Raw genomic sequence first — 115,343 nt, 5'->3', positions numbered from 1 at the left:
GAGGCGGCGCGCATCTCGGGCGCGATGATGAAGCCTGGCGACAGTGCGCATTTCGATGCGGGCGCGGCGCCGACGTTCGGCGATCTCACCGAATGCCTGTTCTTCTCGCCGGGCGACGGTCGCATCTGGCTCGACGATCAACGCATGCTGCTGCTGCACAGCGCCGCGTTCGGCACATTGCGGCGCGAGCTGATCGCTGCGTTCGGCACGGAGCGGGCGCGCGGCGTGCTGACGCGCGCGGGCTACGCGTCCGGCGCGCGCGATGCGGCGCTCGTGCGCGAACGCTGGCCGGATGCAGACGGTGCATCGCTGCTGGCCGCCGGCACGCGGCTGCATGCGCTGGAAGGCGTGGTCAAGGTCGAGCCCGTGCACTTCTCGTTCGATGCGCAGACGGGCCGCTATGACGGCGAATTCCTGTGGCATCACGCGTCGGAGGCTGATGAGCATATCGCCGCGTACGGGATCGGCAACGAGCCCGCGTGCTGGATGGAACTCGGCTATGCGATCGGCTACGTGACGGGCCTGACGGGCACGCTCGTGATCTTCCGCGAAGTGGAGTGCCGCGCGATGGGCAGCGCGACCTGCCGCGTGGTGGGACGCGATGCGGCGCGCTGGGACGATGTCGCCGACGATCTGCGATATCTGGAAGCGCCGCTTGCGTCGATGGCCGCGCATGAAGGCGAGTCGACAACGGGCGAAGCAGCGAGAGCGCAAACGCACGAACATCGGGGTGGCACTTCTTTGATGCCGGCACGTCCGCGCAGCGGCACTGCCGCCGCCACCGCAACAACCCACAACGACGACCTGATCGGCACCGCAGCCGCCTTCGTCGCTGCGCGCGATGCGCTGATGCGCGTCGCGCCGACCGATGCGGCCGTGCTGCTGACGGGCGAATCCGGCGTGGGCAAGGAACGCTTCGCGGCGACGCTGCATCGGCGCAGCCGGCGCGCGGCCAGCCCGTTCGTCGCGGTGAACTGCGCGGCGTTGCCCGACAGCCTGATCGAGGCGGAGCTGTTCGGCGTCGAACGCGGCGCGTTCACCGGCGCGCTGGTATCGCGCGCGGGGCGCTTCGAACGTGCGTCGGGCGGCACGCTGTTTCTCGACGAAATTGCGAGCCTGCCGTTCGCGGCGCAAGGCAAGCTGCTGCGCGCATTGCAGGAGCGCGAGATCGAGCGCGTCGGCGGGCTGCGCACGCTGGCAGTGGATGTGCGCGTAGTCGCCGCGAGCAACGTCGATCTGCGCGACGAAGTAAAGCACGGGCGCTTTCGCGAGGACCTGTTCTTCCGCCTCAACGTGTTCCCGATCGTGATTCCGCCGCTGCGCGAACGGCGCGACGACATCGCGCTGCTGATCGACCGCTTCCTCGCGCAGTTCTGTCGCGAACATGCGCGCTCGACTCCGGGCCTCACGTCGCGCGCGCGGCGCGCACTGCTGAACTACGCGTTCCCCGGCAACATCCGCGAGCTGCGCAACATGGTGGAACGCGGCGTAATCGCGATCGACGACGGCGTGCCGATCGACCTGCCGCATCTGTTCCGTCATGAGCCGTTGCCCGCGGACCAGTTCTATGCGGTCGACGGCGGCATGCTGAAGGCGGGGCGACCAGGCGGCGAACCCTTGGCGAATGAGCTTGCGGCCGCGATCTCGCCTGACGCCGCGCACGCGCCGCTGTCGATCGACGCGATCGAAGCGCGCCTGCTCACCGATGCTCTGACGCGCGCGGACGGCAATGTATCGGCGGCCGCGCGCCTCGTCGGGCTAAGCCGCGCGCAGTTTGCATACAGGCTCGACAAGCATCGGCGCGCGCGGTAAGCGGCACGCGGGAAATCGCCAGTGTTTACCCGTAAACCCGCGCCAGAAGATTCGACATTCTCCAATCAATGTATACAATGAGTTCGTCATCGGGTGGCTAGCCGCTCCGCCGTGAAGCGGGGAATTCGAGAAATAGCCTTGAAATAAGCAATTTCTTGACGCAACAATCCAAACGCCTCGAATAACGATGTATACATAAGGAGACTTGAATGTTCCTGAAGAACGCGTGGTACGTCGCGTGCACGCCGGACGAAATCGAAGGCCGGCCGCTCGGCCGCAAGATCTGCAACGAGAGCATGGTGTTCTTCCGCGGTGCCGACGGCGCCGTCACCGCGCTCGAAGATTTCTGCCCGCATCGCGGCGCGCCGCTGTCGCTGGGCTTCATGCGCGACGGCCAACTGGTGTGCGGCTATCACGGACTCACGATGGGCGTCGAAGGCAAGTGCGTGTCGATGCCGGGTCAGCGCGTCGGCGGCTTTCCGGCGCTGCGGCGTTTTCCGGCCGTGGAGCGCTACGGCTTCGTGTGGGTGTGGCCCGGCGATCCGGCACAGGCCGACCCCGCGAAGATCCATCACCTCGAATGGGCGGAAAACCCGGAGTGGGCGTATGGCGGCGGCCTCTATCACATCGCGTGCGACTACCGTCTGATGATCGACAACCTGATGGACCTGACGCACGAAACGTACGTGCACGCGTCGAGCATCGGTCAGGCGGAAATCGAGGAAGCCGCGCCTGAAACGAAGCTCGAAGGCGAGACGGTGGTCACGCGTCGCTTCATGGAAGGCATTACGCCGCCGCCGTTCTGGGCCGCCGCGTTGCGCGGCAACGGCCTTGCCGACAACGTGCCCTGCGACCGCTGGCAGATCTGCCGCTTCTCCGCGCCGAGCCACGTGATGATCGAAGTGGGTGTCGCGCATGCCGGCAACGGCGGTTATCACGCGGACGCGCGGCACAAGGCGTCGAGCGTCGTCGTCGACTTCATTACGCCGGAGACGGACACGTCGATCTGGTACTTCTGGGGCATGGCGCGCAACTTCAAGCCGCACGATACCGAGCTGACCGCGACGATCCGCGAAGGGCAGGGCAAGATTTTCGCAGAAGACCTCGAGATGCTCGAAGCGCAGCAGCGCAATCTGCTCGCGCATTCCACGCGCAATCTGCTGAAGCTCAACATCGACTCGGGCGGTGTGCAGTCGCGCAAGATGCTCGACCGGCTGATCGCGGCCGAGCAGCAGGCTCAGGCTGCGTCGCAAGCGTCCGGTGCGGGTCAGCCGTCCGCTGTTGCTTCCTGAGGTGCCGCACATGGAAGTTCGCATCGTCCGTAAATTCGCGGCCGCCGACGATATCTGCGGGTTCGAACTCGCTCGCGAAGATGGCGCTGCGTTGCCGGCATTCACCGCTGGCGCGCACATCGACGTGCATCTCGACGGCGGCATCGTACGTCAGTATTCGCTGTGCAATAGCCCCGCGGAAACGCATCGCTATGTGATCGGCGTGCTGCGCGAACCGGCGTCGCGCGGCGGCTCTGTCGCGATGCATGCGCTTGCGGAAGGCAGCGTGCTGCGCATCAGCGAGCCGAAGAATCACTTTCCGCTTAGCGAAGGCGCGACGCGTTCGCTGCTGTTCGCGGGCGGCATCGGCATCACGCCGATCCTCGGCATGGCGGAGCGGCTCGCCGCACTCGACGCGCCGTTCGAACTGCACTACTGCACGCGCGAACCGGCGCGCGCCGCGTTTCGCGATCGGCTCGCCGAGCCGCGTTTTGCAGGATGCGCTCATCTATACTTCGACAGCGCGCCGGTGTCCGAGCGCATCGATCTCGCCGCGACGCTTGCAGCAGCAGCGCCCGGCACGCATCTGTACGTGTGCGGTCCGGCCGGCTTCATCGCGGTGGTGCTCGATACGGCGCGCGCGGCCGGCTGGAGCGAAGCGCAGCTGCATCGCGAGTATTTCGCGGCGGCGGCGCAAGACCATGCGGCAGCCAGCGGCGCATTTCAGGTGAAGCTCGCGGCGAGCGGGCGTATCGTCGAGGTCGATCACGACGAGACGGTGATCGCGGCGTTGACGGCCGCTGGCGTCGACGTGCCGACGTCGTGCGAGCAGGGCGTTTGCGGCACGTGCCTCACGCGCGTGCTGGAAGGCGAGCCCGATCATCGCGACGTCTATCTGACGGACGACGAACGCGCGGCGAACGACTGCTTCCTGCCGTGCTGTTCGCGCTCGAAATCGCCGCTGCTGGTGCTGGATCTCTGAAACGCGGATGTCTCGCAGGTGAACTGAACGGATCGCGATGGAGCACAACGAACAGCCGGTTTCCGACGCGGGCGCATCGGGTTCGGCGTCACAAACGCTGAAGGCGCAACTGGGTCTGCGCGAGCTGATTCTCGCGGGCGAACTCGCGCCCGGCACGCGCATCACCGAACTGTGGACCGTCGAGCGGCTCGGCGTGTCGCGCACGCCGGTGCGCGCGGCGTTGATGCGTCTGCAGGACGAAGGGCTGCTCGATCCGCTGCCGTCGGGCGGCTACGCGGTGCGCTCGTTCACCACCGCCGAGATCTATGACGCGATCGAATTGCGCGGCACGCTCGAAGGGCTCGCGGCGCGGCTCGCTGCGGAACGCGGTGTCGAGCCGGAGCTGATGGCGTCGCTGCATGCGTGCGTAAACGAGATCGACGACGTGCTGGCGGATGCCAGGTTATCCGAACAGACATTCTCCCGCTATGTGGAACTCAACGAGCGCTTTCACCGGCTGCTTGCATCGACGTGCAACAGCAGCGTGGTCGAAAAGCAGCTCGCGAGAGTGATGGCGTTGCCGTTCGCATCGCCGAGCGGATTCGTGAAGGTGCAGGCGGTGGCGCCGGACGCGCATCATGTGCTGATCGTCGCGCAAAGCCAGCATCGCGCGGTGCTCGATGCGATCGAGCGTCGCGAAGGCGCGCGCGCCGAAGCGCTGATGCGCGAGCATGCGCGCATCGCGCACCGCAACCTGCAGAACGCGCTGACCAACCAGCAGACGCTCGCGAAGCTGTCAGGCGCGGGCCTGATTCGCGAATGGAGCGTGTAGGCACGCTCCAGCCGTTCACAACATCGGTCTGCCGCGCTTGCGCAGCGGACGCATCGCGGCCGCGCCGTCGCCGAGCAGGGCCAGCACGATCAGCGCGACGGCCCAGAACGCCGGATACTCCCACCCGCCGCCTTTGTTGGTGAACAGCCAGCCATTGTCGCCGTGCACCATCACGATGGTGCCGGCCATTTCCACCGCCAGCGGAATCGCGACGAGCGGCGCGTAGATGCCGAGTATCAGCGCGATGCCGCCGAACAGTTCGAGCGCGATCGTCAGATACGCGGCGATCGCCGGCATGCCGAGCGACGCGAAATAGCCGACGAACCCGGGAATGGTGAAGACGAAAATCTTCAGCGCGACGTGCGCGAGAAACAGGATGCCGAGGCTGACGCGCAGCAGCAATGCGGCGAGCGGGGCGGTGCGTGGGTTGATCATGTGTTCGGTCCCAGTCCGGAAGGTGCCGGCCAGTGTCCAACGCCCGACTGTGGGCGAAGCATCTGGCGGATGCGTGGTCAGATGCTAGCCACGCCATTAGCTGGCGGCAAGCGCCTTCGATGCGGTCGTGCAACGCAGCGATCGAATGGTATCGCAGGCGGTCAGGATTTCCCGAAAGCGAGCCTGGCGAGCGGATGCGATGCGGGTAACGCAAACGAAGGCACCGCCATGAAGCGACGTGAATTGAAACGTTTGCTGCTTTAAAAGAGCGGAAGGAAATCCCTATAAAATTATCAGATTCGACCTACCCGCCTTTAGCCATACGGCTTTAAAGGTGTCATTGAACCGTAAAGAACGAAGCGCCAAGCGGCACCGCGCTGCAAAAAAAACGGCCGCTTAAGCGGCCGTTAAGGATTCTAGTGCCGCCGAGGGACGTACCAGAACCTGAGAGTAAAAGTATTGTGCCCTAACTATCTGCGCAAGTCAGTTAGTTTTCGTGTAATTCATGGTAATGGCGTCGCAGCGCATCGAGGGACAACGCGCACATCGTGGACAACGCAAGCAATGCGTGCCAGATGCCAAGCCAGCTATCTCGATAACCCTTATACTTCGGGCCAGCGTTTATTCAGGGCAAGTCACAGGCGACGTCTCTTCTCCTTTCCATGCAAAATCGACTGCAATTCTTTGTCGGCTCCGTCGTCCTGACCATTTCCGCGTTCGAATGCGTTGAAGCCGTGATGGTCGAGCGCGTCAAGCAGTCCAGTCAAACGGCCAGAGGCGCCGTCGATGTCCGCCAGCTCGTCGTCGCGACCGACGACAATCTCGATGCGCTGCTGCGCAACGAAAAGGTCGAGCCGAGCTTTCGCGCGTCGGTGTTCGAACTGGTCAAGGAATTGGCGGGCTTCAGGCCGCCGGCGTTGCCCGCGGTGCTCGGCAGCGCGGCGACCGTGGTGGACGCGATCTCCGCGATCGAGCGCGCGCCCGACGAAGCCACGGTGGCGCTGCATCTGCTCAGCGCCGCGCGTGCGCTTGGCGGCAGCAACGCGCTGTACATGCTCAACGGCCGCGGCAAGGACGGCAACCTGGTGAGCCACCGGATTCTGACCACGGGGCCGCAGGACACGCTGGCCATCACGAACTATATCGACGAGACGTGGTTCGCCACCGATCCGTTCCTCACCCACGCGGGCCGTTCGCACTCGCCCTGTTACTCGTCGGACCTCGGCCTGCTCGAGAACCTGACGGGTAGCCGGCTCGAGATGGGCAAGTTCGTGCGGTCCATCGGCCTGAGCAGTTTCGCGGTTCATCCGGCGCATGCGCCGCGCTCCGGCAAGTTCGGCGCGCTCTACGTGACGTCGCCGGTGATTCCGGGCGAGCAGGGCGAGGAGCCGCTACGCCGCAACGAGGTGCTGCTGCGCGCGCTGTCGTTCGCGGTGCTGAACTGGTATCTGGGCCAGGAACGCTACGCCGCGCTCCGGCAATCCGGGCTCAATACCGCCGAACTGCAGATCCTCGACGTCATCGCGAAGGGCGGCACCGCCGAAATGGCGCGGGAGCGCGCGGGCGTATCGAAGGCCGCGATGCGCGCGAAAATCACGCCGTCCATTCGCAGCAAGCTGTCGGCGAAGAACCTGATCCAGGCGGCGAAGGTGGCCGAAGAACGCGGCCTGCTTGCCGCGGCGTCGGACCGCAAGGTCGCGTATGTCGTGTACAGCCCGCGCTGGGGCGTGTTCCTGCGCGAGGACTTCGGCATTCCGTTCTGGTCCGGCTTGAATCCCCAGGGGCTCGACACCGCGCAGCTGTTCCCCGATGCCGCATCCGCGCGGCGCGTGCTCGACGCACAGCCGGCCGGGCACGACTGCGAGCTGCGCCGCGTGGAAGTGCACTTCAGCGCGCGCAACGCGTCGATCGCGGACTGCGTGGCCGCCGGCTTGCCCGCGTGGAATCCATCGACGGTCCACGACAGCAGCCCTGCCGACGATTCCGCTACCTGGGGATCGCGCCCGTTTGCGTCCGCGCAGGTAAACTAGCCGCTAGCGCAGCTCGGGGATCAATGTCAAGAGGGGTGACGCGGTGGAGTCGTTCCGCATAAAGTGTCGGGATCAACCGACGGACGGCGCCACGCATCATCTCGCTTCAGCACATGGCCCGTTTCTGTCGCCGGACAGGTGGCTGCACCACTTGCTGGAACCTGAGAGTTTCAACCCGTCTTTGGCGAACCCGCGGCTTGCTCCGCGGTTTTCGTTTTCTCCAGTCCTCTCCCGCGCTCTCCCGTTTCCTGGTAACGCCGTAGTGCGTTGCGTCTTCAAGCCGTTCTCGCGCTAAACCTCCATCCCGATTCGAACGCTTCGCCGCAAACGATTGACGCGTCGCTGCGTGCGCATTTGCACGCGCCGCCCGTTTACGCTATTTTATGCTCGTTTATGATCGATTTTGCACGAACGGAGACGAGCCCATGCAGCGAACGCGACAGGACGCGATGGAAGGGCTGATGCCCGACGAACGCGAGCGGCTGATTCTCGAGCGGCTGCGCAGCGACGGCCGCGTGCTCGCCGCGGCGCTCGCGGAGGAGCTCAATACCTCGGAGCACACCGTCCGCCGTCATCTGCGAGATCTCGCCGAAGCCGGTCATTGCAAGCGCGTGTATGGCGGCGCGCTGCTGAATTCTCCGTCCGATCTGCCGATCGCGGCGCGCATGCAGGAAGACCGCGCGACAAAAGCGCGTCTCGCGAAAACGGCCGCATCGATCGTGCAGCCGGGGCAGGTCGTGCTGCTCGACGCGGGTTCGACCAACATCGAGATCGCGGCGGCGTTGCCGGATCACGCGAATCTGACTGTGATCACCACGTCGCCCGAAGCGTGTCTTCGGCTGATTGGCCGCTCCGGCTTCAAGGTGATCCTGGTCGGCGGCGCGGTGGGTGCGCGCGTGGGCGGCGCGGTCGGCGCGACGGCGCTCGCGCAGGTGCAGCAGATCCGCGCGGACCTGTGCTTCCTCGGCGCCTGCGCGCTCGATCCGGCCGAGGGCATCGCCGCGTTCGACGCCGAAGACGCGGAAGTGAAGCGCGCGATGGTGCAGTCGAGCGGCCTCGTGGCCGCCGCCGTCACGTCGTCAAAGCTGATGACGTCCGCGCCGTTCGTCGTCGCGCCGGCCGCCACGCTCGACTACCTGATCGTCGAAGCGGACGTGAAGCCCGCGCGCCTCACGCAGCTGCGCAAGGTCTGCGGTTCCGTGCTGGTGGAGGGCGCATGACGGCGTCCGTCGTACTCCATCACAAGCCGCTGAAGGAGCGGTTCGCCACCGTCGCCGTGTTCTTCGCGAACGGTTTCGCGATCGGCGCGTGGGCGGTCGAGGTGCCGCGCGTGAAGGATCATCTCGCGCTCTCCGACACCGCGCTCGGCATCGCGCTGTTCGCATTCGCGCTCGGTGCGATCGTCGCGATGCCGATGGCGGGACGGCTCGCGCCACGCCTGGGCAGCGGCCGCGCCACCGCGCTGCTTGGCGTGCTGTTCATCGTCACGTTTCCATTGCCCGCGCTCGCGCCCAGCTATCCGCTGCTGTGTGTCGCGCTGCTGCTGTTCGGCGCGACCAACGGCGCGCTCGATGTGTCGATGAACGGCCACGCGAGCGCGATCGAAACCGAATGGCGCGCGCCGATCATGTCGTCGTTTCATGCAGCGTGGAGCGCGGGCGGCCTGTCCGGCGCGGCGATCGGCACGCTGATCCAGCGCCTCGGCGTCGGCGTGGCGGGTGGGCTGCTGGTGCCCGACGTGCTGGTCGGCGTGTTGATCGTGGGCGCCGCGCTGGCCGCGCTGCGCGCGATCGGGCCGCGCGTGGAAGCCGCGAGCGCGGGCTTTGCGATGCCGAGCAGCGCAGTGATGAAGCTCGCCGCGCTCGCGTTTCTCTGCATGATGATGGAAGGCGCAGTCGCCGACTGGAGCGCGGTGTTTCTGCGCTCGGTGTTGACGCGCGATCCGGCGTCGGCAGGGCTCGGCTATTCGGCGTTCGCGCTTTCGATGGCGGCGTGCCGCGTGGTGGGCGATGCGTCGGTGCGCAGGTTGGGGCCGAGCACGGTCGTCTCGCTTGGCGGCCTGCTGGCCGCGACGGGGCTCGCGCTCGTGCTCGGCTTGCCGGGCGTCGTGACTGCAGTCGCGGGCTTCGCGCTGATCGGCATTGGATTGGCCAACGTCGTGCCGGTCATCTTCAGCGCGGCAGGACGCTCGACGCCGACGCCGGCCGTCGGCGTATCGATGGCGGCGACCACGGGCTACGCGGGCTTTCTCGTGGGGCCGCCGGTGATCGGCTTCGGCGCGGGACTGTTCGGCCTGAGGCTCGCGCTGTGCGTGTTGTTGCTCGCGGCGCTGGTGGTGGCGCTGGTGGGCGGCAAAGCGGTGCGTGGCCATGCGCTGCACGCGAAGGCCGCGTCGCCGGAAGAGCACTCGCTGGACGAATGCTGAAGGGCCACGACACGCCACATCGCGCGTGTTGCAGCGGGCGCTATTCCACCGCCGCTTCGCGCGCGGGCAGGCGCAGCGGCGATTGCACGTCGAGCGCCAGTGCGTCGCGTTCGGCGAGCGGCCGGCTGAACACATAGCCCTGCACGTAAGCGCAGCCGAGCGTGCGCAGCACGTCGATCTGCTGCAGCGCTTCGACACCTTCGACGACGCATTCGAGCTGCAGGTTCTTGCACAGGTCGAACACCGTTTTGACGATGCTTTGCGAGCGCTCGCGCAGCACGATGTCGTCGATGAAGCTCTTGTCGATCTTGATGCAGTCGATCGGCAACTGGTCCATCGAGCTGAGACTGGAAAAGCCGGTGCCGAAGTCGTCGAGCGCGACGCGCGCGCCGTGCGCCTTGAGCGTCAGGATCGCGCGCCGCGCGAGTTCGAAATCGCGCACGAACGCCGTCTCCGTGACTTCGAAGCGGATGCGCGAAGCGATGTCGCGATGCGTGGCGAGCAGCGCGACGATCCGGTCGACCGCTTCGGCCGATGCGACGTCGAGCGCCGACAGATTGAACGACAGACTGAGCGCGGGCGGGCAGCGGCGCAAAAACGCAAGCGCCTGTTCGAGCAGTATCAGCGTGATCTCGTGAATCATCCCGCAGTGCTCGGCCGCGCGAATGAATTCGTTCGGCACAACCGGGCCGAGCCGCGCATTGCGCCAGCGCGCCAATGCTTCGAACGCCGTCACGCGGCCAGTGCGCAGATCGACGATCGGCTGGTACATCAGCGACAGCTCTTCGCGCAGGTCCGAGTGACACAGCTCGTGTTCGACCGCGCTCGAACGGCGGATCTGGATTTCGTGCTCGGCGGAGAAGGTGACGGCCTGGCCGCGGCTATGTGTCTTCGCATGAAACAGCGCGAAGTCGGCGCGCTCGAACAGCTGTTCCGCCGATGCGCCCGCGTGCGGATAGATCGCGAGACCGAGCGAGCCCGACAGGCGCGTCGTCATGCCGTTCGTCGTGTGCGGCAGCGCCGAGATGCGCGTGAGCTCCGCGCAGAACGACGCGAAGCGTTCGGCGTTGCTCAGGTCGCGGGCAATGATGCCGAACTCGTCGCCGCCCAGACGCGCGACGGTCACCGACGGCGTGACGAGCGAGCGCAGCCGCTGCGCGGTCTCGACGAGCACGCGGTCGCCGGCGACGTGGCCGTACAGATCGTTGACCTGCTTGAAGCCGTCGAGGTCCATGATGCCGACCGCGAACATCGTGTTTTGCGCGCTGCCAATCAGCGCTTCGACATCGCTGAAGAAGCGCCGGCGGTTCGGCAATGCGGTGAGCGGGTCGAGATTCGCGAGACTGTGGTTGAGATCGCTCAGCTCCTGCAGCGTGCGTTGCTGCGTGAGCAGCGCTTCTTTCGATTCGACGAGATCGGCGAAATCGCGGTAGTAGATCAGCAGGATCACGATCATCGAGCCCGAGACGAGCACGATGTTCAGCGCGATCGCGATGAAGACAGGGTTGCCCGTCAGCAGGAAGAACACGGCCAGCGGCACGTTGACGATCGCGGCCAGCACGAGCGCGGCGCTGCGCAGGTGCATCAGGCAGAACACGCAGGCGATCACGGTGATGCCCATGTAGAACGCCACGTGCCCGCGCGCGTACGCATCGCCGTACGGATAAAGCGCGAGACCCCAGAATGTGAACGCGGCGCCGAGCACCACGACGAGAATCATCGTGACGCGCAGGCGCCGGATCAGTTGCGAGCGGTCGAACTCGCGCTCGCGGGCACGCAGCCACATCGCGAGGCGCACCACGCACACGCAGCCGAGGCCGATGGGCAGATAGCAGTCGAGCCACGGGGGCGCGAGCGAACGGAACGTGAAAGCGACCGCCGCGCTGTTCGCGAGCAGCGTGAGATATAGCAGCGGAATCTGACGCGTGAACGCACGGTACTGCGCTCGCATCAGCGCGGTGCTTGCGGCACCGCGCATCCGGATGAAATTCATGGCGCGTTCATCGTATTGCGTGGGTGGGCGAAGCTTAGCCGGCGAGCTCGAACACCGCAACGGCCGTTTTCAGCTGATCGGCCTGCTGTTCGAGCGAGTGCGCCGCGGCCGCCGCTTCCTCGACGAGCGCCGCGTTCTGCTGCGTCACTTCGTCCATCTGCGTGACGGCCAGCGCGATCTGGTTGATGCCTCGGCTCTGTTCCTCGGACGCGGCCGCGATCTCGCCGACGATGTCGGACACCTGCTTGATCGCGTGCTTGACCTCGCCCATCGTCGTGCCGACTTCGGCGGCCTGGCGCGTACCGTCCTCGATCGTCGTGACCGACGAGACGATCAGCTCCTTGATCTCCTTCGCGGCGGAGGCCGAGCGTTGCGCGAGGCTGCGCACTTCGCTCGCGACCACCGCGAAGCCGCGGCCCTGTTCGCCGGCGCGCGCCGCTTCCACGGCCGCGTTGAGCGCGAGGATGTTGGTCTGGAACGCGATGCCTTCGATCACGCCGGTGATGTCGGAGATGCGCGCCGAGCTGCTGCTGATGCGCTCGATCGTGCCGACCATCGCCTGGACCGCGTCGTTGCCGCGCGTCGCGAGATCGGTCGCGCTGCTGGCGAGCGAATTCGCGTGGTTTGCGTTTTCGGAGTTGTGTTTGACGGTCTCGGTGAGCTGCGTCATGCTCGCGGCCGTTTCCTCGAGCGATGCAGCCTGCTGTTCGGTGCGCGACGACAGGTCGGTGTTGCCGCTCGCGATTTCACGCGACGCGCTCGTCACGTTTTCCGCCGAACCGACGATGCCGCGCACGATGCCCGACAGCTGCTTGTCCATTCGCGCGAGCGAGTCGAGCAGCGTGCCGAATTCGCCGCCGCAGTCCACCGTGATGCGATTTTCGAGCTTGCCGTCGGCGATGTCGTTTGCGACGCCGATCGCCTTGTCGAGCGGCCGCGAAATCGCGCGCAGCAGGTAGACCGCCGCCACCAGCGTGAGCACGATGCCGCCGATCACGAGCGTGAGCGCGATTGCCAGCGTGCGATGGAACACGGATTCGCTCTGCTCGGTGAATTCCTTCGCCCCGGTCTGGTTGATCACGACATCCTGCGCGATCAGATCGGTGAACGCCGCGGCTGCGGCCTGATGTCGCTCGATAATGGCTTCGAGCGCTTCCGCGTTGCCGGCGCCCGCCGCGCTCACTTCGGTCACGTACTGCTTGAGATCCGGCAGCGCGGCGTTGAGCTTGTCCGCGACCACGCGCTCATCGGCGCTCGTCACACCCGACGGGTAGTAGTCGCTCCATGCCTTGTCGATACGCGCGAGATTGTCCTGTATCCCCTTCTGCTCGGTCTCGACTGCCGATGCGTCATGCAAAGTCGCAATGCGCCGCGCCCGCAGACGGATATCGAGCTGCGCCGCGCGCACCTCGTTCAGATCGATGATCGGCATGACGTTGCCGGTGTAGCTGTCGCGCAGAAAGCCATTGAGCTTCGCGAGCCCGAAGATGCCGAAGGACCCGACTGCGGCGGTCAGCACGACGCAGATGCCAAGCACGAGGATGATCCGGAAGCGGATCGTCTGGGTGAAACTTTTCATTTAGCGGCTCTCAAATGAATCACAGAAAAAGTGGTGCGTGGTGGGGAGAGCGATGGCCGTCGCGGTGCTGCAAAGATTGCGTTTAGTGATCGGGTAAACGGCGTCCTGATGAGGCTCTTAAGCTTATGAAAAGCTGACAGTCCCGCCGTCGACCGAAGCCATGCGGGAACCGGAAGCTACGGATGCCTTACGGGAAAAATGGCGCGCTACAGAGGGTGTGTGACCCGCACAACCTTGCCCTGTCTCCATTTGCGGCCGTTGTGAGGAGAGTGCAGTAGTGCTGCGAAGCGGGCCAGGATCGACGCATATTCCACGAAGAACGCGCGGAAGTTCGCAGAACAGTAAAATCGCGCGCACGGCACGGGCTTTTATCCCGACCGGAATATCAGGAATTCCTGACGGCAATTTTCAGCCTTTCCTCTCCCGCTAAAGCGTTGATATTCGTGCGCGGGTTCGCCAGGGCCGGAAAGACTGTAGTTTTATGCAAGCGTTCTGAAATGAATGCCAGATGCGTCGTCGCTTGAATGCCGCTAATTCCGTCATTTCACCCAATATTCCTTCATGGCCGCGAGCGCTTACTGGCGCTAAAGCATTCGCAACCCCAGCTAAAACGGGTATTTGCTCGATCCCTGAAAAATTTCTCTAAAAACTTTCTAAAGATTTCCTTGAATGTGACGACATTCGTCTAAGGAATGCCGCGCACCGGCCGTGCGCGCTGAAATCAAGAACGTATCGAGAGTCCGCCGGCGGAAATGCCGGACGGAATAAGAACAATGGGTAGCCGCTCCAACATCGGGCGCGCCGCGGGCAACGGGGTTCCGCGCGTCGTGCCGTACCTGCTATTGCTATGTGCCATGTGGCCCGCGGCTTCGTTCGCAGGCGGCATCGTCGCGGACGGACATACGTCGACAACGGTGTCGACGGCCAGCAATGGGCATCAGACCGTCAGCATCGCACCCGCGGTGTATGGCGTGTCCCAGAACACCTACAGCTCGTTCAGCGTTGGCTCGGCGGGCGCGACGCTGAATAACACGGGCATCAACGCGAGAACGATCGTCAATCAGGTCACGGGCACCAATCCCAGCCTGATCGAAGGCGCCATCGACGTGACCGGGCCGACCGCCAACGTCGTGCTCGCGAATCCGAACGGCATCACGGTCAACGGCGGTTCGTTCGTCAGAACGGGACACGTCGCGCTCACGACCGGCCAGGTCAGCTTCGACGATGTGCAGATCGCGCCCGGCGCGTACCAGCGCAATGTGCAGATCGCGACGTCCGGCGGCACGATCGTCGTCGGTCCGCAGGGGCTCTCCAGCGCGCTCGTCGACCTCGACCTGATCGCGAAGAACATCCAGATCGACGGACCGCTGGCGAATACGTTCACGTCGTCCACGGCGCTCACGCGCCTCGTCGCGGGCACGAGCAGCGTGACGCTGAACACGGGCCTGTCGCCGACGGACAACGCGAACGACTGGCTGACCGCGCAAGCCGCATCGACGCCGCCCACGGCCACGTCGTTCGCGATCGACATCACTGCCGCCGGCAGTCTGACGAGCGGCCGCGTCGAGCTGATCGTCACGGACCACGGTCCGGGCGTGCGCAGCGCCGGGCCGCTCAGCGCATCGCTCGGCGACTTCACGCTGACGTCGAACGGTAGCGTGCAGATATCGAACACGACGGTTAGCGCGGCGAACAACCTCAGCTTCCAGACGCAGGACAACATCACGCTGAACGACGCGCAGCTCAGCGCGAGCAACGGCAGCGTGACGCTTGCCACTGCGCAGGCGCTCAACCTGACGGGCAGCAGCGTGCTCGCGAACACCGGGATCGACCTGAGCGGCGCGGGCATCGCGCTAAGCGCGGACAGCGCGGCGAACGGGTCGACGGTCGCGTCCGCGACGGCGGGCGTCGTGCTGACCAGCAGCGGCGACATCGACAACATCGGTTCGCTGATCCAGGGCGAAACCACGACCACCACAGACTCGGCATCGCACGGCGCCGTCACGCTGAACGCAGGCGGCAACGTGCTGAACCAGACGCTGACGACGGGCGGCCTCGCGATCCTGTTCGGCGTGAAGGACGACGTGTCGATCACGGCGGGCGGCAGCGTGACCAACGAGAACGCGCGGATCCTGTCGAACGACAACGTGTCGATTGCCGCGACCGGCGACGTCGACAACATCGTCGATCACTCCAACGGTGTGGACGGCGGCGTGCCGGTGATCACGTCGAGCGAGGGCAACACGTTCCTGTTCCTGCGCCATCGCAACCGCAGTTTCGACGTCGACTACGGCGAGCTCGACAACCCGAACGCGCTGTCGTACATCACCGCCGATGCGGGCAATGTGTCGATCTCCGGCGCGAACGTGTCCAACGTGGGCGGCTCGATCCTGTCGAACGGCGGCTCGATCTCGATCGCGGCCGCGCAGAACCTGCTCACGCAGGGCGTGTTCACCGGGCAGGCGTCGTTCAGCCAGTCGTGCTTCATCTTCTGCCGCTCGAGCGCATCGAGCGACGTGCAGGTGTACGGCGGCGCGATCGAAGCGAACAACGACATCACGTTGAAAGCCGGCACGCAGATCAGCAACATTGGCGGCACCGTCGATGCGATTGGCAAGCTCACGCTAGATGCGCCGAAAACGCTCGCCGAAGGCGTGCTCGGCTATACGACGATCAACGAGGTGCACAACCTGAAGGCCTGGTTCGGCAATACGTGGTCCGCGATCTACGCGTCGGATACGGGCGGCCTTTTCGTCGGCGGATCGGGGCAGGTCGAACTGACGGGCGAAGGCGACATACAGGGCGGTGTGTTCAGCGCGCCGGGCGGGGTGAACGCGAAGCGCGGCATCGTGACGATCGCCGCGCCGTACACGGCACCCGTCAACATCACGTCGCACAACAACATCGGGCTCGTGTCATGGTTTGGACTGTGACCGCGCGAGCCCGGCGTATGTCGCGCCGCGAACGGATCACGCGAATCCTCACGCGCGGTGTCGGCGTGCTGGCGGCCGTCACGGCGCTGCGCGCGCACGCGCAGTTTGCGGGCGGCCCGCCGCCCGGTGCGGGCCCGGGGCCTGGCGGTCCGGGCGCGGGCGCCATTGCGGGTGCGCGTCCAACCCAGGATCCGGCGCAACGGCTGTTGCAGGACCAGCGCAATCAGCAACGGCAGGACGAGATCCAGCAGACGCCCGCGCAGATCGCCGCGCCGGCCTCGCCGGGCGCGCCGAATCTGCCGGCAGGCGCCGATGTCGAAACCTTGCCGGACGTTGCGCCGATGTTCCGCATCACGCACGTCGAATTCACCGGCGACAAGGTGCTGGGTCAGCGTCAACTCGACACGATCGCGCAGCCGTTCATCGGCAAAGAGCTGGGCCGCAACCGCATCAATCTGCTGCTGCGCCGCCTGACCGAAGCGTTCATCGCGCGCGGCTACATCACGACGCGCGCGTACCTCGGGCCGCAGAATCTCGCGTCCGGCACGCTGAAGATCGACATCGTCGCGGGCCATGTGGCCGCGTTCACGCTGAACGGCAAGCCGCTGCGTCCCGCAGATCCGCACGCGAAGCCGTTCGACACGCACGGCGGCGGTCTCGTGACCGACGCGGGCACCGCATGGGCATTCGGCGACAGCCAGGGCGACGTGCTGCGGCTGCCCGATCTCGAGCAGGGCGTCGACCAGATCAACCGGCTGCGCCGCAACCAGGCGGAGATCCAGATCATGCCGGGCGAAGCGCCGGGCGATTCGATCGTCGCGATCACGAACCACTACGGCGATCGCATCGACTACAGCGCGGGCCTCGACAACTACGGCAGCTCGGAGACGGGCCGCGTGCGCTATCGCGCGGGCGTCGAAGCGGACAACCTGATCGGCCTGCAGGAATCGCTGTCGCTGAACTACGTGGGCACCCAGGACAGCAACGCACTGGTGTTCTCGGGGGCCGCGCCGTTCGGCTATCAGACCTTCAGCTATACGGGCTCGCTGTCCGAGTATCAGCAGGCGATCGGCGACACCGCGCTGCTCGACGGCCGTACGTTCAGCCAGATCTTCGGCTGGAACGACGTGCTCACGCGTTCGCACGACGGCCGCACGAGCGTCGACGTGACGCTCACGAAGATGCGCACCGAGCGCAGCGTCAACGGCATCGAACTGTCGCCCGTCGATCTGACTGTGCTGCGCGCGGGCGTGAGCGGCTTGCATCGTTTCGTCGCGCACGATCAGCCGGCGGCCGCCACCTGGGACCTCGGCGTTTCGCAGGGGCTGCCGTGGCTCTCCGCGAATCACGACGCGCCGGACATCGACGAGACCGACGCGCACAGCCAGTTCACGATGGCCGACGCGACCGCGACGCTGCAGATGACGCTCGGCCATCTCGGCGGCACGTCGTGGAGCTATTCGGGCACGCTGCACGGCCAGTACAGCCACGACGCGCTGTACGGCAACGAGCAGATCTTTCTCGGCGGCATGGACACCGTGCGCGGCTTCATCGAAGGCGGTCTCTCCGGCGACAGCGGCTTCTATCTGCGCAACGAGGCGGTGTGGCAGAACGCGCCGTCGTTCAAGGGCACGCATATCGAGCCGTATGTGTTTTTCGACGGCGGCAAGACGCACCTCGTCGCGCAAGGCGGCTGGCCGACGCTCGCGGGTGCCGGCATCGGCGTGCGCGGCGCATGGCGTTTCGATTCGCAAACCATCACGAGCGAAGTCCTTCTCGGACAGGCGCTTCTTCAACCGGCGGCTCTGGGTCACAAGGCGACCGTGCTGCTTGCCACCCTCAACTGGTCCGACTGACCCGGGAGATCACCATGAACGTTTCATCCATCCTGTTCGCACGTTCCGCCGATGCCGCACGCGCCACGCTGCGGTTGCGTCTGGCAGGCGGTCTCGCGGCCGCCGCGCTGTGCGCCGCGTTCGCGCCGGGCGCGCATGCGAGCACCAAGCCATCCGCGAAGCCGGCCACGCCGGTGGCCGCGTCCGCGCCGGCCGCGGGTCCGTTGCCGGCCGGCGTGATCGCGCGCGTCAACAACGTCTCGATTACGCAGGAGCAGCTCGATCAGGTCGTGCATGCCGCCAACGCGCCGGATACGCCCGTGCTGCGCGCGGCGCTGAAGAACCAGCTGATCGCGCGCGAGCTGTTCCGTCAGGCGGCGGAGCAGCAGCACTACGCCGCGCATGCCGACGTGCAGGCGGCGCTCGACCAGGCGAAGACCGCGCTCGAAGTGCAGGCGTACCTGCGCGACCAGATCAAGCTCGCGCCCGTCACGGATGCCGACGTGAAAGCGCAGTACGACAAGATCCTCGCGACCCTCGGTGACACCGAATACAAGCCGAGCGTGATCGCGGTGAAGGACGCCGATACCGCGCAGAAGGTGCTCGACCAGCTGAAGAAGGGCGGCGATTTCGCGCAGCTTGCGAAGCAGTACAGCCAGGGACCGTCGGCGGCGCAGGGTGGCGAGCTCAACTGGATTTCGTTCAAGACGCCGATCCAGGCCGGCAATACGCAGAACTGGCCGCAACCGCTCGCCGAAGCGCTGGTGAAGCTGCCGCAGGGCGCGGTGTCGAGCGCGCCGGTCGAGGTGAACGGCTCGTTCTGGATTCTGCGCGTCGATCAGAAGCGCCCGACGCAGATCCCGCAGTACGACCAGACCAAGGACGTGCTGCGCAAACAGCTGGAGCAGGCCGCCGCGCAGAAGGCGACCGCGCAGGTGGTGGTCGATCTGATGCGCAACGCGCACATCCAGGAATAGCCAACACCAGCAGCAGAAGAAAAAACGCGCGGAGCGGCGTCGACGCGATCGCTACCGCGCAGCAAGAAACATGCAGTACGGACTGGCGGGCCGGCCAGTTCACGATCGTAGCGAACACGAACAAAGATCGGACACGATATGAACACGTCGACACGGGGTAGGTTGCGACAACTCGGGGAAGCAACCGCGCTGCGCACGCACGCGCTCGCGCAACGGCTGGATCTCGCGCGCGAGACCGGCGGTGCGCGCGCACGCGTGCCGTCGTGGCTCGTGCTGCGCGCTACGCCGCGCGCGTACCGCGGCTGGCAGCGCGCGGTGTCCGCGCTCGTTGCCGCGACGCTGTTCGTGGGACCGATCACGGTGACGGTCGAGCAGAGTCGCGACGCCGCCGGCGTGCTCGCGGCCGGCAGCCATCGTATCGACGACGGCACGCTGCGTAACCGCCTCGCGTTCGCCGTGCCGACCGTCCGGCTCTCGCTCGAACTGGGCACCCTCGCGCACGCCGCGCCGATCGTCGATCCGAATGCGCCGATCACGTTCCAGCCGAAGATCACGCAGTCGACCGGCGCGAACGGCGGCGTGCCCGTCGTCAACATCACGGCGCCGAACAGCGCCGGCATCTCGCTCAACCAGTATCAAAGTTTCAACATCGACCCGGTCGGGCTGATCCTGAACAACAGCCTGATGTCCGGCACGTCGCTGACGGGCGGCAACGTGCAGGCGAACCCGAACCTGTCGGGCCGCACGGCGAGCGTGATCGTCAACCAGGTCACGTCGACGGGATCCGCGTTCGCGAGTCTGCTGAACGGCCCGCTCGAAGTGTTCGGCGCACCGGCGACCGTAATCATTGCGAATCCTAACGGAATCACGACGAACGGCACCGGCTTCACGAATACGATCGGCGTGTCGCTGTCGACCGGCGTGCCGCAGTTCCTGAGCAGCGTCGGCGGCTCGGTAACGAGCTTCGACAATGCGCAGGCAATCGGCTACAACGTGACCGGCGGCCACATTCAGGTGGAAGGCAATAGCGGCGTCAACGGGCCGGGCTCCGGCATCGAAGGCACCGTCGGCACGATCGACCTGATCGGCGAGACGATCGGCATCAACGCGCCGCTCTACGCGGGTACGCGCATCAACGTGATCGCGGGACGCCAGTTCGTCACGCCGAGCGCGGTGGATTCGACCGGCACCACGTATTCGACCGCGGCCAACGGCGCGACCAATACCGCGAGCGCGATCAACGCCGCGAACGGCAACGCGAACAACGGCCTCGCGATCGACGCCACCGCGTACGGTGCGATGACCGCGGGCCAGATCCAGGTGATCGGCACTGCGGCGGGCATGGGCGTGCGCACCGACGCGCAACTCGCTGCGAACACCGGCAACCTGCTGCTGTCGTCGAACGGCGACCTGACCGTGGCGGGCAGCGCCGCGCAACAGCAGGCCACGTTGCAGGCGGCTGGCAACGTATCGATGACCGGCACGCATATCGGCGTGGGCGGCTATGCGATCAGCGCGAATGGCGACGTCACGTCGACCGGCTCCATTCAGTCCGGCGGCAATCTCACGATCAACGCCGGCGGCAATATCGATGTCGCGAACACGCAGTCGAGCGCCGACACGACGATGACGGCCGGTCAGAACGTGACGACCGGCGACGTGCAGAGCGGCGGCGCGCTCGCGCTGACCGCGCAGGGCAAGGACGGCACCGGCGACGTCACGCTGAACGGCACGTCGGTGGTGGTGGGCAATACGTCGCTGCAGGCCGCGCGCGACGTCGACGTGAACGGACAGACCTCGGGCAGCACGCTGCAGGCCACCGCGGGCCGTAACGTCACCGTGAACGCGGCGTTGCAGACCTCGAGCGACCTCGCGCTGACCGCGACGGCCGGCAACCTCACGACGAACGCGAACGTGAACAGCGACGGCAACCTCGCGCTGACGTCGGGCCAGAGCACGACGATCGCCGCGCAGGCCACCGCGCAGAAAGCGGTGACGCTGAGTGCCGGGCAGGACCTCGCGATTGCCGGGTCGCTGGCGAGTGGTACGACGCTCGATGCCAGCGCGACGAATGCGTTCAGCGTGGCGGGGTCGCTGCTCGTAGGCACGAACGGCACCATCGCTGCGGGCAGCATCGACGTGCCGGGCGTGCTGATCGTGCAGCAGAACGGCACGCTGAACGCGCAGGGCGATCTCACGGGCAGCGGTTCAATCGCGTTCGGACAGAGCGGGACGCTCGCGAGCGGACAGGACGTTGCGCTCACGGGCAAGCTGCTCGCCAACGGTCTGCAGGTGAGTGCGGCCAACAGCGTGACGCTGGCCGCCGTGCAGGCGGGCGGCGCGTTTTCCGCCGTAGCGAACGGCCTGGATGGCGGCGGCGACGTCACGTTCAACGGCGACGCCGCGGTGGTCGGCGCGACCAGCGTGCAGGCCGCGCGCGACGTGCTCGTCAACGGCACGCTGGCCGGCGGCGCGCAGGTGACGGTGGCGGCGCAGCGCAACGTGACGGTCGCGACGGGCGGTACCGTGCAATCGGTCGGCGATCTGTCGGTGACGGCGACGAATGGCAGCGTCACGTCGGCCGGCACGCTCGGCAGCGGCGGCAAGCTCACCGCGCAGGCCGCGCAGGACGTCGCGCTGACCGGCGCGACGAGCGCGACTTCGGACACCACGCTCACGGCAGGCCACGACCTCACCATCGGCGGTACCTTCGCTGGGCAAGGCGCTGGCACGCTCAGCGCGGGCCACGACGCGACGCTCGGCGGCAGCAGCGGCTTCGCGCAGGACGCGACCGTGACGGCGGGCAACAACGTCAACGTGACCGGCGCCCTGCAGGGCAACAACGTCACGCTGACCGCCGGCAATGCGGCGACGCTGAACAACGTGCAGGCGAATGCTGCGCTCGCGGTCACCGCGAACGGCACAGGCACCGGGACTGGCAGCGGCAACATCGGCATCGACGGCTCGGTGACCTCGCAGACCGGCAGCACGCTGAACGCGGCAGGCGGCGTCAGCGTCGCATCGAGCGGCACGCTGGGGACGTCGGCGGCGATGAACGTCACCGCGGCGGGCGATATCGCGGTGGCGGGCTCGATCGTGTCGAACGGCAGCACGACGCTCACGAGCACCGGGGGCTCGCTCACCAGCACTGGCAGCATTGCGTCGGGCACGGACCTGAACGTCAGCGCGAATCAATCGATCGATCTCGAAGCGAATGGCAGCGGTGGCGGCAGCACGCAGGCGCTTGGCAACCTCGTGCTCAACGCCGGACAGAACATCACGGCGAACGGCACGGTGGTCAGCCAGGGCAACGGCACGCTGCAGGCAGGCGGCGCGATAGCCGGCAGCGGCGCGCTCGCGTTCGGACTCGCGGCAAGCCTCATGTCCGGCAGCGACACGACGCTCACCGGATCGCTGCGCGGCGCGACGATCACGACGCAGGCCGGCGGCAGCGGCACGTTCCAGGATGTGTCGGCAGGCTCGACGATCGCGCTCAACGCGACGGGCGGCGACGTTACGCTGAACGGCACACTCGCGGGCGGCGCAACCGTGCTGCTGAACGCGGGGCAGAACGTCAACGTGAATGGCACGCTGCAGTCGGCGAGCGACACGACGCTGGCGGCGCTGGGAGGCAACGTCAACGTGACCGGCGCGCTCAACAGCAACGGCGCGCTGAACGTCACGTCAGGCACAGACATCGATCTGGGCGGCACGACCACGGTCGCGCTCGATACGACACTGCAGGGCGGTCGCGATATCAACGTGACGGGCTCGGTGAGCGGGCAAGGCAACGGCTTCGTGAGCGCGGCGCGCAATATCGGCGGCGCGGGGTCGCTCGGCTTCACGCAGGCGGCGACGCTGAGCGCGGGCGGCAGCATCGCGCAGGGCGGCCTCGTGCAGGGGCAGACGGTGCAGATCACCGCCGCCGGCGACGTGGCCGTCAATAATGTGGAGTCCGCATCGACGATCGCGCTGACTTCGGGCACCGGCGGCAGCGGCAATCTCACGGTGAACGGCGCGGCCGCAGGAGCGGGCGCGATTACCGCGAACGCGAACGGCAGCGTGACGGTAGTACCCACCGGCAAGCTGGCCGCGGGCACCACGGCGAACGTCACCGCGCTGACCGACCTCAACGTGGCCGGCGCGATCGAGGCGAACGGCGATACGACGCTGACCGCGCAGCAAGGCAGCCTGAACGCGACCGGCGGCATCAACAGCGGCGGCGTGCTGAACATCACGACCGGTCTCGACCTGTCGCTCGGCGCGAGCACCAGCGCGGTCGGCGATGTCACGCTGAACGCGGGGCGCGATGCGATCCTGAACGGCACGCTCGTCGGCGGCGGCAATGGCAGCGTCACCGCGGGCCGCGACATCACCGGGCCAGGCACGCAGGCCTTCACGAACGCGGCGACGCTGACCGCGCAGCGCGACATTGCGCTGACCGGCTCGCTCAGCGCGAACAGCGTGACGGCAACCGGCGGCGATAGCGCCGCGCTGAACGACGTCGCTTCGCTGACCACGCTGGCGCTGACCGCGAACGGCAACGCCGGCAATGGCGATGCATCGATCACCGGCACCGCGACCGCGCCCGGCGCCGTCACGCTGACGGCCGCGCGCGACGTGCTGGTGAGCGGCACGCTGGGCAGCGGCGACGCGCTGACGCTCAGCGCGCAACGCAATGTCAGCGTGACCTCGACGGGCACCGTGCAATCGGTCGGCAACCTGAACGTGACCGCGACCACGGGCAACGCCGCGCTGAACGGCACCGCGACGACGCAAGGCACGCTCAGCGTGACCTCGGGCGGCGACACGACGCTCGGCGGGCAGATCTCGTCGACCGGCAATCTCACCGCGCAGGCGGGCGGCGATATTCAGTTGACCGGCACTGTCGCCGGACAAGGCAGTGGATCGCTGACGGCCGCGCACGACATCACCGGCGCGGGCTCGGCCGCATTCGCGCAGGCCGCGACGCTGAGTGCTTCGAACGATCTCGCGCTGACGGGGTCGCTGCAAGGCAGCAGCGTCTCGGTGACGGGCGGCAACAACGCGGGGCTCGGTTCGGCACAGGCTACTACCGGCGATCTCACGGTACTCGCGAACGGCAACGCAGGCGAAGGCGACGTGACCTTCGTAGGCGCGGCGAGCGCGTTCGGCAATATGAGCTTGCAGGCCGCGCGCAATGTTGGCGTGGGCGGCGCGATCAACAGCGGCGGCACGACCGCGATCGGCGCGACCGGCAGCCTCACCACAGCCGATCTGCATTCGGCCGGCGACGTGAGCCTGACCGCGCAGAGCGGCGCGGTGAGCGTGGGCAACCTCACCACCAACGGCAACCTGAACGCGACGGCGGGCACCGATGTGTCCGCGGCATCGGCGCAGGTGGCGGGCACGGTCGCGCTGACGGCGAACGGCACCGGTGCGGCGGGCACCGGCAACGTCAACGTGACGGGCGCGCTCGCTTCGGGCGGCGCGACGACGGTATCGGCCGCGCTCGATGCCACGCTCGGCGGCGACGTGACGAGCGGCGGCGCACTGACGGCGACGGCCGCGCGCAGCCTGAGCGTCGGCGGGAACATCAGCACGAACGGCGATACGTCGCTGACCGCCACGTCCGGCAACCTCGCGGTGAGCGGCACGACCACCACGCCCGGCAATCTCGTCGCAAACGCGGGCGGTGCGTTGTCGCTCGCGGGCGGACTCGTCAACGGCACGAGCAAGCTGACGTCGACCGGCAACATGACGCTGACCGGCACGCTGCTCGGCCTCGGCGCGGCGACGCTGACGGCGGGCGGTTCGATCGGCGGCGGAGGCGCGCTGACGATCGGCCAGGACATCACGATCGACGCGGGCACCACGGTTACGCTCGGCGGCATTCAGGGCGCGGGGCAACTGCTCGCGACGTCGGGCGGCGACATGTCGTTCGGCGCCACGACGGCGGTGGGCAACGTCAGCGCGACATCGACGGGCGGCAGCGTGACCTTCAACGGCGCGCTGCAGTCGGGCGGCAACGTGCAGATCCAGGCGGCGAATTCGGCGAGCGTGACGGGCGCGACGTCGTCGATGGGCAACGTGAACGTGACGGGGACGCACGGCAATGTGTCCGTGGCGGGCGTGTCGTCGAACGGCGATACGACGCTCACCGCCGGCCAGAGTCTCACGCTGAGCGGCACGAGCACGGTGGCGGGGCAGTTCGCGGTGAGCGGCGGCAACGTCACGATCTCGGGTTCGCAAGGCGGCTCGAAGAATGTCACGGTGAGCGCGACGGGGACGCTCGATGCCGGCAGCGCTTCGCTCGTGTCGACGCAGAACATGTCGCTGTCGGGTGCGAACGTGACGGTGGGCGATGCGATTGTTGGCGGTGCGTTGACGGCTAGCGCGACGAATCAATTGTCGCTGGTGGGCAGCGCGGTGGATGTGGTGGGGGCGGCGACGCTCACGTCGCAGAACGGGTTTTATAACGCGAGCAGCGTGCTGTCGGGCGGCAATCTGACCGTGACCGCGCCGAACATGACGAACGCGGCGAATGCTTCGCTTGCTTCGACGGCGACGACTACGATCAATGCTTCAAGCTTTACTAACTCGGGGCTCGTGAATGGTGCGACGACCAACGTGACGGTCAGCGGCGGGTTGACGAACGTCGGCGGTTCGCTGATGGGCGTCAATGCGCTCAACGTCAACGTGGGGTCGTTGAATAATCAGAATGGGTTGTTGTTTGCGGGGGATGTGAATGGCAGTGGAGTCGGCAACCTGTCGTTGAGGATCAATGGCGGCAACGGGGCGTTTAGCAACGGCGGCGGCGAACTGCTCGCCATTCAGAACGCGTCGCTTTCGGCAGTCAACATGTCGTTCGACGGCTCGACTCAAGGCACGATCAGCGCCGGCAACACGTTGTCGCTGACTGTCGGGTCGATGTCGCTGTCAAGCAACTGGAACCTGACTGCAGGCAACGTCGCGATCGAGGCGTTGAACGGATTCTCGAATTCGGGCGTGCTCAATTCGACCGGGTCGCTGACTATTTCCAGCAACGGCGCGATCAATAACAATGGTCAGGTGGTGAGCGGCGGAACGCTCGCGCTCAATGGCGCTGTGTCCAACGGTTCCGGAGCGGTGATCAACGCTGCGAGCGCGCTCAACCTGTCGGGCAGCGTGATGAATCGCGGAACTGTGGAAAGCTCGGGCAACCTGACCTTTAGCGGCGGCGGGAACTACGACAATCAGTACGGTACGACTCAGGCGGGCGGCACCATTACGCTCAACACAGGCGGGACGATCTACAACTCCGCTGGGTCGATCACCGCTGCGGGCAACGTCAACATCAACGCAGGCGCTGTCATCAACGACGCCTTCCAGGCAGCCAGTCAGACGCAGACCCAGCTGGTTGGCGCATCGGCCGATTCAAGCCTTGTGACGGGCATTGTCATCGGCACGCTGACTTCGGCAGGCTGCTCCGGATCGACGCACGGTGACTGCATCTACTACACAGACACCACGAACGCGACGGTCAACACGCTCGAGCCCAATCTATCGAGCAATGACATCCAGGTCGAGATCGGCGCCTACAACCCTTGCTATGGGTCGTCCGATTGCCAGAACATCGAGGTCGGAAATACGAGCGGCGGAGGTCAGATCGAAACGATCGCGCTGCCGGGCATCGACCGGACGACGACGACGCCAGGCGCGCTTTCGCCGGGCGTGATCTCCGCGGGCGGTAGCGTCAACATCACGACGGGGTTGCTGTCGAACGCGGGTAGCACCATATCCGCCGGGTTGGACGTCAACCTGAACCTGCAGTCCCTCAACAATGCGCCACTTGGCAATTCCACGGAGACGGTGGTCGACGTCGTCGATCAGGGTCAGCTGAACGCCTTCATGGCACAGCTGAATGCGTTGGGCACCATCGGTATCTATGGAACGGACGGCGCCGGCATTTCCGGCACCGTGATTCCCGAATCGTATGTCACGGTCAATCCGTCGGCGAGCGCGCCGCCGGCCGCGACCAGCACGGTCACGAGTTTCGGCACGCAAGGCCAGATCATCGCTGGCCGCAACATGACGATATCCGGCGGCAATATCGTCAACGGCGGCTTGCTCTACGCCGGGAACGACTTCAACGCCAGCGGGACGCAGTCATTCAGCAATCAAGGTCAATACAACTCGACCACGTCGACCCAGCCGGGTTGCGCCACGGGAGTGAGCGGGACGGAGTGTTCGAATTCGATTGGATACCGTGGCAACAGTCCGAACACGACGACGTTCTCCTATGCGGAGCAAAGCGCAACGGTCTATGCGGGCCATGACCTGGTCATCGCTGCGGGACAGATTTCGAACACCGATGGCAGCCTGATCGCCGGACACGACATCGTGATCGGCGGTGTGGGAACCACCGCGACTTCGACGACGCCGGCACAAAGCCTGACCAACACGTCCGGCAACATCATCGCGGGCAACAACATCACGCTGGATGTCTCGGGCGCGATCACGAACACGCTGCCGTCTCCCGTGACCGTCCACCAGAACTACGGAACAGACGAAGCGTATTCGGGCTGTATGACGGCCGGCGGCTACAAGGAAAGTTTCTGCGAAGCCTACGTCGACCAGCAGTCAGGCTCGTCGTCCATCATCTCTGCCGGCAACGGGCTGCAGATCAACGCAGGCAGTCTGACCAACATCGGCAGCCTGATCTCCGCCGGAACAAGTGCGACGATCAACGTAACCGGCCCGGTCGTGAACGAGGCGCAGGCGTTGAACGCCTACTGGCACTCGGAGTGGGTGCAGGAAACGGGAGACTTCAGCAGCGACGTGCGTCACAACATCTGGGCGTGCGGCTCGGCCGCCCAGTGCACGGAACTGTACGGAAGCGCGTACACGAATGTAGGCGGCACGATCGACCCCCCGACGCCGGTGGGCAACATCGCCGCGACGATCCAGGCACCCAACCTGTCGATCTCGTCGGGCGGACAGATCCTGAACGTGGGCAATGTGCTAGGCACGTCGGTGACGCTCACCGGGCGCAGTCTGATCAACGGCATCACGACGGCGAACACCTACACGCCGCGCGTGAACGCGCCGTCGCAGGTGATCTCGCTCAGTCCGCTCAGCCTGCCTGGCCTGACGCTGTCCGTGCCGGGATCGATCGGTTCCGCCGCAGCAGCGCAGACCGTTGCGGGACAGGCGTCGTATGTCGAAGGATCGCTCATCGGTTCGCAGAGCACGGTGCTCGGACCGCAACAGTTGCTGAGCGCACTGCCGTCCAGCCTGCAACCCAGCTCGACGTTGTTCTACTACAGCCCGCAGGCGGAAGACATCGCGCTGCAGCAGGCGGCGTTGCAGCAGACCGGCCAGTCGAGCTTCGTCAACGGCCTGTCGTACGACAGTACGAACGGTCTCTCGGTCACCGATCAGGAAAAGGCGATCCTGTACAGCAACGCGCTGACCTATGCGGAGCAGAACAACCTGCAGCTCGGCACGGCATTGACGCAGACGCAGATCAACGCGCTCACGCAGCCGATGCTGTGGTACGTGGAACAGACCGTACCCGATCCGACGTGCCAGTCGACCGGTGTGGTGACGTGCCCGACGATCACAGCGCTGATGCCGCAGGTGTATCTGCCGCAAAACACGAGCGCGCTGTCGGCGGGCGGCAACATCGTCGGGCAGAACGTCACGCTGAACTTCAACCAGGACAGCTCGGGCAGCGTGCTCAACACCGGCAACATCACGGCGTCCAGCACGCTGACGGTGAACACCAATACGCTGACCAACCAGGCGAACCAGGTCAACGTCGGCCAGTTGTGGCAGTACCTCAACGAGACGGGATACGAAGACACGACCGGCACGGAAGTGCAGCCGGGCGGATTCATGAGTGCGGAAAACATGAATCTGAACGTGCAGACGCTGCAGCAGATTGGCGGCGCACTGCAGCAGCTTGGCAGCGATGGGTCGGTGGATCAGGCGGGCACGCAGCAACTGCTGGCGTCGCTGCAACAGCAGCTGGGCAGCGACTTTACGCAGACCTCGGTGAGCGACGATCTGCATAGCAGCTTTACGGCGCAAGGTGGGTTTGGCGCGGCGCAGATTGTTGGGCTTGCGTTTGCGGTGGTCGTCGCGGTCATGACGGCGGGTGCAGCGAGCGAAGCGATTGGCCTCGCGGCGGGTGCGGAAGGCGGAACCTTCGCCGGCGCGACGGCGGCAACGACGACGGCAGAAGGCGTCGCCATGCCGGCAATTTCGGCGGGTCTGGGCAATGTGGTGCTGTCCGCCGCCGCTGCCGGGTTCACCTCGAGCATTGCGTCGCAGCTCACGATGACGGGGAGCCTGAACTGGGCGAGCGCGTTCGAGGGCGCGGCGACCGAGGCGATTACGGCGGGGTTGACCAACGGCATCACATATAACAACACCACAGGACTGGATTTCACGACGCTGCCGGTGATGGCTGATCAGGGAACCAGCACGCTGGCGAGTCTTGCGGGGGTGAATCCGGGCATTGGTACTACGGTCGATCAGGCCACGGCTTCGACGGCCTCGACTCTTGAAACACGCGCTCTGGCGATGCTGGGCGAAGCGGGAATCGATGCGGGTGTGCAGACGGCGGTCGAGGGCGGGAGCTTTGCTGATGCGCTCAAGAATTCGCTGGTGCAGGAGGGTTCTGCTGCGGGGGCGTATGAGATTGGGGATGCGCAACAGACGCTTTCGAACGATCTAGGTTCAGTCGGTGGAGAGTTGGCCTATGTCGGTCTACACGGCGCGCTCGGCTGCGCGGCAAGCGCGGCGTTGGGAACCGGCTGTGCAGGTGGTGCGATCGGCGGCGCGGCTAGCGCATTGATCTCCCCGTACCTCGTCGATCAGGCTGGTGGTGCAGCGAACCTCACAGACGCTGATCGTGCAGCGATCACTGCGATCGCCATGCTTTCGGGGGGCACGGCCGCTGGACTGCTAGGCCAGAATGCGATGGCGGGGGAGACGGCAGCCGAGAACGAAGCAACGAACAACTCGGAGCAAGTTCACGACACCGCTTTGAAGCCTTTCGGTGGCTTGGTTTCAAAGGTTTGCGGTCCACCGAATCCGCCGTGTAGCGACCAGATGATTCAGACGCTGGTGACTGCGCAGGCCGCAAACGCGGATCAGGCGCTAGGGAATATGAGCACAGCCGCTCCCGTGGTTGGCGGAGCGCTCGTTGGAACACTGATCGGTCCGGAGATTGTTGCTGCATGTGCCGCGAACGCTGTCCTTTGTGTAAACGAAGTCTCCATACTGGCAGGTGAGGTCTATGCAGGGTTGAACGGTATGCCTGTGGGAACAGGTGCGTCAGCATATGCTGGCGTGTCTTCGGCCGCAGATAGCGCGGCGGCGCTTCGCGTCTCCAACGGAGTTGCGCTCAATCCCGCGCTACCTGACCCTTTGGCAGGGCTGGGCTATAAGCCGACAATTTTGAACTCGAGCAACGCCAATATCGCCAACTCCCAGCTCAACGGATACGTTGCGGAATTGAACTTGGCCAACCAGGTCGCAGTTCTACCTGGGCAGACAGTGGTGGCGTATGGGGACGCGGTGGGTACGCACGGGGCTGACGTCGTATCCGTGGACTCAAGCGGCAATGTTACGCTCTGGGATAGCAAGTTTCGGAGCAGCAATCAGGTGGTGCAATCATCTCCAACGTTTACACCCAGTTCAAATGCCCTAGACAACGCTATTAATCAAGCAGTGGGTGCAATTGAGGATTCGAATTTGCCGCAGTCCACGATTAATCGTGCACTTCAGAACCTGCAGGACGGCAATTTTACGACTAACACGGTAGGATCGGGCGGTGCGAAAAACTCGATGCAAATAAGGTTCTGCGGAGGAAAACCATGCTGAGGAAGAAATGAAATTTGACCCCGAAAAGACGAGAGAAAGCAAGCTGCGTCGCGATGGTGCGTTATTAAAATTTCTGTTGAACACCCAATATGATTCGAAGCGCCCTATGGGAAATGTGGCTCAAAGCCAGATAGGTGAGGTCATTGGAGCCTGGTTGGTTGGTCTTCACGAGGATGTTTTTCCCGTTATCCATCGATCGAACGAGTGGCTGGATAGAGCCATCAAAGAAGATGAGGACTTCGGTGTCGATAAAAACTTCCATCGTAGGACGTTGCATTGGGCTAGAGGTGTTGGTGAATGGCTTGAAACTGGGTGGAACGCAGAGAGTTCCTGGGACAAGGCTCGCGAATTCGAAGAGGCGACTTGGCGCAATGAGCAGCGCCCGTGGCCGATGAATGAGATCATTGAGGAAGGCCTCGATGACTACATGGCCTTTGCGTTTCAGGCAGCCGATGACTGCTCTCCGGATGGTTTAGAAAGGTACGAACGTGGTATTCAGATGTACGAGCACTGGCTCGGCAAAGAACCGCCAATCATATCGAAGACGCTCAAGCCTCGGGAGTTCGCGTACGCGCTGTGCCTGCACTACACGCGGAGTCATTTTTCCCGTGATGAGTTGTTTCAGGCAGGACGAAGGATGCTGGGGGCCAATCTGGAAACGAAGTGGTTTGGCGCCGGACAGTTTACACGCGGGGCAACTTGGCTAAAGATTGTCTACCGGGATTTCAACGACACGTTGACGCCACTGCAAACAATTTTGAAGGCATATGACGACATGCCTCATGTGAAGCGGCCGGAGTTCGTCGGACGCTGAGTGTAAGGAAAGATTGGAATGCTAAAGCTGGCGGAATCGCCAACTACTGTCCGTTGGCTGAGGTGTCTGTGCCAAGCCACGATGGCGAACGGAATTCAACGCTGAGCGAAAACGCACCAGTAGGAGCCGAAGCAATTGACCTTGCGCCGGGCGCGCATCGCTCAGGTCTATGGTGTGGTAGCGGGTTAGCTGTTGGGTCGTGTGAAGCGATCCTCGTAGAGGATCGCAAACTGCTGCATCGTGGCCTTCGAATGATGAGCGGCGCGGTGCCAGTCAGCGTGATCTCACGCAGCGCGAGCCCGCGCTGATGAGCAATCCCAACGTCACGCAAATCACTACAATCGACCCTGCAACAGGGGAAAGCAAGATTATCTTTACGCGAGGCAAGCAATGATCCTTGATGTATCGCGCGGCCATATCAAAGTAAAAATCGGAAGCCGAATTGCTACGGTCGGTGGGGAGATGTTCTTCCCGGGGAATGACAAGCTAGGCTTTGTCGTCTACTCGGACACCATCAATTTCTGGGACCCACCAGACCATGCCATCCGGATCTTTCCGGCAGGGAAGCAACTCATTTTGGACGATATAAGAGCCGACTTCGCCAAAGGCGGTCATACGCTTGACATTGAGTAGCCGAAAACAACAAAGTCGTCGGATTCATGGCCAATGGATCCCGTGGCACTCATGCTATTTCCCATCCGGCTAGCCTGAAGCCTCTTCTCATATCGCTGCTCCTGTTCGTGCTCGTATTCGGTGGAATCACCTACCAGCTGGTCAAGGAAGCACGAGCAATGAATCGATCTCCCCGATAAGCCTTCAGATCGGCACCGATCATCGCAGAAACACGATAGTCGATAGCGCTTGAGGTGCCGGCGACATCGAAGAGCAGCTGGCTTTATCACGTCTTGACGAATCCTTCGTTGCGGAAGAGATGGGATGCGCCAGAGTGACGATTGTCTCCGATGGACAATCAACACAACCTCAGCCTCAAGATTCGCGAAACGCGACCGTATACATAAATCAGGTACGTCATCAATTTCCCGCGCGACAACGAGCAGGATCGAAGACCGCGCACTACTTCGAACAACAAATGAAACCATCTCAAGTCGTTGCGCTGTTGACATACGCGATCGCGGTTACTGGTTGCGCGACCGGTTATCAGGAACCCACCCAGACGAATGCAGCGACGCTGACGTTACGCACTGCGGGCGACTTCACAGCGCAGGCCGCTATCTATAGCGGCGCCGCGGAATGCACCGACCGACATCTTCTGCCAGTGATGGATGGAAAACGGGAACTCTCGCGCCGGATAGCCCCAGGGGCGCCGTTGTCGTTCTCGATGACGTATTCGAAGAACATGCTTCTGGTTGTACGCTATTGCGTCGATACGGTGACGTTCACGCCTGCTGCCGATCACCATTACGCCGCATCGCTCGCGATTACCGATGGCCAGTGTCACATCGACGTGACGGACCTGGGTACCGACAACGCCTCGCTCAATCCACCCGTTCCGGTGAAGACCGAGCACCACACATGGACGCGCGCAATGACGGAGAGCGGCCCGTTCTGTGGCTCGTAGTCCTATAGATCGTCACGAAATTAAGCACGGCCGCATAGGCATGTGCCGTTTATCGGTGAAGTTGCGGTAGAGAGGTTATCAAGAGCCGAGGGCTAAGCATCCTCGGCTTGAAGTCGTTCAAAAAACAGCATTTCCATTCCGGGGTTCTAAAATGAAAAACCTATCCAAGCTGGTCCTCGCGACCTCCCTGATCGCCGCGCTCACCGCCTGCGCGGGCAGCAACTTCGTGCGACCAGACGACAGCGCGCTGCAAGACGGCAAGACGACCCTCACCGAAGTGCGCGAAAAATTCGGCAAGCCGTACCGCGAAAGCGATGTCATCAAGAATGACGAAAAGGTGACCGTACTCTTGTACGCCTACGCATCCACGACTGGCACTCCGGTCGAAACCGGCGTCGTGCCGGGTCGTTCGATGGACCTCTCGTTCTGGAAGGGCACGCTGGTTTCGACGCAATTCGTCTCGACGTTCAAGGACGACGCCAGTAACTTCGACGCATCGAAGCGCGACCAGATCGTCAAGGGCAAGACCACGCGCGACCAGGTGATCGGGCTGCTCGGCCGGCCGGCGGGTTACGCGATCTATCCGATGATCAAGGACAAGCAGGCTCAGGCGCTGATCTATGCGTATCAGACCACCAGCGGCTCGGCGTTCAACCTGAAGTTCGCGAAGCGTCAGCTGATCGTGACGGTCGGTCAGGACGGTGTGGTCAGCGACGTCAACTACGAATCGTCAGGCATGCAATAACGCCACGTTCACCAGCCACTCAAAAAGTCAGAAGAAGGCCGCGTCCAGTTTCAACCTGGTATGCGGTTTTCGCATCCGGCAAAGGCGCGGACTTCCATGTTCACCCGATTCCTCATCACTCTGCTCATCGCGACGAGCGCGATCGCAACCGCATTGCCATCGAAGGCAATCGCGTCGAACGCGCCTGCCCTGTCGATCGACGACATGCACAAGCCGGATCAAGCGGCGGAGCGCGTCGTCAACCAGGAAAAAAGCGACTACCAGCAGGTGCTCGATCAATACCGCCGCGCGCAGCACGATCACCCCAAGGACGCATCGCTAGCGCTTGCACAATGCAGGTTCATCTCGACTTTCGCATGGTCAGAGGATTTAAGCTGGAGCGACGTGGCCGGAAAAGACCTCGACGCATGCAGCACGGCGCTAGGCAAGCAGTTCCCCGATGATGCCGACGTCGCGCTTTATATGCTCGACCGTCACTTCGGCGCGGAGGCGGTGGCGTACGGCGAGCCGCTCGTCGCGCGCTCGCAGAACTGGAGCGTCGCGCAACGCGCGCATCTGCATGCGACTTTGTCGCGCGCTTATCTGGGCGTGAAAAACACCACGCGTTCCGGTCAGGAAGCGGTGCTGGCGGTTCAGCTCGATCCCGGCAACGAACGTCTGAACGACGCGATGCGCTACCTCGCGCAAACCGGCCGCGCGCAGGATGCGGTCAAGCTTCTAAGAGCAGCGCCGCTTCCGAAGCTGCTATGGCAGGAGACCACGCGCATCACCACGGCGGTCGCGGTGCTGCCGGGCACGGCCGCCAGCGACGAACTGCATCGTGCGCAACACGCCGGGATCAAGATCGATGCCTATACCGTCGCGCGGGTATTGCAGCGTGCGGGCGATTCAGCCGGCGCGCAGGCGGCGCTGGCCGCGGATAAGGCACAGCGCAAGTTCGAGAGTCCGCAGAACCAGCAGCTCCGCCTCGACGTCGCGTTCGACGCGGGCAACGCCAAGGCTGCGGCCGACGTCATTCTCGAGCAGTTTCAGAAGACGCGAAACGGCGCGCCGCTCGCGTCGGCCTACGCGCATCTGATCAACCTCGATCCGGCCGTCGCTGTGCGGCTCGATCTGTTGCCGCTCGCGGGCTCGCTGCTTACGCTGCTGGCACTTTACGCGGCGGCTCCCGGGGTGCTGCTGTTTCCCGCGCACTATCGCGGTACGGTCCGGCAGCGCATCGGCAAGGAGTCCACGCCGCTGTTCGAACGGATTGGCTTGAGGCACGCGTGGTACGCATTGGCCGTTCTCTTCATGGGGCTCTACTTCATCACGATGCTTCGTCAAGGCACCGCGGTGGTCTCGATGACCGGCAGCGGCGTGACGCGCATCGACGCGTCGACCCGCATCGCGATCTCATATCTCTGGACGCTGCTTTTTTGCGCGATCGGTCTATTGGCGGTCGCTCGTCTGCTCAGCTGGGACGAATGGATTGGCAGCGAGAGAGTGAAGTTTTCGTGGGTCCTCGTGTCGCTCGCGCCGTTTTGCGTCAACCTGCTCACCTGTCTCGCGAACCATCATGTCGAGCCGCAAGGCACCGCGCCGGTGGCCTGGGCGGTCAGTCTGACGCATGGGGCGATCGCGATCGGCGGCGTTCCGCTTGCGGTCGCGGTAACGTGCGTATTCGTGCCGATCATCGAAGAGCTGGTGTTCCGCGGCTGTCTGCTAGGCGGACTCACGCGTCACATCAGCTTCGGGTGGGCGAACATCGTGCAGGCGGCGCTATTCTCGGCGATGCATCAAGACCCCAGACGCTACTTCTATCTGTTCATGATGGGGCTCGCCGCGGGCTGGCTCGCGAAGAAGACCAAAGGGCTCGCGATGCCAATGGTGTTGCACGCGCTCAACAATGCGGTCTTCGTGTGGAGCGTCGTGACGACCGGGGCTTAGCGTCCCACCGCCAGCAACGCCTTGACCCCCACCCACCCCCAGTAAACGCGATGATGGACGATGAGCCCGCGCTCCACGTCCATCACTTCGACGAGATCGACCTGATCGCCTTCCGGCGTCTCGCGCGGATATTCCCAGGTGAGCAGCCGTCCGTTGGAAAAGAACGTTCCGGTCCGATACCAGCGGCCGAGTCCGTTCTCCGGGCTGCGGAAGCCTTGCTCGAAGAACGCCGCGATGCGGTCCTTGCCGCGCAGCCTGCCGTCCTGCCTGTCGGCGGAGACGATCATCACCAGCGGCGACTCGAGCACCGCGTGCTCGTCATATAGCGCCACCACGCCATCCAGATCGCGCTTCACGACGCTCTCGTGCCAGCGGTCATAGATATGGAGAATCTCGGCATCGGTGTTCGGCGTTTGCGTTGTCACGATCGGCTCCGGCAGCGGCGAGAGCCGCATTGTCGCTTAGATTCTAGGCGCGTTAAACACACAGATGTTTCGATCACCATCGAAACATCACGACAGATTCGCGTGCTATCGTGGTTTCGTATGTCCAGATTCCGGATGGAGCCGCATCATGAACACGCAACCGAACGTCTCTGCCGCCGCGTCGCTGATCGCGGACCCGGCGCGCGCCTCGATGCTGATGCTGCTGGCGGATGGCCGCGCGCGCCCCGCGGGCGAACTCGCGTACGCCGCCGGCGTCACCGCTCAGACGGCCAGCTCGCATCTCGGCAAGCTGCTTTCGGGCGGGCTGCTGGCAGTCGAAACGGAAGGACGGCACCGCTACTACCGGCTCGCCGATCCGCAGGTGGCCGCTGCTTTGGAAAACCTCGCCGCGATCGGCCCGGCCACAGCGGTGCGGCGCAAGCCGCTCAGTCCCGACGCGAAGCGGCTGCAATTCGCGCGTTGCTGCTACGACCATCTGGCGGGTCGCGTGGGTGTCGCTGTCACGCAGGCGTTGCAGCAGCGCGGCTTCCTGATTGCCGCCGCCGACAAGCAGTTTCAGGTCACGCCGGCAGGCGTTGAATGGTTCGGGTCGGTCGGCCTGGACGTCGCGTCGATCAAGTCGAGCCGGCGCGGTCTTGCGCGGCAATGCCTCGACTGGACCGAGCGCCAGCATCATCTGGCGGGCCCGCTTGGTCGGCAGTTCCTGAGCGCGCTGTGCTCGGACGGCTGGCTGCGGCGCTCGAAAACCTCGCGCTCGGTCGACGTCACGCCGAAGGGATGGGCGAGCTTCAGAGAACAGCTTGGCGTGGATGCGGACGCCGTGCTCGATCAGTCCGCGCGCAGCAGCACCTGATTGCTCACGGGCGTACGTTCGACGCGTTCCACCGCGAACCCCGCACGCGCAGCCAGTGTTGCAAATGCTTCGAGACTGCGCGGCATCAGCTTGAATCCCGTCGTGGCAATCGACCGGCGTCGCGTAGCGTCGTCGCGCGTAACGGACCCGGCGATCGCAATCTTCGCGCCTGCAGCGCGACGAAGCGCGGCGAGGTTGGCGACCACCGCATCGTCCGTGCCGTACTCGAAGAGCGCGCCTTCCGTCGAAGCGGCCACGATACCGCCCGACGCTTTCGCATCGCGCACGACGGCTTCGAGGCGATCGGTCACGTTCCAGTCGTACGCTTCGTGCACCAGTTGCACGTTCAATCCCGCAAGCGGACCGTCGTTCGAGCTAAGCGCTTTCAACGCGTTCGCACCGAAGCGCGGGCCGTCCTGATCCCTGTCGAGCACGGTGATCGTGACGCTGCGCGTTGCCAAAGACGCCGATGCCGAACGCCGCAGCAGCAGCAGCGCGTTCAGGCTATCGATCGCGGAGCCTCCGCCGATGTTGATCAGACGCAAGGGCACGTTGGGCGCGGCGTCGAGTTCGGCTTGCAGCGCGTGCGCCATAAGCCTGGCGATCTGCTGCAGCCGCAACCGTACGGCGACCGCGTGCGGCGACGCGGCCACCTTGCGGTCGATATCGTTGTTGAACAGCGGCGGCAGGTTGTCCGGCCCGAGCTTCAACACGTACGTGCTGAGGCCATCCAGAAAGCCGGCGTCCGCGTTGAGCAGCGAACGCAGCAGCGGCGCGCGCCGCGCCGCGAGCTTGTACATGCAGCGCGTGACGAACGCCGGCAGCTTCTCCTGACGGCGTTCGCTCGCTTCGTACTCGGCGAAGAGCGCTGCGATGGCTTCGTCATCGTCGGGCAATGCGAAGCTCGGATGCGTGATGTCGATCACCGGCAGCATGCCGCTCTTCGCGGTGGCGGCTTGCATGATGGGACGCGGGGTGTCGGCGGGCAGGGTCGGAGTCATGCCTGCCATTCTGCCAGCGTATCGGCACATGCGATTCCGCCCGATGCGTAGCTTCGGCGGTTTCTCGTCTGCGAAAAGGCGGAGCGACCCCGCTAGAACCCGAACCCTCCGCCATCCACGTTCAGCACCTGGCCCGTTACGAATCTCGCATCATCGGAAGCGAGGAACGCGAGCACGCCGGCGAGATCGTCCGGCACTTCCGTGCGCGGAATGAACTGCCGCACGCGCACGGCTTCGAATGCCGCGGCAGGCAGATTCGCGGCGCTGCCCGGATGGCGCGTGAGCCCAGGCGAAATCGCGTTGACGGTGATGCCGTGCGCGCCCAGTTCCGCGGCGAGCGCGCGCGTCAGGCCGATCACCGCCATCTTGCTGCACGCATACGCGGCCATGCCCGGCGGCGGTCCCCACACGGTGCTGGACGCGAGATTGATCACACGTCCCCAGCCGCGCTCGATCATGCCCGCCGAAAACGCCTGCGCGAGCAGGAACGCTGCATCGACGTTGACCGTCATGATCTGCCGCCACAGTTCGGCGGTGACGGACGCGAGCGGCGCCATTGGCATGAACGCGGCGTTGTTGACGAGCACGTCGACCTTGCCGGTCCGTTCGAGCACGGCCGCGGCGAAGCGCTGCACGTCCGCAGGATCGGCGAGATCGCAGCCGATCGCGTCGGCCTGGCCGCCTTCGGATTGAATGCGCGCGGCCAGCGCGTCGCACGGTGCGCGGTCGGTCAGCACCACGCGATGCCCGCTTGCGGCAAGGCGCAATGCGAACGCTTCTCCGAGACCACCGGCGGCACCGGTGACGACGGCGACGCGGCCGTCAGCGTGAGTGGAATCGCTCATGATATTCGTCTATCCGTTATCGAATGCGGCGTTGGGTACGTGCACCATTCGGCGCTCAAATCGGCGCGCGCAACGCCTGCTGCGCATGAATCATCACACGCGTGTGTTCTTCGAGCGAGCCGCCGGTCTGCTCGATCTCACCCATGCGTCCCGATGCGCTGACCACGAGCCGCGCGCGATCGTAGTGCCGTCCGGCGTAAGCCGTCAGCGCGCCTTCGATCGAATGCCGCCGCGCCAGTTCTTCCGCGAGCACGATCGCGCCTTCCACCGCGATGCCTGCGCCGGATGCGAGATGCGGCGTGGTCGCGTGCACCGCGTCGCCGAGCAGCACGATACGCCCCTTGTGCCACGGCGCGCCGATCATGTGCCCCATCAGCGGCCGGTACAGCAGCCGGTGATTCTTCAACGACGCATCCAGCAGTCCCTCGCGAAACTCGCCGATCGCGCCGCCGAATTCCGCGAGCAGTTCCGCGAGCACCTGCGGCCAGCGTTCCTGCTCGATGAATTCCAGGCCGTCGCGCTTGTCGAGCACGAACAGATAACTCTCCGTCGCGCTGATCGGGTTCATGCCCGCCTTCGTGGTGCTGCCCATGTAGATCGTCGAGTTCTCGCGCAGCCGCGGCACGACCGCGCGCCACGAGCCCTGGCCCGTGAACTTCGGGCCCGCGAAGTCGGGCATCACCAGTTTGCGCACGGCCGAGTTCACGCCGTCCGCGCCGATCACGAGGTCGTAGCGTTGCCTGCTGCCGTTGGTGAACAGCACGTCGACGCCGTCGTCGTCTTGATTGATGGTCTCGAAGCTCAGGCCCAGGCGTACGTTCGCGCCGGTGTTGCGCGTCGCGTTCGCCAGGATGTCGGCGAACACCGAACGCATGATGCCGGCGCAGCCGGGCAGATCGTCCGCGCCGACGGCCGGCGCGATCGGCACCGTCGCGTTCACCTTGCCGTTCGCATCGCAGATGTCGACCGCGCGCCACGAGCCGCCGCGCTTCAGCACCTCGTCGATCACGCCGACTTCGCGCAGGCCGCGCAGCGTCGGGCCGCTGATCGTGATGCCGGCGCCGTCGGGCGCCCACTGCGGGTTCAGTTCGACGAGATCGACGTCGATGCCTTGACGGCGCAGCATGATGGCCGCGCACATGCCGCCGATGCCGCCGCCGATGATCAGAATCCGGTTGACCAATGCCATGGTGTGTCTCTGTGTTCGGGTTGAAGTCGTCGGGTCACGCGACCGTGCCGCCAAGCTGCACCGCGAGCCAGTCGGCGATGCGGTTGCCGGCGTTCAGCGGATTGTCGAGCGAGCTGTGCTCGACGCCGCCTTCGCGTGCCGTGAAAATGAACAGGTCCTTCTTCGGGCTGTTCACCAGCTGTTCATAGGTTTGATGCGCGTACTTCAGCGGGATCTGCCGGTCGTTTTCGCCATGCGTGACGAGGAACGGCACACGGATCCGGTCGAGCACGCCGTTCAGATGCATGTGCTCGGCCTTCGCGAGAAAGTCGTCCATGTCGTTCGCGCCGAACACCCACTGCACGTGCTTCCAGTAGTGCGGCACCGGGTTCTCGCCCTCGCGTTTCAGACGCGCCTGCTGCACTTCGCGCCAGTCGTGATTCGCGCCCCACACCGCGCCGCATGCGAAGCGCGGCTCAAACGCGAGCGCGCGCGGGCAGTAGTAGCCGCCAAGCGATACGCCGAGCGCGCCAATCCTGTTCGGGTCGACCTCGGGATGCGTTTCCAGCCAGTCGACGATCGGCGCGGCCCACGTTTCGGTGTCGTGCACGGCGGGCAGATTCGACAGACGCAGCGCTTCGCCGGTGCCGGGCTGATCGACGAACAGCGCGGACACGCCGCGGCGCGCGAACATCGTGCCCATCACGCTTTTCTGCAGCATTTCTTTCGTCGAGTCGAGGCCGTTCATCACGACGACGGTCGGCGCGCGCTGTCCTGGCGCGAGTCCTTCGGCACGCACGTAGAGCGCGGCGATGTGCTTGTCGAGGTACGGAATCTCGACGCGCGCGCAGTTCTCGCGTGAGAGCTTGCGGCCTTGCTCGAACAGTTCGAGCGAACGGCGATAGACCGCGAGGCGCGCTTCGAATCCATGCGCCTGCATGCGTTCGGCGATGCCGTAGTAGAGGCCGGCGCGGCCGAGTTTTTCGCCGGCGGAAAGCGTGTGGCCTTGCACGAGGTCTTCGTCGGCGAGCGCGATCAGCTGATCCGCGCCGCCTTTCCACGCTTCGTAGAACGCGACGGTGCCGGGGTCGTCGCCCGCGCGCGCGGCTTCGAGCAGCGGCCCGCACATCGCATCGACCTCTCCGATGTTGCCGCCGTGCGTGAGGGCGATCATCGTCGAGAGGCTCCAGACGTAGTTGGTCGGGAAGTACTGGAACATGATGGGTTTCGCTATCAGTCGAAGATCGAGGGCAGTTCGGCGGGAATCCACACCTTGCCGTTCTCGATGCGGGCCGGCACCTTCGTCAGATGCTGGCCGGTACAGGGGCCGGCAAAGCAGTAGCCGGTACGGATATCGAAATGCGCGGAATGCGCGTAGCAGACGATGTGCTGGCCGTCGCCGGAGAGAAAGCGATCCTGGCGGTACTCCATCGGCCGGTGTTCGTGTGGGCAGTCGTTGAGCCACACGAACACTTCGCCGCCTTGCCGCACGACACACAGCTTGTCGTCGAGGCCTTCGCGCAGCAGGCCGCGCGAGCCGCCATCGGGCAGGTCGTCGAGCTCGCAGAGCACGCGTTCATCGCACATCGTTCGTGCCTCGCGTCATTCGCCCGGCGCCCACTTGTTGCGGGCGTCGAACAGGAAGATCTGCGAGTTGTCGGAGCCCGGATCGACGGCGCGCGCCGTCCAGCTGTCGTCGTGCACGTCCATGTCCGCGTCGAACTCGATCGTCGCGCCGAACGGGCTGTTGAAGTACCAGAAGAAGTTGCTGCCCAGGATATGGCGGCCCGGGCCCCAGAAACTCTTGTAGCCCTTCTTCACGAAGTTCCAGCCGTGCTGCAGCACTTCGCTCGCGGAGCCGAGGTGAAACGTGAAGTGATTGCAGCCGATCATGTGATCGTTTTTGCTTTCGATCATGAAGAGCGTGTGATGATCCTGCGTGCCGCCTGGGCGCATGAACGGACCGAGATGATTGAAGCGGTCCGTCACGACGAAGCCCAGCCGCGTGTAGAACGCTTCGGCTTTCGCGGCATCTTCAACGAAGTACACGACGTGCGAAAGCGTGCGTGGCTTGATCGCTTCGTCCGGGTTCGCCGCGCAGTCGTTTGGCGCGCGGCCGGGCGGCTGGCCCGGCACGTTGAAGCCGAGATAGCGCGCCTCGTACGGGCGCCGCCGCGTCACCATGAACGCGACGCCGAAGCCCGCGTCGTCGATGCAGTGCACGGTGCCGTCGGCGTCCACCTTGATGTCGCGTTCCGCTGCGAGGTGCGCGCGGATCGACGCGAGTGTGTCCGCGTTGTCGACTCCGTAGATGGTTTCGCGCAGCGAAGGGGTGGCCGCTTTCGGCGGCAATGGCGGCAGGCTCGGGTCGCTCGCCGCGCGCATGATGAGGCCGGTGCCGTCGAGCGCGGCGTAGAGGCCGCCTGCGTGGGGGTCGTATGCAACCTCGTCGAGGCCGTAGTCGAGCAGGAACTGGCGGGCCCCTGCCATGTCGTCGATACCGAAGACGAGGTATTCGAGTCCGATGATGTTCATTTTTAAAAAATTCCTTAGGAATCCGTTTCGATGTGTATGCGCCGGTGCGATGTTGGGGTTTGGAGTTGAACCGTCAGCCGGACATCGCTCGTGTGATCAATTGATCCACGTTGCCGTCATGACGCAAACCCAGGCGTTCGGCCTCGGGCGTCAGCAACGGCGGATAGGTCGCGAAGAGCCGTTCGATGAACGGATCCGGCGCGTAGGTGACGAGCGCCTTGCGGTCGTCGCCGAACCTCGCGGCAAGCGCATCGACCACTTCGGCAATGGAAAGACGCAGTACCGGCATCTGATAGCTGCGGCGCGCGTTGAAGCGTTCGGGGTCGACGGTCGCGGCGTGCAGCAGGTTGTCGACGCACTGCTCGACCGAGATCCACCACGCCACGCCTTCGGGCGAGACGGGCACCGTGATCGGTTCGCCGGCGGAGAGCCGCCAGAACAGCTGGCTCATGAACGCGGACATCATCCCCGCGCCGTCGCCGGGGCGCGCCACGACGCCGGGCAGCCGCAGCGAGCAGCCCTGCACCCAGCCGAGCCGCGACGCGTCCGCCACCAGCGCTTCGCCCATCAGCTTGTGCGCACCGTAGCTGAGCGCGGGCGCGGGCAGCGTCGCTTCGTCGACGGTGGCGGGCAACTGCTCGCCATACACCGCGACGGTGCTCGCGAACACGAAACGCGGCGGGCGCGTGTGGCCGCGCAGGTCTTCGAGCAGACCGAGCGTCGCATCGAGGTTGATCGAACGGCCGAGCGCGTAATTTTTCTCGGCGGCGCCGCCGGGAATGCTCGCGAGATGGAACACCGCGTCGACCGGCGTCGAGTACGCGAGCACGCGCACGTCCGCATGCGCGATGCTCCCGGCAAGCTGCACGACACGCCGGTCGGCATGCGGCGCATCGAATGCGATGTCGAGCAGCGTGAGCTTCGACACCGCGCGTCCACCCAGGCCATCGCTTAAAAGGCGTTTGACGAGCACGCGGCCGACGAAACCCTGCGCGCCTGTGATAACGACATGAGTCATCGCGAGCCTCCTTTGCGGAACGGCAGCGTTGCGAGGAACGCGAGACGCGACGGGCCGAGCATCTTGAGGCCCGCACGCGCGGACGCTGCATCGAGCCGCGCTTCCATCGGCATCGTGCCGAAGCTCTTGCCTTTGATGACAAGCTCGTCGCCGACGCGTTCGAGCGACTCGACGTGCATCAGCTCTTCATCAGCAGGGCCGCGCAGCACCATGCCCGCTTTCTTTGCACCGTTCGCCTGCGAAACCGCGGGTACGCCCAGATCCTGCCGCGCTCCCTTCGCGACGCTGCCGAAGTCCATGCCGAGCTGTTCGAACATCCGCATCGCGGTGGCACGGCCCGCGCCATACACGCCGCCGCCCGGATGCTGGAACGGCCCGGCGAGATACAGCCGCTCGACGCCCGGCACTGTGAACTGGCCGAGGTCGGGCGTCGGACGATGTCCAGCGCTCTGGTAGAAGTACGGCGCGACGCCGTGCAGGTCGCCGCGCATCATGCTGTTCGGGCTCGAGCGTTCGAGATCCACCGGGCTCACGATGCTGCGCGCGACGATGTTGTCGCTCGTCAGGTTCGACACAAATTTCCGGTAGTGGGCGAGCGACAGATCGCCGATCTCTTCCTTGAACTCGTCCCAATGCTGGCCGGACCAGCGCTTATCCTTCACGTTGTACGGCGCGAACGTGATGCCATGGAACATGCCTGCGCCGGCCGGCACGCGCGTCTTGTCGCCGATGCTTTCGTCACCGCCCGCGCACAGACGTCGCTCGGTGATGAGGCCGCGCTTCAGATCGTCGAAATCCGCGAGCATCTCGTCGAGGTTATCGGTGGCCATGAATTCGAGCATCGTCGCGTAGCCGACTTCCTCGCCTGCGTAGTAGCGCGCGTTTTCCTTCAGGTCGTAGTGGCTGACCATGATCGAGAACGGCGCGAGCGTCGCGCGCTCGGCGCGCTTCAACACCGGTTCCGGCACGCCTTCGACGAAGCGGCGGATCACGTGCGGGTGGATTGCGCCGATCACGCCGTCCTTCGCGACAATGCGCTCGCCGTCCGACAGTTCGACGCCGGTCGCGCGGCCGTCGCTCGTGAGGATCTTCGCGACCTCCGCGTTGCAGCGCACTTCGCCGCCATACGATTCGATGCAGCGCACCAGCGATTCGGTCAGCTTGCCGCTGCCGCCGATCGGCTGCGATACGCCATATGTGTGGATGATGCCCGGCATCAGCAGCACGCCCATACCGGTGCCGAGTTCGTTCGGCGCCTGCAGGTTTTCGCTGACGAGCCGCAGCAGATGGATCTTGATACGGTCGCTCTCGTAGAGCTGGTTCACGAGATCGAGGCAATCTCGATTCATGTAGTCCAGCATCAGACGGCCTTCGTCGCTGCGGTCCAGCATCGCGACGAGTTCGCCAAGCGGCGGGGGCGGCGCATAGAGACCCGGCATGAAGACTTCGAGCATCTGCTGGCTCATCTTCACGAAGTTGCGATACGTGTCTGCGTCTTTCGGCGAGACCTTCGCGAAGCATTCGCAGGTCTTGTCGATGTCCTTGTAGGTGAAGAGCGCGGTCTGATCCGGGAAGATGGTCGCGTGCGGCACCGGCGAGTAGTGATACTGCAGCCCGTGTTGCGACAGCAACCCGAGCTCGTCCTGCCGCAGCATCGGATTGCCCTGGATCATGATGTGCACGCTCGAATGCTCGTCGTGCCAGTAGCCGGGCGTGTTCAGTTGCCGCGTGCTGACGCCGCCGCCGGGCCACGCCTTGCGCTCGAGCACCAGCACCTTCTTGCCCGCTTTCGCGAGATACGCGGCGGCTACGAGGCCGTTATGACCCGCGCCCATCGCGACGATGTCGTACTGATCGCTCATGGCTGCGCTCCTGCTTGCGCGTTTGCGTGTGCTTCTGTCTGCGCTTCAACCTGGACAAAGCGATGATCGATCGCGCCAAACACCGATTGCCCGTCGTGACCGAACATCTCGAAGCGCAGACGCTCGCCGAAGCGCAGCCACGGCGTGGTGGATGCGCCGGTTTCGATCGCTTCGATCGCGCGCTGCTCGGCGAGACACGCGGAGCCGGTGTTGCGATAGTCGGCGTTCGAGAACGTGCCCGAGCCGAGAATCATCCCGTTTCGCAGGTTGCGGTTGTACGCGATGTATTCGATCAGCTCGTGAAAACCGGAGCTCATCTCGCGGCCGTTCGGATGGCCGAACGCTTCGCCGTTACGCTGCACGTGCAGGTCGAGTTGCACGCGGCCGTCGCGCCATGCGTCGCCGAGTTCGTCGGGCGTGACCGCAACCGGCGCGAACGCGGTGGCCGGCTTCGCGAGAATGAAGCCGAAGCCCATGCCCAGTTCGCGGAACAGGTGCGTCCGCATGCTGACGTCATTGAACAGCACGAACAGGCGGATGTTGCCGAGCGCATCGGCGGCCTTGGTGCCCAGCGGCGTATCGGCGAGCACCGCGCCGATCTCGCCTTCGAAATCGCAATGATCGGCTTCGTCGGGGAACGGATAGTCGTCGTGCGGCCCGGTGAAATCGTCGCCCTGGCGCTGGATCAGGATCGGCACCTTCGGATCGGACTTCTTCTCCGGGTGATACGCCTGCGTCATGATGCGGCCGTGATTGAGAAACGCCGACGCGTCGATGAACTGATGCGTGCGCGGCAGCGGCGCGCCGCACGCATGCGGGTCGAACGCGAAGGTGTCTTTGGCGTCGCCGTGGTTGAGCGCCGCATAGAGCGCTTCAAGTGCCGGCTGCGCGTGCGTCCAGTCGTCGAGCGCGGCGCGCAGATTCGGCGCGATCGCACCGGCGCTGACGGCGCGCTGCAGGTCGCGCGACACGACGATCAGTGCGCCATCCGGATGGCTGCTCTTGAGCGACGCGAGCTTCATGGTGTCTCTCTCCTGTGTGCTGTCTCTTGTCGATTACTTCAGCGGCCGGCCGCCGTCGACGGGCAGCACGCAACCGGTGGTGAAGCGCAGATCGCGCACCGCGGCGAGCACCGCATGCGCAATCTCGTCGGGTTGCGCGAGCCGCCCGAGCGGCGTGCGGCTCGCCTGTTCGTCGCGCCACGCGGCGTCCATCGATTTGACGAACTCCGTATCGACGAGACCTGGCGACACGGACACCACGCGTATTTCGGGCGACAGTGCGCGCGCGAGCGACTTCGTCAGATTGTCGAGCGCGGCTTTGGACGCGCAATAGATCACGTTGCTGCCCATCGCCGTCTGCGCGGCGATCGACGAAATGTTGATCACGGCCGCACCGCCCGCGAGCGTGCTTTTCGCCAGCAGCGGACGCAGCGCGCGCACCATCGCGAACGGACCGCGCACGTTGGTCGCGAGCACGTCGTCGATCAATGCATCGTCGAGGCCGTCGAGATCTTCATGCGCGACGAAGCGCGTCGTGCCCGCGCAGTTCACGAGCACGTCACAGCGTCCGTAACGCGCGCCGACATCCGCGGCGAGCCGTGCGAGTGCGGCGCTGTCCGTCACGGGCGCCGCGAGCGCGCAATGGCCACCATGAGGCAGGCCTTCGACGAGCGCAAGCGCCGTCTCCGCCGAACTGCGATACCCCGCCACGACACGATAGCCCGCATCGGCGAGCGTGCGGCAGATCTGCGCGCCGAGCCCGCCCGTCGCGCCGGTCACAACAGCAACCGGTCGCTCGCTGTGAGGGAAACCCGCAACGAAGGTCATATCGTCACGCCTGCTTACCAAGACGGCGCACGCGAATATCCGCCTGCTCCTTGTGACCGGAGAAGTGTTCGAGCGCGCAGAGGCGCGAACACACTTCGCCGATATGCACCGACGCCTCGTCGGTCAGGATGCGCTGATAGCTGTGCGTCTTGATGAATTTGCCGACCCACAGTCCGCCCGTGTAGCGGCCCGCGCCCATCGTCGGCAGCGTGTGGTTCGTGCCGATCACCTTGTCGCCGTACGACACGTTCGTGCGATGGCCGAGGAACAGCGCACCGTAGTTCGTCATGCGGTGCAGGAACCAGTCGGGGTCGCGCGTCATCACCTGCACGTGTTCCGAGCACAGGCGTTCCGCTTCCTGCAGCATTTCCTCGTCGGTCTCGCACAGGATGATCTCGCCGTAGTCGCGCCACGACACGCTGGCCACCGGCGCCGTGTCGAGGCGCGCGAGCACCGTTTCGATCGCGGCGGGCAGTTCTTCCGCGATCTTGCGGCTGGTCGTCACGCAGTACGCGGGCGAGGTCGGGCCGTGTTCGGCCTGACCGAGCAGGTCGACGGCAACGAGTTCCGCGTCCACCGAGTCGTCGCAGATCACGAGCGTTTCAGTCGGGCCTGCGAACAGATCGATGCCGACGCGGCCGTACAACTGCCGCTTCGCTTCGGCCACGTACGCATTGCCCGGACCGACGATCATGTCGACCGGCGCGATGCTTTCGGTGCCGAGCGCCATCGCGGCGACGCCTTGCACGCCGCCCATCACATAGATTTCATCGGCGCCCGCGAGCGCCATCGCCGCGATGATTTCCGGCGAAGGCTTGCCGTCGAACGGTGGCGCGCACGCGATCACACGCTTCACGCCCGCCACTTTCGCGGTCAGCACGCTCATATGCGCGGAGGCGAGCAGCGGATACTTGCCGCCGGGGATATAGCAGCCCACCGAGTTCACCGGAATGTTGCGATGCCCGAGCACGACGCCCGGCAGCGTCTCCACCTCGACGTCGCGCAGCGACATCAGCTGGATCTGCGCGAAGCGGCGAATCTGCGCCTGCGCGAATTTGATGTCTTCGATCGCCTGTGGGCTCAGCGCATCGATGCAGGCCTGGATTTCCTCTTGCGAGAGCCGCAGCGAAGGCGGGTTCCATTTGTCGAAGCGCTCCGAGTATTCGCGCACGGCCGCTTCGCCGCGCTGTTCGATGTCGGCGATGATCTTCTCGACCGTCGCGCGCACCTGCGCATTGTTGTCCGCTTTGACCTGGGCGCTCTGGCCGGCCTTGATGATCTTGACCATGTCGGTAATCCAATCAGTAGGAAGAGTGGGGGCGGCACAAGCCGCGCGATTCGTTGCTGTCGTCCGCGAGCGCGAGGCTTACGCGTGCTTCCAGTGCGCGAGCGGCAGGCCGGGCACGGGCGACTGGAAGCTCGCGAGCGTCGTGCCGCCAAGGCTGCCCAGGTACACCGTGCGCAAGTCCGCGCCGCCGAACGTGAGGCTCGCCATCATCGGCGCGAGCGTGCCGCGGCACGCGCCCATCAGCTCGGGCGTCGTCGTGCCGTTCGCGTAGTGCGTTTCGTAGCGAGCGATCGCTTCGGGGTTGCCGTCGTCGAGCAGCGTCAGCACGTCGCCTTCGGGCGTGAGCGCGATCAGCTTCTCGGTGAGGATCAGCGTGATCCACAGGTTGCCGTACGCGTCGAACGCGAAGCCGTCGGGGAAGCCGCCCAGATCGCTGGGGCCGTAGATTTCGCGATCGGTAAGCGAGCCGTCCGCGCCGACGCGCAGCCGCGAAATATGGCGCGCGTTGGTTTCCACCACGTACAGCCATTCTTCGTTCGCATCGAGCCGGATCTCGTTCGTGCCGACGAACCCATCCGCGACGATGCGAATGCCGTTGCCGTCGATCAGGCCAACGTAACCGTCCGCGGTCTTCTCGTTGATCGAGCGCGTCCACGGCACCTGGCGCGTGGTCACGGTGAACCAGATGCGTCCCTTCGAATCGGTCAGCACGAAGTTGGTCTTGCCGAGCGGCTCGCCGTCGATGCGGTCGTACAGCGTGCGCGATGCGCCATCGCGCGTCATCAGCTCGATCGCGTCGGTGCCGAAGTTCGCAATCACGATGTTGCCGTCGCGATCGAACGCGAGTCCGTTGGGCAGCGTCTTGCCGAGCACGAGCTGTTGCGCGTCGCTCGATGCGGGCGCAGTTTGCGCGCTGTCTTCGCTTTGCTGCGCGATCAACGTCTGCGTGCCGTCGGCGTTGATGCGCATCACGCCGCCGCGCGCATCGGCGGTCCACAGCGTGCCGTCAGGTTCCGCAAGAATGCATTCGGGGCGCAGCAGATCGCGGCCCACCATCTGGATCGAGCTGCGCTCGACCTGCCAGCCGCGCAGCGGATTCGGGTTCGGTGTCATCGGGTGTTCCGGTCGGAAGCGAAGGGTTCGAGCAGTTCGATCAGGTTGCCGCACACGTCGCGAATAAAGGCAGTGGGGTTGCCGTCCACCGTCAGTTCGAACGCGATGTCGGCGCCACGTGAGCGCAATGCGGCAACGGCCGCGGGCACGTCGGGCACTTCGAAGCACATATGTTTGTTGCCGTGCGTGCGCAGATCGAGGTTCGGCACGCGGCGCGCTTCGGGCAGCGGCTCGGCGGCGGGTACTTCGAAAATTTCGATGCGAAAGCCGTCGCGCTTCACGAACGCGATGCGCGCTGGGATCTTGTCGATGGTCATCGTCGATTCGAGCGCGAAGCCGAGCATGCGGCCGTACCAGTCGATCGCGGCGTCGAGGTCGGGTACGCTGATGCCGAAGTGATGCGGGCGCAGCACGGAAAGCAGTGGGGCGTCCGGCGTGGCGCGGGGTGTCGCGGCAGGCGGACTGTCTTCCTGCAACGCGCTTGAGGGCAGCGTCGGCGCGGTCGTCATGTTGCGTGTCTCCAGCTAGTGTTTTTGCCGCGCATCCGCCCAAAGGCGGGCGCGGTTTCGATCGCATGGCTCCAATGTAGAGGGGTTCATCTGTCGAGACCATCAATTCCTAGTGGAAACACGCATTGATCCCATCGAACGATCGGCGCGATAGTGCCGGCCATGAGACTGGGTCACTTCGACATGAATCTGCTGGTCGCGCTCGATGCGCTGCTCGATACGCGCAGCGTGACGAAGGCGAGCGAGCGGCTGCACATCGGCGCGTCGGCCACGAGCAGCGCGCTCGGCCGCCTGCGCGACTATTTCGGCGACGAACTCCTGATGCAGGTGGGCCGGCGCATGGAGCTGACGCCGCTCGGGCGCAGCCTCGCGCAGCCGGTGCGGGAGATCCTGCTGCGTGTGCAGTCGGCGGTGGTGACGCGGCTCGAGTTCGACCCCGCGCAGGCGAAGCGCAACTTCGTGATCCGCGCATCGGACTATCTGACCACGGTGCTGCTGGTCGACGTCGTGCAGCGCCTGCAGCGCGAGGCGCCCGGCATCACGCTGCACATCGCGAACATGGCGGACGACGTTCCCGAGCGCCTCGAGCGCGGTGAAGTGGATTTCGTGATCTACCCGAGCGTGTCGACCAATCCGAACCACCCGACGCAGACGCTGTTCGCGGACACCTATTCCTGCGTGGTGTGGACCGACAACAAGCTCGTCGGCGATACGCTGAGCCTGGCCGAATACAAACAGCTTGGCCATGTGGCCGCGACCTTCGGCGACAGCCGCAGCGACAGTTTCGAAAGCAACATGATGGCGAGCCTCGGCGTCACGCGTTCGATCGAGGTGTCGACCACCAACTTCAACACGCTGCCACAGCTCGTGATCGGCACGACGCGCATTGCAACCGTGCATACGCGCCTCGCGCAGATCTACGCGCGTTACCTTCCCTTACGGCTGCTGCCGTTGCCGATGACGCTGCCGCCGCTCGTCGAAGTGATGCAGTGGCACGCGATCAACAACAGCGACCCCGCGCACGCGTGGCTGCGCGGCGTATTGCAGGAGCAGGCGCAGATGCGCTCGGATGTGCCGGCGGTCAGCCTCGCGTAAACCCGTTGCATGCGGCCGCTTCATTTGACGCGCTCAAAGGTTCCCCTCAACGCAATCTGATTGTGTCGTACGGTGTCTGCCGGAATCATTCGTCTCACACAAACAGTAGCGGTCCATCATGCAGTGCGGCAAACGCAGCGAGCATGAAGGCACGCTCTCTAACATACGGAGACGATCCATGATGCACGCGCACATCGAGCGCACCGCTGCCGCGCCGGTTTCCCGGCAGGCCAATTTCTTCCACGCGTTGATCCTGCTCAGCACCGTGATCTGCGGCACGCTCGCGCCGACCGTGATCGGCCCTGTGCTGCCCGCGATGCAACGGTACTTCGCGAACGTGCCGGGCATCGAGACGCTGGTGCCGGTCGTCGTGACGATGCCGATGCTGGTGCTCGGCGTGCTGGCGATGGCGATCGGCGCGGTGAGCGACCGCATCGGCCGCAAGCGCGTGCTGGTGGCCGCGCTCGTGCTGTATTCGGTGGCAGGCACCGCGCCGCTCTATCTCGATTCGATCCACGCGATTCTCGCGAGCCGCGCGCTCGTCGGGCTTGCCGAAGCGGCCGCGATGACGGTCAGCACGTCGTTCATCGGCGACTACTTCAGCGGCGCGCAACGCGACCGCTATGCGTCGCTGCAGGTGACGGTGGCGTCGACCTCGGCGTTCGTGTTCAACCTGATGGGCGGCGTGCTCGGCGCCTACGGCTGGCGCGCGCCGTTCGCTGCTTACGCGCTGCCGCTGCTGCTCGCGCCGCTCGTACAGTTCTTCATCTGGGATACCCGCAGCAGCGGCGGTGCATCGGCATCGATCGACGCGCCGGTGCGCAGCGCCGACGAACCCGCGTTCAACCCGTGGCTGCTCGCGGTGATCTGCGCGGTCGCGTTCGGTGTGGGTCTCGTGTTCATGGTGGTGCCGGTGCATCTGTCGTTCATGGTGGTCGCGCTCGGCACGCATTCGACGGGCGAGATCGGCCTGGCCTACGCGCTGAACAGCGTGGGCATCATCGCCGGCACGGTGGTGTTCGGCTGGATCCTGTCCACGCGTTTCGCGGTGTCGAAGCAGTTCGCGATCGGCACGCTGATCTGCGGGCTCGGCTTCGTGACGATGGGCGTCGCGCAGGACGTCACGATGCTGACGCTCGGCGGCGCGATCAACGGCTTCGGTTGCGGCATCGTGCTGCCGGCGCTCGTCAGCTGGGGTCTGCGTTCGCTGCCCTTCGCGCGGCGCGGCATGGGCACCGGCGCGTTCACGGCGACGCAGTTCATCGGCTACTTCTGCAGCCCGCTGATCGTGATGCCGATGGTCGGCATGTGGGGCTCGCGCTTCGCGGTCGTCGAAGGCTGGGGCGTTGCGCTGCTCGTGCTCGCCGTGGTTGCCTTCGCGGCTTCGTTCAGCGCCGGTCGCCGCGTGAAGCTCAGCTGAGCGCGCAAGGAGCTTCGTCATGACGCCAGTCTTCAGGCACGCGCAACCGGTCCAAACGGGCACCCGTCTCGCCGGCAAGGTCGCGCTCGTCACGGGTATCGGCAGCGGCATCGGACGCGCGTGCGCGCTGCTGTTCGCGGCGCAGGGTGCGCGGGTCGTCGGCTGCGATATCGATGCGGCCGCGGCGGCGCGCACGGTCTCCGGTGCGCATGGCAGCGGGCTCGAAATCGACAGTCTGCATCCGTGCGATCTGACCGATCCGCAAGGCGCGCAACGCGTCGTCGAATTCGCGGTGGAACGGCATGGCGGTATCGACGTGCTCGTCAACGCCGCGGCGTTCGGTGCGTTCGCGTGGCTGCAGGAGATGGACTACGAGACGCAATGGCGCCGCACGCTGACCGGCGAGCTCGATATCGTATTCCTGCTGTGCAAGGCGGCATGGCCCGCGCTGATCGCGCGCGGCGGCGGCTCGGTGATCAACTTCGCGTCGGCGAATGCCGCGGTCGCGCTCGAAGGTTCACCCGCGATCGCACACTGCGCAGGCAAAGGCGGTGTGCTCGCGATGACCCGACAGCTCGCGATGGAGGGCGGGCCGCACGGCATCCGCGCGAACAGCATTTCGCCCGCGCTCGTCGAAACCTCGGCGACACGCGCGCATATGCAGGCGCAACCGGAATTCCTTGAACGCGCACTCGGCAAGATGATGATCAAGCGCGTCGGCCAGCCTGAGGACGTCGCGTGGTGCGCGCTCTTCCTCGCATCCGATGAGTCGAGCTGGGTCACCGCCGCGGACTTCGCGATAGACGGCGGCGCGACGGCCTGGTAGCGCCGCCCAGCTCTTTCCAGTTTCCCTTTCCATCCAATCGACCGCTCCCGAGCGAGGCGCGGCAGGCGAGCTTTTGCCTTCGAAAACCACAGGAGATAACGATGTCAGTCAGGTTTGGACTCTTCAACGGATGTTTTGCGCGGCCCCATTCACATGTGCTGCGGTTGTCTGTAATCGCGTTTGCCGCGATGCTCGCGAGCGGCACGGCCGCCGCGCAAACGGCCGCGGTTCCGGCAACGCCCGCCAGCGCGACCCAGGTCGCAAGCACGACCGCTGCCACCACTACGAGCGCTGCCACCACTACGACCGCGCAGCAGGGCGGCGACAAGACGACGAAGCAGGCGTCCACCGATCGCCCGACCGTGCAGCAGGGCATTCCGTCGACCGATCAGCTGGGCGTCTCGCACGTCGGCAACGCGGCCCCGCCGCAGCCCGAGAGCCCACGGCAAGGACCGCTATCGGGTCTCGGTGCGACGCTGAATGCGTGGGGCTTCACGCCCGTGCTCAACCTCGTGCAGATGTATCTCGGCAATCCGAACGTCGGCCAGCAGACCGGCAATCACGAAGCGCTGACCTTCATCTCGGCGGGCGGCGATTTCGATCTGCAGAAGATCGCGGGCTTCAACGGCGCGACGATCCACTTCCAGCAGCTGTGGGTGCCGTTCACGAACGATCTCGCGTGGGGCACGAAGGCCGGCGACATTCTCGCGGGGCAGCCGGGCCCGTACGTGCCGCAGGTCTCGCACCTCGCGCTTTTCACGTGGGAGCAGAAGGCCTTCGGCGATCGTCTCGACTTCGAGGTCGGCAAGAGCAATCCGGGCCTGTACTTCGCGGCGCCGGTGTGCAACCAGGGCTTCGGTTGCCAGAGCGCGATCCTGCAGGACAACGCGGGCATGAATCCGCCGATCTACTCGAACTGGGGTGGACGCGTGCGCTACAACTTCACGCCTGCGATCTCGGTGCAGGCGGGCGTGTGGCGCTCGAATCCGGCGTTCCCGTTCACGAACGGCTGGGAGTGGACCGACAGCGTGCCGGACAGCAATACGTATCTCGCCAATGCCGTGTACCGGACGACCTACCAGACCGATCCGTATCCGAAGAGTTACGAGCTGATGCTCTACTACAACACGGCGACGCAGACCGATCCGTTCACGGCCGCGACGCACAAGGGCACGTCGGGTCTGTACTTCGGTGGCCGGCAGGTGGTGTACCGGCCGGATGGCGGCCAGAGCAGCATCGACGATCCGACCGCGTTGTCGGTGTTCGGCACCGTGACGTCGAGCTTCGATTCGCACGCGTCGCGCGGACTCGCGATGCAGGGCAGCGCGGGCCTGATTCTCGAAGCGCCGTTCCGCAGCCGTCCGCATGACAGCTACTCGGTCAGCTTCAACTGGGTGACTGTCACGCCGCACGAGCAGGACTACCTGCAGCAGCAGAACCTGGCCGCGGGTGGCACCGGCTATACGGTGGGTCGTACGGAAACGGGCCTGAGGCTCGATGCGAACATCGCGGTGACGCGCAGCATCGTGCTGAGCCCGTATGTGATGCGAACCTGGAACACGAATACGTGGGGCAATCCGGCGTATGCCGGCACGCCGAAGAACGGCTACGTGTTCGGCGTGCTGGCGAGCGTGTTCTTCGACAAGATGCTCGGTTTGACGGATCACTGAGCGGGCGGCTTGCGGCACGCTCGATGTGCGTGCCGCAAGCAGCAGCGTTCGTGGCGCCTGCTACGAACGCTTCGTTTTGGCGTTGGCTTCCGCTTCCGCGCGCAGCCGCTCTTCCTGTTCGCGCAGTTCCGGCGTGAAGTCCGCGCCGAAGTCTTCGGCTTCGAAGAGCGGACGGATTTCGATGTCCGAGTCGCTCAGCATCGGGTTCGGGCAGCGCCGGACCCATTCCACCGCTTCTTCCATCGAGCTCACCTGCCACAGCCAGAAGCCGGCCACGAGCTCTTTCGTTTCCGCGAACGGACCGTCCGTCACCGTGCGCTGGCTGCCGGAAAACCGTACGCGTTTGCCATTGACGCTCGGCTTCAGGCCTTCGCCCGCGACCATCACGCCTGCCTTCACGAGTTCCTCGTTGAACTTGCCCATTGCGGTGAGCAGCTCCTGACTGGGCATCTTGCCCGCTTCGGATTCGCTCGTTGCTTTGACCATCACCATGACGCGCATCGTCGTGCTCCTTTGAGTGGGTTCCAGGGTGCTTCTGACACCACGACGAATCAGCGTACGGGAAATCGACATCGCCGAATGAGGTTCGTGAGCGCCATCGTCGTTCGTCTTCGAAGTTTCAGGGAAAACCACTACGATATGCGGCTGGATCTATGCGCATAGGTGGCGCTTTCGACCGGCGACGTTGATCAGGCGCGTTACCATCGCGAAAGCGCGTGTGTTCCGCCGACCCTCTCCCGCTTCTTTTGAATCCGCTCATGAACTTGCCGCCACGCTCCGAGCGTTCGTCCGACGCCTTTGAAACGAATGATCCCGCGCAAGCGGAGGCGCGCTATCGCCGCCTGCTGGCGCACGACGATCGCGACGGCGTTGCACACAACAACCTCGCGAACGTGCTGCGCGCGTCGGGACGTTTCAGCGAAGCGGAAGCGCACTATCGTCGCGCGCTGGAAGTCGTGCCGGCGACGGCTGCGATCAGGAACAATCTCGCAGGCGCGCTCGAAGCGCTGCATCGTTTCGACGAAGCCGAAGCGGAGTATCGTCGCGCGATCGATCTGGATGCTGCCTTTGCGGTCGCGCGTTTCAATCTCAGCTTGCTGCTGCTCTCGGCGGGCCGCTATGCGGAGGGCTGGCCGTATTTCGACGCGCGTTCGCAGGTGTTTCAGGAGCACGGCGAGCTGCCGTTCCCCGCATGGCGCGGCGAAGACCTGAGTGGCAAAAGTATTCTGCTGCTGCCGGAGCAGGGCTACGGCGACACGATCCAGTTCGTGCGCTATGCCACCGTGCTGAAGGCGCGCGGCGCAGCGCGCGTTTCGATGGTCAGCGATCCACTGCTCGCGCCGCTGCTGCGCACGGTCGAAGGCATCGATACGGTGATCGACGATCCGCGCGCGCTGCATGCGCACGACTACTGGGTATCGGTGATGAGCGTGCCCGCGCTTGTCGGCACGACGCTTGCCACGATTCCGGCGAAGATCCCTTATGTCGGCGTGTATCGCGAACGGCTTGCTGCGTGGCAGCCGCGCGTGCCGACGCAAGGCTTGCGCGTGGGGCTCGTGTGGAAGGGCAATCCGGATCACGCAAACGATGCGGCGCGATCCGTACGGCATTTCGCGGATCTTCAGCCGCTGTGGTCGGTTGGCGGCGTGAGCTTCGTCAGTCTGCAGACGGGCGATGTCGAAGCCGAGGCAGAAGCATGTAGCGCGACCCAGCCGCTCACCTTGCTAGGCCGTGACTTGAAGGACTTCGCCGATACCGCGGCCGTCGTCGCGCAACTGAATCTCGTGATCTGCGTGGACACCGCGATCGCGCATCTGGCCGGCGCGCTCGGCGTTGCGTGCTGGGTGATGCTGCCGGGCACGGGCGTCGACTGGCGCTGGCATCGCGCCGGCACCGGCTCGCACTGGTATCCGAAGGACATGTACCTGTTCCGGCAAGGTGAGGGCGGATGGCCGGGCGTGATTGAATCGGTGAGGGATACGCTCGCCGATGTGATGCGCGGGCGCTGATTCTCTCGCGGACGCATCGCGAATTTTGACGGACATACGCGCGGCGCGTCGACGCTGCACAATGGCGGCTCACGAATTCATCGAGAGGTGCTGCAATGTCGCTTCCTACCATGCTGATGGTTCCTGGTGCGCCCACGCCGGTCGCGCCGTTTTCGCACGCGGCCGAAGTTGACGGCTGGGTGTTCGTCACTGGGCAGATGCCCACCTGGCCCGACGACGATAGCGCGCCGCTACCCGAGGGCGTCGAAGCGCAGACCACGCGCGTGCTCGACAATCTCGTCATCGTGCTGAGCGGCGTGGGTCTCACGCTCGACAACGTGGTCAGCGTGCGGATCTTCCTCACCGAATTCAAACGCGACTACGCGGCGATGAATGCCACCTATCGTGCGTACTTCGGTGACCGTCCGCTGCCCGCGCGTACCTGCGTCGGCGTGACGGGACTCGCGCGCGATGCGCTCGTCGAGATCGATTTGATTGCGCGGCGGGGGTGAGGCATGTCCGGCTGAGCGACTTGCATATATCGCTTTGCGTATTACGTAAAACGTAATACAATGAGCGTTATGATCAAGTCCTTCCGATGTAAAGATTCCGAAGCCCTTTACTCGGGCGAATCGCCGAAGCGCTTCCGGGCGATTGAAGCGGTCGCGACGCGCAAACTCCAGATGTTGGAGGCAGCGCACGAACTGAAAGATCTGCGCTCGCCACCGGGCAATCGACTTGAGCCGCTGCATCGCGACCGCGCTGGTCAACACAGCATCCGGATCAACGGGCAATGGCGCATCTGTTTCGTATGGACGGACGAGGGTGCATCCGAGGTTGAAATCGTCGACTACCACTGACAGGAGTTCTTATGGGCAAGAATGGAATGCGCCCGGTGCACCCGGGCGAAGTCCTGCGGGAGGATTTCCTGGTCCCGCTGGAAATGAGCGTGAACGCGCTGGCACTGGCGTTGAGTGTCCCGGCAACGCGGCTGCACGAGGTCGTGAAAGAGCGGCGTGGTATCACGGCCGACACCGCCTACCGGCTCGCGCGCTACTTCGACACTACGCCCGAGTTCTGGCTGAACCTTCAGGCCGTGTACGACCTGAAGACGCTGCCGACGCGCGCAGAGATCGACCGCAAGGTGGAGCCGCGCGAGCACGCTCACGCGTGATGCACAGCGGACTGGGCTGGTTCACGCCGTCCTGATGACGGCAGGTAGCACACAGCAATAACCAGATCCCACTCCGCATTGCATAAGGGAATGCAAAGTAAGGAGTGCCGGTTCAAAGCGTGTTTTCGTGGCGCGCGTTGTTTGGAATAATCGGCGGACGCGTGGCGCTCGAGGTGCAGCCCACGCTGCGAGACACGAACGACATTGTTGCCGCTGGCTCGCATCCAGGCGCTCGTGTCTCGCGATGTCCTTGACGATCTGTCCGACGACAGCAAGAACAACGCGCAATGAATCCGTCATTCCAAGGGAGTAGAACGGAGCGAGGCACACGGCGCAGTCGCGCCCTCCGTTTGCTGGCCACAGCCTGTTTTACGCTTGCCGCTGCATCGCGAACGCCCGTTGCGTTTGCCGATGCGACGCTCAACTTCGCCGATGCCGATATTTCGGATGTCGCGAAAGCGATCGGCGCCGCGACCGGCAGAACCATCATCGTCGACCCGCGCGTGCAGGGAAAGATCAACCTGCAGGCCGAACACCCCGTGCCCGACGACGTCGCGCTGAAGACGCTCGAAGCGTCGCTGCGCATGCGCGGCTTCGCGATGGTGAACGATCATGGGCTGATCAAAGTCGTGCCGGAAGCCGACGCGAAGCTGCAAGGCGTGCCCACGTTCGTCGGCACCGGCCAGGCGGTGGGCGGCGGCGACCAGGTGGTCACGCAGATCTTCCGCCTGCGCAACGAATCGGCGACCAACATCCTGCCCACGCTGCGTCCGCTGATTTCGCCGAACAACGCGATCTCCGTCTATGCGGCGAACAACTCGATCGTCGTGACGGACTACGCCGACAACATCCGGCGCATCGCGAGCGTCATCAACGCGATCGATGGGCAGAACGATCAAGACGCGACCGTGATCGGGCTGCAGTATTCGAGCCCTGAAGACATCACGGCGGAACTGTCGAAGATTCTCGACCCCAACGGCATCGGCGATGCGGACGCGACGCTGAAGGTCGCATTCGTGCCGGACGATCGCACCAATTCGCTGATCGTGCGCGCATCGAGCCCCGCGCGGCTCGCGAAAGTGCGCAGCCTCGTCGCGCAGCTCGACAAGCCCACGCGCGAGAACGGCAACATCCATGTGGTCTATCTGCAGCACGCCGATGCGAAGCAGCTCGCCGCGGTGTTGCGCGGCATTCTCGCGAAGAGCGGCAACGGCGCGAACGGCAAGGACACCACGAGCAGCGATAGCAACTCGCAAAGCAAATCGACGCTCAATCCGCCGTTGCCGACGCTATCGAGCAGCACGCTGTCGTCATCCGGCAGTACGAGCGGGATCGTGAGCAGCAGTTCGTCTTCGAGCGACGCCAAAGACGATCCGTTCCAAACGAAAACGAGCGACGACAGCAGCAACGACGTGGGCGGCGGCGTGGTGACCGCGGACCCGGCCGACAACTCGCTGATCATCACCGCGCCGGAACCGGTGTACCGCAATCTGCGCACGGTGATCACGAAGCTCGACACGCGCCGCTTGCAGGTCTACATCGAATCGCTGATCGTCGAGATCAGTTCGGACAAGAGCGGCCAATTCGGCGTGCAGTGGCAGGGCGCGTTGACGTCGGGCAGCAATACGCTGTACGGCAACAGCAACTTCAACACGAGCAGCAGCAACGGTATCGTCAACCTGACTGCTGCGGGTCTGGAGGCGACGACATCGAGCAGCACGACGTCGAGCGTGCTGTCGAATCTCGCAAGCACGTCGCTGAACAATGGCTTGAACATCGGCCTGCTGCATCAGTTCGGCAGCATTCTTGGGCTGGGCGGTCTCGTGCAGGCGCTGTCTTCGAACAGCGACGTGAATATCCTGTCGACGCCGAATCTCGTCACGCTCGACAACGAGGAAGCGAAGATCGTGGTCGGGCAGAACATCCCGCTGATCACCGGCACGTACACGAACACCACCACCACGACCGGCGCATTCGATACCTACGACCGCAAGGACGTCGGCATTACGCTGCACGTGCTGCCGCAGATCACCGCGGGCGGAGTCGTGAAGATGAAGATCTATCAGGAAGATTCGAGCGTGGTGTCCGGCACGTCGACCGACGCGGGCGGTTCGACGCTGAACAAGCGCTCGCTCGGCACGACCATTTTGTGCGACAACGGCCAGATCATCGTGCTCGGCGGGCTGATCCAGGACAGCTACTCGAACGGCAACAGCAAGGTGCCCTGGCTTGGTGACCTGCCGCTGATCGGCAACCTGTTCCGCACCGAGAACAAGGACCGTACGAAAACCGAGCTGATGGTGTTCCTGCGCCCGGTGATCATTCATGACGCGGAAGAAAGCCGCCGCATCACGATGGACCGCTACGACTACATGCGCGTGCAGAACGCGGGCTACAAGACGGACAATCGCGTGATCCGCGATCCGAACGCGCCGCAGATGCCATCGCAGCCGCCGTCGGGCAATGGCCCGCTGTTCGACTGGAGTGCGAGCGAAACCGCGCCGCAGAAGAGCGAGCACTAAGGATACGAACGGCGTGGCGCATCGTCGCTCAATGCGAGCGTGAACGCGCCCACTGCGCGAGCCCCGCGCAGGCGATGAGCAGCGAGCCGGTGACGAAGAACACCGAGTGCAGGCCGAGATGCACGGCGATCACGCCGCCGATCACCGGGCCGATCACCTGACCCGCGAATTGCGAGGATTGCAGATAGCCGAGCATGGTGCCGGTGCGGCTTTCGTCGACGGCATGCCGCGCGAGCTTCGCGATCGAAGGCAGCAGACCCGCGAGCGTCATGCCCATCAGCGCGCGCATCGCGGCGAGTTGCCACCACGCGTGCACGAACGCCTGCGGGATCATCACGAGACCCGTCAGCAGCAGCGAGCCGACAATCACGTTCCAGCTGCCCACGCGATCGGCCAGCGCACCGAGGCGCGCGGCGGTCAGCATGCTGCCGAATGCGGAGCACGCCATCACGACACCGGCGACGCGTGTCAGGTGAGTCGTATGCACACCGAGACTACTCACGTAGACGGTGATCACCGGCTCGATCGACATGTTCGCGAGCAGCACCATCATCGCGGTCACGAGCAGCGCGGCGATCACCGCAACGTTGCTTTGCGGCGCGTTTCCTGTCGTGCTGTTGACCGCGGGTCGCGCCTTCGCATCCGACGCCGGATGAAAGTCTTCCCTGACGACGAAGACGGTCAGCAGTGCGGCGACGGCGATCATCGCGCCGCCTGCGAAGAACGTACCGCGGATGCCGATCCACGCCGGCAGAAAGCCGCCGACTAGCGGTCCGATCAGATTGCCCGCCAGCGCGCCGGTGGACAGCACGCCGAGCGCCCAGCCCGAGCGTTCGCGCGGCGCCTGCGTGCCGACCATCACGATCGATGCCGACGCATAGCCGCCGACCAGACCCGCGACGAGACGCAGCGCCACCAGCTCGTACACGTTGTGCGCGATGCCGATCAGCGACATCACGACCGCCATGCCGACGGCAGCGCGGATCAGCATCGGCTTGCGACCGTAGCGATCCGCGAGACGACCCCAGAGCGGCGCGGTCGCTGCCGTGCCGAGAAAAGTCGCACCGAACGCGACCCCGGACCATTGGATCACAGCGTGCTGCGATTGCACGCCGAGCTGCTGCACGTACAGCGGCAGGAACGGCAGCAGCATGCTGAGACTCACGAGCGTGGTGAACGAGCCGAACACGCACACGGCGAGATTGCGCTGCCAGTAGTCGCGGTTGCGGCTAGCGTAGTCGAGCGGCGTCGCGTCGGGAATCGCGTTGGTGCGGGAAAGCGTGGGGTGACTCATCACATCCTCTGCTGACGGTGAGGTTGACCGGGTGGTGCGCTGAGCGAGGCGGGCTCAGGAGCCGACGTTGCTGCCGCCGTCCACGTGCAGGATTTCGCCGGTGACGAAGGTGGCCGATTCGAGGTAGGTCACGGCCTGCGCGATGTCCTGCACGTCGCCGAGGCGGCCGAGCGGATGCAGCTTCGCAAGCGCTGCGTGATTGCTCGCGGCATGCAGCGGCGTATCCACCACGCCCGGTGCGACCGCGTTCACGCGGATGCCGCGGCTCGCGTATTCGATCGCGAGCGAACGCGTGACCGCATTCAGGCCGCCTTTCGTGAGCGCGGCCATCGCAGCGGGCGTCGCGGCGCGCGGCCGGTCGACGATGCTCGCCGTAATGTTGACGATGTGGCCGCTGCTTTTGCGGGTCATCGCTTCGAGCGCGCGCTGCGTGATATGAAAAAAGCCTTCGACGTTGGTCGCCATCACGCGTGCGTAGTCGGCCGGCGAATACTCGGTGAACGGCTTCGCGACGAAAACGCCTGCGTTGTTGACGAGCGTGTCGAGCCGGCCGAACTGTTCGAGCGCGGTGGCGACCACGCGTTGCGCGGTGTCGGGATCGCCGATGTCGCCGGCGACGGTGATCACGTCAGCGTCGCTGCTCGCGCGGATCGTGCGCGAGGTGGCGACAACGCGATAGTCGAGATCGCGGTACGCGTTCACGATGGCCGCACCGATGCCCTGCGATGCGCCCGTGACGATGACGACCTTCTGTGCTGCGCTCATGTCTGCTCTCTCCGGTTGAACCGAGGGGCCGAAACCGGCCCGCGTTCGATGAAACCAGTCTAGATTGAACCGGGGAGGGAGAGAATCCACGCGGTTCGGCAGACATTCTTCCGGGAAACGGTTGAATGAGGCGAGCGCGCTTGAGTCGACGTGATTGGGTTAGACAGTCAGCACCTGACGCGCGAGCTGAAGCATGCGTTCGCTCGCGCGTTCCGGCGCAAAGGCCGCGATTTTCATGCTCGCGCGTTCGATCTGCGCGGCGCGCAACGCGCTGTCCGTAAGCAGGCGTTGCATCGCGGCCGCCATCGCGCCGACATCGCCGGGCGGCACCAGCAAGCCCGCGTTGCCACCGTCGAGCAGATCGCGCGGGCCCGTCGGGCAATCCGCGGAGATCACCGGCGTGCCGATCGCCATCGCTTCGCCGAGCACCATGCCAAAGCCTTCGTACCGGCTGCTCAGCACCAGCATCTGCGCATGCCGGATGTACGGAAACGGATTCGCACAGAAGCCGAGGAACCGCACACGTTCCTCTATGCCGAGTTCGCGCGCGAGATCTTCGAGCTTCGCGCGATCGCGTCCTTCGCCGATCAGCATGAGATCGATGCGATCGGAAGCATTCCGGCAGACTTCAGCGAACGCGCGCAACAGCGTGGCGTGATCCTTCTGTCCTTCGTCGAGCCTCGCGACGGACACGATGTACGGATGCGCGGGAACGTCGACCGGTTCGCTCGCTGCACGGCGCAGCTTCGCGATATCGATCACGTTCGGCATCTCGACCACTTTCAGCGCCTGCCCGAACAGCGCGTCCGCTTCGCGCGCCATATCGGGCGTGAGCACGCCGACTGCCGCATAGCGCCGGTACTGCGCGAGACGTTGCGCGAGAAAACGCGCACCGCGCTTGCCGAGCCGCTCGCCGAGGCTGAAGTGACTGACGCCCACCACCGGTACGCCGCAGCGGCCCGCCAGATGGCGCAGCGAGAAGTCGTAGTCGCACACGATGTCGAACTGCTGCGCGATGCGCTTGAAGCGCATCGCGGCAAGCGGTCTGACAGCGGCATACGTGAGCAGCTTGTGATACAGCTTCAGACCGCCTTTCAGCTTGCGCCTGCGCGTGATCTGATGCGTGCGATGCATCCACGGCGACGGCGCGAGCACGTGCACGGGAACGTCGGCGGGAAACGAGTGCGCTTGCCAGAATTCGAGGTCGTCGGTCGGATACGCGACCGAGACGGCCGGTGCGAAGTGCCGCCGGTCCAGCGCGTTGAGCCAAGCGAGCAGCGATGTTTCGGTGCCGCCTTTGCCGAAGTCGTTGATGTGGAAGAGGATGCGCAGCGGCCTCGGTTCGGCATGCGCCGCCGGGGCTTCGCTATGGCTCGTAGCCTGGTTCAAGGTTGGCGTGGCGTTCGAACTCAAGACATCCTCGGGACGTGGACACAGGCGCCGTCTTCTGCAGGCCGCCGCTTCGGCGCATTGCGCGTGTGCGGCATTGTAAACCGCTAGCCCGTCCGGAGATCGGCGCGAGCGTCACAGGCCGAGCCATGCTTCGATCAGCTGATACTGCCGCGTGGTCGGTTCGACCGAACTATGCGGGTCCAGGTACTCGCGTACCAGGTCCGGCGTCAGGTCCGAAAACCCCTGATCGATCATCTCCTGCTGCAATCCCGCTGGCACGGGTCCGTCCTCGTTGAGCCACGCGTAGATGTCCTGGCGCGTCGTGGAGGCGAGCGCGTCGGCGTCGTCGATATACAGTCGAACCTCATTGCGTCCCCACCCTGGACGGGTCGTGACCGCACCGGATGTCGACGGTCCGGCTTGCGGTTCCGGCTGCGTCGATTCCGTACGCGGGCGCTTCGATGGCGGCGCCGCGGGATCGTCGATCGGTTCGACGTAGGCTTGCCTCGATGGCGAGTAGTAGCCATAGCCGTGTTCGACGTCTCTCACCCACTGCTCCGGCAAGCCTGTTTCCAGCGCAACCACTTCGGGCGACGACTGGCCCGCGTCGTAGCGCTGCTGGATCTGCTCGTATTGCTGCCGGCTCATCGGTTCGACCTGCGGTTGCGGGCGTGGTGACACGTTCGGGGGCGCCACGGATGCGGCGGGTTCGCCGGTCTCGACTTCACGCAATCTGGCGAGCACGACGGGCCTCGTGCTGGCGATGTTCCCTTTGGTATATCGCATCGCGCTGCGGAACGCTGCCAGGGTGTTTCCGTCGGTGTATTTGCGGGCTACGTCTTGTAACGATGTTCCGTGAGACAGCTCGCTGTAGATCTTTTCGCCCGTTTCGGCTTTCATCCAGCGCATTTCCACGCGTAAGGAAACAGAGTAGGGGTGTGAGGCGCCTCTCTCCTTCGCATACCTGAAGATCCATTCTTTCGCCGAATGGTTGCTGATTCTCAGCTCTCTTGCGACTTCCGCATAATTCGAGCCGGTGTAATAGGCCGTGTATGCCTCACGACCGAGTGCATCGGAATAGGTTTGCGGAGCGCGCCGTTTCGGCCCCCCTCCCAACAGCCCTGTATCGGGGTTGATTTCCCAGTTCCCTTGGTCGTTCAACCGTACGGCGTACTGCGGTTTGGTTCCTCCATACGGCGAGTTGATCTGCCACGTTCCGTTGTCCTTGTCGTACGTGACGGCATACGTACGGTCGCTTTGCTGGATGTAGGCATTGCCCTTGCCGTCCCGGTAGATGCCGCGGAACTGGGGATCCGGCGCGAGCGCCTCATGAGGCTTGCTCGCGTAGGTGTCCGGCACGTCGGGAATGCCCGTGCGTGGGCCGGCTGCGGCAGGCGCGCCTGCGCCGCGAGGTGCCGCGTCGGCCGCACCGCCGCCAGTCGCGTGCGCGTCGGCGGCGGGCGTGTGACCGGCGTCGCCAGCCGGATCACCGTGCGTGGCCGCGGGCTCGTGGTCACCGGTACCCTGGACATCTCCTTCCGCGCGGACCTTGCTGCCCGAGCCGCTCGGAAGTTTCGCTTCTCCCAGCATGGTCCCCAGGACACCCGACATGATATCGATGCCCAGTTTCGCGTCCGGCGAGAGCGAGTTCGCCGGGACGATCAGATTGGTGAACAGGTTCACGCCAGGAATCAGCCCGACAAAGAACCGCCCGAGCACGTCTTCGGTCTGTTGTTGCCACAGCGGTTTAGGTGGCGTATGCGCGTCGAGGTACTCGTTCCTGATGGGGCCGCGCTGGCTGGCTGCGTGATACATCTGCCGGTTCGCGTCGATCCCTTTCGCCGCCTGCAGGTCGCGATCCAGCAGCTCCTGTCCGTAGTCGCCCATGTGCAGATCGCCGGATTCGATTTTCGTGAGATCCATGGGCGGAGGCGGCAAGTTGGCGCTGCGCCGGAAAGGATCGCTCTGGATCGTCGAACGAGCCCAGGCGGACTTGCTGGCCGCATCGTCGTTCCACTGTTTGACGTCCTTGAAGCTGCCGGGATTCTGCTGCATCCGATACTGCAGTTCCTGCGCGTTGCGCTGCGACGTGAGGCCATTCCTGGCAAACGCGTCCAGCCGCCGGAAGGAACTCGTGTCGTCGAGGTTGCCTGTCGTTGCGATCTGCAGGCCTTTTGCATCGTCTTGAGCTGCGTACAACGCCTTGTCGGCGTCACGCCACTGCTGGTCTGTTCGTGCCTGCGTCTGCGCGATCCGGTCCGCAATCTGCTGCTGCAGGTCGTGGCGGATGCTGGCCGCCTGACGGAACAGCGATTCTCGACCGCTGACGGTCTTCGCTTCGTTGAAATGCGCGCGCATTTGAGCAAGCAGCGCGACCTGTTCCTGTCCTGCCGCGCCCAGATACTGTGCGCCGAACGGTGGTGAGAATTCCTGCTGGATGTGCTGTACCGGGTCGGCCATGACTTTGGCATAGGCAGCGTTCACCGGCTTGCTCACGTTGTCCGCTCCCGCCTGTGCGATCTTCTGGCGGTCCGTTGCCGAGGTCGCGGATTCGTAGCTGTTGACGTCCTGCGCCTGCATGCCGTTAAAGCGGTCGCGGTCCCGCTGCGACAACGCTTCGATCCTCTGACGGGTGAGCGTCTGCGTAGTCTCGAAATCGATGGCGTCCGTTGGCATGCCGCGCAGGCCGTCTGCCTGCAACCTGGCCAACGCCTTCGCATTGGCCTCGTCATCCGGTGAGCTGCGAGCGGTTTCGAATCGCCCCAGTAGTTGTAGCGCTTCGTTCCGTGAAATGCGGACCGCGGGTCTTGCTGCCGGTTTCTGCGACGGTCGCAGAACTTGCAGCGCCGGTTGGTTCGCCTGATTGTCTTGAGCCTGCTGATCGTGCTCAGATCCACGGACCGACGGATCCGAAGCTGCACTGCCGACTGAACTGGACATATCCTCGCCTTATCTGTCTATTGCGGAGCATCGAATTGCGCGCATGAAGATCAGAACCGATCCCCACGAGGGATTGGCAATGCAATGAGATATGGCACCGTGAACCGGCAGTGTCGTGCAGGCGTGCTCGCGACAGACGCGAACCGCGCATCGGCGTGAGCTCGTCAGCGCGCCGGCTCGAAATACTCAGGCTGACCGAGGTCCGCGAGCAGGACGGGATGCTCCGGTTGCCAGCCGAGACGCGAGCGCGTGATCTCGCTCGAACTCGGACAGTCGATCGCGGCGAAGCGCGCGAACCAGCCGAAATGGTCGGCGGCCTGCTCGGGCGTTTGCGACACCACCGGAATGCCGAGGCCGCGACCGATCGCTTCCGCGATGGCTTTGAACGGCACCCCTTGCTCCGCGATTGCGTGCCAGGTGGCGCCTTCAGCGTCGCGTTCGAGCGCGAGCCGGTACACGCGCGCCGCATCGAGCCGATGCACGGCGGGCCAGCGGTTGCCGCCTTCGCCAACGTAGGCGGACACGCCTTTCGCACGCGCGATTTCGATCAGACGCGGCACGAAGCCGTGATCGCCGAGGCCGTGCACGGTGGGCGCAAGACGCACCGCCGATACGCGCACGCCGCGCGCCGAGAACGCTGCCGCAGCCGCTTCCGGCGAACGGGGAAAGGACGCGATGGCCGCGCGCGCCGGCTCGTCTTCGGTCGTGACGCGACCCGGCGCGAGCAGCGCCACGCCGGACGTGACGATGAACGGCCGGTTGGAGCCCGCCAGTTCGTTGCCGATCGCTTCGATGGCGAGCCGCTCGTGCTCGGCATTTTCCGCGAGCTTCGAGAAGTCGTGATTGAACGCGGCGTGAATCACGCCATCCGCCTGCGCGGCGCCGCGTTTCAGGCTGTCCAGCGCTTCCAGCGAACCGCGCAGCACCTCGGCGCCCGCCGCGGCGACGCTTCGTGCGCCTTCATCCGAACGTGCGAGCCCCAGCACCTGATGGCCCGCCGCGAGCAAATCCTTGACGACCGCCGAGCCCACCCAGCCGGTCGCACCTGTCACGAATACACGCATGATCGATCTCTCCAGGGTTACGTGAGAGGTCAATATCGATCGTGGTCTTATCGTGGTAAAGTCGTTAGATTATCGTGTTATAAAAAGTACCATGATGAGCGACGACGTCTCGAGTCACGATCTGCTGGGCGCTTATCTGAAGGACCGCCGGACGAAGCTCGATCCCGCCACCTTCGGCTTTTCATCGCAGCGCCGCCGCACGCCGGGTTTGCGCCGCGAAGAAGTGGCGACGCGCGCGAATATTAGTCCTGCCTGGTATACGTGGCTCGAACAGGGTCGGGGCGGCGCGCCGTCGGCCGACGTGCTGGAGCGGATCGCCAGCGCGTTGATGCTGACGGACGTGGAGCGCGAGCATGTGTTTCTGCTCGCGCTCGGCCGGCCGCCCGAGGTGCGCTATCAGCGCAACGAAGGTGTGACGCCCAGGCTGCAGCGCATCCTCGACGGCTTGCATCCCATTCCAGCGATGATCCGAACCGCGACGTGGGACGTGATCGCGTGGAATCGCGCGGCCACGGTGATCCTCGTCGACTACGGCGCGCTGCCGCCGGAACAGCGCAACGTGCTGCGCTTCATGTTCCTCGATCCGCGCGTGCGGGCCGCGCAGTACGACTGGGAGAGCGTCGCGCGCTTCGTGGTCGGCGCGTTTCGGGTGGACGTGGCGCGCGCGGGCGCGGCGTCGGCGGCGAGCGAGCTGGTCGATGAACTGTGCCGGCTGAGCCCCGAGTTCGAGTCGATGTGGCGCGATAACAATGTCGTCTCGCACGTGGAAGGCGTGAAGCACATCCGGCATCCGGTGCTCGGTCCGCTCGCGTTCGAACACTCGTCGTTCGCGGTGGACGGGCGGCCCGATCTCAGCATGGTGGTGTACCACCCCGCGACACCCACGGACGCCGAGAAGATCAGCGCAGCGCTCGCCTAGCGCCGCGCGTCATCGTAATTAACGCATTCATCGTATTCATCGCTCCGCGTCGGTGATCCGCTGCAGCCGCACGAACTGCTTGCGTAACCGCGGCGCGGCGAAGTCGACGAACGCGCGCACCTTCGGCACCGCGAGGCGTCCATGCGGCGTCAGCAGATGCACGGGCACGGGCGCCTGCTCGCTGTCGCGCAGCACGATCCGCAGCAGACCGTCCTTCACCTGCTCGGCGACGTGATACGAAAACATCCGCGTCACGCCGCGTCCTTCCACCGCGGATGACACCGCGGCCTCGATGCTGTTCACGATCAGCCGCGGCGAGAACTGCACGACCTGCGGAATGCCCGAAGGATTCGGCGCGGGAAAGCTCCACGAATCGAGACCGAAATGCGTCATCGAGATGATCCGGTGCTGCGCGAGATCGGCGGGTTCGTCGATGCGCGGGTTCTTCGCGAGATAGCGCGGCGATGCCGCCACCACGCGGCGCACTTCGCCCACGGGTATCGCGACGAGCGTCGAGTCGGGTAGATGCGCGATGCGCAGCGCGACGTCCATCCCTTCGTCGATCAGGCTCACGGGACGATCCAGCATGTGCAGCCGGATCGAGACGGCGGGATAACGATCGATGAATTCGTCGAGCACCGGCCGCAGCAGTGTCTCGCCGGCGGCGACGGGCGCGGTGATCGTCAACAGGCCGCGCGGCGCCGAGCGTTCGCCTTCGGCCAGCAGATCGGCTTCCTCGAGATCGGTGAGGATGCGGCGGCACGCGGCCGCGTAACGTTCGCCGGCTTCGCTGAGCTTGATCGTGCGGGTGGTCCGGTGCAGCAGCGCGGTGCCGACGTGCGCTTCGAGGAACGCGATCGCGCGGCTCACGGCGGCCGGCGAGCGGCCTAAGCGACGGCTCGCGCCGGCGAGGCTGCCCTCGTCCAGCGCGGCCACGAAAACCTTCATTGCGTCGATGCGGTCCATGTCGTGTCGTTCACGAGTCTCGGCACCGCGACTGTACGCCTACTTCACCGCGCCGAGCGCGAGCCCCTTCACCAGATAGCGCTGCAGCCACGCGAACACGACGGACACCGGCAACGTCGCGCAGAGCGTCGCGGCCATCACCAGCTGCCACTCCACCGTGTACTTGCCGGCCACCATGTCGGTCACGACGATCGTCAGCGTCTTGTTTTCCGGCGAACGGATCAGCGTATAGACCACCGCGAACTCGTTCCACGCGTTGATGAAGGTGAAGATCGCGGTGACGGTGATAGCCGGCGTAGCGAGCGGCAGGAACACCTTGAAAACCGCGCGCATACGGCTGCAACCTTCTAGCCACGCGGCTTCTTCCAGATCGCGCGGCACGGTCTGGAAATACGACGACAGCATCCACACAGCGAACGCGATGTTGAAGGCGCCGTACGCGATAACCACCGCGGTCTTCGAGTCGACCATGTTGCCGTCGCCCCACGGGATCATCGCGGCGAGACGGAACAGGCCGACCACCAGCAGGATCGGCGACAGCATCTGCGTGACGAGCAGGAACTGCCGGTAGGTGCCGCTGCCGCGGAACGGGAAGCGCGCGAGCGCATACGCGGCGGGCAGGCTGACGACGAGCGCGAGCACGGTGGACGCGAAGCTGATCAGCGCGCTGTTCTTCAACGCGGTGCCGAAGTTCGCGGCGTCCCACATGTCCGCGAAGTTTTTCCAGTACCAGTGCACCGGCAGCCAGCGCGCCGGATACACGAAGATTTCGTCGGCGGGTTTCAGCGAGGTGAACAGCATCACCGCGAACGGAAACAGCACCGTGACGATCAGCGGCGCAAGCGCAAGCCAGCACCAGATTGTGCGTTTCATTTTGCTGCTCATACTGTCTCTCCCGTGGTCTTCGGCTGCAGACGCAGATAGAGCATCGAGAAGATGAACAGCATCACCAGCATGATCAGCGACACGGCGGCCGCTTCGCCCGGCCGGCCAAGACGGAAGCCGAGTTCGTACAGATAGGTGACGAGAATCTGCGTGCCGTTGTCGGGGCCGCCCTGCGTCATCACCCAGATGATCGGAAACGAGTTGAACACGTAGATGATGTTCAACAGGATCGCCATGTTCACGAACGGCCGCAGCAGCGGCAGCGTCAGCTTGCGGAACTGCTGCCACGACGTCGCGCCGTCGATGCGCGCCGCTTCGTAGATATCGCCCGGCACGGAAGAGAGCCCGCCCAGCAGGATCGTCACCGTGAACGGAATCGATACGAGAATGCCGACCGCGATTTCCACCGGAAATGCGAGCTCGGGCGTGGCGAGCCAGTGGATCGGACCGTGGATCAGCCCGAGCCGTTGCAGCGTGACGTTGACCATCCCGTAGTCGTCGTTGAACGACCAGCGCCATACCACCGCGGACATCGTCAGCGACACCGACCACGGCAGCATCACGATTGTGCGTGCGATGCCGCGGCCGTAGAAGTCCTGGTTCAGCACCAGCGCGACCGGCACCGAGATCAGCACCGTGCCGCCGACCACGAACGCAGTCCACCAGATCGTCCGGCGCACGGTGTCGAGAAACACCGGATCGGTGAAGATCCGCGTGTAGTTGGCGATGCCGTTGAAGTCGCGAATCATGCCGAAGCGCGACACCTCATGCACCGACTGGTAGACGATGTTGAAGAACGGATAGCTGATGATGAAGAGCGCCAGGATCAGACTCGGCGCTATCAGCAACCAGGGCGCCGTGGGGCGCATCGTAGCGGTGCGGCTCATGCGTGCTCGGTCGAAAGATGCGGCGGCCGGCTGGCGGCGCGCCACAACGAAAATGGGCCGGATACTCGAAACAGCGCCGGCACGCCGGATAAGGCGGACGTGCCGGCGATTCATGCGGCGGCCAGCGGGGAGCCGGCCGCTCTCGTCTCTTGCGTGCTTACTTGCCGAGCGACTGGTTCGCGGTCTGGGCAGCCTGGTTCAGCGCATCGGCCGGCTTCGCCTTGCCGAGGTAGACCGCCTGCATCGCATCCGTCACGGCCTTCGCGGTGTCTTCCCAGCCGGTGATGGTCGGCGCGAACTTCGCATGCGGCAGCAGTGCGACGAATGCCTTCGTGTCCGGATCGTTGAACGCCGGATCCGTCGCTTCGGCCTTCGTCGTCGGCAGGAAGCCTTCCGTGCTCGTGAACTCGACGCGCGGTTGCTTCGTGAACAGGAAGTCGAGGAACTTCCAGGCGGTCTTCTTCACCTTCGAGTTCTTGAACATCATGATCGAGTCGGTCACGCCGTACGTCGCTTCGGTCGTGCCGACCGGCAGCGGGTCGATGCCGTAGTGCAGGTTCGGCGCTTCCTTCTTGATCTGCTTCGCGAGGAACGGCGCCGAGATCATCATCGCGACGCGGCCCTGCTTGAAGAGGTTCTGCACGTCTTCACGGCTGTAGCCCGTCACGCCCGGCTGCGTCAGACCCTGGTCGATCATCGACTTGTACATCGTCGCGGCCTTCACGCCAGCCGGCGAGTTGAACGCGGCCTTGCCGTCCTTGCCGACCACGTCGCCGCCCATCGTCCACAGCGCGTAGTAAAAGTAGACGTCCGTTTCGATTTCCTTGCCCTGCAGACCGAAGCCCGCAATGCCCTGCGCCTTCAGCTTCTTCGACGCTTCGATCACGTCGTTCCAGGTCTTCGGACCGTTCGGGTAGCCGACCTTCGCGAGCAGATCCTTGTTGTAGTAGAGCGCGCGCGCCGATGCGGCGATCGGCAGACCGTACACCTTGCCGTTGATCTCGCCCGGGGCGAGGAACGGCTGGATGAAGCGGCCCTTGAAGCTCGGGTCCATGTAGCCGTCGAGCGGCTCGGCCACGTCGTCCTTCACGAAGTCGAGCAGCCAGCGCGTGCCGATGATCGCGAGGTCGGCGTTCGCGCCGCCCGTGATGTCCGTCTGCAGCTTCTGTTGCAGCGTGTCCCAGCTGACGTCCTCGATCTTGATCGTGGTGCCCGGGTTCGCCTTCTCGAATTCGCTGGCCATCTTCTGGAAATACGGCGCCGTCGCGTCGCTGTAGTGCGCGACCGTGACGCGGACCGTATCGGCCTGCGCGGCAGTGGCGAGGCCAGCAAAGGCTAGCGCAACGGCCATTCTGCCGAATGCAAGGGATGCACATGCACGTAACGACATTTCTATCTCCTGAGGGTGGTCCGCCGCTGGTGTGGTGGCGCTGGGTTGAATTGTTTGAAAAAATCCTACACAACAAAAAAAAGCGTGTCACGTAGGGATGTCGATATTTTTTTATCCGCGGGTTTGTGCCTAAGATGCTGTAAAAGAGGCATATTTTGTGCGGTGCGACGTACATGACCAGTATGTAGGACAGATGTCACGGCTGCACCGAAAACGGGCTCTGTAGGAAACTTTCAGCGTTGCGGCGGCCCGGAAAGCGGCGCCGGACGCGTACCACGAGGACCACCATGAATCGCGTAGTGCTGGTGACGGGCGCCTGCGGCGGGATCGGCCGGGCGCTTTCGAAACGCTTCGTCGCGGAAGGCGACGTGCTGCTCGCGCTCGACCGCGACGCCGCGGCGCTGGCGGCGCTCGTCGCCGAACTCGGTGCCGACCGGGTCACGCCTGTCGCCGTCGATCTCGGCGAGGCGGATGCGGTGCGCGATGCGGTGGCACGCGCGGTCAGCGAGCGCGGTCCGGTCGACGTGCTGGTCGCGAACGCGGGCTCGGCCACCGGCCCCACGCTCGCGAAAACGGACGCGGCCGCCTGGCAGCGCGACGTGCACCTGAACCTGAACGCGACGTACCACACGGTGGAAGCGGTGCGCGCGTCGATGGTCGAGCGGCAGCGCGGCGCGATCGTGCTGATCGGCTCGGTGAACGGCATGGCGTCGCTCGGCCACCCGGCCTACAGCGCGGCGAAGGCCGGCCTCATCAGCTATACGAAGGCGCTCGCGATCGAACTGGGACGCTACGGCATCCGCGCGAACATCGTGTGTCCGGGCACCGTGCAGACGCCGGCGTGGAAGAAGCGCGTCGAGCAGGACCCGCAGGTGTTCGAGAAGCTGAAGAAGTGGTACCCGCTCGGCGACTTCGCGACGCCCGAAGACATTGCCGACGCGGTGCAGTTTCTCGCGTCGCCGATGGCGCGCGTGATCACCGGCGTCGCGCTGCCGGTGGACGGCGGGCTGATGGCGGGCAACCGGCTGATGGCCGAGGAACTGACACTCGAATCGATCTGATATCGATCTGACAACGCGCCACGGCGAGACGACCGGACGGCAAAAACAGAACCGAGAGAACCGACTCACACCGAACCAAGAGGCAGGTATGGCGGCAGTGCAACTGAACGGCATTTTCAAGCGCTACGGCGACACCCAGGTCGTGCACGGCATCGACCTCGACATCGCGGACGGCGAATTCGTCGTGCTCGTCGGGCCGTCGGGCTGCGGCAAGAGCACCGTGATGCGGATGATCGCCGGGCTCGAGGAAATCAGCGGCGGCGACCTGATGATCGCGGGCGCGCGCGCCAACGCGCTGCCGCCGCAGCAGCGCAACATCTCGATGGTGTTCCAGAGCTACGCGCTGTATCCGCATCTGTCGGTGTACGAAAACATCGCGTTCGGGCCGCGCGTGCGCAAGGAGTCGCAGTCGACGTTCGGGCCGCGCATCGAGGCCGCCGCGAAGATGCTGAACCTGGGCGGCTACCTCGACCGGCTGCCGCGCGCGCTGTCGGGCGGGCAGCGGCAGCGCGTGGCGATGGGCCGCGCGGTGGTGCGCGAGCCGGCGCTGTTCCTGTTCGACGAGCCGCTCTCGAACCTCGACGCGAAGCTGCGCGTGCAGATGCGCACCGAGATCAAGGCGCTGCACCAGCGCCTGAAGAACACCGTCGTCTACGTGACGCACGACCAGATCGAGGCGATGACGATGGCCGATCGCATCGTCGTGATGAACGCGGGGCGTATCGAGCAGATCGGCCGGCCGCTCGAACTGTACGACCGCCCGGCGAACCTGTTCGTCGCGAGCTTCCTCGGTTCGCCTTCGATGAACTTCGCGACGGGCCAGCTCGCCGCGCGCGATAGCGGCGGTTTCGCGCTCGCGCTGGAAGGCGGCGGGCAGATCGCATTGCCGCCGGAAGTCACGCAGGGTTTGAGCGCCGGTGCGCAGATCACGCTCGGCGCGCGGCCCGAGCATATCGACGTGGTGACGGCGGGCGGCGACGTGGAGTTCGGTGTCGAGGTGATCGAGCCGACCGGCGCGGAAACGCATCTGTACGGGAAGATCGGCAACGCCACCTGGTGCGTGACCACCCGTCAGCGCGCGAGCTACGAGCCGGGTCAGCGGGTTCTGCTGCGGCTGCCGGCCACGCATCTGCATCTGTTCGATACCGCGAGCGGCCGCCGGCTCGGATGACGCCGCGCAAGCCGCCACCGAGCCACCGAACTTGAACGGACTCCATCCACGAGGAACGCCAGGGTGCCCGCGCCGAACCTGATTCCCCACATCCGCGGCGCACTGGCGACGCTGCGGCCCGCCGAGCGCAAGGTCGCCGAGATGGTGCTGTCCGACGTCGACTTCGCGATGCGGGCGAGCATCACCGAACTCGCGCAGCGCGCCGAGGTGTCCGAGCCGTCGGTGACGCGCTTCTGCCGCACGGTCGGCGCGGTGGGGCTGCGCGACTTCAAGATGCAGCTCGCGCAGAGCGTGGCGGGCGGGCTGCCGTATGCGTCGGCGGCGGTTGCGCGCGACGACGACATCAACGCGCTGCTCGACAAGGTCGCCGAGGCCGCGGCCGAAGGCATCCGCCATGCGCGCGAGGCGATCGACCCTGCCGTGGTCGAAACCGCGATCGCGGCGCTGTCCGGCGCGCGGCGCGTGTATTTCTTCGGCGTCGGCTCGGGCTCGGGCATTGCCGCGCAGGACGCGGCGCTGCGCTTCCTGCGGCTCGACATCGCGGCGTGCGCATTCACCGACGCGCACCTGCAGCGTCTCTACGCAGGCCTCCTCGAACCCGGCGACGTCGCGTTTGCGATCTCGCATTCGGGGCGCAGCGTGGAAGTCAACGAAAGTATTCAGATCGCGAAGGAGCGGGGCGCGACGACGATCGCGCTGACCAACGCGGGTTCGCGGCTTGCGTGGCTCGTCGATATTCCGCTGCTGCTGCGCCTGCCCGGCGCGGTCGATCCGAACACGCCGGGCGTGTCGCGGCTCGCGCATCTGTGCATGCTCGATGCGCTCGCCATTGGCGTCGCGCTGCGGCTGGGCCCGCAGACGCTCGAAAAGATGCGCCACGCGAAGGCGCGTCTGTCCGGCGAGATGTCGCACGAAGTGGGCGACACGAGCTTCCCGTCGCCGCTCGATGACGACGACGCGGACGAATCGGACTAAGGCTGAGCGCGCGCCGAGCCGCGCGGTGACGGTTCCCTCTTTCTCGATGCTTGCAGCGTTCGTGCGCGGGTGCGGTTACACTGGCTGCCTCATCGTGTTGCCGTGTGCCGCGGTTTCGGGCAACCCCGCCAACCCTGCCAATTCATTCGAGGATGCGTACCCATGCACGCAGTTCCGCCGCTCGCCAGCGACAGGCTGAAAGACGTGACCGCCGTGCCGTTGCACGATCTGCGCCGGGTCGATATTCACCCGAACCACTGGTATCCGCTCGCGTGGTCGCACGAAGTGAAGCGCGGCAAGACGCATGCGGTCACGTTCGCGGGCGACCCGATCGTGCTGGTGCGGACCGAATCGGATACGGTGTTCGCGCTCGAAGACCGTTGCGCGCACCGCCAGGTGCCGCTGCATAAAGGCGTGGTGGACGGCGAATCGATCCGCTGCTGCTATCACGGCTGGACCTACGACTGCTCGGGGCGCTGCATCGACGTGCCGTACCTGGGCCGTGAACGTCTGCCGAATGGCGTGCGTTCGTATCCGTGCCGCGAACATCACGGCTTGATATTCGTGTTCCCGGGCGATGCGTCGCTCGTGGAGCAGTCGCCGCTGCCCGAACTCGGCTCCGTCGACGACCCCGCTTTCCGCACGCGCCGCTTCGGCCGCGAGGTCGCGTGTCACTACTCGTTCATGCACGAGAACCTGATGGACATGAACCATCAGTTCCTGCACCGCAAGCAGATGGGCCAGATGAAGGCGCGCTCGCTTGGCCGCCGCAAGGGCGACGGCTGGGTCGAAGTGGACTACACGTTCACGCGCGAAAGCGGCAAGCAGCCGGTGGGCGAAGCGCTGGTGTTCGGCGAGCGGCGCGACGGCCCGAAGAAGGAAGCCAGCGACGTGATGACGATCCGCACCGGCTATCCGTACCAGACGCTCAAGATCCGCACCGCGGACGACACGATGGTGATGAACCTGTGGATCGTCTACGTGCCGCTGGACCGCCGGCAGCGCACCAACCGCACGTTCGGCCTGCTGTCGATCAAGCGGCCGAAGTTCGGCGTGCTGCTCGACGTCGCGTGGCCGCTGCTCGTGTGGTTCACGGAGCGCATCTTCAAGGAAGATCGCGAGATCGTGGAGAGCGAGCAACGTGCGCACGACGCTCAAGGCGCCGACTGGAACCACGAGGTGTTTCCAGTCATCAACGACCTGCGCGATCTGCTGCGCGAAAACGGCATTCCGGCGAACGGCTGAATGCGTTTGCCTTTCCGCGCCGCCTTGAACCCCGGTTTCGACACCTGATGGAACCGCTGACCGACACCGCCGCGCTGCAATTGCTGGTGACGCGCGAGATGCCGTATGGCAAGTACAAGGGCCGGCTGATCGCCGACCTGCCGGGACACTATCTGAACTGGTTCGCCCGCGAAGGCTTTCCGCCCGGCGAGATCGGCCGCCTGATCGCGCTGATGCACGAACTCGATCACAACGGGTTGAAGTCGTTGCTCGATCCGCTGCGTACCGTGCCGCGCAGGACGTTCGGGCCGGGGAGCAAGGGCGGCGGCGGTTAGTGACTGCCGGTCACGGCGCGGCGCGCTCGCGTCGAGTGACGTGCGCGCCGTTTGCGCCGATCGCACGCGCCGGCATAGACGCCGGTCTCTTGCGACCTATCGCGGCGCATCCCCCCAGCGGTATTCAACGGTCACGTCATCCAGCTTCGCCTTCAACCCGTCGTCGAGCTTCAAGTCGATTGTGGCCAGCGTATCTGTGAGCTGATCCGCGCGGCTCGCGCCGATGATCGCCGACGTGATCGTCGGGTTCGCCAGCACCCATGCGAGCGACAGCTGCGTGAGCGGCATCCCCGCTTCGCCCGCGATGCCGCGCAGTTTTTCGATCGTGTCGAACTCGCGCTCGTGCCAGTAGCGCTGCGCGTACATCGCGCCCGCCTTGCCCACCGTCTCCGTGAAGCGACCCTCCGACGGCTTCGCGTCGTGCCGATGCTTGCCCGTCAGCAGTCCGCCCGCTAGCGGGTTGTACGGCATCACCGCGAGGCCCTGTTCGTCGGCGAGCGGCAGCAGCTCGCGCTCGATCTGGCGGAACAGCAGGTTGTAGCGCGGCTGGACCGAGATGAAGCGCGCGAGGCGCAACGTATCGGCGCGGCCGAGCGCGAGCGCCAGCCGGTACGCGAGGAAGTTCGACACGCCGACGTAGCGCGCCTTGCCGGAGCGGACAATCACGTCGAGCGCTTCGAGCGTTTCGTCGAGCGGTGTCTCGCGGTCGTCGGAATGGAGCTGGTACAGGTCGACGTAGTCGGTGCCGAGGCGGCGCAGCGAATGGTCGATCGCGTCGAGCAGATGCTTGCGCGATGCGCCCTGATCCCACTGCGACGGGCCCACCTTGCCGCACGCCTTGGTCGCGACGATGAAGCGGTCGCGGCGGCCCTTCAGCCAGCGGCCGACGATTTCCTCGGTGCGCCCGGCAATGTCTTCGCTGCCGCCGAGCGGATAGACATCCGCGGTATCGATGAACGTGACGCCGGCGTCGGCGGCCTTGTCGAGGATCGCGTGGGCGGCGCTTTCTTCGCTCTGCAGGCCGAAGGTCATCGTGCCGAGACACAGGCGGGAGACGGTCAGGCCGGTGCGGCCGAACTTGCGGTATTGCATGGAAGGCTCCTGAAGCGGGGTGGCGGGGCGTCGCGGTGCTAAACGAAAAGCATAGCCGCTATCGCCGCCGGATGCCGGTGAGGCGGGCAGGGCGGTGTGTGGTGCCACCGCGCCCGCCATGCTTCAACAGAAGCCAAACCTCCCGCTCACTCCCCGCGATACGCCCGTTCCAGCGCCGGCAGGTCGAGCTTCACCATCTTCAAGAGCGCGTCCATCACGCGTTTCGACTTCGCGCGGTCCGGGTCCCGCAGCATGTCGCGCAGCTTGATCGGCACGATCTGCCACGACAGCCCGAAGCGATCCTTCAGCCAGCCGCATTGCTGCGCCTCGCCGCCGTCGGCGCAGAGCTTCGACCACAGCTCGTCAACTTCCTGCTGCGACTCGCACTTCACGAACAGCGAGATGGCCGGGGTGAACTGGAACATCGGGCCGCCGTTGAGCGCCATGAATTCCTCGCCCTCCAGTTCGAAGGTGACCGACATCACGCGGCCCGGCGTGCCGGGCGAACCTTCGCCGTAGCGCGTCATGTCGGTGATCCGCGAGTTGGCGAACACCGACGTATAGAAATTGGCGGCCTCTTCGGCGCGATTGTCGAACCACAGGAACGGGGAAATCTTCCGCATGATGTTGCCTCGCGAATGTGAGGTGAACGGTGGAACGGCCGTTATGCGGACGTGCCGCACTCCGGCTTCATTTCGGCCATCGCCTTCTGCATGTCTTCGGGCGCGACGTCGCGCAGATGCGTAGCCATCGACCAGCGGTGGCCGAACGGGTCTTCGATCTGGCCGTAGCGGTCGCCCCAGAACATGTCGGTGGGCGGCATCACGGCTTTCGCGCCGGCGTCGACCGCCTGCTTGAACGCGGCGTCGACGTCCTTCACGTACAGATGCACGACGACCGGCGTGCCCTTCAGCGATTTCGGGCCGAACGAGCCGTGCTCCGGCATTTCGTCGACGAGCATCACGGTTGCGCCGTTGATCTGCAGCGACGCGTGCATCAGCTTGCCGCTGCCGTTCGGCGCGTGCAGGCGGACCGTTTCGGTCGCGCCGAAGGCTTTCTTGTAGAACTCGATGGCCGCGGCGGCGCCGTCGCAGATCAGGTGCGGGATCAGGGCGGGCAGCGTCTCGGGGCGCGTGTTGCTGGCTTGCGTGGACATGACTTTCTCCATGACTGGACGGGAACGGGTTCGGGACGAGCGGCTGCGATCGTTCAGCGCGGCTCTATCCCCACGACGAGCGGCGCCGACCTGAATCGACACGACGGATCGAATTTAATCGTCCTCGGGCGTGGCGACCAGTCGGCCAATCGGCATAGGGCAAATGCATCGCGGCGTTTCGGAGAAATCTTCCAGGCAAAGGGTTTCAAATGCCCGTTCGACGCGGGTTTTCCCCGGTGCTATGTGCAACCCGCGTACTACCTGGGTACCGCGCTTAGTCAGTGTCGTTGTCTATAATGCCGCCCATGTTGCCCTCCCGCCTTTCGCGCCCGGCGCTCCGCCGGCTTCTCCCGTTGCTCGTGCCGCTGGCATTCGGCCCTGGCGTCGCGCTGTCAGCGACCGCTGCGGGAGCCGACGCCGCGCCGTCGGTCGCGGGCAGCGCGGTGCTGGAGCCGGTTGTGTCTGCAACCGCGCCCACGGCGGCATCGTCGGTGTTCGTCTCAACCGACGCGACGGCGGCCGCCATCGCCACCGGCCCGATCCCGGTGCCGGCCTCCGCGGACGCGGCGGCAAGCGGCGCACAGCCGAACGACGCGCGCCGCATGACGGACATGTTGATGAAGAAGTTCGGCGTGGCGCGGGAAAAGGCGCAGCGGATCTCGACGGCAGTGATGCAGTCCGCATCGAAATACTCGCTGCCGCCGGCATTGCTGCTGGCGATCATCTCGATCGAATCGCGCTTCAAGGAGAACGCGCGCGGCGGCCATGGCGCGACGGGCCTCATGCAGGTCGTGCCGTCGGCCCACAAGCAGCTGGTGCGCAATCTCGATCTGACCGAGCCCGAGCCGAACATCGATGCCGGTTCGGCGATCCTGCACGGCTACCTGCAATCCGCACGCGGCGATGTGAAGGCGGCGCTGAAGAGCTATGGCGGCTCGAAAGCCTATGCGGAAAAGGTGACGATGCAGGCGCAGCGTTTCGAGCCGGCCGTCGCAGTCAGCGAGGCCGCGGCCGGCCAGTTCGACGCCAACGCTGTGCCCGCCTCGATGGTGGCGCCGCATTGAGCGGCCCGGCTGTTCTCGCGATGGCCCCTACGCCTGGCGGCTGCTTTCGCCCGCCGCAATGAACCCGAAACGCTTCGACAGGCGCCGCGTGGCCGCCAGCAGCGCGTGTGCGGCCGCGCCTTCGCCTTCGCTGTCGAAGCTCCCGGTCGTGCCCATGACCGCGATCGCGAGGCAGATGCTGCCAGTGTGATCGAAGACCGGCGCGGCCAGCGTGCTGATGCCCGGGATCGGCTTGTCCAGCGCGGCGTCGAGCCCGTCCGCGTGGATCTGCGCAAGCCGCTGCCCGTACGCGCCGGCCTCGGACGACGCCAGCGACGTAAGTGCCGACTCCGCCTCGAACGCCTGCGCTGCCTCGACGCCGGCGAGCCGCAGGTGATCCTGCGCGAGCAGCCTCTCGCGGACATCTTCCGGCAGCCACGCGGCGAACACGCGGCCGATCGCGGTGTTGACGAGCGACATCACCGTGCCGACGCGCAGGCTCACGTGCACCGGCCGGGCCGCTTCCTCGAGCCGCACGACGGTCGGGCCGAGCGGACCGAGCACTGCCATCGCGACGCTCATGCCGCTCGACGCGGCCAGTTCGACGATCTCCGCCTCCGCCTCGCGCGCCGGCGACAGCCGTTGCAGGCCGATCATCCCCAGCTCGAACGCGAGCGGGCCGGCGGCGAACCAGCCCGACCGGTCCCGTTCGATGAGCCCGATCTTCTGCAGACTGACGAGGTGCGGAAACGCCTTCGCGGCGGGCATGCCGGCAAACGCGGCGAGATCGCGCAGCGACAGCGGCCGGCCGACCGCGACGAGCGCGGCCAGCAGCTCGCCCGTGCTGTCGAGCGACTGGATGCCGCGCTGCGGTTTCGTGGAGCCGGTGCCGGCGCCAGTGCCGGCAGCGTCGGGGAAAGAATCGTCGGGCTGGTCGGTCACGTCAGAGGGTGGTTATCGAGGGAAGGCCGAGCGCGCCCGCTTCGGCGAGTTCGGCGCTGATGGCCGAAGCCGTGGCGGACAGCGCGCGGGCGACGGCGCCGTCCCACGCGACGTCGATCGCGCCGGTCGGGCCGACGGCGGTCAGCGCGAGCTGTAGTTCGCCCGCCGCGTTCAGCACCGGCGCGGCGATGCTGCTGACGCCTGGGCTCGGCGAATCGATGCTGCGTTCCAGGCCCCGTTCGCGGATTGCCGCCAGCGTCTTCGCGAACGCGGCCGGCGTGCTGCCGGCTGGCGCGAGTTCGACGCGATCGGGCGACTGACGCGCCCACATCGCGTCGCGCTGCGCGTCTGGCAGGTACGCACAGAAAATGCGGCCGGTGGTGGTGGCCGGCAGCGACATCACCGTGCCGACGTGCAGGTTCACGTGCAGCGGCGAGCCGGCGCGTTCGTAGCGGACGATGGTGGGACCTTGCGGCCCCGCGAGCGAGATCGCGATGCTGAACCCGACCTGTTCCGCGAGCCTGGCCACGCGCGGCACCGCGGCACGAAATGCCGGCCGCAGCTCGACGTGCAGCAGCCCGAGGCGTAGCGCGAGCGGGCCCGGCTCGTAGCGGCCGGATAGTTCATCGCGCTTGATCAGACCGAGCCGCGACAGACTCACGAGGTACGGATGCGCCTGGCCCGGCGCGATCTGCGCGGCCTGCGCGAGATCGCTCAGCGCGAGCGGCGTGCGCGCGCTCGCGAGCGCCTGCAGAAGCCGGCCGCCCACTTCGACGCTCTGGATGCCGCGCTGCTGGCGCGCGGGCGGCGCGCTGTCGGCGTGGTCCGGAGTCGTCTGGCTGTGGGCGCCGCGCGTCTTCGCGGTCGGTGGTGCGGATCGTGTCACGCCGCTCTCTGTCAAAAAAAGCTCATGGTAAACGAACCCTGCTCCGCTTCGATACGCGATCCGTCCCCGCGCGATGCATCGCTTGCTACGTCCGCACCCGGAAATTAATTTATAACAATTAGATTAGTCATTGACAAATAAGCGGCGCATTGCCTACTATGTATTCACCCCGCCACCAGGCGTCGACAGAGAATCGAAGCGGGGCGAGACAGATCCCCAGCCGTCGCCGCGCGCCATTGCGCGGCGCGCGCGTGTCGCGTCTCGCCCCGCGTTTTCATCACCGGAGGAGACACACATGGCAAAGGCGTTCGCATCCCAGGCCGATCTCGAAGTGAAGCAGGTCACGTGGACCCAGCTGTCGGAAAACGCATACGCGTACACCACCGAGGGCGATCCGAACTCGGGCGTCATCATCGGCGACGACGGCGTGCTGATCGTCGACACCACGGCCACGCCCGCGATGGCGCAAGACCTGATCGCGAAGATCCGCAGCGTCACCGACAAGCCGATCAAGTACGTCGTGCTGTCGCACTACCACGCGGTGCGCGTGCTCGGCGCGTCCGCGTACTTCAACGAAGGCGCGCAGCAGATCATCGCGAGTCGCGGCACCTGGGAGATGATCGTCGAGCGCGGCGAGGCCGACATGAAGTCGGAGATCGAACGCTTTCCGCGTCTCTTCGCCGGCGTCGAGACGGTGCCCGGTCTCACGTGGCCGACGCTCGTGTTCGAGCAGGAAATCACGCTCTTCCTCGGCAAGCTCGAAGTGAAGATCGCGCATCTGGGCGCGGGGCACACGAAGGGCGATACGGTGGTGTGGCTGCCGTCGCAGAAGGTGCTGTTCTCGGGCGACCTCGTCGAATACGACGCCGCCTGCTATTGCGGCGACGCGCAGCTCGAACAGTGGCCCGCCACGCTCGAAGCGCTGCGCGCGCTGAACGCGGACAAACTCGTGCCCGGCCGCGGCCCGGCGCTGACGTCGCCCGCCGAGGTGAACCAGGGCCTCGACTACACGAAAGATTTCGTCACGACGCTGCTTGGCCAGGCGCGCAAGGCGGTCGAACAGAAGCTCGACCTGAAGGCTTCGATGGCGCTCACCCGCGAAGCGATGGACCCGAAATTCGGCCACGTGTTCATCTACGAGCACTGCCTGCCGTTCGACGTATCGCGCGCCTACGATGAAGCGAGCGGCATCGCGCATCCGCGCATCTGGACCGCGCAGCGCGACAAGGACATGTGGGCGGCGCTGCAGGACTGACGCGCGGCTGCGGTCACGCGCGGTTACGACGGGGCGCCACGCCCCGCGCAACAGAAGAATTGATGGAGACACAGCGGTATGAACACGAGCATGGCGGCCCCTGCGGGCATCGACTATCAGGCGCTCTCGTTCGACTATCTGCCTTGCCGCGAGCAGCAGGGCGGCGACGCGATCGTGCATCCGGCGATCGTCGTCGGCGCGGGCCCGGTTGGTCTTTCGACGGCGATCGATCTCGCGCAGCAGGGCGTGCCGGTCGTGCTGCTCGATGACGATTGCACGCTGTCCACGGGTTCGCGCGCGATCTGCTTTTCGAAGCGCACGCTGGACATCTTCGACCGGCTCGGCTGCGGGCAGCGGATGATCGACAAGGGCGTGAGCTGGAACGTCGGCAAGGTGTTCCTGCGCGACGAGCTGGTGTACGCGTTCAACCTTCAACCCGAAAGCGGCCACGCGCGGCCCGCGTTCATCAATCTCCAGCAGTACTACGTAGAAGGGTATCTGCTCGACCGCGCGCGCGAGTTGCCGAATCTCGAGATCCGCTGGAAGAACCAGGTGGTCGGTCTCGCGCAGCAAGGCGAACCCGGTACGCCTGAAGCGTTCGTCACGCTCGCGGTCGATACTCCGGACGGCCAGTATTCGCTGTGCGGCCGCTACGTCGTGGCGGCCGACGGCTCGCGCAGTCCGATCCGCAATCTGATGGGCCTCGAAAGCAAAGGGCGCATCTTCAAGGACCGCTTCCTGATCGCCGACGTGAAGATGGAAGCGCCGTTTCCGACCGAACGCTGGTTCTGGTTCGACCCGCCGTTTCATCCGAACCAGTCGGTGCTGCTGCATCGGCAGCCGGACAACGTGTGGCGTATCGACTTCCAGCTCGGCTGGGACGCGGATCCGGCGCTCGAGAAAACGCCGGAGCGGGTGATGCCGCGCGTGCAGGCGCTGCTCGGTCCCGATGCGAAGTTCGAACTGCAATGGGTCAGCGTCTACACGTTCTCGTGTCAGCGGATGGAGCGGTTCCGGCACGGCAACGTGCTGTTCGCCGGAGATTCGGCGCATGGCGTATCGCCATTCGGCGCGCGCGGCGCGAACAGCGGCGTGCAGGATGCGGAGAACGCCGCGTGGAAACTCGCGGCCGTGCTCACGGGCGCCGCTGGCGACGCGCTGCTCGACTCGTATGCGAGCGAACGCGAATTCGCCGCCGACGAAAACATCCGCAACTCGACCCGCTCCACGGATTTCATCACGCCGAAAAGCCCTGTAAGCCGCGTGTTTCGCGATGCGGTGCTGACGCTTTCGCGAGAGCACGCGTTTGCGCGGCAACTGGCGAACAGCGGGCGGCTGTCGGTGCCCGCGGTGTTGCGCGATTCGCCGCTCAATACGCCCGACGCCGATACCGACACGTTCGAAGGCGCGATGGTGCCGGGCGCGGCGTGCTGCGACGCGCCGGTCACGGTAGCGGCGCGCGACGGCTGGCTGCTGCCGCATCTCGGGCAGCGCTTCACCGCGCTGCTGTTCGCTGGCGCCGCCGGTGTCGACCCGGCGACGCTTGCCGCGCTGCGTGGCGTTCAATGCGGCGGCGTGCCGATTCGGCTGGTAGTCGTCGTCGCGCCCGATCATGCGGCTTCGGTGCAGGCGGCGGGCGAGATGGCCGACATGAGCGTGCTGGTCGACACGCAAGGGCTCGCGGCGCAGCGCTACGGCGCGCGGGACGGCACGCTCTATCTGATTCGCCCCGATCAGCATGTGTGCGCGCGCTGGCGGACAGCCGACGTCAATGCCGTTCGGCAGGCGCTTGACCGCGCGCTGTGCGTGGCTGCCGGGTCGTCGATGTCTCCGGGCGGCGGGAGCGCGGACAGCGCAACGGCCGTCAAACTCAACCCGCAGGTGACCGCATGAGCACGTTGAACACCGCACCGAATCTCGCGAAGCCCGACGACTTCTACGAAGCGCTGATCGACCTGCATCGCGATCTCGACGACGCGCAAAGCCAGTCGGCCAACGCGCAGTTGATCCTGCTGCTCGCGAACCACATCGGCGATCACGCGGTGCTGCTCGAAGCGCTGCGGCATGCGCGGGACGGCGCGCTGCGCAAATAACAGCATTCTTCACCGCGTTCTTCGCATCGACACCCGTCATCCTGTAAGGAGGGCGACGAAAACCCGACGATTCCGTACCCGTGACTCGTATTTATGCGTCATACCTCGCGGTGTACACTGCCTTTTTTGACATTCCTCAGCTTTCGGCCATGACCAACAGGGGTGAGAAGACGTCGGCGCATTCGTCTGTCGCGCACTCGCATCCTGCCGGCGGCAATACCCATCTGGCGGATATCAGCTTTCGTACCTTCGTCGACGCCATCGCGGACTACGCGATCTTCATGCTGGACACGTCCGGCTGCGTCGCCAGCTGGAATCCAGGTGCCGAGCGCCTGAAGGGTTACACCGCCGCCGACATTCTCGGCCGGCACTTCTCCTGCTTCTATACGCCCGACGCGATCGAACGCAAATGGCCCGACTACGAGCTCGAACAGGCCGCCAAGGTCGGCCGCTTCGAGGACGAGGGCTGGCGCGTGCGCAAGGACGGCACGATGTTCTGGGCCAACGTCGTGATCACGGCGCTGCACGATCCAGGCGGCCGCTTGAGCGGGTTCGCGAAGATCACGCGCGATCTGTCCGACAAGCGGATGCAGGACGAAGCGCTGCGGCAGAGCGAGGAGCGCTTCAAGCTGCTGGTCGAGCGCGTGCGCGACTACGCGATCTTCATGCTCGATACGGACGGCAACGTCGTCACCTGGAACGAAGGCGCGACGCAGATCAAGGGGTATCAGGCCGACGAGATCATCGGGCGGCATTTCTCCGCCTTCTATCCCGCCGACGACCGGCGCGCCGGCAAGCCCGAGCGCGAGCTGGCGATCGCGAAACGCGAAGGCCGGGCGCTGGACGAAGGCTGGCGCGTGCGCAAGGACGGCTCGATGTTCTGGGCGAGCGTGACGATCACCGCGGTCTACGACTCGCGTCACGAACTGCGCGGCTTCGCGAAGGTGACGCGCGACATGACGGAGCGCAAGCGGCTCGAGGAACTGGAGCAGTCCGAGCGCCGGATGAGCGAGTTCCTCGCGACGCTCGCGCACGAACTGCGCAATCCGCTCGCGCCGCTGCGCAACGCGGTCAGCATCCTGCAGACCGTTGCGTCGTCCGATGCGGTCGTCGCGCAATGCAGCGACATGGCCGCGCGCCAGGTGTCGCAGCTCACGCGCCTCGTCGACGACCTGCTGGACGTGGGTCGCATCACTGCCGGCAAGATCGACCTGCGCGCGGCGGCGGTGACCGTGCGCGAGATCGTGGAACGCAGCATTGAAGGCGTGCTGCCGCTGACCGACGCGCGCTCGCAGCGCATCGACGTCGCGCTGCCCGACGAGCCGATCCAGCTGCATGGCGATGAAGCCCGGCTCGTGCAGGTCGTGCAGAACCTGCTCAACAACGCGTCGAAGTTTTCACCGGCGGGCAGCGCGATCGACGTGCGCGCCGTCGTCGAAGGGCGCACCGCGCTGATCGAGATCGCCGATCGCGGCTGCGGCATCGCCGCGGATCAGCTCGACTCGGTCTTCAATCTGTTCGTGCAGGAGTCGCGCAACCGTAACCCCGCCGATAGCGGGCTCGGCATCGGGTTGACGTTGTCGCGCTCGCTCGTCGAGCTGCACGGCGGCGCGATCACCGCGACGAGCGACGGCCCCGACACGGGCAGCACGTTCCGCGTGCGTCTGCCGATCGCGCGCGGCACGCAGACCAGCGCGTCGGACAGCGCGCCGGGCGCGCCGGGCGATGCGAATCACACGGCGGTGCGCGTGCTGATCGTCGACGACAACCGCGATGCCGCCGACAGCCTCGCGCTGCTGCTGCAGATGAAGGGGCATCAGGTGAACGTCGCGTATCACGCGCGCGACGCGGTGGGCGAAGCGCGCAGCTTCGAGCCGGACATGGTGCTGATCGATCTCGCGATGCCGGATGTGGACGGCTATGCGCTGCTGCGCACGCTCAAGGCGATGTCGACGCTGCACCGCGCGAAGTTCGTCGCGCTGACCGGCTTCGGCCTCGCGGAGGACCGGCGGCGCACCCACGAAGCCGGCTTCGACGCGCACCTCGTCAAACCGGTCGACCTCGCCGTGCTCGACGAACTTCTGGCGAACGCGGCGCAAGCCAGCTGAAGCTGACAGTTCCTAATCCGCGCCTAATCCGCGACCCGCCCGATCAGCGCCATCGCCGCCGCGGGATTGTGCGTCTTGAAGCCGCTGATCACGTACAGGAACACGTCGCGCTTCGTTTCCTTCGCGGGCTTCGCGCCGCTCGTTTCGAGCCCGTCCGGTTGACCGCCAGCCGCCCATGCGCGGGCCCGCTCGGCCCACAGGTCGAGCGATTGCTTCGCGTAGCCGTCCTTGTGCTTTTCCTCGGTGCCCATGATCCGAGCGTAGACGAACGGTGCGGTGACGTCCGCGATCTGCGGATACTTCGAATCGCCCGCCATCACGACCGCGACGCCATGCTTGCGCACGAGCGCGATGAACGCTTCGTCGCGGAAACTCTCGTGACGCACCTCGACCGCGTGACGGATCGTCGTGCCTTCGATTTTCTTCGGCAGCAGGTCGAGAAACGCGCCGAAATCGTCAGGATCGAACTGTTTGGTGCCCGCGAACTGCCAGTTGATCGGGCCGAGCTTGTCGCCCAGTTCCATTACGCCGCTCTTGAAGAAACGTTCGACCGATTCGCCTGCCTCGGCCAGCACGCGCCGGTTCGTCGCGAAGCGCGGCGCCTTCAGCGAGAACACGAAGCCTTCCGGCGTCTCGTCGCGCCACTTCATGAAGGTCTCGGGCTTCTGCGAGCCGTAGAAGGTGCCGTTGATCTCGATCGTGGTGAGCTTGCGGCTCGCGTATTCGAGCTCGCGCTTCTGTGTGAGGTCGTCGGGGTAGAACACGCCGCGCCACGGCTCGAAGGTCCAGCCGCCGATGCCGACACGAATCTGCGCTGTCTTGCGGGATGCCATCAGGTCGTCTCCTCGTCGCTCGAATGCGGCTCCAAGTGTAACGACTGCGGCGCAAACGCGCGCGCCGCGGCCCGGTAGGGTGCGGCGTGCGCGGCTAACTCGGCTTACGGGGCGGTGAGGGATCGCAAGGGCAAAAGGGCGCTCAAGGGTTGCTGCTGGACGACGGGTTGAGCGGGTCGAGCGCGGGCGTGGGCTGCGGGTCGGAGACAATCGGCGCGAGCGGGGTTGGCGGCGTCGGCGCGGGGTCCGCCGGATCCAGCGCGTCGCTGCCCATGATCGCCGCGGCGGCGGCCGTGCTGGATGCGGCGGGCGTGTCGGGCACGAGCGGTTTCGCCGGACTCAGCGGCACGATCGTCACGGCCGGCGTGCTGGGTGCCGCTGCGGCGCCCGGTACGGTGGGCGGCAGCAGGGCGGGCGTCAGCACGTTCGGCGCGGGCGTGGCGGACACGAGCGGTGCGGGCAGCGGTTGCGCGGTGACGGCGTCGCCCGGAATCGCCGAGCTGCGCACCGCATTGCGCAGATAGTGCGACACCAGACCGAAGAAGCTGTCGTAGAAGGTGCTCTTCTGGATCGTCTCGCTCGAAATCTTGACCATCGCATCGCTGTTCGAGCGGATCGGCAGCGAGACCGACCCGAGAATGCTCAGCCCGACGCTCGCCGACGTATCGCTCTTCTTCAGCGCGTAGCCGTTCTGCACCGCGTTCACGTACATCACGCTGGTATTGGTCGCATCTTCGCCTGCCGTGCAGACGACGTGGAATTCGACCGTGTAGTGCTGGTCGCTGGCGGGCTGGAAGTTTTTCGTCGCGTCGACGGTGTCGTTGCGCGTGAGCGTCGTCATGTAGCCCTGGCTCAGCAGCGCGCGGCGCGCGCCTTCGCAGGCCTCGGTGTTGGCCACATCGAACGAGCGCATGTACGGGCTCGTGCCGTTGCTGAAGAATTCGTCCTGGAACTGCGGTTTCGGTGTGCTGGAACACGCGCCGAGCACGGCGACGGCAGACAGAAGCGACAGAAGGGACAGCGGCGACGCGAACGCGGCGCGGGAAATACGGCTCGACATGGTGAAATCGGACAGGCGCCCTGACGGTGGACGGAGCATTGTAGTGCGGTTCGATGACCGCATGTAAAAGCGCGGCGTGCGCGCCACGCCGTCAGAATTCGACGTCGAGCTCGTCGATGTCTTCGGTTTCCGCCTGCGCCATCGCGATCCATTCGGCGACGAACGGCTGTTTCAGCACGCGCGTGCAGTACTCGGCGATGTCGCGGTCGAGCTTCACGTCGTAGGTCAGAAAGCGGGTGACGACGGGTGCGTACATCGCGTCGGCCGCGCTGATGTCGCCGAACAGCCACGGGCCGCCGTACGCGTCGAAGCATTCGCGCCAGATCGCCACGATCCGTTCGATGTCGTCCTGTGCGCGCGACCAGATGCGAAAGTGGTCGAAGTGCGCGCGCAGATTCATCGGCAGCGCGGAACGCAGCGCGCTGAAGCCCGAATGCATCTCGCCGCAGATGGCACGGCAGTGCGCGCGCGCCTTGCGGTCCGCGGGCAGCAGCTTCGCGTCGGGGCGGATTTCGTTCAGATACTCGGCGATCGCGAGCGTATCCCAGACCTTGATGCCGTCATGCAGCAGGCACGGTACGAGGATCGACGGCGACAGCAGCAACAGCTCGGCGCGTGCCGCCGGGTCGTCGACCGGCACCGCGACCGTTTCGAACTCGAGACCCGCGAGCTTGACGAGCAGCCAGCCGCGCATCGACCACGATGAGTAGTTGTGGCTGCTGATCGTGAGCGTGGTGGGCGTTGTGGGCGCGGACGCGAGCGCGGTGAGGCTGTCGGTGTTCGCGACCGGCGAGCGGGTTGATCTCGTCGACCTTGTCTTCGCCTGCGTCATGACAGTCTCCGTGTTCGCCGTGGGTGTGACGAGATCGAGTTGACGTTGCGGGCCGCTTCGGTGCTCCCGCGCACCGCGCGCGGCACTCGCTGCACCATGTTGCGGCGGTCTTGCGCGCAGCGTGATGCACCATTGCACGGCGAAGCTCGCGGCCGTTGCCATAGCCCAGCCGCGCACATTCCGTCGCAAGCCCACCACAGCCGTCGCGCAGGCCCTCCCGACTACGTCCGCAAAGCTGCAAGCACTATGCCAATCGACGGCCGACTGGCATACACATTGCCTTTTGTAGCGCGAACACGCTCCGGTGCGCGCCCATGAATGTCCTCGCTTATTCGACCTATCAGGCGATGTCCGACCTGATGCGGCCCATGCGGTCCGCCGCTACGACCACCCGCATGGCGCTCGCCGCCTTCGCGCCGTTCGCGGCGAACCCGTACCACCGGGCGCTCGACGCAACCTGCGAACTGATCGAGATGACGGGCCTCACGCACCATCGTCCGCCGTTCGGCATCGAGAGCGTCGAGGTGGACGGCGAACCGGTCGCGGTCACCGAGCAGGTCGTCAAGCGCACGCCGTTCGGCTCGCTGCTGCGTTTTCGCAAGGCCGTCGCGATCGAGCAGCCGCGCGTGCTGATCGTCGCGCCGATGTCCGGTCACTTCGCGACGCTGCTGCGCGGCACCGTGCGCACGATGCTCGCCGATCACGACGTCTACATCACCGACTGGCACAACCCGCGCGACGTGCCGCTCGCGGCTGGCCGCTTCGGTTTCGACGAATACGTGGAGCACGTGATCGCGTTCATCCGCCGCATCGGTCCGGACGCGCATCTCGTCGCCGTCTGCCAGCCGACCGTCGCGTCGCTCGCGGCGGTGTCGCTGATGGCCGCCGCCGACGATCCCGCGCAGCCCGCGAGCATGACGCTGATGGCCGGACCGATCGACTGCCGCGTCAATCCGACCGCGGTCAACCAGCTGGCGAACAGCAAGCCGATCGAGTGGTTCGAGAAGAACCTGATCAGCACCGTGCCGTTCGGTTTCGCGGGCGCGCAGCGGCGCGTGTATCCCGGCTTCGTGCAGCTCGGCGCGTTCATGTCGATGAACCTGGAGCGTCACCTGACGTCGTTCGTTGACATGCATCGCGAGCGCGCGAAGGGCGACCCTTCCAAGGCCGATGCGGTGCGCGCGTTCTACAAGGAGTACTTCGCAACCACCGATCTGACCGCCGAGTTCTATCTGGAGACCGTCAGCACTGTGTTCCAGCAGTATGCGCTGCCGCGCGGCGAGCTGCGCGTACGCGATCAGCTCGTGGAGCCGGCGGCGATCCGGCGCACGGCGCTGCTGACGATCGAAGGCGAGAAGGACGACATCTGCGCGGTCGGCCAGACCGTGGCCGCGCAGGACCTGTGTTCGCGCTTGCGCCCGTACATGAAGACGCACCACGTGCAGACGGGCGTCGGGCACTACGGCGTGTTCAACGGGCGCAAGTGGGAAGCGCAGATCTATCCGCGCGTGCGGGCGATGATCCAGGACAACGAGCCGCGCGCGCACCGCGCGCCGGCGCTCGCCGACGACGCGCACAGCGACCGCGTCACGCTGCACGCGCTGCTGCAGGCGGAAGCGCTCGCGCACGCGGCGGTGGCGAAGGCGAGTGCGCTATGACGTCGCGGCGACTGGCCAGGGAGTGGGCGCGGGCGTCGCGCACGGTCCTTCGACGTCGATCGATTTGAAGTCCGCCGGACCGACCACTTCGAGATACTCCATGTCGTCCGAGTAGTCGAACAGGAAGTGCACGATGCCGGGCGCCTGATGCACGCAGTCGCCGGCTTCGACGAGCGTTTCCTGGTCGCCGTACATGAAGCGCGCCCAGCCCTTCAGCATGATCACGATGTGGAAGTCGGCCTCATGGCGGTGCCAGCCGGTGCCTTCCTCTGGTGCGCGATGCGCCTTCACGAGCTGCGCGACGACCTTGCCGCCGGTCGCGTTCGCGATGCCGAGGTCGCGATACATGAAGAAGTCGCGCAGCCCACCGCCCTCGAAAGGCGTGTCGTGCGGCTTCACGTGGGAAAACCGGGTGGCAAGATCGGTCGACATTGCGCGGCTCCTGTGGGGAAGGCAGGCGCGTCATCAAGCATTTAGTGGGCCAGTGAACATCCCTCCATCCCTCATTACCAACGCCCACGAAACAATCTGTTCCCTTTTGCCGTCTATTCAATCGCCTCGCGCTTGCCTACTATCCGCATCCAGTATCCACGCGTGCATCTGTCGCGAACGTTGCACGCGTGCCTTGATTCTTCGACCGGATATTTATGGCGACCACCAGCACCCGATTCGAAACGGCGCGCCAGCGCTATAGCGGCGTCGCGATCAGCCTGCACTGGCTGATCGCGCTCCTGATGATCTGCGGGTTCTATCTCGGCTGGATCATGACGGACATCCCCGGCTTCACGCCGACCAAGCTCAAGTACTTTTCGTGGCACAAGTGGATCGGCGTGACCGTGTTCGCGCTGGCGGTGATCCGTCTGCTATGGCGCCTCACGCATCGCGCGCCGCCGCTGCCCGACACGACCACCGCGTTCCAGAACGCCGCCGCGCACGCGGTGCACGGCCTCCTGTATCTGCTGATGCTGGCGATCCCGATCTCCGGCTACTTCTACAGTTCGTCGGCAGGTATCCAGGTGGTCTATCTCGGCATCGTGCCGCTGCCAACCATCATCGGCCCGGACAAGGTGTTGAAGGCCGCGCTACGCACTACGCATATCTGGCTCAACTACACGCTGCTCGCGTGCTTCGCGCTGCACGTGCTGGCCGCGCTCAAGCATCACTTCATCGAGCGCGATGGAATACTCGGACGTATGATCCCGTTTCTCAAGTGACGCACTGCAGGCGCAGCTTTCCGCCCGCTGAGAACGTGTTCAATGCCTTCGGCGTCGGCTGCCATGACGGCGCGCCGATGCCCAACCCACTGACATCATGAAAATGCCTTCAAATCACTGGATGCTTGCTGGCCTCGTGGCCGCATCGCTCGCTGCCGCGGCGCCCGCGTTCGCGCAGGTCGACACCGCGAAGAGCACGATCGTCGCCACGTCGAAGCAGATGAACGTGCCCGTCGACGGCAACTTCAGGAAGTTCGCCGCGCAGCTCACGTTCGACCCCGCGAAGCCGACGGCCGGCAGCGCGAACCTGAGCATCGATACGTCGAGCTACGACCTCGGCGACGAGTCGTACAACCAGCAGGTGCGCGGCAAGGACTGGTTCGACAGCGCGACGTATCCGAAGGCCACGTTCGTGTCGAGCGCGATCGCGCCGGCGGGCGGCAACCAGTACAAGGTCACCGGCAAGCTGACCATCAAGGGCGTGTCGCAGACGGTCACGGTACCCGTGACGATCGCGCAGCAGGGCAACACGGAAGTGTTCGACGGTTCGCTGCCGATCAAGCGCACGCAGTTCAACGTCGGCACCGGCGAGTGGAAAGACACGTCGGTCGTGGCGGACGACGTCGTCATCAAGTTTCATATCGTCGACGTGAAGCACTGACGATTGGCGGACTTAAGCATCAACATCAACCGGCTTTCGGGCGAGCCTTCAATATGGCGCGCTCAAGGGCTTTAGCAGGCGCGGCGAGCCGCGCGCAAACCTGGAGAATGGCGTGAAGAAGAATCTGTTGATCGTGGCGGGCGCACTGGCTGCCGGCATGTCGATGAGCGCGATGGCCGCTGACGTGTATCAGCTCGATCCGTCGCACACCTATCCGAGCTTCGAAGCCGACCACCTCGGCGGCGTGTCGATCTGGCGCGGCAAGTTCACGAAGTCGAGCGGCACGGTGACGCTGGATCGCGCGGCGAAGACCGGCACCGTCGACGTGACGGTCGACCCGGCTTCGGTGGACACGGGCAACCCGAAGCTCGACGAGCACCTGAAGACCGACGCGTTCTTCGACGTCGCGAAGTATCCGACGGTCACGTACAAAGGCACCGACATCAAGTTCGACGGCGACAAGCCCGTTGAAGTGATCGGCACGCTGACGATGCATGGCGTGACGAAGCCGGTGAACCTGAAGATCGAATCGTTCAAGTGCATCATGCACCCGATGCTCAAGCGCGAAGACTGCGGCGTGGAAGCGAGCGCGGAATTCAACCGCGCCGACTTCGGTATGGACTTCGGCAAGTCGTATGGCTTCAGCATGATCACGAAGCTGCATATCCAGTCCGAAGGGATCAAGCAGTAAGCGTTCATGCTGCGATGCGGGGCCTGTAAAACCCGCATCGCCTGCATACGTACGCCCGGCAAACGGCCGCGCAGTTCACGCTGCGCGGCCGTTTGCTTTTGAGGTGGCACCGCATTTGCGTGCCGACCGGCTATGATGTGCGCAATTGGCCACCGCCCACGCGTGGCATTGGGAGAACTCATGGCCTCACCTCAGGATAGCGTCAGCATGGCGCTCTTTTGCGACTTCGAGAACGTGGCGCTTGGTGTGCGCGACGTGAAGCTCGAACGCTTCGACATCAAGCCCGTGCTCGAACGCCTGCTGCTCAAAGGCAGCATCGTCGTGAAGAAGGCCTATTGCGACTGGGATCGCTACAAGGCCTTCAAGGCGGCGATGCACGAAGCGAGCTTCGAGCTGATCGAGATTCCGCACGTGCGGCAGTCCGGCAAGAATTCGGCGGACATCCGGCTCGTCGTCGATGCGCTCGACCTTTGCTATACGAAATCGCACGTCGACACCTTCGTGATCATCAGCGGCGATTCGGATTTTTCGCCGCTCGTGTCGAAGCTGCGCGAGAACGCGAAGAAAGTGATCGGCGTCGGCGTCAAGCAGTCCACGTCCGACCTGCTGGTCGCGAATTGCGACGAATTCATCTTCTATGACGACCTCGTGACCGAGCAGCGCGGCGCGCCGAAGCGCGAAGCCGACGCGAGCTCGAAACGTTCGCCCGAAGACGACCGCCGCCGCAAGCAGGAGATGGAAGAGCGGAAGTCCAAGGCGATCGCGATCGCGGTGGAGACGTTCGAGGCGCTCGCGTCCGAGCGCGGCGAAAGCGGCAAGATCTGGGCGTCGGTGCTGAAGAGCGCGATCAAGCGCCGCAAGCCGGGCTTCAACGAAGCGGGCTACGGCTTCCGCGCGTTCGGCAATCTGCTCGAAGAAGCGCAGGCGCGCGGTTTCCTCGAAGTGGGCCGCGACGACAAGTCGGGCGCGTTCGTGTACCGGTCGAGTTCGTGGACGCGGCCCGTGAAGGCCGCGGATGTGGCGCCGGCGACGGTGGCTGCGGTGAGCGGCGAGGCGGGCCAGGCCGCGGGTGCTGCGGCCGCAATGGAGAGCGCGTCGCAAACGCAGGGCGCTCAGGGTACGTCACGCGACGGTGGCGATCGCAAAGGCCGCAACAAGAAGCGCAAGGGCGGCAATGGCCGCCACGGGGAGCAGACCGGCCAGGCTGCGCTCGCGGTGGACGACGCATCACTGCCGAGCGACGACGCCGAAGTGCAGCATTCGCTCGAAGCGGCGAACGACGAAGCGATCCAGCAGATCGCCGACGAATCCGCGCAGCCGGTTGCGGACGCGGTGACGAGCGACGCGGCGGATCAGCACGAACAGCGTGAGCCGCACGAGCATGGCGCGGCGGCGAAGAAAGCCGCGAAGCGCTCGGGCAGCCGCCGTGGCGGCAAGAGCGGCAAATCGCACGGCGAGCGCGACGCGGCCGCGCGAAATGAGTCTGGCGAACCGGAAGCGCCGGTTGCCCAGCAATCGCTCGGTCTCGACGAGCGGCAGCCGACCGAAGCGCCCGCAGAAGCCGCAGCAGCGCAACAACCGGAAGCGGGTACAGCACCTCGCGCAGCCAAAAAAGCCGCGCGCAAAACGGCCGCACCGCGCAGTCGCCGGCCGCGCAAGGCAGTGGTGGAGTCAGGCGAACTCTGAGCCTGGCGCTCAAACTCTCGGCGGCGCGGTGGAAGCCCGCACCACCAGCCGCGGCGCCGACGTCACACACACGCGCGGTGCGTTCGCGCCATGGCCTGTCGCGGTCGCGGTCGATGCAGGCGCATCGATCAGCTCGCGCAGCAGGTCCACCGCGAGTTCGGCCGCTTCGACAGTCGGCACCGCCACCGTAGTCAACGCGGGCCTCGATTCGCGCGCGAGCTGAATGTCGGTGATGCCGACCACCGATAGTTGCCGCGGCACCTCGAGCCCGAGATCTGCAGCGGCCTGCATTGCGCCGAGCGCGGGCAGGTCGTTGGTCGCGTAGAGCGCGGTGAGTTCCGGATGCTTTTTCAGCAGTTCCAGCGCGGCCGCGTAGCCGCCCTGCGTCGTATCCGGCGCATACAGGACCGGCGCCGCGGCGCCATCGATTCCAGCCGCCTGCATCGCGGCGACGAAGCCGTCGTAGCGCGCCGCGTGAATGCCCGACACCTTGCTGCCGACGATCGCGCCGATCTTCCGGTGCCCAAGCTCCAGCAGATGCCGCGCGGCCAGTTCGCCCGCAAGCCGGAAATCCACCGCGACGCACGGCAGGCCCGGCGGATCCAGCGGCCGTTCCCACATGCACAGCACGACCGGCGCGCCGCGCAGCTCGGTCATATGCAGATCGGCGAAGTCGAGGTTCGCGTTCATCACCAGCACGCCGGCGGACAGCGAGCCGGCAATCTGGTCGAGGTACGCGCGGCCGGTCTGCGGATCGCCGTCGGTATTGCAGATGATCAGGAACTGGCCGCTGCGCCGGAGCGCCGTTTCGACCGCGAGCGCGAACTCCGGATAGAACGGGTTCGCGATGCTCGACACCATCAGCGCGATGGTCGGCGCGCGGCCCTCGGCGAGCGCGCGCGCCGGCAGATGCGGCCGGTAGCCGAGTGCGGCGATCGCGTCCAGCACCCGCTGGCGGGTCGCCTCGCCCACGCGGCCGCGGTTGCGCAGCACGTTCGAAACGGTGGCGGACGTCACGCCGGCATGGCGGGCGACTTCGTTGAGCGTCGTCATTTTCTATCTCAATATATGGGCTGCTAGTTCAGCATTTGCGTGATCGCGCCCGGCACGGCACCATTGGCCACATATTCAGAACGATTATCGGAGACACAGACACCCACGATCGCGCCGCGATCGATTTTTTCCGGGTGACTGATTAAGCGCTTAATCTCCGCTTCGTGCTGATTAGAACATGGAGGCGGGACGATGGCGAGCATTTCGTTAAGCGGCGTTCAGAAGGCATACGGCGACAACGCGCCGGTGATTCGCGACGTCGATCTGGAAATCGGCAAGAACGAGTTCTGTGTGTTTCTCGGCCCGTCGGGCTGCGGCAAGTCGACCTTGCTGCGGATGATCGCGGGCCTCGAGGACGTGACCGACGGCGACGTGTCGATCGGCGGCAAGCTCGTCAACGACGTGCCCGCCGCGCAGCGCGGCGTCGCAATGGTGTTCCAGAGCTACGCGCTGTTCCCGCACATGACGGTCTACGAGAACATGGCCTTCGGCCTGAAGCTCGCGAAGACGCCGAAAGCCGAGATCGACCGCAAGGTGCGCGAAGCCGCGCGCATTCTTCAGCTCGAAGCGCTGCTCGACCGCCATCCGAAGGCGTTGTCGGGCGGTCAGCGGCAGCGTGTCGCGATTGGCCGCGCGATCGTGCGCGAACCGGGCGTGTTCCTGTTCGACGAGCCGCTCTCCAACCTCGACGCCACGCTGCGCGGCCAGACCCGCATCGAGATCGCGCGGCTGCACCGGCAGTTCGCCGATGCGAGCGTGGTCTACGTGACGCACGACCAGATCGAGGCGATGACGCTTGCCGACAAGATCGTGCTGCTGCACGCCGGCAAGGACACCGAACGATACGGCAGCATCGCGCAGGTTGGCGCGCCGCTCGAACTCTATCACCGGCCGCGCTCGAAATTCGTCGCGGGCTTTATCGGCTCGCCGCGGATGAACTTCCTGCCCGCCACCGTCACGGCAATCGAGGCGGACGGCGTCACGGTCACGCTGACCGGCCTCAATGAAGTCGTGCGGTTGCCGGTGCAGGGCGGCAAGCTTGCCGTCGGCGCATCGGTGACGTTTGGGGTGCGTCCCGAGCATCTCGAACCCGTCGATGCCAGCCCGACCCATCACACCGAGACGACCGCGCTGACGCTCGCGCGCACCGTGACGCTCGTCGAGGCGCTCGGCGAGCACAGCTATGTGCATCTGGATCAACCGGGCGGCGCGGTGCTGATTGCGAAGGCGCCGGGCGACGCACGTCTCGCGCGCGGCGACACCGCGCATTTCCGCGCGCCGGCGTCGGCGTGCCATCTGTTCGCGGAGGACGGCTTCGCCGTCGCGCCGCTCGACACCATCGAACAACACGTGTGACGGCGCACGTCACCGCCAGGAGAACATCGGAATGCGTCTAGGAGTCTGCTACTACCCGGAGCACTGGCCCGAAGCCATGTGGAAAGACGACGCCGAGCGGATGAAGTCGCTCGGCATCGAACAGGTGCGGATCGCGGAATTCGCGTGGAGCCGCATGGAGCCGTCGCCGGGCGAATACGACTGGGGCTGGCTCGATCGCGCGATCGATACGCTCGGCAACGCGGGCCTGAAAGTGGTGATGTGCACGCCGACCGCGACGCCGCCGAAGTGGCTGATCGACCGTCATCCGGACATCCTGCCGGTGGGCGCCGATGGACGCCCGCGCGCGTTCGGCTCGCGCCGTCATTACGATTTCTCGTCGCCGTCGTACTACGAAGCGTCGAAGAAAATCTGCGAAGCGGTCGCGTCGCGCTATGGCCAGCATCCGGCCGTCGCGTTCTGGCAAACCGATAATGAATACGGCTGCCACCAGACGGTGGTCAGCTACTCGCCCGCCGCGGTGAAGCGTTTCCGCGAATGGCTGAAGGCGCGCTACGGCAGCATCAACGCGCTGAACATCGCATGGGGCACGGTGTTCTGGAGCATGGAGTACCGCAGCTTCGACGAGATCGATGCGCCGATCGGCACCGTGACCGAAGCGCATCCGTCGCACCGGCTCGACTACCGGCGCTTTGCTTCCGACGAAGTGCAGCGCTACAACCGCATGCAGGTCGACATCATCCGCGCGCATTCGCCGGGCCGCCCGATCGCGCACAACTTCATGCAGCTCTTCACCGAGTTCGACCACTACAAGGTGGCGGCCGATCTCGACGTCGCGTCGTGGGACAGCTATCCGATCGGCGCGCTCGAAGAGCAGTGGTACGCGCCCGAGATCAAGCAGCGTTTCCTGCGCACGGGGCACCCGGATTTCGCGTCGTTCAATCACGACGTGTATCGCGGCATGTCGAAGCTGCCGTTCTGGGTGATGGAGCAGCAGCCTGGCCCGGTTAACTGGGCGCACTGGAACCCGGCGCCGCTGCCGGGCATGGTGCGGCTGTGGAGCTGGGAAGCGTTCGCGCATGGCGCGGGCTGCGTGTCGTACTTCCGCTGGCGCCAGGCGCCGTTCGCGCAGGAGCAGATGCACGCGGGCCTCAACACGCCGGACAACCGGCTCGACATCGGCGGTGGTGAAGCGGCGCAGGTGGCCGAGGAAATCCGCGCGGTGCTCGCCGCCGATCCGCATGCGAACGATGCGGTGAAGACGCCCGTCGCGCTCGTATTCGACTACGAAGCGAAGTGGCTGTTCGAAGTGCATCCGCAGGGCGCCGACTTCCACTATCCGCGCTTTGCCGTCGAGTATTACTCGGCGCTGCGCTCGCTCGGCTTCGATGTCGACATCGTGCCGGTGCATGCGCCGCTCGACGGCTACCAGCTGATCGTCGTGCCGCCGCTGCCGGTCGTGCCGGACGATTTCGCCGCGCGTCTCGCGCAATCGGGCGCGCAGGTGATCCTCGGGCCGCGCTCGGGCTCGAAGACGGCGGATCTGCAGATTCCCGCGAACCTGCCGCCGGGCTCGCTCGCTTCGGTGATGCCGGTGCGCGTGTGGCGCGTCGAATCGCTGCGGCCGAACCTGCAGGAGCCTGTCACGTTCGCGGCGCAAGCTGATGGCCATTGGCCGAGACAAGGCTACTCGCGCCACTGGCGCGATCTGCTCGACCTCGACGCCGCCGCCGACGATGCTGCCGCGCTCGAAGTCCGCGCAAGCTTCGCGGACGGTCATCCCGCGTACGTGAAGCATGGCGCGATGCACTACCTCGCGAGCCTGTTCGACGATGCGTCGACGGCGGCGCTGTTTGCCGATGTCGCGCGCGAAGCCGGCCTCGAACCGTCGCTGCTCGGCGATGCGGTGCGGGTCAGTCGACGCGGCGGCCTCACGTGGGTGTTCAACTACGGTCCGCAGACGTATACGCTAGCCGCGGACATTCCCGACGACGCACTCGTATTCGGTTCGCGAGAGATCGAAGCGCAGGGCGTCGCCGCTTACCGGACGGCCGCGCACTGAACACCGCGCCGGCAGTTCCAACCCGAAGCAGCACTGACAACGACGTAGAACCCAGGAGACAGGCATGACACTCAAACCACGCAAGATGCTCGTTGCCGTGACGCTCGCTGCGGCTTCGCTCGCGGCATCCGTCGCGACCACCGCGCAGGCCGGCACGCTCGAAGTGAACATCGCGTTCAAGGGCGCAAGCCAGCGCGCGGTCTGGACGCAGGTGATCGACGAATTCAAGAAAGCGCACCCGGGCACCGACGTGAAGGTGTCGTTCGTCGACGAGGAAGCGTACAAGGTGCAGCTGCCGGGCTGGCTGACCACCGCGCCGCCCGACATCGTGAACTGGCACGACGGCGAGCGCATGGCCTACTACGCGCAGCGCGGCCTGTTCGAAGACCTGACGCCGGACTGGAAGAAGAACAACTGGGACAGCATGTACGCGTCGACGAAGGAAGCGTCGTCGTACAAGGGCAAGCAATATGCTGCGCCAACCGTGTACTACTCGTGGGGCATGTTCTATCGCAAGGACCTGTTCCAGAAGGTCGGCATCGCGGCTGAGCCGAAGACGTGGAACGACTTCCTCGACGACTGCAAGAAGCTGAAGGCCGCCGGCATCACGCCGATCGCCGTGGCTGGCCGCGACGCATGGACGCTCGCCGGCTGGTTCGACTATCTCGACCTGCGCCTGAACGGCAACGCGTTCCACCAGAAGCTGATGGCGGGCGAAGTGCCGTACACCGACGCGCGCGTGAAGAAGGTCTACACGACGTGGAAGCAACTGATCGACGCGGGCTACTTCATCGACAACTCGCTGTCGTACGATCTGGACGCCGCGCAGCCGTTCCTGTTCCAGGGCAAGGCCGCGATGATGCTGATGGGCACGTTCATCACGGGCGGCTTCCCGCCGAACGTGAAGGATGAGATGGGCTACTTCCAGTTCCCGATCATCGATTCCAACGTGCCGACGGCGGAAGACGGTCCGGTCGAGTCGCTGCACATTCCGGCGAAGGCGAAGAACAAGGCCGACGCGCATGCGTTCCTCGCGTTCGCGGAAACGCCGGACATCAGCGACCAGCTCGCGAAGGGTCTCGGCTCGCTGCCGGCGAACAGCAAGTCGCCGGAACCGGAAGATCCGATCTCGAAGATCGGCTTCCAGATCCTGTCGAACACGAAGGGCGGCATCGCGCAGTTCTACGATCGCGACATGACGAAGGAAATGGCTGACGAAGGGATGAAGGGCATGCAGCAGTTCGTGTCCGATCCGACCAAGATCGATTCGATCCTCGCGCAGCTCGAAGAGACGCGTAAGCGCATCTACAAGAAGTAAGCATCGCAGCACGCGTAAAGCGAGGGCGCGCGGCGCATTATCGCCGCGTGTCCTCGCGCAGTCCGAAGAGGAGGTTTGCCGTGTCTCACTCCGTCACTCATCGCGCCGACGGTTCCGCGCATTCCGGCGCCGGACCCGCGGGCGGCGGCGGCATGTCGAATACGCCACGCGCCGCGAGCCCGGGCGGGCGGCCGCGCCGCCGCGTGTCGCCTACCGCGCGCCGTCAGCGCCGCGCCGCGTTCCTGTTTCTCGCGCCCGCGTGCGTGATGGTCGCGATCTACGTGGTCTGGCCGATCCTGTCGACGATCCGCCTGAGCTTCTACAGCTGGGACGGCATGTCCGACGCGAGTTTCGTCGGTCTCGCGAACTACATCGAACTGTTCCATGCGCAGGCCTTCTACACCGCGCTGAAGAACAACGTGATCTGGCTCGTGCTGTTCCTGCTCGCGCCGCCGATGGGCCTTGCGATCGCGCTGTATCTGAACCAGGCGGTGGCGGGCATCCGCATCGTGAAGTCGCTGTTCTTCGCGCCGTTCGTGCTGTCGGGCGTGGTGGTCGGCCTGATCTTTTCGTGGTTCTACGATCCGACCTTCGGGCTCTTGAAGCTGATCGTCGGGCATGGCATTCCGGTGCTCGGCGATGCGCACTACGCGACGCTGGGCATCATCTTCGCGGCGCTGTGGCCGCAGACCGCGTACTGCATGATCCTGTACCTGACCGGCCTCACGACGCTCAACAGCGAGCAGATCGAAGCCGCGCGCATGGAAGGCGCGCGGGGCTGGGCCCTGCTGTGGCACGTGATCCTGCCGCAACTGCGTCCCACCACGTTCATGGCGGTGGTCGTGACGGTGATCGGCGCGCTGCGCAGCTTCGACCTGATTTCGGTGATGACGGGCGGCGGTCCGTTCGAAAGCTCGACGGTGCTTGCCTATTACATGTACGACCAGGCGATCAAGTACTACCGGCTCGGCTATTCGGCCGCGATTGCCGTGGTGCTGTTCGCGATCATGCTGCTGTACATCGTCTATCACCTGCGCCGTCTGCTGAGCGACGAGCACTGAACACGCATCGAGGAGCCGATCATGTTTCCGATTCCGGTCGACAAATGGAAGCCCATGCCGCGCAGGCTGTACAAGCTGTCGCTGCCCGTTGCGCTGTTGATCTGGCTGCTGCCGATGATCGCGGTGCTGGTAACGTCGGTGCGTTCGACCGAAGAGCTGATGGAAGGCAACTACTGGGGCTGGCCGAAGCACATCACGCTGATCGCGAACTACCGCGATGCGTTGACCACGTCGCCGATGCTGCATTACTTCTGGAACAGCGTGCAGATCACGCTGCCGGCGGTGGCGGGTTCGATTGCGCTCGCGGCAATGGCGGGCTTCGCGCTCGCGATCTACCGCTTTCCGGGCAACTCCGCGCTGTTCGCCACGTTCGTGGCGGGCAACTTCGTGCCGATCCAGGTGCTGATGATTCCGGTGCGCGACCTGTCGCTGAAGCTCGGCCTGTACAACACGGTGGGCGGCCTGATCCTGTTCCACCTGTCGTTTCAGACCGGTTTTTGCGCGCTGTTTCTGCGCAACTTCATCAAGCAGTTGCCGTTCGAACTGGTGGAGGCCGCGCGAATAGAAGGCGCGAACGAGTGGACCGTGTTCTTCCGGATCGTGCTGCCGCTGATTCGCCCCGCGCTCGCGGCGCTCGCGATTCTCGTGTTCACGTTCGTGTGGAACGACTACTTCTGGGCGCTGTGTCTGACGCAAGGCGACGACGCCGCGCCGATCACCGTCGGTGTGGCCGCGCTGAAAGGCCAGTGGACGACAGCGTGGAATCTCGTGTCGGCGGGGTCGATACTCGCGGCGCTGCCGTCGGTCGCGATGTTCTTCGCGATGCAGAAGCACTTCGTCGCGGGTCTGACGTTTGGCGCGACGAAGGGCTGATGAAGGATTGAACTCAGGACGCGCCGCTCTCCTCGGTGAGCTGCTTTTCCAGCCGCCGGAAGATGCTTTGCGTCTGGCCCTTCGCGTGCAGCGCGAACAGCAGCAGCGAGCGCCCCGTCACCTGATACACGTCGCCCGATTCGAAGTCGGGCAGTTCTTCGCGGATCGGCGCGTTCGTGTCGATCAGGCAACTCCATTGATCGCTGCCGGGTATCTCCGGCAGCGTGAAATCCACCACGTCGTGATACGCGTTGACCACCAGCAGCAGCGTCGCGTCGGATGCCGGACGACGAATGCCGCTGGTCTGCGCGCGGCCGTCGATGATAAGCCCGAAGCAGCGCATCGCCGGGTCTTCCCACTGCTCCTGGGTTAGCTCGGTGCCTACCGGGCTGATCCACTTCACTTCCGATAGCTGCAGCTCTTCGTCGTACACACCCGTCAAGAAGCGCGCGCGGCGCAGCACCGGCAGCGTGTGGCGCAACGTGGTCAGCTTGATCACGAAGTCGGTCAGCGCGCGGCCGTCGTCGTCGATGCCGTCCCAGTCCACCCAGCTGATGTCGTTGTCCTGGCAGTACGCGTTGTTGTTGCCCTGCTGCGTGCGGCCGAACTCGTCGCCCGCGACGATCATCGGCGTGCCCTGAGAAAACAGCATCGTCGCGAGCAGGTTGCGCTTCTGACGCTCGCGCAGTGCGCGGATTTCGGTGTCTTCGGTTGGGCCTTCTTCGCCGCAGTTCCACGACTTGTTGTCCGAGTGGCCGTCGCGGTTCTCTTCGCCATTGGCTTCGTTATGCTTGTCGTTGTACGACACCAGATCGTGCAGCGTGAAGCCGTCGTGCGCGGTCACGAAATTGACGCTCGCATACGGGCGCCGGCCGCGATGGTTGAACTTGTCGCCGGAGCCGGTGATGCGTGTCGCGAGTTCGGCGGCGGTGCCGTCGTCGCCTTTCCAGAATGCTCGCACGGTGTCGCGAAAGCGGTCGTTCCATTCGGCCCAGCCCGGCGGAAAGCCGCCTACCTGGTAGCCGCCGGGGCCGCAGTCCCACGGTTCCGCGATCAGCTTCACGCTGGAGAGCACCGGGTCCTGCCGGCAGCTGTCGAGAAAGCCGCCGCCTTCGTCGAAACCATACGGCTCGCGGCCGAGGATCGTCGCGAGATCGAAGCGGAAGCCGTCCACATTCATCTCGGTCACCCAGTAGCGCAGGCTGTCGGTGACCATCTGCAGCACGCGCGGATGCGACAGGTTCAGCGTATTGCCGGTGCCGGTATCGTTGATGTAGTAGCGCGGCTGGTCCGGCATCAGGCGGTAGTACGACGCGTTGTCGATGCCGCGAAACGACAGCGTGGGGCCGCGCTCGTTGCCTTCGGCCGTGTGGTTGTAGACCACGTCGAGAATCACCTCGATGTCCGCTTCGTGGAAGCGGTCGATCATCTGCTTGAATTCGTCGACGGCGCCCGAGCTGCGCGCGAAGAAGCGCGGGTCCGCCGCGAAGAAGCCGATCGTGTTGTAGCCCCAGTAGTTCGTGAGGCCTTTGTCGAGCAGATAGCTGTCGTTGACGAACGCATGGATGGGCAGCAGTTCGATCGACGTTACGCCGAGCGCCTTGATGTGATCGACCACCGCCTGCTGGCCGAGCCCTTCGAAGGTGCCGCGCAGCTTCTCGGGCACGGCCGGGTGCCGCTTCGTATAACCGCGCACGTGCGTCTCGTAGAAGATCGTGCGGTCCCACGGCACGCGCACGCGTGTGGCGTGCGTCCATGTGAAGCTCTGGTCGACCACCGCGCATTTCGGCATGAACGGCGCGCTGTCGCGTTCGTCGAACGTGAGGTCGTCGCCTTCCGCGTTCAGCGTGTAGCCGAATACCGCAGGGTCCCATTTCAGCGTGCCGACGTGCGCCTTCGCATACGGATCCAGCAGCAGCTTGTTCGCGTTGAAGCGATGACCGGCTTCGGGCTCGTAGGGGCCGTGCACGCGGTAGCCATAAACCGCGCCCGGTCGCATGCCGGGAATATAGACGTGCCACACCTCGTCGGTGAATTCGGGCAGCGCGATCCGGTCTAGTTCGCGTTCGCCCTTGTCGTCGAACAGGCACAGCTCGACCTTGGTTGCGTTCGCGGAGAACAGCGCGAAGTTGACGCCTTCGCCGTCCCACGTGGCGCCGAGCGGAAAGGGCGAACCTTCGGAGATCGGGATGACGTTGGGCATTGGGAATTCCGGGAGTGGTTCGGTGCCGGCTAGCGATAGCAATCCATGTGCCGCATCGGCGCCCGTTGCGTCGCGCCGTTCCTCAGTCTGCGCTGTATCGACACTTGATACAACGCGTAGTTTCTTCCGATAAAATGACTGGACAGGTAGCGTGACGATGCGCGCAGATTCTGCCGACAACAAGGGCGGAGCCACGGTCTCCGCCGGACCCACGGAACCCGGATGCAAGCTCCTGCCAAACCCGCCAACGAGGAACAACGGCTCGCCACGCTACGTGCGCTGAGCATTCTCGACACGTCGCCGGAAGAACGCTTCGATCGCCTCACGCGACTCGCGAAACGGCTGTTCGATGTGCCGATCGCGCTGGTGACGCTGGTCGACGCCGACCGCCAGTGGTTCAAGTCGCGCGAAGGGCTCGACGTCAGCGAAACCTCGCGCGACATCTCGTTCTGCGGTCACGCAATTCTCACCGACGACCTGCTGCTCGTCGACGACGCGAGCAGTGACACGCGTTTCCATGACAACCCACTCGTCACCGGCGACCCGAATATCCGTTTCTATGCGGGCTGCCCGCTCGTGGTGAGCGGCGCAAACCGGCTCGGCACGTTCTGTCTGATCGATTCGAAGCCGCGCGCGCTGGATGTCGTCGAACAGGGGCTGCTGCGCGATATCGGCCGCATGGCGGAGCAGGAGCTCGCCGCGGTGCAGCTTGCTACCACGGACGAACTCACGGGCCTGTCGAATCGCCGTGGCTTCGAAGTGCTCGCGCAGCATGCGCTCAACATGTGCAAGCGGCTGGGTCGTCGTGCGTCGCTGCTGTTCTTCGATCTGAACGGCTTCAAGGAGATCAACGACGTGTACGGTCACGCGGAGGGCGACCGTGCGCTGGTCGGCTTTGCGGGTGTGCTGCGCACGGCGCTGCGCGAGAGCGATGTGGTTGGGCGAATTGGCGGCGACGAATTCGTCGCGCTGTTGACCGATGCGGACGACGAAGGCACCGCGCGCCTCGTCGAGCGGCTGAAGCAGCATCTCGATCTCTACAACCACGAAGCGCAGCGCGGCTATGACGTGCGCTGTAGCGTTGGTCAGGCGTCGTTCGCGCCGGAGAGCAGCGCGACGATTACCGAGTTGCTTGCCATTGCCGATAGCGCGATGTACGTGAACAAGCGGGCTTCGCGTACGGTGCCGCCGCGTTAGGCTTTGCTTGGCAGGGGGTATTCGCTTGGGAGTGAGTGCAATGGAAACGGCGGGGTAAGGGCGCCCGTATCCTGATGGATCAAATTCGTCGTCGGTTCATTTACGCCGCGATGCCCGCGCCCACCGTACCCCGCGCGCTGCGCTTGTGGCGCCTCTGCCGACAAGGCTCGCGACGAGTGCCCCTTCGGCTAAAAACCTGTCAAGGGGGTTTGGTAAAAATAGCTCTATTTCGGAGTACTCTACAATAGAGTAAAATGGTTTGTGTACTCGTAAACCGGAGTTATCTTCATGGCTGGACTCTCAACGCTGAAGCCGGCCATGAACCCGAAGGACGAACAGTTTTTCAAGGCACTCGGCGCGCGTATCGCCAGCGCCCGCAGGGCCCACGAGCTGACCCAGCAGCAACTCGCCGAGCAGCTCGGCATTGCCCAGCAAACTCTCGCGCACTACGAAGGCGGCCGCCTGCGCCTGCCTGTCTCACTGCTACCGGAGTTGACCAGGACACTGGGGCTTTCATCCGATGCGCTGCTCGGGCAAAACGTCTACCGACACAGCAAACGCGGCCCCCCCTCGAAGCTGCAACAGCAGATCGAGGCGATCAGCCAGCTACCCAAGGCGCGGCAACGCTTCGTGTCCGAGATGCTGGATATGGTGCTGGCACGGACCCAGCAGTAAGGAGGGAATCCGAAGCAGTAGAAGCGCGGACCGCATGGGCGGCAACCCATACGGCCCGCTGACCACCACCAGTTCAAAGGAGGAACTGATCATGGCTGATGCCAATCTTAATGCATCGACCGCTCATCCCGAGCGACACGCCACCGTCCAGGAGGTCATGCGCTGGCGACCCATCCCGAAACCCGGCCGACCGTGGCGAACGCCCACGTTTTTTCCGTGGCTGCGCATCGCCGGCCTGTGGCTTGAGGATGCCGGCTTCCCACCCGGCCAGCGCGTGAGAATCCAAGTCCAGTACGGCAAGCTCATCATCACACCCGATTGAACCACTCCACATCATCACGCCATTCCCCGATTGATTCCACATACAACAAACCCAGCCGAACGCTGGGTTTGTTGTATCAATGCGCCAAACGAAGTTTATAAATCCAGATGCCGGCGATCAGAGTAAATCCAACAACGATAGCAACCCAGTAAATGGTCTTTTGACCTCTACTCAGCTTCTCGTATTGTCCCGGCTTGAACGATGGCCCAGCCATAGCTGCTCCTTCTACCTTTTCAACTGGAACCCGTAACTAACTGGATTCACTGCCGTACCTGGGGGGAAGCTAAGACCATACTCTATGGAAGTTTGACCGCCATACGCATGGCTGACCCCACCACCAGCGCCAATGACCGGGAAGCCGGGAACAGGTACGAATGTAGACGCATTAGCGCCACCACCAGCCAAGTATGAGCTAGTGCCTTGTGCACCGCCTCCACCGAGGATACTCCCGAATGTCACGGAAATCCCGGGCTTCAACGAGTATGTAGGAATTGGCTTTCCAAGTGCCCAACTTCCGAACACATCACCATTTTGCAGATTAACTACCACGCCCCCTGAGGCAACATAGATGTTGCCCTGAATAGACACATAATCCGGAGACATAGCCCCTAGCGCTTGCTGCGCAACGACCCCTTGCGCTTGAATTGCCGCATTCAGCGTCGTATCGCTACACTGTGCTCCCGCACCGCACGCCTGCGCAACGAGGTCCTTCTTCACCGGCTTGCCGTCGGCATCGAACTGCCGGTTAAACCGATCCACGTTGTACCCTGAGAACGCCCCCGCATCGCCACCCACCACCGCACCTGCGCCCGTAGCGATGACGTTCGCAACGATGTTCCCAAGCGCCTTGTTCACATCAGCGTCACCGGTCGGATCCGAGTCAGCAATCGCGCCGCTCAACTGGTTCAGCCTGCCGCCCGCGATCGACGCGATACCCGCACCCGCCGCACCGCCGATTACATTACCGCCCGCGAGACCAGTAACGAGCGCCGCGCCCGCCGCCTGCATCGCCGCGCGCGCAGCACCACCCTCGGCCCATGCCGGATCGTGAGTCTGCTCGTACTTCAACGCAGCGAAGTCACCGATGCGCCGCGACACCGCTTCACCCGCGGCGCCGGCCGCCGCCATCATGTCGGCCTGACGGTCCAGCAGGTTGCTCACGTCGGGCAATTTCGCAACTGCACCATTCGTATCCGACATATCGCGGTTCAAGGTCGCCACGTCCTGCGACTGATGCGCACCATCGGTCACGTTGATCGACCCTGCGCTGATGCCGCTACGCGTGATGGCACTGTCGCTGCCGCTGTCGTTCTGACCCAGCATGGGCGCGGGACCACCCGCGTTCGTGCCTGACGTGCTGCCGTGCGTCGCGTAGTTCGAGCCGCCGTTGCCCGTCGTGAAGCCTCCGCCGAACCCGCCTGAATGCGCGTCATAGACGGACTGGTTCTGTATGTCGGAGAAGCTGAGCGTGCCCGTCGAGAGGTTGTTCTTCGTTGCGTCGGCATCGCTCGCGATCACCGCTCCGTTGAGGTCCGTATTGCCCTTGACGTTGATATTGAAACCGCCGTCACCGGCGTGAATGCCCGCCTGTTCATTCACCCCCGCATAGCTGCCGCTCGCGTCGCCATGCTGCGAACTGAAGCTCGCGCTACCGCCACCCTGACTGATACTGAAGCCGCCGCCCGCGCTTTCCTGGTGCGCGCTGCTGTTCAACGTGTCCTGCACGCTCGCGATGTTCAGATTCCCGCCGACATCCGCGTTCACTTGACGCCCGTTGACGTTCGCGCCGACGATGTTCGTGTCGCCACCCGAGAGAATCGTCGCCGTGCCGTTCGCGTTGATGTGCGTGCTGTTCTGCATCGCCGCGTCGCTGTTCGCGTCACCATGCGCCTTCGCCATCGATGCACTCACGCCGAAGCCATCCGTGCCGAACGACACGCCCACGCTCGCACTGCGCGACTGGTTCGCGCTGCGGGTCGTGTCCGTATCCGTCGTGTTGATGAGATTGACCTGATTCCCTGCAGCCAGAATCACGTCGTTCGCGTTCACGTCCGAACCGGCGATCGTGAGGTTGCCGCTTCCCGGCGTACCGTTGCCCGTCGCGACGAATGCGGCCGTGCCGCCCGCCGTCACGCTGGAACCCCGGTTCGTCGTGCTGTCTTCGGCGAAGGTGTTGCTGCTGTGGCTGCTGCCGTAGCTGAGTTCAATCTTCGCTGACGGCTTCTCGCCACGGGCGAGACCGGCCGCGGTCTCGCGCGCCGCGCCGACGGAGTCGAAAGCGCCGCTTGCCGCCGCCATGCCGTGCAGTGCTGCCGCGCGGTCATCCTGGCTGTGGTTCGCGGCATGCGTCTGGTCGATCGCGTTCGACATCGCATCGAGCACCGGTGCCTTCACTGCAAGCGTGAGTCCGCTCTTTGAGACTTCCTGTGTCTCGTCGCGGTGGGCCGTGTCGACGGCTGCGTCGATGACGACGTTCGCGCCCGTGCCCGACACGTTCTGCGCCGCGATGATGTCGCTGCCCGTCACATGCAGATCGGCACCGGCGGACAGCGTTACGCTGCCAGTCGTGCTGCCGATCAGGCTCGCGTTGTTCGTGACTGAGCTGTCGTGTGTCGTGTCCTTCGTATCGATCCTGGCGTAGGAGACGCCGATACCGCCGGAACTGCCGATACCGGTCGTGACTTCCTGATGGAAGTGGCTGCTGTTGCTGCTGTCCTGCGAGGTGGTGACGGTCAGGTTATTGGCCGCGGCAAGCGAAACATCGTTGGTTGCCGCAACCGTCGAACCGCTGATGGTCATGTCATGACCTGCCATGCCGCTGACCGTATCGCCCGATATCGTCGAGCCGTTCGCAATGACCTGATGCGAATGGCCGCTGTCCGTCGACGTGTCTTTCGACATGAAGCCGGAATGGTTCGTATGCTCCCAGCTGGTTGAATCATGCGTTTCGCTGACGCTGCCGACCGTGATGTCGCCGGTCGAGACGAGGCTGACCGCTCCTGTGCCCGCAGCACCCGTCGTCACGGTCGAGCCGAGCACAGCGAGATTGCCGGCACCGCCCTGGCCCGCCGCAAGCGTGACGTTAACGCCCGCATTCACGCTCGAACCCCGCACAGCCTCGTCGTAGCTCGACGCCGTGTGCTTTGCCCGGCTGTCGCCGAGCGAGCGCTCGTCGTGGCGCTGCGTGTCTTTCGCCGCGGTTACCGTCAGGTCATGTCCAGCGATCAACGCCGCATTGCCGCCGGCTGTCACGCCCGCGCCGGTGAGCGTCGTATCGCGTCCGGAGACCGTGACGAGGTTGCCGCCCGTCGTGACCGTGCTGCCCAGGTTCTGTGTGATCGCGGTGTGACCGCCATCCTGTCCGCCGTGGCTCTGCACGTCCTGTGTACTGGTCAGCACGACCGTGCCGACGTTGACATCGCGGCCTGCCGCAATGGACGCGTCGCCGCCCGCCTGGACCGTCGCGCCATGGATGTTGACGTCACGGCCCGCCGCGAGCGCTACGCTACCCGTCGCCGAGATCGCGCCGACCGCATCGACCGTTGTCGCGGTAACGCTACCCGTCAGGCCATCCGCGCCGAACGACTTCGATACGCTGCCGGTCCGCGTTTCGATGATGATGTCGCGCCCGGCCTGCACGACGACATCGGCGCCGCCAATGCGCCCGCCGATGTTGCGCACGTCCTGCGCTGCTGCAACAGCCGTGATGCCACCGCTGCCGATCGTGCCGCTGTTCACGACGTTGTTGCCGATGACCGTCGTCGCGAGGCTGCTGCTGATGTGACCGCTGCTGTTCACATCGCCCGATGCCGTCAGGTTCACGCTGTTGCCCGCCACCAACGCGCCACTGTGCGTGAGATCGACCGTACTGGATTGCGCGAGGTAAAGCTGCGGCACCAGCACCGTCTGATGCGAGCCGTCCGGCAGCGTGACGTCCTGCGAGACGAGCCACACCATGTCGGTGGTGAGCTGCCGCATCTGGTCCGGCGTGAGCGCGATGCCAGGCTCGAGGCCAAACGTTCTCGCGTACGCCGCGCCGCTCGTCATCAACGCGGTGTATTCGGCGAGGTTGTCGGTGTAGCCCGCCAGGAAGGTGCGCCCGGTCAGCTGCGTGACCTGGTTGCGGATCAGCGTTTCCTCGTACAGGCCATCGCCAAGACGCTTGATCGTCTTCGACGGATCGAGCCCGAGCAGTCCGAGCATGTAGTCGCTGCTGATGAACTTCGAATACTGCGTAAATCGTGGGTCCGTGGCGACGAGATAGGGCGCATCGGGTGCAGTGCGGTACGAATACAGCCCATTGACCGGCAGCTTCAGGTTCGCGATGTTGCCCGCTGCACCGCCGGCGGTGCCACTGCCCGCAACACCCGATCCATCGACCGTCTGGCCCTGGCGGTTCACGCCCGCGATCGTGATGGTCTGCGCGTCGGTTTGCACGGTCTGGTTCGACGATGCGATGGCCGGCAGCGCATCGACGGTCGTCGTACCCTGCGTGATGCCATCGTCGACCGTCCTGGTATCGCTGTCGCTGCCGCTCTTCTGGTGCCAGACGAACGTCGACTGCGCCGTCTGCATGACGCTCTGCTGCAGCACCGTGCCGGTGTCGTTCACAGTGCCATCGGCTGCGCGACGCACGAGGTCCCCGCCAGCCGCCATCGTCGACGACAGGTTATGGATGCTGCCGCCATCCGCATTGATGCGGATCGCGCCCTGTGCCTGGATCGTTGCGTCGGTGCCCGCGCTGACGAGCTGATCAGTGCTGGTGGTGGTCGTGATGGTGCGCGATGTCTCGACGTAATCGTGATTGCTGTTGCCAAGGTCCGTACGAACCTGCACCTGATCCGGGCGGATCTGCTTCGCCGGGTCGTAATCTGGCCAGAAGGTGATCGAATACGTGTCGCCGTTGTCGGCGATGCTCTGGTAGTACTGCGTCGGGTTCGTCGTGATGGTGCGCGTGTGCGGCTGCGACATTGCCTCGAGGATAGTCAGCCCGTACGAATCGGTCAGCGGTTCGGTGAGCGAGAACGACTGTGTGGTGACATCGAGGCTGGTCACCTGGGACTTCGGCACGGTGACCGTGATGGGCTTCATCAGCGCCCCGATGGTCGCTGTGGCGAGCGCGCCGGCATACCACCGCCATTCCGGATACAGCACGCTGTAATAGGCGCCGAGGTTGCCGAACACGCCGTTGTCGTCCAGCCCGGCGGTCCACAGCGTGAGCGTGGCGGTGCCCGTTACTTCCGGCGTGCCCGCTTCGGTTACGACCCCGGTGCGCAGATTGTTGACTGTGTGCGCCGCGATATCGATGTCGCCATCGGCCTCGATGCTGGCCGCGCTGTTGGTGAGCATGCCGGTCTGGTTTGCGAGTAGCCCGGTTGCGTCGCGCGCGTTGTCTCTTGCAATTTCCAGATTGCCCGCGCTGTAGATCAGCGCGCCGTCTGCGTTCGTCACCGACCCGGACGCATACAGCCCGACGAACTGCGCGCCCGCGATGACGGCTGCGGCACCCGTGTTCGTGATATCGGTGGCAAAGACCTGCACGTCGTTGCCGGTCAGCGTGCCGGTGTTCGCGAGCGTCGTGCTGTTCGTCCGCACCGTATC

The 115,343-nt window shown here is 65.1% G+C and carries 90 protein-coding genes (2 of these 90 running past the window's edge); 50 read left to right on the top strand and 40 right to left on the bottom strand.

Annotation, left to right across the window (positions count from 1 at the left end):
* From DVS29_RS01150 to DVS29_RS01135, 4 genes are all read left to right on the top strand, one after another.
* Positions 1 to 1,812: the 3' portion of a sigma-54-dependent Fis family transcriptional regulator gene (locus DVS29_RS01150; RefSeq protein WP_118178581.1), read on the top strand. Its footprint begins 54 nt before the window's first position; 1,812 of the gene's 1,866 nt are visible here — the last part of the coding sequence; its start codon lies off the left edge, out of view; the stop codon is at positions 1,810 to 1,812.
* A gap of 209 nt (positions 1,813 to 2,021) precedes the next feature.
* On the top strand, positions 2,022 to 3,104 hold the full coding sequence (locus DVS29_RS01145) for an aromatic ring-hydroxylating oxygenase subunit alpha (RefSeq protein WP_118178580.1): 1,083 nt from the start codon (positions 2,022 to 2,024) through the stop codon (positions 3,102 to 3,104).
* A 10-nt stretch (positions 3,105 to 3,114) separates the two neighbouring features.
* Positions 3,115 to 4,065 carry a PDR/VanB family oxidoreductase gene (locus DVS29_RS01140; RefSeq protein ID WP_118178579.1) on the top strand — a complete coding sequence of 317 codons (951 nt, stop codon included), beginning with the start codon at positions 3,115 to 3,117 and terminating at the stop codon, positions 4,063 to 4,065.
* 37 nt (positions 4,066 to 4,102) lie between these two features.
* On the top strand, positions 4,103 to 4,876 hold the full coding sequence (locus tag DVS29_RS01135) for a GntR family transcriptional regulator (protein WP_118178578.1): 774 nt from the start codon (positions 4,103 to 4,105) through the stop codon (positions 4,874 to 4,876).
* Positions 4,877 to 4,891: 15 nt separating this feature from the next.
* Here DVS29_RS01135 and DVS29_RS01130 read toward each other — a convergent pair whose 3' ends face one another.
* Entirely contained in the window at positions 4,892 to 5,311 is a 420-nt protein-coding gene (locus DVS29_RS01130) for a DoxX family protein (RefSeq protein ID WP_118178577.1), read from the bottom strand.
* Between the two features lie 737 nt (positions 5,312 to 6,048).
* Here DVS29_RS01130 and DVS29_RS01125 point away from each other — a divergent pair.
* The 3 genes from DVS29_RS01125 to DVS29_RS01115 all read left to right on the top strand — a co-directional run bounded on the left by DVS29_RS01125 (position 6,049) and on the right by DVS29_RS01115 (position 9,766).
* Complete coding sequence (locus DVS29_RS01125) at positions 6,049 to 7,341, top strand: autoinducer binding domain-containing protein (protein WP_164707814.1); 1,293 nt, start codon at positions 6,049 to 6,051, stop codon at positions 7,339 to 7,341.
* Between the two features lie 425 nt (positions 7,342 to 7,766).
* Positions 7,767 to 8,561, top strand: a complete 795-nt coding sequence (locus DVS29_RS01120; RefSeq protein ID WP_118178575.1) for a DeoR/GlpR family DNA-binding transcription regulator — start codon at positions 7,767 to 7,769, stop codon at positions 8,559 to 8,561.
* A complete protein-coding gene (locus DVS29_RS01115) occupies positions 8,558 to 9,766 on the top strand; it encodes an MFS transporter (RefSeq protein ID WP_118178574.1) in 1,209 nt (402 codons plus the stop codon). Before DVS29_RS01120 ends, DVS29_RS01115 begins: the two co-directional genes overlap by 4 nt.
* A 40-nt stretch (positions 9,767 to 9,806) precedes the next feature.
* Here DVS29_RS01115 and DVS29_RS01110 read toward each other — a convergent pair whose 3' ends face one another.
* Positions 9,807 to 11,759, bottom strand: a complete 1,953-nt coding sequence (locus DVS29_RS01110) for a putative bifunctional diguanylate cyclase/phosphodiesterase (RefSeq protein WP_118178573.1) — start codon at positions 11,757 to 11,759, stop codon at positions 9,807 to 9,809.
* A gap of 34 nt (positions 11,760 to 11,793) precedes the next feature.
* On the bottom strand, positions 11,794 to 13,338 hold the full coding sequence (locus tag DVS29_RS01105) for a methyl-accepting chemotaxis protein (RefSeq protein WP_118178572.1): 1,545 nt from the start codon (positions 13,336 to 13,338) through the stop codon (positions 11,794 to 11,796).
* A gap of 773 nt (positions 13,339 to 14,111) precedes the next feature.
* Here DVS29_RS01105 and DVS29_RS01100 point away from each other — a divergent pair.
* The 9 genes from DVS29_RS01100 (at position 14,112) to DVS29_RS01060 (ending at position 36,003) form a co-directional block, all read left to right on the top strand.
* Positions 14,112 to 16,271 (top strand): two-partner secretion domain-containing protein, encoded by a 2,160-nt coding sequence (locus DVS29_RS01100; protein WP_118178571.1) that lies wholly within the window; start codon positions 14,112 to 14,114, stop codon positions 16,269 to 16,271.
* A gap of 17 nt (positions 16,272 to 16,288) precedes the next feature.
* Positions 16,289 to 18,127 (top strand): ShlB/FhaC/HecB family hemolysin secretion/activation protein, encoded by a 1,839-nt coding sequence (locus DVS29_RS01095; RefSeq protein WP_118178570.1) that lies wholly within the window; start codon positions 16,289 to 16,291, stop codon positions 18,125 to 18,127.
* A gap of 14 nt (positions 18,128 to 18,141) precedes the next feature.
* Positions 18,142 to 19,083: a peptidylprolyl isomerase gene (locus DVS29_RS01090; RefSeq protein ID WP_118178569.1), complete on the top strand. Its 942-nt coding sequence runs from the start codon at positions 18,142 to 18,144 to the stop codon at positions 19,081 to 19,083.
* A gap of 138 nt (positions 19,084 to 19,221) precedes the next feature.
* A complete protein-coding gene (locus DVS29_RS01085; RefSeq protein ID WP_118178568.1) occupies positions 19,222 to 30,936 on the top strand; it encodes a filamentous hemagglutinin N-terminal domain-containing protein in 11,715 nt (3,904 codons plus the stop codon).
* Between the two features lie 7 nt (positions 30,937 to 30,943).
* Positions 30,944 to 31,750 carry a hypothetical protein gene (locus DVS29_RS01080; protein ID WP_118178567.1) on the top strand — a complete coding sequence of 269 codons (807 nt, stop codon included), beginning with the start codon at positions 30,944 to 30,946 and terminating at the stop codon, positions 31,748 to 31,750.
* A 390-nt stretch (positions 31,751 to 32,140) separates the two neighbouring features.
* Positions 32,141 to 32,383: an Imm74 family immunity protein gene (locus DVS29_RS01075; RefSeq protein WP_118178566.1), complete on the top strand. Its 243-nt coding sequence runs from the start codon at positions 32,141 to 32,143 to the stop codon at positions 32,381 to 32,383.
* A 313-nt stretch (positions 32,384 to 32,696) separates the two neighbouring features.
* Positions 32,697 to 33,329 (top strand): hypothetical protein, encoded by a 633-nt coding sequence (locus DVS29_RS36790; protein ID WP_124800580.1) that lies wholly within the window; start codon positions 32,697 to 32,699, stop codon positions 33,327 to 33,329.
* Positions 33,330 to 33,480: 151 nt separating this feature from the next.
* Positions 33,481 to 34,074 carry a hypothetical protein gene (locus tag DVS29_RS01065; protein ID WP_118178564.1) on the top strand — a complete coding sequence of 198 codons (594 nt, stop codon included), beginning with the start codon at positions 33,481 to 33,483 and terminating at the stop codon, positions 34,072 to 34,074.
* Positions 34,075 to 34,170: 96 nt separating this feature from the next.
* Positions 34,171 to 36,003 (top strand): CPBP family intramembrane glutamic endopeptidase, encoded by a 1,833-nt coding sequence (locus DVS29_RS01060; protein WP_118178563.1) that lies wholly within the window; start codon positions 34,171 to 34,173, stop codon positions 36,001 to 36,003.
* Here the strand turns inward: DVS29_RS01060 and DVS29_RS01055 are convergent.
* A complete protein-coding gene (locus DVS29_RS01055) occupies positions 36,000 to 36,458 on the bottom strand; it encodes a nuclear transport factor 2 family protein (protein ID WP_118178562.1) in 459 nt (152 codons plus the stop codon). The genes DVS29_RS01060 and DVS29_RS01055 overlap by 4 nt on opposite strands.
* Before the next feature lie 118 nt (positions 36,459 to 36,576).
* Between DVS29_RS01055 and DVS29_RS01050 the strand changes: the two genes are divergently transcribed.
* Entirely contained in the window at positions 36,577 to 37,302 is a 726-nt protein-coding gene (locus DVS29_RS01050; protein WP_205962385.1) for an ArsR/SmtB family transcription factor, read from the top strand.
* Here the strand turns inward: DVS29_RS01050 and DVS29_RS01045 are convergent.
* The 13 genes from DVS29_RS01045 to DVS29_RS00985 form a co-directional block, all read right to left on the bottom strand.
* Positions 37,278 to 38,303 (bottom strand): hypothetical protein, encoded by a 1,026-nt coding sequence (locus DVS29_RS01045; protein WP_118178561.1) that lies wholly within the window; start codon positions 38,301 to 38,303, stop codon positions 37,278 to 37,280. The genes DVS29_RS01050 and DVS29_RS01045 overlap by 25 nt on opposite strands.
* Before the next feature lie 92 nt (positions 38,304 to 38,395).
* On the bottom strand, positions 38,396 to 39,148 hold the full coding sequence (locus DVS29_RS01040; protein WP_118178560.1) for an SDR family NAD(P)-dependent oxidoreductase: 753 nt from the start codon (positions 39,146 to 39,148) through the stop codon (positions 38,396 to 38,398).
* 55 nt (positions 39,149 to 39,203) lie between these two features.
* Positions 39,204 to 40,337, bottom strand: coding sequence for an FAD-dependent oxidoreductase (locus DVS29_RS01035; protein ID WP_118178559.1), 1,134 nt, complete (start codon positions 40,335 to 40,337; stop codon positions 39,204 to 39,206).
* 34 nt (positions 40,338 to 40,371) lie between these two features.
* The gene (locus DVS29_RS01030) at positions 40,372 to 41,535 is read right to left on the bottom strand and encodes an alpha/beta hydrolase family protein (protein WP_118178558.1); all 1,164 of its coding nucleotides are present in this window, start codon (positions 41,533 to 41,535) and stop codon (positions 40,372 to 40,374) included.
* Positions 41,536 to 41,549: 14 nt separating this feature from the next.
* Positions 41,550 to 41,903 (bottom strand): Rieske (2Fe-2S) protein, encoded by a 354-nt coding sequence (locus DVS29_RS01025; protein ID WP_118178557.1) that lies wholly within the window; start codon positions 41,901 to 41,903, stop codon positions 41,550 to 41,552.
* Between the two features lie 15 nt (positions 41,904 to 41,918).
* Positions 41,919 to 42,851, bottom strand: a complete 933-nt coding sequence (locus DVS29_RS01020; RefSeq protein WP_118178556.1) for a VOC family protein — start codon at positions 42,849 to 42,851, stop codon at positions 41,919 to 41,921.
* A gap of 73 nt (positions 42,852 to 42,924) precedes the next feature.
* Positions 42,925 to 43,869 carry an NAD-dependent epimerase/dehydratase family protein gene (locus DVS29_RS01015; RefSeq protein WP_118178555.1) on the bottom strand — a complete coding sequence of 315 codons (945 nt, stop codon included), beginning with the start codon at positions 43,867 to 43,869 and terminating at the stop codon, positions 42,925 to 42,927.
* Positions 43,866 to 45,731 carry a phytoene desaturase family protein gene (locus DVS29_RS01010; RefSeq protein ID WP_118178554.1) on the bottom strand — a complete coding sequence of 622 codons (1,866 nt, stop codon included), beginning with the start codon at positions 45,729 to 45,731 and terminating at the stop codon, positions 43,866 to 43,868. Before DVS29_RS01010 ends, DVS29_RS01015 begins: the two co-directional genes overlap by 4 nt.
* On the bottom strand, positions 45,728 to 46,753 hold the full coding sequence (locus tag DVS29_RS01005) for a fumarylacetoacetate hydrolase family protein (RefSeq protein WP_118178553.1): 1,026 nt from the start codon (positions 46,751 to 46,753) through the stop codon (positions 45,728 to 45,730). Before DVS29_RS01005 ends, DVS29_RS01010 begins: the two co-directional genes overlap by 4 nt.
* Before the next feature lie 33 nt (positions 46,754 to 46,786).
* Complete coding sequence (locus tag DVS29_RS01000) at positions 46,787 to 47,560, bottom strand: SDR family NAD(P)-dependent oxidoreductase (protein ID WP_118178552.1); 774 nt, start codon at positions 47,558 to 47,560, stop codon at positions 46,787 to 46,789.
* A 4-nt stretch (positions 47,561 to 47,564) separates the two neighbouring features.
* The gene (hisD, locus tag DVS29_RS00995; RefSeq protein ID WP_118178551.1) at positions 47,565 to 48,848 is read right to left on the bottom strand and encodes a histidinol dehydrogenase; all 1,284 of its coding nucleotides are present in this window, start codon (positions 48,846 to 48,848) and stop codon (positions 47,565 to 47,567) included.
* Positions 48,849 to 48,926: 78 nt separating this feature from the next.
* On the bottom strand, positions 48,927 to 49,961 hold the full coding sequence (locus DVS29_RS00990) for an SMP-30/gluconolactonase/LRE family protein (RefSeq protein ID WP_118178550.1): 1,035 nt from the start codon (positions 49,959 to 49,961) through the stop codon (positions 48,927 to 48,929).
* Entirely contained in the window at positions 49,958 to 50,470 is a 513-nt protein-coding gene (locus DVS29_RS00985) for a VOC family protein (protein WP_118178549.1), read from the bottom strand. Before DVS29_RS00985 ends, DVS29_RS00990 begins: the two co-directional genes overlap by 4 nt.
* A 162-nt stretch (positions 50,471 to 50,632) precedes the next feature.
* Here DVS29_RS00985 and DVS29_RS00980 point away from each other — a divergent pair, with 162 nt between their 5' ends.
* From DVS29_RS00980 to DVS29_RS00965, 4 genes are all read left to right on the top strand, one after another.
* Positions 50,633 to 51,565 carry a LysR substrate-binding domain-containing protein gene (locus DVS29_RS00980; RefSeq protein WP_118178548.1) on the top strand — a complete coding sequence of 311 codons (933 nt, stop codon included), beginning with the start codon at positions 50,633 to 50,635 and terminating at the stop codon, positions 51,563 to 51,565.
* Positions 51,566 to 51,743: 178 nt separating this feature from the next.
* Positions 51,744 to 52,985 carry an MFS transporter gene (locus DVS29_RS00975; protein ID WP_164707813.1) on the top strand — a complete coding sequence of 414 codons (1,242 nt, stop codon included), beginning with the start codon at positions 51,744 to 51,746 and terminating at the stop codon, positions 52,983 to 52,985.
* 19 nt (positions 52,986 to 53,004) lie between these two features.
* Positions 53,005 to 53,811 carry an SDR family NAD(P)-dependent oxidoreductase gene (locus DVS29_RS00970; RefSeq protein WP_118178546.1) on the top strand — a complete coding sequence of 269 codons (807 nt, stop codon included), beginning with the start codon at positions 53,005 to 53,007 and terminating at the stop codon, positions 53,809 to 53,811.
* Between the two features lie 101 nt (positions 53,812 to 53,912).
* Complete coding sequence (locus tag DVS29_RS00965; RefSeq protein ID WP_124800579.1) at positions 53,913 to 55,481, top strand: carbohydrate porin; 1,569 nt, start codon at positions 53,913 to 53,915, stop codon at positions 55,479 to 55,481.
* Positions 55,482 to 55,541: 60 nt separating this feature from the next.
* On the opposite strand, the gene DVS29_RS00960 is transcribed toward DVS29_RS00965, so the two are convergent.
* The gene (locus DVS29_RS00960) at positions 55,542 to 55,982 is read right to left on the bottom strand and encodes a YciI family protein (RefSeq protein WP_118178544.1); all 441 of its coding nucleotides are present in this window, start codon (positions 55,980 to 55,982) and stop codon (positions 55,542 to 55,544) included.
* 257 nt (positions 55,983 to 56,239) lie between these two features.
* Here DVS29_RS00960 and DVS29_RS00955 point away from each other — a divergent pair, with 257 nt between their 5' ends.
* From DVS29_RS00955 to gspD, 5 genes are all read left to right on the top strand, one after another.
* The gene (locus DVS29_RS00955; protein WP_118178543.1) at positions 56,240 to 57,490 is read left to right on the top strand and encodes a tetratricopeptide repeat protein; all 1,251 of its coding nucleotides are present in this window, start codon (positions 56,240 to 56,242) and stop codon (positions 57,488 to 57,490) included.
* A 95-nt stretch (positions 57,491 to 57,585) separates the two neighbouring features.
* On the top strand, positions 57,586 to 57,981 hold the full coding sequence (locus DVS29_RS00950) for a RidA family protein (RefSeq protein ID WP_240655411.1): 396 nt from the start codon (positions 57,586 to 57,588) through the stop codon (positions 57,979 to 57,981).
* A gap of 69 nt (positions 57,982 to 58,050) precedes the next feature.
* Positions 58,051 to 58,329 carry a type II toxin-antitoxin system RelE/ParE family toxin gene (locus DVS29_RS00945; RefSeq protein ID WP_118178542.1) on the top strand — a complete coding sequence of 93 codons (279 nt, stop codon included), beginning with the start codon at positions 58,051 to 58,053 and terminating at the stop codon, positions 58,327 to 58,329.
* Positions 58,330 to 58,340: 11 nt separating this feature from the next.
* Positions 58,341 to 58,643 carry a HigA family addiction module antitoxin gene (locus DVS29_RS00940; protein ID WP_118178541.1) on the top strand — a complete coding sequence of 101 codons (303 nt, stop codon included), beginning with the start codon at positions 58,341 to 58,343 and terminating at the stop codon, positions 58,641 to 58,643.
* A 350-nt stretch (positions 58,644 to 58,993) separates the two neighbouring features.
* Positions 58,994 to 61,165 (top strand): type II secretion system secretin GspD, encoded by a 2,172-nt coding sequence (gene gspD / locus DVS29_RS00935; RefSeq protein ID WP_164707812.1) that lies wholly within the window; start codon positions 58,994 to 58,996, stop codon positions 61,163 to 61,165.
* 28 nt (positions 61,166 to 61,193) lie between these two features.
* On the opposite strand, the gene DVS29_RS00930 is transcribed toward gspD, so the two are convergent.
* From DVS29_RS00930 to DVS29_RS00910, 5 genes are all read right to left on the bottom strand, one after another.
* Positions 61,194 to 62,459: an MFS transporter gene (locus tag DVS29_RS00930; protein WP_118178539.1), complete on the bottom strand. Its 1,266-nt coding sequence runs from the start codon at positions 62,457 to 62,459 to the stop codon at positions 61,194 to 61,196.
* 54 nt (positions 62,460 to 62,513) lie between these two features.
* The gene (locus DVS29_RS00925) at positions 62,514 to 63,224 is read right to left on the bottom strand and encodes an SDR family NAD(P)-dependent oxidoreductase (protein ID WP_118178538.1); all 711 of its coding nucleotides are present in this window, start codon (positions 63,222 to 63,224) and stop codon (positions 62,514 to 62,516) included.
* A gap of 159 nt (positions 63,225 to 63,383) precedes the next feature.
* Entirely contained in the window at positions 63,384 to 64,637 is a 1,254-nt protein-coding gene (locus DVS29_RS00920; RefSeq protein ID WP_420816055.1) for a glycosyltransferase, read from the bottom strand.
* 111 nt (positions 64,638 to 64,748) lie between these two features.
* Positions 64,749 to 67,556, bottom strand: coding sequence for a FliH/SctL family protein (locus tag DVS29_RS00915; protein ID WP_124800578.1), 2,808 nt, complete (start codon positions 67,554 to 67,556; stop codon positions 64,749 to 64,751).
* A 164-nt stretch (positions 67,557 to 67,720) separates the two neighbouring features.
* Complete coding sequence (locus tag DVS29_RS00910) at positions 67,721 to 68,620, bottom strand: SDR family oxidoreductase (RefSeq protein ID WP_118178536.1); 900 nt, start codon at positions 68,618 to 68,620, stop codon at positions 67,721 to 67,723.
* 94 nt (positions 68,621 to 68,714) lie between these two features.
* On the opposite strand from DVS29_RS00910, the gene DVS29_RS00905 reads away from it, so the two are divergent.
* Positions 68,715 to 69,539, top strand: a complete 825-nt coding sequence (locus DVS29_RS00905) for a helix-turn-helix transcriptional regulator (protein WP_118178729.1) — start codon at positions 68,715 to 68,717, stop codon at positions 69,537 to 69,539.
* A gap of 36 nt (positions 69,540 to 69,575) precedes the next feature.
* On the opposite strand, the gene DVS29_RS00900 is transcribed toward DVS29_RS00905, so the two are convergent.
* The 4 genes from DVS29_RS00900 to DVS29_RS00885 form a co-directional block, all read right to left on the bottom strand.
* Positions 69,576 to 70,505, bottom strand: coding sequence for a LysR family transcriptional regulator (locus tag DVS29_RS00900; RefSeq protein ID WP_118178535.1), 930 nt, complete (start codon positions 70,503 to 70,505; stop codon positions 69,576 to 69,578).
* A 39-nt stretch (positions 70,506 to 70,544) separates the two neighbouring features.
* Positions 70,545 to 71,390, bottom strand: coding sequence for a carbohydrate ABC transporter permease (locus DVS29_RS00895; protein ID WP_118178534.1), 846 nt, complete (start codon positions 71,388 to 71,390; stop codon positions 70,545 to 70,547).
* Positions 71,387 to 72,277: a carbohydrate ABC transporter permease gene (locus DVS29_RS00890; protein WP_118178533.1), complete on the bottom strand. Its 891-nt coding sequence runs from the start codon at positions 72,275 to 72,277 to the stop codon at positions 71,387 to 71,389. Before DVS29_RS00890 ends, DVS29_RS00895 begins: the two co-directional genes overlap by 4 nt.
* A 157-nt stretch (positions 72,278 to 72,434) precedes the next feature.
* Positions 72,435 to 73,667, bottom strand: a complete 1,233-nt coding sequence (locus tag DVS29_RS00885) for an ABC transporter substrate-binding protein (protein WP_118178532.1) — start codon at positions 73,665 to 73,667, stop codon at positions 72,435 to 72,437.
* 287 nt (positions 73,668 to 73,954) lie between these two features.
* Here DVS29_RS00885 and DVS29_RS00880 point away from each other — a divergent pair, with 287 nt between their 5' ends.
* From DVS29_RS00880 to DVS29_RS00860, 5 genes are all read left to right on the top strand, one after another.
* Positions 73,955 to 74,728 carry an SDR family oxidoreductase gene (locus DVS29_RS00880; RefSeq protein ID WP_118178531.1) on the top strand — a complete coding sequence of 258 codons (774 nt, stop codon included), beginning with the start codon at positions 73,955 to 73,957 and terminating at the stop codon, positions 74,726 to 74,728.
* Positions 74,729 to 74,816: 88 nt separating this feature from the next.
* Positions 74,817 to 75,899 carry an ABC transporter ATP-binding protein gene (locus DVS29_RS00875; protein ID WP_118178530.1) on the top strand — a complete coding sequence of 361 codons (1,083 nt, stop codon included), beginning with the start codon at positions 74,817 to 74,819 and terminating at the stop codon, positions 75,897 to 75,899.
* A gap of 63 nt (positions 75,900 to 75,962) precedes the next feature.
* Entirely contained in the window at positions 75,963 to 76,874 is a 912-nt protein-coding gene (locus DVS29_RS00870; RefSeq protein ID WP_118178529.1) for a MurR/RpiR family transcriptional regulator, read from the top strand.
* 162 nt (positions 76,875 to 77,036) lie between these two features.
* Positions 77,037 to 78,119 (top strand): aromatic ring-hydroxylating oxygenase subunit alpha, encoded by a 1,083-nt coding sequence (locus DVS29_RS00865; RefSeq protein WP_118178528.1) that lies wholly within the window; start codon positions 77,037 to 77,039, stop codon positions 78,117 to 78,119.
* Between the two features lie 47 nt (positions 78,120 to 78,166).
* Positions 78,167 to 78,433: a DUF3820 family protein gene (locus tag DVS29_RS00860; protein ID WP_118178527.1), complete on the top strand. Its 267-nt coding sequence runs from the start codon at positions 78,167 to 78,169 to the stop codon at positions 78,431 to 78,433.
* A 96-nt stretch (positions 78,434 to 78,529) separates the two neighbouring features.
* Here the strand turns inward: DVS29_RS00860 and DVS29_RS00855 are convergent, their stop codons facing one another.
* From DVS29_RS00855 to DVS29_RS00845, 3 genes are all read right to left on the bottom strand, one after another.
* The gene (locus DVS29_RS00855) at positions 78,530 to 79,525 is read right to left on the bottom strand and encodes an aldo/keto reductase (protein ID WP_118178526.1); all 996 of its coding nucleotides are present in this window, start codon (positions 79,523 to 79,525) and stop codon (positions 78,530 to 78,532) included.
* A gap of 146 nt (positions 79,526 to 79,671) precedes the next feature.
* On the bottom strand, positions 79,672 to 80,148 hold the full coding sequence (locus DVS29_RS00850) for a VOC family protein (protein ID WP_118178525.1): 477 nt from the start codon (positions 80,146 to 80,148) through the stop codon (positions 79,672 to 79,674).
* A 41-nt stretch (positions 80,149 to 80,189) separates the two neighbouring features.
* Positions 80,190 to 80,681, bottom strand: a complete 492-nt coding sequence (locus DVS29_RS00845; RefSeq protein ID WP_118178524.1) for a VOC family protein — start codon at positions 80,679 to 80,681, stop codon at positions 80,190 to 80,192.
* 305 nt (positions 80,682 to 80,986) lie between these two features.
* Between DVS29_RS00845 and DVS29_RS00840 the strand changes: the two genes are divergently transcribed.
* Positions 80,987 to 81,745 (top strand): transglycosylase SLT domain-containing protein, encoded by a 759-nt coding sequence (locus DVS29_RS00840; protein WP_118178523.1) that lies wholly within the window; start codon positions 80,987 to 80,989, stop codon positions 81,743 to 81,745.
* 27 nt (positions 81,746 to 81,772) lie between these two features.
* On the opposite strand, the gene DVS29_RS00835 is transcribed toward DVS29_RS00840, so the two are convergent.
* Together DVS29_RS00835 and DVS29_RS00830 are read right to left on the bottom strand one after the other, a co-directional pair.
* Positions 81,773 to 82,585, bottom strand: coding sequence for an IclR family transcriptional regulator (locus tag DVS29_RS00835; protein WP_240655419.1), 813 nt, complete (start codon positions 82,583 to 82,585; stop codon positions 81,773 to 81,775).
* Positions 82,586 to 82,667: 82 nt separating this feature from the next.
* Positions 82,668 to 83,552, bottom strand: coding sequence for an IclR family transcriptional regulator (locus DVS29_RS00830; protein WP_118178728.1), 885 nt, complete (start codon positions 83,550 to 83,552; stop codon positions 82,668 to 82,670).
* Positions 83,553 to 83,847: 295 nt separating this feature from the next.
* Between DVS29_RS00830 and DVS29_RS00825 the strand changes: the two genes are divergently transcribed.
* The 4 genes from DVS29_RS00825 to DVS29_RS00810 all read left to right on the top strand — a co-directional run bounded on the left by DVS29_RS00825 (position 83,848) and on the right by DVS29_RS00810 (position 89,008).
* On the top strand, positions 83,848 to 84,807 hold the full coding sequence (locus DVS29_RS00825; protein ID WP_118178521.1) for an MBL fold metallo-hydrolase: 960 nt from the start codon (positions 83,848 to 83,850) through the stop codon (positions 84,805 to 84,807).
* Positions 84,808 to 84,885: 78 nt separating this feature from the next.
* On the top strand, positions 84,886 to 86,700 hold the full coding sequence (locus DVS29_RS00820) for an FAD-dependent oxidoreductase (RefSeq protein WP_240655410.1): 1,815 nt from the start codon (positions 84,886 to 84,888) through the stop codon (positions 86,698 to 86,700).
* Entirely contained in the window at positions 86,697 to 86,900 is a 204-nt protein-coding gene (locus tag DVS29_RS00815; protein ID WP_118178520.1) for a DUF2783 domain-containing protein, read from the top strand. Before DVS29_RS00820 ends, DVS29_RS00815 begins: the two co-directional genes overlap by 4 nt.
* 149 nt (positions 86,901 to 87,049) lie before the next feature.
* A complete protein-coding gene (locus DVS29_RS00810) occupies positions 87,050 to 89,008 on the top strand; it encodes a PAS domain-containing hybrid sensor histidine kinase/response regulator (protein ID WP_118178519.1) in 1,959 nt (652 codons plus the stop codon).
* Between the two features lie 23 nt (positions 89,009 to 89,031).
* On the opposite strand, the gene DVS29_RS00805 is transcribed toward DVS29_RS00810, so the two are convergent.
* The 3 genes from DVS29_RS00805 to DVS29_RS00795 all read right to left on the bottom strand — a co-directional run bounded on the left by DVS29_RS00805 (position 89,032) and on the right by DVS29_RS00795 (position 91,733).
* Entirely contained in the window at positions 89,032 to 89,841 is an 810-nt protein-coding gene (locus tag DVS29_RS00805) for a DUF72 domain-containing protein (protein ID WP_118178518.1), read from the bottom strand.
* 142 nt (positions 89,842 to 89,983) lie between these two features.
* Positions 89,984 to 90,901: a DUF2242 domain-containing protein gene (locus DVS29_RS00800; protein ID WP_118178726.1), complete on the bottom strand. Its 918-nt coding sequence runs from the start codon at positions 90,899 to 90,901 to the stop codon at positions 89,984 to 89,986.
* Positions 90,902 to 90,992: 91 nt separating this feature from the next.
* The gene (locus DVS29_RS00795; RefSeq protein WP_118178725.1) at positions 90,993 to 91,733 is read right to left on the bottom strand and encodes a glutathione S-transferase family protein; all 741 of its coding nucleotides are present in this window, start codon (positions 91,731 to 91,733) and stop codon (positions 90,993 to 90,995) included.
* Between the two features lie 314 nt (positions 91,734 to 92,047).
* Between DVS29_RS00795 and DVS29_RS00790 the strand changes: the two genes are divergently transcribed.
* Positions 92,048 to 93,391 carry a polyhydroxyalkanoate depolymerase gene (locus DVS29_RS00790; RefSeq protein ID WP_118178517.1) on the top strand — a complete coding sequence of 448 codons (1,344 nt, stop codon included), beginning with the start codon at positions 92,048 to 92,050 and terminating at the stop codon, positions 93,389 to 93,391.
* Here DVS29_RS00790 and DVS29_RS00785 read toward each other — a convergent pair.
* Complete coding sequence (locus tag DVS29_RS00785; RefSeq protein WP_118178516.1) at positions 93,386 to 93,823, bottom strand: cupin domain-containing protein; 438 nt, start codon at positions 93,821 to 93,823, stop codon at positions 93,386 to 93,388. The two genes, DVS29_RS00790 and DVS29_RS00785, sit on opposite strands and share 6 nt — an antisense overlap.
* A gap of 215 nt (positions 93,824 to 94,038) precedes the next feature.
* Here DVS29_RS00785 and DVS29_RS00780 point away from each other — a divergent pair, with 215 nt between their 5' ends.
* The 4 genes from DVS29_RS00780 to DVS29_RS00765 all read left to right on the top strand — a co-directional run bounded on the left by DVS29_RS00780 (position 94,039) and on the right by DVS29_RS00765 (position 97,643).
* Positions 94,039 to 94,605 (top strand): cytochrome b, encoded by a 567-nt coding sequence (locus tag DVS29_RS00780; RefSeq protein WP_118178515.1) that lies wholly within the window; start codon positions 94,039 to 94,041, stop codon positions 94,603 to 94,605.
* A 97-nt stretch (positions 94,606 to 94,702) separates the two neighbouring features.
* On the top strand, positions 94,703 to 95,266 hold the full coding sequence (locus tag DVS29_RS00775; protein WP_118178514.1) for a YceI family protein: 564 nt from the start codon (positions 94,703 to 94,705) through the stop codon (positions 95,264 to 95,266).
* A 124-nt stretch (positions 95,267 to 95,390) separates the two neighbouring features.
* Positions 95,391 to 95,957, top strand: a complete 567-nt coding sequence (locus DVS29_RS00770) for a YceI family protein (protein WP_420816060.1) — start codon at positions 95,391 to 95,393, stop codon at positions 95,955 to 95,957.
* A gap of 180 nt (positions 95,958 to 96,137) precedes the next feature.
* Positions 96,138 to 97,643: an NYN domain-containing protein gene (locus tag DVS29_RS00765; protein ID WP_118178512.1), complete on the top strand. Its 1,506-nt coding sequence runs from the start codon at positions 96,138 to 96,140 to the stop codon at positions 97,641 to 97,643.
* Positions 97,644 to 97,652: 9 nt separating this feature from the next.
* Here the strand turns inward: DVS29_RS00765 and DVS29_RS00760 are convergent, their stop codons facing one another.
* Positions 97,653 to 98,696, bottom strand: a complete 1,044-nt coding sequence (locus tag DVS29_RS00760) for a LacI family DNA-binding transcriptional regulator (RefSeq protein ID WP_118178511.1) — start codon at positions 98,694 to 98,696, stop codon at positions 97,653 to 97,655.
* A gap of 23 nt (positions 98,697 to 98,719) precedes the next feature.
* Complete coding sequence (locus DVS29_RS36785) at positions 98,720 to 98,899, bottom strand: hypothetical protein (RefSeq protein ID WP_124800577.1); 180 nt, start codon at positions 98,897 to 98,899, stop codon at positions 98,720 to 98,722.
* On the opposite strand from DVS29_RS36785, the gene DVS29_RS00755 reads away from it, so the two are divergent.
* The 5 genes from DVS29_RS00755 (at position 98,889) to DVS29_RS00735 (ending at position 105,345) form a co-directional block, all read left to right on the top strand.
* Positions 98,889 to 100,052 (top strand): ABC transporter ATP-binding protein, encoded by a 1,164-nt coding sequence (locus DVS29_RS00755; protein WP_118178510.1) that lies wholly within the window; start codon positions 98,889 to 98,891, stop codon positions 100,050 to 100,052. The genes DVS29_RS36785 and DVS29_RS00755 overlap by 11 nt on opposite strands.
* 31 nt (positions 100,053 to 100,083) lie before the next feature.
* Entirely contained in the window at positions 100,084 to 102,093 is a 2,010-nt protein-coding gene (locus DVS29_RS00750; RefSeq protein ID WP_118178509.1) for a beta-galactosidase, read from the top strand.
* 64 nt (positions 102,094 to 102,157) lie between these two features.
* On the top strand, positions 102,158 to 103,411 hold the full coding sequence (locus DVS29_RS00745) for an ABC transporter substrate-binding protein (protein WP_118178508.1): 1,254 nt from the start codon (positions 102,158 to 102,160) through the stop codon (positions 103,409 to 103,411).
* Positions 103,412 to 103,491: 80 nt separating this feature from the next.
* Positions 103,492 to 104,472 carry a carbohydrate ABC transporter permease gene (locus DVS29_RS00740; RefSeq protein WP_420816054.1) on the top strand — a complete coding sequence of 327 codons (981 nt, stop codon included), beginning with the start codon at positions 103,492 to 103,494 and terminating at the stop codon, positions 104,470 to 104,472.
* 21 nt (positions 104,473 to 104,493) lie between these two features.
* Positions 104,494 to 105,345 carry a carbohydrate ABC transporter permease gene (locus DVS29_RS00735; protein WP_118178507.1) on the top strand — a complete coding sequence of 284 codons (852 nt, stop codon included), beginning with the start codon at positions 104,494 to 104,496 and terminating at the stop codon, positions 105,343 to 105,345.
* Between the two features lie 13 nt (positions 105,346 to 105,358).
* On the opposite strand, the gene glgX is transcribed toward DVS29_RS00735, so the two are convergent.
* Complete coding sequence (gene glgX, locus DVS29_RS00730; RefSeq protein ID WP_118178506.1) at positions 105,359 to 107,548, bottom strand: glycogen debranching protein GlgX; 2,190 nt, start codon at positions 107,546 to 107,548, stop codon at positions 105,359 to 105,361.
* 222 nt (positions 107,549 to 107,770) lie between these two features.
* Between glgX and DVS29_RS00725 the strand changes: the two genes are divergently transcribed.
* From DVS29_RS00725 to DVS29_RS00715, 3 genes are all read left to right on the top strand, one after another.
* Positions 107,771 to 108,745 (top strand): sensor domain-containing diguanylate cyclase, encoded by a 975-nt coding sequence (locus DVS29_RS00725; RefSeq protein ID WP_118178505.1) that lies wholly within the window; start codon positions 107,771 to 107,773, stop codon positions 108,743 to 108,745.
* A gap of 288 nt (positions 108,746 to 109,033) precedes the next feature.
* A complete protein-coding gene (locus tag DVS29_RS00720) occupies positions 109,034 to 109,420 on the top strand; it encodes a helix-turn-helix domain-containing protein (protein ID WP_118178504.1) in 387 nt (128 codons plus the stop codon).
* A 34-nt stretch (positions 109,421 to 109,454) separates the two neighbouring features.
* Positions 109,455 to 109,742 carry a SymE family type I addiction module toxin gene (locus DVS29_RS00715; protein ID WP_240655409.1) on the top strand — a complete coding sequence of 96 codons (288 nt, stop codon included), beginning with the start codon at positions 109,455 to 109,457 and terminating at the stop codon, positions 109,740 to 109,742.
* Between the two features lie 225 nt (positions 109,743 to 109,967).
* Here the strand turns inward: DVS29_RS00715 and DVS29_RS00710 are convergent, their stop codons facing one another.
* Positions 109,968 to 115,343 carry the 3' portion of a hemagglutinin repeat-containing protein gene (locus tag DVS29_RS00710; RefSeq protein WP_118178503.1) on the bottom strand. It continues 2,028 nt past the right edge of the window, so the window shows 5,376 of its 7,404 coding nt (coding positions 2,029-7,404); its start codon lies beyond the right edge, outside the window; its stop codon occupies positions 109,968 to 109,970.

It is taken from the genome of Paraburkholderia phosphatilytica, from assembly GCF_003443895.1.
Classification (GTDB): Bacteria; Pseudomonadota; Gammaproteobacteria; order Burkholderiales; family Burkholderiaceae; genus Paraburkholderia; species Paraburkholderia phosphatilytica.
This window is presented reverse-complemented; position numbering and strand designations above follow the sequence as displayed.

Excerpts from the sequence above, each read along its gene's own strand:
- DVS29_RS01040 (WP_118178560.1), bottom strand. The coding sequence starts at position 39,148 with ATGAGCGATTCCACTCACGCTGACGGCCGCGTCGCCGTCGTCACCGGT.
- DVS29_RS00715 (WP_240655409.1), top strand. The coding sequence starts at position 109,455 with ATGGGCGGCAACCCATACGGCCCGCTGACCACCACCAGTTCAAAGGAG.
- DVS29_RS00820 (WP_240655410.1), top strand. The coding sequence starts at position 84,886 with ATGAACACGAGCATGGCGGCCCCTGCGGGCATCGACTATCAGGCGCTC.
- DVS29_RS00785 (WP_118178516.1), bottom strand. The coding sequence starts at position 93,823 with ATGTCGACCGATCTTGCCACCCGGTTTTCCCACGTGAAGCCGCACGAC.
- DVS29_RS00825 (WP_118178521.1), top strand. The coding sequence starts at position 83,848 with ATGGCAAAGGCGTTCGCATCCCAGGCCGATCTCGAAGTGAAGCAGGTC.
- DVS29_RS00875 (WP_118178530.1), top strand. The coding sequence starts at position 74,817 with ATGGCGGCAGTGCAACTGAACGGCATTTTCAAGCGCTACGGCGACACC.
- DVS29_RS01065 (WP_118178564.1), top strand. The coding sequence starts at position 33,481 with ATGAAAAACCTATCCAAGCTGGTCCTCGCGACCTCCCTGATCGCCGCG.
- DVS29_RS00840 (WP_118178523.1), top strand. The coding sequence starts at position 80,987 with ATGTTGCCCTCCCGCCTTTCGCGCCCGGCGCTCCGCCGGCTTCTCCCG.
- DVS29_RS01095 (WP_118178570.1), top strand. The coding sequence starts at position 16,289 with ATGTCGCGCCGCGAACGGATCACGCGAATCCTCACGCGCGGTGTCGGC.
- DVS29_RS00940 (WP_118178541.1), top strand. The coding sequence starts at position 58,341 with ATGGGCAAGAATGGAATGCGCCCGGTGCACCCGGGCGAAGTCCTGCGG.
- glgX (WP_118178506.1), bottom strand. The coding sequence starts at position 107,548 with ATGCCCAACGTCATCCCGATCTCCGAAGGTTCGCCCTTTCCGCTCGGC.
- DVS29_RS00750 (WP_118178509.1), top strand. The coding sequence starts at position 100,084 with ATGCGTCTAGGAGTCTGCTACTACCCGGAGCACTGGCCCGAAGCCATG.
- DVS29_RS01055 (WP_118178562.1), bottom strand. The coding sequence starts at position 36,458 with ATGCGGCTCTCGCCGCTGCCGGAGCCGATCGTGACAACGCAAACGCCG.
- DVS29_RS00945 (WP_118178542.1), top strand. The coding sequence starts at position 58,051 with ATGATCAAGTCCTTCCGATGTAAAGATTCCGAAGCCCTTTACTCGGGC.
- DVS29_RS00745 (WP_118178508.1), top strand. The coding sequence starts at position 102,158 with ATGACACTCAAACCACGCAAGATGCTCGTTGCCGTGACGCTCGCTGCG.
- DVS29_RS01080 (WP_118178567.1), top strand. The coding sequence starts at position 30,944 with ATGAAATTTGACCCCGAAAAGACGAGAGAAAGCAAGCTGCGTCGCGAT.
- DVS29_RS01120 (WP_118178575.1), top strand. The coding sequence starts at position 7,767 with ATGCAGCGAACGCGACAGGACGCGATGGAAGGGCTGATGCCCGACGAA.
- DVS29_RS00760 (WP_118178511.1), bottom strand. The coding sequence starts at position 98,696 with ATGACGACGCTCAACGAAGTCGCCCGCCATGCCGGCGTGACGTCCGCC.
- DVS29_RS00865 (WP_118178528.1), top strand. The coding sequence starts at position 77,037 with ATGCACGCAGTTCCGCCGCTCGCCAGCGACAGGCTGAAAGACGTGACC.
- DVS29_RS00970 (WP_118178546.1), top strand. The coding sequence starts at position 53,005 with ATGACGCCAGTCTTCAGGCACGCGCAACCGGTCCAAACGGGCACCCGT.
- DVS29_RS01010 (WP_118178554.1), bottom strand. The coding sequence starts at position 45,731 with ATGAGCGATCAGTACGACATCGTCGCGATGGGCGCGGGTCATAACGGC.
- DVS29_RS00960 (WP_118178544.1), bottom strand. The coding sequence starts at position 55,982 with ATGCGCGTCATGGTGATGGTCAAAGCAACGAGCGAATCCGAAGCGGGC.
- DVS29_RS00925 (WP_118178538.1), bottom strand. The coding sequence starts at position 63,224 with ATGAGCGCAGCACAGAAGGTCGTCATCGTCACGGGCGCATCGCAGGGC.
- DVS29_RS00765 (WP_118178512.1), top strand. The coding sequence starts at position 96,138 with ATGGCCTCACCTCAGGATAGCGTCAGCATGGCGCTCTTTTGCGACTTC.
- DVS29_RS01135 (WP_118178578.1), top strand. The coding sequence starts at position 4,103 with ATGGAGCACAACGAACAGCCGGTTTCCGACGCGGGCGCATCGGGTTCG.
- DVS29_RS01140 (WP_118178579.1), top strand. The coding sequence starts at position 3,115 with ATGGAAGTTCGCATCGTCCGTAAATTCGCGGCCGCCGACGATATCTGC.
- DVS29_RS01105 (WP_118178572.1), bottom strand. The coding sequence starts at position 13,338 with ATGAAAAGTTTCACCCAGACGATCCGCTTCCGGATCATCCTCGTGCTT.
- DVS29_RS01060 (WP_118178563.1), top strand. The coding sequence starts at position 34,171 with ATGTTCACCCGATTCCTCATCACTCTGCTCATCGCGACGAGCGCGATC.
- DVS29_RS00800 (WP_118178726.1), bottom strand. The coding sequence starts at position 90,901 with ATGTCGAGCCGTATTTCCCGCGCCGCGTTCGCGTCGCCGCTGTCCCTT.
- DVS29_RS00775 (WP_118178514.1), top strand. The coding sequence starts at position 94,703 with ATGAAAATGCCTTCAAATCACTGGATGCTTGCTGGCCTCGTGGCCGCA.
- DVS29_RS00790 (WP_118178517.1), top strand. The coding sequence starts at position 92,048 with ATGAATGTCCTCGCTTATTCGACCTATCAGGCGATGTCCGACCTGATG.
- DVS29_RS00985 (WP_118178549.1), bottom strand. The coding sequence starts at position 50,470 with ATGACGACCGCGCCGACGCTGCCCTCAAGCGCGTTGCAGGAAGACAGT.
- DVS29_RS01130 (WP_118178577.1), bottom strand. The coding sequence starts at position 5,311 with ATGATCAACCCACGCACCGCCCCGCTCGCCGCATTGCTGCTGCGCGTC.
- DVS29_RS00975 (WP_164707813.1), top strand. The coding sequence starts at position 51,744 with ATGATGCACGCGCACATCGAGCGCACCGCTGCCGCGCCGGTTTCCCGG.
- DVS29_RS00850 (WP_118178525.1), bottom strand. The coding sequence starts at position 80,148 with ATGCGGAAGATTTCCCCGTTCCTGTGGTTCGACAATCGCGCCGAAGAG.
- DVS29_RS00910 (WP_118178536.1), bottom strand. The coding sequence starts at position 68,620 with ATGCGTGTATTCGTGACAGGTGCGACCGGCTGGGTGGGCTCGGCGGTC.
- DVS29_RS01090 (WP_118178569.1), top strand. The coding sequence starts at position 18,142 with ATGAACGTTTCATCCATCCTGTTCGCACGTTCCGCCGATGCCGCACGC.
- DVS29_RS01100 (WP_118178571.1), top strand. The coding sequence starts at position 14,112 with ATGGGTAGCCGCTCCAACATCGGGCGCGCCGCGGGCAACGGGGTTCCG.
- DVS29_RS00895 (WP_118178534.1), bottom strand. The coding sequence starts at position 71,390 with ATGAGCAGCAAAATGAAACGCACAATCTGGTGCTGGCTTGCGCTTGCG.
- DVS29_RS00855 (WP_118178526.1), bottom strand. The coding sequence starts at position 79,525 with ATGCAATACCGCAAGTTCGGCCGCACCGGCCTGACCGTCTCCCGCCTG.
- DVS29_RS00980 (WP_118178548.1), top strand. The coding sequence starts at position 50,633 with ATGAGACTGGGTCACTTCGACATGAATCTGCTGGTCGCGCTCGATGCG.
- DVS29_RS00930 (WP_118178539.1), bottom strand. The coding sequence starts at position 62,459 with ATGAGTCACCCCACGCTTTCCCGCACCAACGCGATTCCCGACGCGACG.
- DVS29_RS00735 (WP_118178507.1), top strand. The coding sequence starts at position 104,494 with ATGTTTCCGATTCCGGTCGACAAATGGAAGCCCATGCCGCGCAGGCTG.
- DVS29_RS01035 (WP_118178559.1), bottom strand. The coding sequence starts at position 40,337 with ATGGCATTGGTCAACCGGATTCTGATCATCGGCGGCGGCATCGGCGGC.
- DVS29_RS00905 (WP_118178729.1), top strand. The coding sequence starts at position 68,715 with ATGAGCGACGACGTCTCGAGTCACGATCTGCTGGGCGCTTATCTGAAG.
- DVS29_RS00990 (WP_118178550.1), bottom strand. The coding sequence starts at position 49,961 with ATGACACCGAACCCGAATCCGCTGCGCGGCTGGCAGGTCGAGCGCAGC.
- DVS29_RS01050 (WP_205962385.1), top strand. The coding sequence starts at position 36,577 with ATGAACACGCAACCGAACGTCTCTGCCGCCGCGTCGCTGATCGCGGAC.
- DVS29_RS01115 (WP_118178574.1), top strand. The coding sequence starts at position 8,558 with ATGACGGCGTCCGTCGTACTCCATCACAAGCCGCTGAAGGAGCGGTTC.
- DVS29_RS01020 (WP_118178556.1), bottom strand. The coding sequence starts at position 42,851 with ATGAACATCATCGGACTCGAATACCTCGTCTTCGGTATCGACGACATG.
- DVS29_RS01075 (WP_118178566.1), top strand. The coding sequence starts at position 32,141 with ATGATCCTTGATGTATCGCGCGGCCATATCAAAGTAAAAATCGGAAGC.
- DVS29_RS00860 (WP_118178527.1), top strand. The coding sequence starts at position 78,167 with ATGGAACCGCTGACCGACACCGCCGCGCTGCAATTGCTGGTGACGCGC.
- DVS29_RS00845 (WP_118178524.1), bottom strand. The coding sequence starts at position 80,681 with ATGTCCACGCAAGCCAGCAACACGCGCCCCGAGACGCTGCCCGCCCTG.
- DVS29_RS00950 (WP_240655411.1), top strand. The coding sequence starts at position 57,586 with ATGTCGCTTCCTACCATGCTGATGGTTCCTGGTGCGCCCACGCCGGTC.
- DVS29_RS01030 (WP_118178558.1), bottom strand. The coding sequence starts at position 41,535 with ATGTTCCAGTACTTCCCGACCAACTACGTCTGGAGCCTCTCGACGATG.
- DVS29_RS00725 (WP_118178505.1), top strand. The coding sequence starts at position 107,771 with ATGCAAGCTCCTGCCAAACCCGCCAACGAGGAACAACGGCTCGCCACG.
- DVS29_RS00890 (WP_118178533.1), bottom strand. The coding sequence starts at position 72,277 with ATGAGCCGCACCGCTACGATGCGCCCCACGGCGCCCTGGTTGCTGATA.
- DVS29_RS00885 (WP_118178532.1), bottom strand. The coding sequence starts at position 73,667 with ATGTCGTTACGTGCATGTGCATCCCTTGCATTCGGCAGAATGGCCGTT.
- DVS29_RS00810 (WP_118178519.1), top strand. The coding sequence starts at position 87,050 with ATGACCAACAGGGGTGAGAAGACGTCGGCGCATTCGTCTGTCGCGCAC.
- DVS29_RS00965 (WP_124800579.1), top strand. The coding sequence starts at position 53,913 with ATGTCAGTCAGGTTTGGACTCTTCAACGGATGTTTTGCGCGGCCCCAT.
- hisD (WP_118178551.1), bottom strand. The coding sequence starts at position 48,848 with ATGGTCAAGATCATCAAGGCCGGCCAGAGCGCCCAGGTCAAAGCGGAC.
- DVS29_RS00755 (WP_118178510.1), top strand. The coding sequence starts at position 98,889 with ATGGCGAGCATTTCGTTAAGCGGCGTTCAGAAGGCATACGGCGACAAC.
- DVS29_RS01025 (WP_118178557.1), bottom strand. The coding sequence starts at position 41,903 with ATGTGCGATGAACGCGTGCTCTGCGAGCTCGACGACCTGCCCGATGGC.
- DVS29_RS01000 (WP_118178552.1), bottom strand. The coding sequence starts at position 47,560 with ATGACCTTCGTTGCGGGTTTCCCTCACAGCGAGCGACCGGTTGCTGTT.
- DVS29_RS00880 (WP_118178531.1), top strand. The coding sequence starts at position 73,955 with ATGAATCGCGTAGTGCTGGTGACGGGCGCCTGCGGCGGGATCGGCCGG.
- DVS29_RS00900 (WP_118178535.1), bottom strand. The coding sequence starts at position 70,505 with ATGGACCGCATCGACGCAATGAAGGTTTTCGTGGCCGCGCTGGACGAG.
- DVS29_RS00815 (WP_118178520.1), top strand. The coding sequence starts at position 86,697 with ATGAGCACGTTGAACACCGCACCGAATCTCGCGAAGCCCGACGACTTC.
- DVS29_RS01015 (WP_118178555.1), bottom strand. The coding sequence starts at position 43,869 with ATGACTCATGTCGTTATCACAGGCGCGCAGGGTTTCGTCGGCCGCGTG.
- DVS29_RS01145 (WP_118178580.1), top strand. The coding sequence starts at position 2,022 with ATGTTCCTGAAGAACGCGTGGTACGTCGCGTGCACGCCGGACGAAATC.
- DVS29_RS01045 (WP_118178561.1), bottom strand. The coding sequence starts at position 38,303 with ATGACTCCGACCCTGCCCGCCGACACCCCGCGTCCCATCATGCAAGCC.
- DVS29_RS00795 (WP_118178725.1), bottom strand. The coding sequence starts at position 91,733 with ATGACGCAGGCGAAGACAAGGTCGACGAGATCAACCCGCTCGCCGGTC.
- DVS29_RS01110 (WP_118178573.1), bottom strand. The coding sequence starts at position 11,759 with ATGAATTTCATCCGGATGCGCGGTGCCGCAAGCACCGCGCTGATGCGA.
- DVS29_RS00955 (WP_118178543.1), top strand. The coding sequence starts at position 56,240 with ATGAACTTGCCGCCACGCTCCGAGCGTTCGTCCGACGCCTTTGAAACG.
- DVS29_RS00780 (WP_118178515.1), top strand. The coding sequence starts at position 94,039 with ATGGCGACCACCAGCACCCGATTCGAAACGGCGCGCCAGCGCTATAGC.
- DVS29_RS01125 (WP_164707814.1), top strand. The coding sequence starts at position 6,049 with ATGGTCGAGCGCGTCAAGCAGTCCAGTCAAACGGCCAGAGGCGCCGTC.
- DVS29_RS01085 (WP_118178568.1), top strand. The coding sequence starts at position 19,222 with ATGAACACGTCGACACGGGGTAGGTTGCGACAACTCGGGGAAGCAACC.
- DVS29_RS36785 (WP_124800577.1), bottom strand. The coding sequence starts at position 98,899 with ATGCTCGCCATCGTCCCGCCTCCATGTTCTAATCAGCACGAAGCGGAG.
- DVS29_RS00805 (WP_118178518.1), bottom strand. The coding sequence starts at position 89,841 with ATGGCATCCCGCAAGACAGCGCAGATTCGTGTCGGCATCGGCGGCTGG.
- DVS29_RS00915 (WP_124800578.1), bottom strand. The coding sequence starts at position 67,556 with ATGTCCAGTTCAGTCGGCAGTGCAGCTTCGGATCCGTCGGTCCGTGGA.
- DVS29_RS00720 (WP_118178504.1), top strand. The coding sequence starts at position 109,034 with ATGGCTGGACTCTCAACGCTGAAGCCGGCCATGAACCCGAAGGACGAA.
- DVS29_RS01005 (WP_118178553.1), bottom strand. The coding sequence starts at position 46,753 with ATGAAGCTCGCGTCGCTCAAGAGCAGCCATCCGGATGGCGCACTGATC.